Source organism: Cupriavidus pampae, assembly GCF_914271485.1.
Lineage (GTDB): Bacteria > Pseudomonadota > Gammaproteobacteria > Burkholderiales > Burkholderiaceae > Cupriavidus > Cupriavidus pampae.
This window is the reverse complement of sequence record NZ_CAJZAG010000004.1, coordinates 1-115343: the sequence shown is the minus strand read 5'-3', so window position 1 is coordinate 115343 and position 115343 is coordinate 1. Positions and strand designations below refer to the sequence as shown.

The following is a 115343-nucleotide window of genomic DNA, read 5'->3' as shown; positions in this document are numbered from 1 at the left end:
ATTTTGTCGAAGCCCATTTCGCGCGCGAGCATATCCCCGACGACCACTACGAGTCCGACCCGAACAGCTCGTTGCGCGAGCATATCGACGGCCTGTGGCCGGTCCTGACGCGCGAGCCCGGCGAGCATCCGCCGCTGTGCTCGCTGCTGCCGCTGCCGAAGCCCTATGTCGTGCCCGGCGGTCGCTTCCGCGAGCTCTATTACTGGGATTCGTATTTCACGATGCTGGGTCTGTCGGCCAGCGGCCGTTACGACCTGATGCGCGCGATGGCCGACAACTTCGCGTACCTGCTCGACACCTATGGCCTGATTCCGAACGGCACCCGCACGTACTACCTGAGCCGCTCCCAACCACCGGTGTTCACGCTGATGGTGGACCTGTTCGAGGACCATGGCATCGAGGATGCCCTCGCGTACCTGCCGCAACTGCAAAAAGAATATGCGTTCTGGATGGACGGCGTGTCGTTCCTGCGGCCCGGCGCCGCGCACCGCCGCGTGGTGATGCTGCCCGACGGTCGCGTGCTCAACCGGTACTGGGACGATCGCGCGCATCCGCGCGAAGAGGCCTATCTCGAGGACATCGACACCGCGCGCCGCAGCGGCCGCCCCGCGCATCTGGTCTTCCGCGACCTGCGCGCGGCGGCGGAATCGGGCTGGGACTTCAGTTCGCGCTGGTGCGATCTTCCGTCCGCCACGAACGGACATGGTCGCAATGACGACGCGGACCTCGCGACGATCCGCACCACCGCGATCGCACCCGTCGACCTCAACGCGCTGCTATGGCACGCCGAAGCCAACCTCGCCGAGCTCTCGACTGCCGCCGGTGACCCCGTGGCCGCCTCCCGCTACCGCGAAGCCGCCGCGCGTCGCGCCGAAGCGATCAGCGCGACGATGTGGGACGAGGCGTCGGGCACGTTCCTCGATCTGGACTGGCATCGCGGTGAACGCCGGCCGCAGTTGTCGGCGGCCACGCTGATGCCGCTGTTCCTCCGGCTGGCCACCACCGCACAGGCCGCACGCGTGGCCGATGCCGTTGCCGCGCGCCTGCTCGAGGAAGGCGGCCTGGCCACCACCGAGTGCAACTCCGGCCAGCAATGGGATCGCCCCAACGGCTGGGCGCCGCTCCAGTGGATCGGCGTACGCGGCCTGCGTCACTACGGCCACAACGCGTTGGCCGACACCATTGCCAACCGCTGGCTGGCGACGGTGGCCAGCCTGTACACGCGCGAGTTCAAGCTCGTCGAGAAATATCGGCTGCGACGCGACGGTGACGGGGCCGAAGGCGGCAGCGGCGGCGAGTATCCGTTGCAGGATGGCTTCGGTTGGACCAACGGTGTTGTCAGTGCGCTACTGCAGCAATATCCCGACCATCCGGCGACCGACAGTCGCGCGGGATGCCCCGATGGAAACGGTTGACGCGTCATCGGATCGGCCGCAAACCGTGCGCTCTTGGGCCTTCGGCAGGTAACCGGATTAGCCGTCGCAGAACCTTGCACGGAATCGCGTTCTTTAGTTCGGAATGCTGCAACGCACGCGACTTATTCGAGTGTTTCCACCAATTATTCCGCAACATCCTGCAATAACTCAGCTGAGTTATTGGCGCTCCGCGCCCGACGCGTCACACTCTTGCGCAGGGTCGTATCGACACGGCCCCATCGCACTTGGCAACTCTTAGTACCCCGACGGCCCCCGCGCGTCGGGGTATTTCTTTGTGCGGACGGTTTTTACATGCGGCCGGTCATATCTACGCCGCCGCCCATGCCCGCCGGCACAAAGCGCCGCTGCCGCATCCACTTGGTCACCACCCACTTTTCCCCGGCCGTCACCTGCGCGCCCGCGTGCAATGTGCGCGCGTCGAGCTGGTTGCGCGCATCGCAATACTCGAAGTAGACCGCATTGCCGCGTCGCGGCGCCACGCCGAACCCCAGTTCGGGAAACACGGTGTCACCACCGCCCCGCACATCGTTGAGGTAGATCACGAGCGTGCTCACGCGCTGACCGCTTCGTGCGATCGACGCCTGGTTGGCGGCGTTGTTCGGCATCAGAAAATCGAAATGCGGGGCACTGCGCGCGCCTTCCGCATACCGCAACACCTGCAGCCCCTCCCCGTTCTCCACCGGCATGCGCATCAACGCCGAGATCCGTCGATCGAGCCTCGCGACCAGCGGGTTTTCCTCCAGGCGAAAGAACATCCCCTCACTCGTGCGATTGCCGCTGACCATATCGAAGCCGGTGGACGGATCGACAGTCGTGGAGGGCGTGAGCCGCGGCCGTGCGAGCTCGATCAACGCGTCGCACTCGTCGGCGCTGAGCACACTCTCCAGCACCACGATCGCGGGCGCCTCCATGCGCGACAGCACGCGCACGTCACGATCGGTCGTCGTCAGTATCGGGCCATTGCCAAAGCGAGGCGACGCCGCGGCCGTTGCGATGACGTCTGCCGGCATCGGCATATCAACCGTCAACGATCCGCTCGGTAGCGGCAATCCCGCATGTTGCGCCCGCGCGATCGCGGCGATCAGTTGCGCGGCAATGCTGCCATCGAACTGCTGCGCCACCAGCGCTTCCACGATATCGCTGGAGGCATGACCCGCCGCGAGGCTGCGCGCGATCCAGTCGCCGAGTTCGGCCGAGAAATGAATGGTGGTTTGCTGTGTGCTCATGCCGCGCATTATTGCCCCACGCCCTACATGACACAACGTCCAGACATTCAGCCACGGCCCCGTCATATAGTTTCATCTGAAATCAAATTGTCATTTCCGCACCCTACTATCGCGCCTGCCGCTAGACGGCGCGACGGCATGCCACCGTCAGCAATACCCCCCTTGAGAAATCCCACGCTTCGCAGTTACACGCAGAGGTCAGTCATGCATAAGAACACGCCATATCGCCACCTGGCTCACTCCCCTACGGTCCGTACCGCCCTCACCGCTCTTGCAGCCGCCGCGCTGCTGGCCGCTTGCGGCGGCGATGACGCCACCACTTCCAGCACCGGCAACAACGGCGGCAACACCACGCCGCAGTCGGTCACGCTGCAGGGCAATGTCGTCGGCGCGACCATGAAGAACCCGACCGGCGCCGCCGCATCGAGCGCGACCGGTGTCAACTACGCCAAGTCGACCACCAACGACGACGTCGACCAGAAGCCCACGGCCATCGCCTACGGCAACGTCACGGTCTGCGCCGACGTCAACGGTAACGGCGCGTGCGATCAGGGCGAAGCGAGCACGATCACGGCCACCGACGGCAGCTTCAAGCTGACCGTGCCGCAAAGCGTCAAGGGCACGAGCCTCGTGGCCACGGTCGGCACCACCAGCACGTTTGCCGATCCGAACCAGAACGGCACGTCGGTCAACGTCGCCAAAAAGATGGTCCTGCGCAGCGCGCCCGACCAGTCGCTGGGCGGCACCAACGTCGTTATCAGCCCGCTGACGACCGAAGTCGTGCGCCTGATCGAAGCCGATAAGCTGAGCTATGCCGACGCCACCGCGCGTCTGGCCCAGCGCCTGAGCTTCAACAACGACACGGCGCAGGCCACCGACGTCACGGTCAAGGCCGCCGACGTGGTCGCCAATGCCGGCGCGGTTGCCGACGCCAACGCGAAGAAGGCCCTGCTGACCGAAGCCAATGCCCTGGCCAATCGCTTCGTGCTGGCCAGCACGATGCTCGACCGCGGCTATGTGTCCGATGCCAAGACCGATCCGGTCACCTCGCTGACCGCCGCGCAGGACGCCGCGTTCAACCCGGAAGGCATTCCGCGCTACGACCATCTGTTCGTGGTGATCTTCGAGAATCACAGCAACCAGTCGATCGACAATCCGGCGTACCCCAACCTGTATCGCTATCTGAACCAGGAAGGCAACAAGGCCGCCAACTACTTCTCCACGGGTAACCCGAGCGAGCCGAACTACATCGCGCTCGCCAGCGCCGATGACTGGGGTGTGTCCGACGACAGCGCGTGGAACTGCCTGCCGACCGGCAATACGGCCGACGCGCCGACTGATGCTTTTGTCCCGCTCGGCGCCTGCACGAACACCGCGATCCACAACCTCAAGAATCGCCGCAACCTGTTCACGGCCACGTACAAGGCCGGCCTCTCGACGCGCGTCTACAGCGAGTCGATGGACCCGGGCCAGGATCCGCGCAAGGACGGCGCCGGCAACGCGGCCATCCTGGGCGCCAATACGACCAACGGCACCAACACCATGGAGCCGATGATCTCGAGCCTGTACAAGACCAAGCATCACCCGGCCGTCAACTTCGACGACGTGCGCAACCGTCCGGACTTCTTCAAGAACCTGACGCGCTCGGTCGGCGGTGGCCAGTGGGATTCGGCCATCGACACGTACGCCAAGACCAACAACATCACGTGGAACACCCACCAGTTCGAGGATGACCTCAAGAGCGGTGACGTGGGCGCGCTGAACTACATCGTGCCTGACCAGTGCGACGACATGCACAGCACCGGCACCGCCGTGGCCAACTGCACCGGCGGCACCGCGATCGTCAGCCGTGGCGACCTCTACGCGAAGTATCTGGTCGAAAAGATCCAGGCTTCGCCGGTGTGGAAGAACACGAGCAAGCGCTCGGCGATCGTGATGATCTTCGACGAAGGCTCGAGCTTCTTCGGCAGCTCGTCGTGCTGCGGCTGGAACGTGGGTGGGCAGGTGACGTCTGCGGTGCCGCTTGGCGAAACCAACACTTCGCCGGTGCCGACGTACGCCAAGTCCAACCGTGGTGACGGCCCGACCATCTTCAGCGTGCTGACCAACCAGGCCGGCGCACCGAAGAAGGTTGTGGATTCGGACTCGTACAGCCACTTCTCGTTCGTGCGCACGCTGCAGAACATGTTCGCGCTGTCGGACCCGGGCATCAACACGTCGTACATGAACCGCTCGAAGTACACCGAGAAGTACATCGCCGACAACCTCGCCAACCTGGCCGAGTACTCGGGCACCGGTGACGCGCACTTCGACGCGGTACGTCCGATGAACCATGCGTATGTGATGAAGGCTGGTGACCGCATCTCCGGCGGCGCCACCTCCGGTTCGGGCGGTAGCGGCAGCTTCAACAACGGCAACCTCGCCACGGGCGCGGACGCCACGCAGACCGGCATCTTCGCCATGCATTGATGCGTTGATAGGTTGATCGTTGTGACGGTCGTGGCCAGGGTGGCCACGACCGTCGTACACCCCGCCTTGTTTCGCTTTTCATTCCGGCGCGCTGCCACGCGCTGCAGTCATGCGTAAATTCCCCCTCGTTTTGTGCCTTGCCGCCGCTGCGTTGTCGCTGGCCGCGTGCAAGGATCAGCGGCAGGCCAGTGGGCCGGCTGCAACAGGTGCCGCGGCTTCCGCGCCCGTCGCGTCGGCTTCCTCCACCGCTGGTGTGTCCGCCCCATCGGCCGATGCTGGCGCCAAAGTTGTTAGCGCTTCCGTCACGACTGCCGCCGCGCCCTCGAAGCTCACGCCCGCCGCACAGGTGGGCCAGCGCATGTTCTTCGATCCGTCGCTGTCGGGCTCCGGCCGCATCTCGTGCGCCACGTGCCACGATCCGGCGCACGCGTATGGTCCGGCCAATGACCTGTCGGTGCAACTCGGCGGCGCCGACATGAAGCAGGCGGGCACGCGCGCTGTGCCAACGCTGATGTACAAGGATTACACCGAGCCGTACTCGGACGAATTCCAGAACCCCGATATGATCAGCCCGCCCGCGCCGGGCGGCGGCATGACGTGGGACGGCCGTGCCAACACCATCGCCGAGCAGGCCGCCATTCCGCTGCTGGCCGCTAACGAGATGGCCAACCCGAGCGCGGAGGCCGTGGTCGCCGCGCTCGAGCACGGTCCCTATGCCGACCTGTTCCGCCAGGCCTTCGGGCAGGATGCGTTTGCCGATCGCAAGCATGCGTTCGAACTGGCCGGCGCCGCGCTGCAATCGTTCCAGACCGAGGATCGCAGCTTCCATCCGTATTCGAGCAAGTTCGATCTGTTCCGCAACAACAAGATCGGCGGCACGCTGACCGCGGCCGAGCTGCATGGCCTGCGCCTGTTCGTCGATCCGAACAAGGGCAACTGCGTGGCGTGCCATCTGATCGGTGGTGGCAATGGCGGTAGCCAGGACATCACGAGCGACTACTCGTTTGCCGCGATCGGCGTGCCGCGCAATCGGAAGATTCCGGCCAACGACGATCCGAACTACTTCGACATGGGCCTGTGTGGGCCGCTGCGCACCGACCACGTGCCGGACCCGCGTGGCAAGGGCAACAACAAGGGCGACAAGAACGGCGAAACCTGCGGCATGTTCAAGACGCCGATCCTGCGCAACGTCGCCACGCGTCAGGCGTTCATGCATAACGGCGTGTTCCATACGCTCGACGAAGTCGTGCACTTCTACAACACGCGCGATACCGATCCCGGCCGCTGGTACCCGCGCGACGCGCACGGCAAGGTGCGCAAATTCGACGATCTGCCCGCGCGTTATCACGCGAACATCGACGATCAGATGCCGCTGGACGGCCGCCGCGCGGGCAGCAAGACGCCGATGACCGAGGATGAACTGAAGGATCTGGTGACGTTTCTGGGCACGCTCACCGATGGGTATGCGGTGCCGGCCGATGCGAAGCCGACGCCGAATGTCGGTGTGTTCGGTCCCGCCACACCCCCTACTCCCACGCCCGCGCAAGCCGCACCCACTCAGAAGACTGCTGCACGATGAACCAACGTTTCTTTACCAACGCCATGCTCGCCGGGGGTCTCGCCATCGGCCTCGCCGGCTGCAAGCCCGCGGCGCCCACCACCGACACGTTCACGCGCGTGCTGCAGCAACATATCGACAGCCATGCCGAGCTCTGCATTGGCCGCCACGCGTGGCCGCTCGATGTACCGGACGTGCCCGAACGCGCCACGCTGCGCGACTACGTGCAAATGAACGCACTGGAACACGCTGGCCTGGTCACGCACGAGAGCGGCATGACGATGACGCGCGATCTGCACAACGGCACGTCCGACACGGTGCCCGCCTGGCGCTACACGCTGACGGACATCGGCCGCACGTTCTTCCGCGCCCACCCGGAAACCGCCAACGCGCACGTCACGGGCCAGCCCGACCTCTGCTACGGCAAGATCCACCTGCAGCAGGTCCGCAAATGGACCCCGATCCAGCGCGACGCGGATGCGCAGCGTGATATCACCACGGTGACGTACACCTACACCATCGACGCCGCCCCCTGGACCCACGACGAAGCCGTGCAACGCGCCTTCCCGGTCCTCGCCCGCGTGGTCAACGGCAGCGGCAAGGATGAACTGCGCCAGGACATGATGGACTCACCAAACGGCTGGGTCGTCCGCTGAACGCTTCGACCTGACGGACGCCCTCTCCCTCCCGGGAGAGGGTCAAAGGCGGCAACGGCAAACGCCTGCGCGCCACAAACACATCCCTTGCGCCAGATCAACTCGCCGCAACAATCGGACACGTTTTTCGCCCCGTTTTGAAGGCAACATCACGACTCCCTCACAACTTGAAAGGAGATCACGATGAAGACGCTGGCCCTTGAAGACGTGGATATCAAACTATTCCGAAGCATCCGCAACGATGCGGAGGATGGCCAACCGATCGAAGCTTCCGGAGATGTAGATAAGAATAAGGGTTCCTCCGTGCAAGACCTTCTGGAGGACGAGTACGTCGACTGGCTGAACGAGCTGGTGGCCGAGGGAAGGGGAAGGCATGTACCTCGCAGACACTAACGTCCTCAGCGAGATGATGAAATCGCGTCCTAATCCCAAGGTTTCTGCGTTCTTCGCTGAACTAGAAAGGAACAGGGAATCGGTGTACGTGTCGGTACTGACCTTCGGCGAGATACAAAGTGGTGTCAAGGCAGCTTGCCATCGCAACGATCGGGCTCGGGCAATCTGGCTGGCCCGAAACCTACGGATCTTGCGTAATCGGTACCGAGAGCGAACTGTGGGGGTTGACTATCGCACCTGTAGAACGTGGGCTGGATTGTGTGTACCGTCGTCGCACAACGCTATCGACAAGCTGCTTGCAGCCACCGCGATCGAGCGGAACTTCATCGTGTTGACGCGCAACGTGCGCGACTTCGATCGCTCGAAAGTGAAAGTAGTCAATCCGTTTGACGACGTCGCTGCCTTACGCCGTCACAAGACATGCCGACCATTGCCGCGACAGCGAACCACCGTCGTCGACGGTAGCGACAGCACGAGCAAACACATCCCTTGCGCCAGATCAACTCGCCGCAACAATCGGACACGTTTTTCGCCCCGTTTTGAAGGCAACTCCCTCACAACTTGAAAGGAGATCACGATGAAGACACTAGTCCTTGAAGATGTCGATATCAAACTTTTCCGACGAATCCGCAATGACGCGGAAGATCGCGAACTGACCACCGAGCAGCGGCACTATGAACTCGTGTCCAGCATGTTGAACGGGACGCGGCATCGATCATTGATCGATGCGCTGAGGGCCGATCCACTGATCGAGCCGGAGCAGGAGCGCGAGTGGGACGAGATCATCGCCAACATTCGGAGATAGCTATGTATCTCGTGGACACCAACGTGCTTAGCGAATTTATGAAGCGCCATCCAGATCCGCACGTCGATGCATTTCTCTCCGCGAAGCAGAGAGAAGGCGCGCAGGTATTCGTATCGGTCCTAACTTTCGGCGAAATGCGGCGCGGCGTGCTGAAGCTGCAATACAACCAAGATTTTGCGCAAAGCGCACTAATGGCCCAACGCCTTCAGACATTGAAGGAACAGTACTGCGACGACACCGTGGGCGTTGGCGATGCCACGAGCGAGATATGGGCACGACTCTCCGTGCCAAGTCCACACAGCCCTATCGACAAGCTAATCGCCGCCACGGCCGTCGAACGCCAGTTGACCGTGCTCACGCGCAACGTGCGCGACTTCCAGCACGCAGAGTTGAAGGTCATCAATCCGTTCGATGACACGGATGCCTTATGCCGCGGCATTACATACGGGCGACTAAGTGGTCGCTCGCCTGGGCGGCCGAAAGCATGTCCCCGCCTTCAATCAAACAGGAGAAGCATTCATGGAAAAAATCACGTTGAGTATCACCGTCGAGGATGAGCTATACGACAAGCTCTGTGCGGAGGCGGCGAGCGAGGGACGCACGCCTGAAGAGCACCACATGTTTCTACTGCGCTGTGCGTACCCTAGCTTCCCTGAGCGGCCACCGAAGGACGCGCCCGCGCAGGGCGAATGATCGCCATCCTCCCGCCCCGTCGCAATTCGGATCGGACGCGTCGCATTTCGGTTCGCGGCGGCGGTGGGGGCTTTCTAGACTCGGCGTATCCACTTCAGGGAGCCTGCCGTGTCTTTCCTACCCAAGAACCTCTTTAGCCGCTGCGCGTTGATCGTGGCCGTGGTCGGTGTGTACGCCGTTGGTGCGCATGCGGAAACCTGGCCCGCCAAGCCGATTACGATGGTCGTGCCGTTTCCGGCCGGCGGCGGTACCGATCTCGTGGTGCGTTCCATTCAACCGCTGCTGCAGCGTGAACTCGGGCAGCCAGTGGTGATCGACAACCGCAGCGGTGCTGGTGGCACCATTGGCTCGGGCTTTGTCGCACGTGCGGCCGCTGATGGCTATACGGCGGGTGTCATCACCACAAGCACCCATGCGGTCAGCGTTGCCATCTACCCGCGTCTGGCATACAGCCCCGCCAAGGACTTCGCCTACGCCGGCTTTATCGGTACCTCGCCCTACGTGCTCGCCGTCAACAACGACCTCCGCGTACACGACACCAAGGCGCTGATCGCCAAGCTCAAAGCCGACAAGACCCAACACAGCTTCGGTTCGGTCGGCGTCGGCACCGTGTCGCATCTGATCGGCGAGCAGTTCCAGAAGCTGGCCGGCACGCCCATCACACACGTGCCCTATCGCGGCGCCGCGCCGGCGTACACCGATCTGATCGGCGGCCAGGTGCAACTGATGTTCGACAACCCCGTGGGCCTCGCACCGTATATCAAGTCCGGCAAGCTCACCGCGATTGCCACCACCGCCCCCACGCCGCTGCTGGCCGATGTGCCGACGTTCGCCAGCCAGGGCGTGCCCGGCTTCGAGCAGCAGCTGTGGTACGGCATCGCCTTCCCGAAGGGCACGCCGGCAGCAATCGTCGAGCGCTTCAACGCGGCATTGAACAAGGTGCTGTCGGAAAAGGCCGTGGCCGAAGACCTCGCCAGCAAAGGCGTGACCGCGCGCCCGGGCACCCCGGCCGCGCTGCAAGCCGCGGTGCAAAAGGACACGCCCTACTGGGGCGCGATCGCCAAAGCCGTTGGAGCCACCGGTGAATGACGTCACACTGATTCGCGTCTTCGTGCGCGACGCCGCCAATCCGCGCAGCGGCAATCCGGTCCCACTGGTCGCCGACGCCCGCGGCATGAGCGACGCCGCCATGCAGGCGGTCGCGGCTCAGTACGGACACGAGTCCGCATTCGTGCTGCCGAGCGAAACCGGCGGCAAGAGCGACAGCAATTGGCGCCTGCGCTTCTTCGTGCCGCAGCACGAGATGGAAATGTGCGGCCACGCGACGGTCGGCACTCTCTGGGCGCTGCGGCAATGGGGCCAATGGACCGAACCCACCGCGCGCATCGAAACCCTGAGCGGCGTGGTGCTCGCCCGCTGGGACGACGCCGCGCAACGCGTGTGGATCTCGCAGCCGGAAGTGCAGACCGAGATCCTGTCGGCGTCCGCCAGCGCCCGCGTGACGGCCCAACTGGGCCTGCCGCCCAACGCCTATCCCACGGTCAACGCCAGCACCAGCCGCGTCAAGACGTTGGTCGAGTTGCCGTCGGTCGCGACACTCGACGGCCTGACGCCGGACTTCGGCACGATGGAAAGCCTGTGCGCATCGATCTCGTCCACCGGCCTCTATCCGTACGCCTTCGGTGGCGAGACATCCGACGACCTGCAGATCGTGCATGCGCGTCAGTTCCCGAAATCCTCGGGCTACCCCGAAGATGCCGCCACGGGTATCGCCGCCGCCGCGCTGTGGGGTTATCTCGCCCGCGGAAACGGCGATGCCGCTTCCATTGCGGTATGGCAAGGCGATACCATGGGCAGTCCCTCGGAAATCCTAGTCGCGCCGCGCCATTCCGAACAGGGCGAGCCGGCCGGATGCTGGCTCAGCGGCAATGTCGCCTGGAGTCATCAATGACGATTCAATCGCCCGAAGCACGGCTTGCTGAAGCCGGCTTCGTCCTGCCCGAGGTCTCCACGCCGCGTGGCAACTACGCGCCGTTCAGCGCGATCCCATTTGGTAGTGGACAGTGGGTGTCGATCGCGGGTCAGGTGTGCCGCCAAAAGGGCGTCGCGATGGTCGGCCAATGCGTGACGGAAGCCGATATCGAACCCGCGCAGCGCGCGGCGGAGGTCTCGATGCTGAACGCGCTCGCGGCACTGCGCCTGGCCTGCGGCGGCGAGCTGTCGCGCGTGCACCAGGTGGTGCGCGTGCGCGGCTTTATCCGCGCGGCGCCCGAGTTCACGCGCCACCCGGCGGTGCTAGATGCCGCCTCGGCCGTATTGCGCATCGCGTTTCCCGAGCACGATCTGCCGGCGCGCACCGCGCTCGGCGTGTCGAGCCTGCCCGACGCGGCCTTCACCGAAATCGAAGTGGACGCCATCGTCACAACGGTCTGACGTAGTTCGGAGATCAGGTGACTTCGCGCAGCAGACGGTGCAGATGGCCGCTGCTGGCGAAGCCAAGCTGCACACTCACCTGCGCCGCGGTCTGACCGGAGGCCAGCAGCGCGCGTGCATGAGAAGCCAGCACACGGCGCCGGATCTCCACCGGGCTGGCGCCTAGTTCGATCTGGCAGGCGCGCTGCAACCGGCGCAGAGAAATGCCGAGGTCGGCAGCCACGGCGTCAATCGACGGCAGCGGCCGATCGCACTCCAGTGCCACCGTGAAGCGCCGCACCATGCGCAGCACGATGGAAGCCGGCTCGGCCGGCACCTCCGCTGGCAAAGACGGCAACCGCCCCGCCACGATTTGCTCGACCACCGCGCGCACCAGCCACGCCGCGCTTGTTGGCGTAATCGTCGGTGCCAGCAGGGCTTCAAGCATCGCCACCGTGGCGGCATCGAGATGCAGCCCACCGAACTGCCGACATTGGTGCAGCCGGTCCGGCGGTAGATAGAGCTCGCCGTGATGCTGGCGTCCGGGATCCGACGTCGTCACATGCGTGGTGGAAGCCGGCAACAACACCGCCGTGCCACGCACGAGCGTCGCATCATGCGTCGCACCTGTAGCTGTAGCCGTTTCCTCCGACGATCCGGAAGACGCATCCCACACCGTTCTCAGCCGCCCCGAGCGCGGCCATAGCAACATGCCACAGTCATGCATATGCCACGCGCGCTGAAAACCCGGCTGCCGGCTCTCATGCAGCGCAAAACCATGGCTGGCAGTGAGATGCAACTTCGGAGAGAGGTGAGAAGCGCGCGACATGCTGGCGATCATACCCGTAATCAGGCGTGCCAAAAAACAACATTCGGGCAAAGAGCTCGCCCCGAAATCGGGTGGTATTCCCGAGCGGCATGACAACAAGAACCGGGTGCAGCGGCAAGGTGGTGTCATCGTCCGCTGGCACAATCGCGCGTTCTCCCGCACGACAACCACACCGCACATGCCTGCAATTTCTTCCCCACGGACTGTCCCGACGACGTTGAAGACGATGCTGGCCGCGTTCTGCGCGCTGACCCTGCTGACCGCCCCGCTTGCTCACGCGGCCGAACGCGCGGTCGGCACATTGCGCTTTATCGGCGAACAGCGCATCGCCTCCGGCGAGATGTTTCGCGACACCGAGGTCGGCGGCCTGTCCGGCCTCGACTACGACCCCACCTCCAACACCTGGATTCTGGTCAGTGACGATCGCTCGGAAAAGTCGCCGGCGCGCTTCTACACGGCAAAGCTCGATCTCGATGCCGACGCGTTTCGCGGCATTTCGCTGACCGGCGTGTCTGTCTTCACCCAGCAGGACGGCAAACCCTATCCGTCGCGCCTGCGTCAGGTGTTCGCGCGCGGCGAGATCGCGGACTTCGAATCCATCCGCATCGATCCGACCGATCAGACGCTCTGGTACACGAGCGAGGGCGATTGCCTGACCACACATCGCGACCCGTCGATCACGCATGGCTCCGCGACCGGTGCGTTCATCAGTCGCATCGAACCGCCGTCAATGCTGCGGCTCTGCAATCCCATCGGCAGCGGCTCGCGCTTCAACGCAACGTTCGAAGGCCTGACGTTCTCGGCCGACGGCCGCACGTTGTGGGCCGCGATGGAGGGCCCGACGCACGAGGACGGCCCGCTGCCCACGCCGGAGCGAGGCGCCTTTGGGCGCGTCACCGAATTCGGCCGCGACGGCGCTGTGCTGCGGCAGATTGCCTATCCAATTGATGCGGTAGTGCCGGTGCCGGCCAAGGGCAAGCACGGCGAGAACGGCGTGTCCGACATGCTGGCGGTGGATGACCACCGCTTTCTGATGCTCGAACGCGGCGCCGCGCAGGACGAGAACGGTCGTTGGTCCAACGACATCCGCATCTACGAGATGGATGTCCGGGACGCCACCGACGTGCGCGAGATCCCCGCGCTGCGCGAAGGGGCGTTCAAGCCGGCCACCAAGCGCCTGGTGCTCAACCTCAAGACGCTGTCGCTACAGCGCCTGGACAACCTCGAAGGCATTGCGTGGGGACCTAAGTTGCCCAACGGTCACGACACGCTGGTGCTGGTATCCGACGACAATTTCCACCCGCCGCAGATCACGCAATTGCTGGCGTTCGAGGTACTGCCGCCGGTAAACTGACGCGCTTTCGCGATATCAGCTTCCCAACCTGCATGACCATGACCACAGCTCCTGCCCTGATCGACTTTCGCGCGGACCCGGCGCCCACGCATGACCGCCCGAGCCCCGACCGTCTGGTCATCGGCAACCCCGATCGCACCACCTGGACGCACTACAGCGCCGAGCGCGGCGACTTCGACTGCGGCATCTGGGCCTGTGAACCCGGCGCATGGCGCATCGTGTTCCCGCCAAGCAAGGAAGAGTTCTTCCACGTGATCAGCGGTCGCGTGCGTATCACCGATCAGGCAGGCAACGCGCGCGAGTTCGGCCCCGGCGACGCCTGCGTGATTCCGTCCGGCTTCGAAGGCACCTTCGAAGTGGTCGAGGCCGTGCGCAAGTACTTCGTGGTGCTGGACCGCAGCGCCGGCTGACCCTCTCGTTACCTCAGCGCGTCGGCGCGGGCTTGGCGTCGATCTTCACGCGGAACAGCGAATACGGCTTGCTCCGCAGGTCCTTGCCGCCGTTGAAGCCCGGCATCCGATGCAACTGGTTCGCGGTGAAGTACAGATAGCCGTCGGGACCGATCGACATCGTGTCCGGCCACAGCGCGCGCGGATCGTGCACGATGGTTTCCCAACGGCCATCGGGCAGGCGCTTGCGAACGCCATTGTGCTCATAGTCGGTGGCGTACACCGCGCCATCGGCATCGGCCTCCAGGCCATCCGACGCCCCCTTCTCGCCAAGGTCCTTTACCGCGGACGCGATCCGCGCATCGGTCGCCGCCGGATCGCGCAGCAATGGCGTCGGCACCGCGTACAGGTGGCGGCTCGACAATGGTGAGAAGTACAGCGTATTGCCGTCGGCGGACAGCGCAATGCCGTCCGATGCCACGCCGAACGGGCTGGTTTTGCCATCGGCCGCGCGGTTCATCATGGTCTTGCCTTCCACGACTGGCACAAACGACTTGTCCACCGACGTCGACACATCGCCGCTCAACCGGCGCATGGCACGGCCGCTGGCAATATCGACCACGATGATCGCGCCCGGACCGGACACCGATGAATCGGTGACGTAGATCGTGCCGGCTTGACCGGTGCGGAAGTCGAAGCGCATGTCGTTCACATAGGTGCTCGGCAGGATCACCTCGGACGGGAACACGATCGACTTCACGATCCTGTTGGTGGTCAGATCGACCGCGACCAACCGTGCGCGACCGGGAATCGGTGCGGAGAACCCGGGCGCGGCGGTATCGAGGATCCAGACCTTACCCTGGCCATCGGCCACGACACTCTGCACGCTCAGAAAGCCTTGCGGGTTGTCGGCGCGATTGATCGCCGCATCAGGGTAAGGGACCACTTGATTGCCGCGGATCTCGCCGACCGTGAACGGCACATCGTCGCCCCAGCGCGGGAAGTTGACAAAGATGCGGCCGGTCTCGGTGACGGTCACGCCGGTCGGCATCGCACCGCGGAATGCAAAAACCTGCTCGAGCTTGCCCACATTGCGCTCCGCCGGCAGCATGGTTACCGCGGGATTGGCAGCCAGCGCCAATGGCGCGGCGAGTGCGAGTGCGGCTGCGAGATGAGAGAACCGTGGGAACGACGACTGGGCTTGCATGATGACCTCGGCGAAAAAGCTGATTGCGATGGATCCATCTTGGCCATCGCCAACTGAATCGGAAAGAGGCAAAATCGGGCAGCACTTTCTCTATCCAAGTGAAAATGAGCCCTACCCATGATCCGCATCGATGACCTTGCCCTGTTCGTCCGTTCCGCCGCGCTCGGCAGCTTTTCGGCCGCCGCGCGCGAGATCAACCTGTTGCCCGGTCAGGTCAGCGCCGCGATTCAGCGGCTGGAGCGCGACCTTGGCATTCGGCTGTTTGCGCGCTCCACGCGCAGCCTGCGGCTGACCGCCGACGGCGAGCAATATCTGCCCTATGCGCAGGGCGCGCTGGAGTCGCTGCGCGAAGGACATGAACGCGTGCACGCGGAGACCGCGGCGATCAAGGGCGTGTTGCAGATCGCCGCGCCCTCGGATCTGGGCCGCAACGTGCTGCTGCCCATGCTCACCGACTTCCGCCGCGCGCATCCGCAACTGACGCTACGACTGTCGTTCTCGGACCAGGTGGCCGATGTGTTTCGCGACCCGATTGATGTGGCGCTGCGCTACGGCAACATGGAAGACTCGAGCTACGTCGCCATGCCGGTCGATCCGGGTAACCGCCGCGTGGTGGTGGCATCGCCGGCCTACCTTGCCGCGCATGGCGCGCCGGCTTCGCTCGACGCGCTGACATCGCACACGTGCCTGCGCTTTATGTTGCACGGGCGCGTGTACGACAAGTGGACGTTCCAGGAAGACGGCAAGCGCCGCATCGTGGCGGTCTCGGGACCGCTGGTCAGCGACGATGCCGATATCGTGCGGCGCTGGGCCGTGGCCGGTGAAGGCATCGCGTACAAGTCGCGGCTCGATGTCGCGGAAGATCTTCACGCGGGCCGGTTACTACCACTGCTGGAAGAGGACGTACTCGGTGATGCCATCCCACTGAACCTCGTATGTCCCCATCGCAAGCAGTTCTCGCCGGCGATCCGGTTGTTGCATGCGTGGTTGCAGGAACGCGTGGGCCGGCATTTTCCGGCCACCGACAAACCAAAACGCGCGACCGGAGGCCGCGCGCGCAAGGCTTGATGTGTGGCGTTTGACTTGTAGCGATTGTTAGCGCTCGCTTCGCCTCAGATCAGCATGCCGCCTGACGCCTCGATGCGCTGGGCGTTGATCCACTTGGTACCAGGCGCGAGCAGCGCCGCCACCACGCCGCCGATATCGTCGGGCACACCGGCGCGCCCAAGCGCCGTGAACGATGCGACCATCGCATTGACCTGCGGGTTGTCGCGCAGGACACCGCCACTGAAGTCGGTGGCAATCGCACCGGGGGCGAGGGTATTGACGCTGATATGGCGCGCACCGAGTTCCTTCGCCATATAGCGAGTGAGCACTTCCACTCCGCCCTTCATCGCGCCGTACGCGGAGTAGCCGGGCAACGCGAAACGTGCGAGGCCGCTCGAGACGTTGAGGATGCGGCCGCCGTCGGCAATCAGCGGTAGCAGCTTCTGCGTCAGGAAGTACGGCGCCTTCAGGTGGATGCGCATCAGTTCGTCGAACTGTTCCTCGGTCGTTTCTTCGATCAGCGAATGCATGCCGATACCCGCGTTATTGACGAGGTAGTCGAACTGCGTGCGCTGCCAGTCGGCGAGTACTGACTTCACGTTGGCGGCAAACGCCGCGAACGTCGTGCTATCGCCGACGTCGAGCTGCAGCGCCGCCGCGCGGCGACCTTCGGCCTGTACCGCCGCTACGGCAGCCTCGGCTTCCGCGCGGTTGCTGTGATAGGTCAGGATGATGTCGGTACCCGCGCGCGCCAGATGTTCGATGGCGTTGCGACCGAGGCCGCGGCTGCCACCGGTTATAAGGGCGATGGGGGCGATGGGGGCGGAGGGATTGGTTTGTCTGGCTTGGTTCATGATGGGATCCTTTTGTCGGGCATCGGCAAATCGATGCGTTGATCCCACTGTATTGCGCCATCGAATCGGAATAAACTACGCGCGAGCGATATAACCGTTCACGCTCCGTGAACAATAACAAGCACTATGGACAGTCTCGACACGCTTCGCATCTTCCTGCGCGTCGCCGATCTCGGCGGTTTTGCGCGCGCTTCGGCCAGCCTCGAACTGTCGAAGGCCGCAGTCTCGATGGCGGTGCAGCGGCTGGAAGCGTCGCTCGACACGCAGCTATTCCATCGCACCACGCGCAAGGTTCAGCTCACACCCGATGGCCAGGTGTTTTACGAACGCGCGCGCGATCTGCTCGACGATATGGATGAGTTGCACGGCATGTTCCGCCATGGCAAACATGCGTTGAAGGGTCGTTTGCGCGTCGATATGCCAGCGGGCGTGGCGCAACAGATGGTGTTACCGCGCCTGCCGGAATTCCTCGCCGCGCATCCGGACCTGTCGATCGAGATCAGCGGTACCGACCGGCGCGTGGACCTCGTACGCGAAGGGTTCGACTGCGTGATTCGTATCGGTCCGCTCGAGGACAGCAGCCTCGTGGCCCGTCCGCTGGGCACACTGCCGTTGCTGAACTGCGCGAGCCCCGACTATCTGCGCGCCTATGGCACGCCGCGCACCGTGGCGGACCTTGCCAGCCACCGCCTCATACATTTCGTCGGTACGTTCGGTCAGCGCTCGTCGGGATTCGAGTATGTGGAGGATGGGAGCACCGTGGCGGTGCCAATGCAGGGCGCGGTCACCGTGAACAACGGTCACTCGTACGAGGCCGCGGCGCTCGCGGGGCTGGGCATCGTGCAGGCGCCTTCGCACACGATGCGCCCACTCATCGACGCGGGCGTGCTGGTGGAGATCCTGCCCGACCTGCAACCGGCCGCGATGCCGGTGACGCTGCTGTACGCACAGCGGCGCAACCTGCCACTGCGCGTGCGCGCATTTATGGATTGGGTGGCGACGCTGCTGTCGCCCTTCCTGCGAAGTTAATCCGAACCTTTTAGCCCTTCAGCACTGCGAGCTGATCCGACATGAATGCGCTAGCCACGCCCATGTCGTTGTAGAGCAGGCTCAAGCGCTGGAACTGCGCGCGATAGCTGGCCATCAGCGCCGTCACGCGATCGGACTCGTCGTCCTGGCTGTGGCCAAGCATCGTCAGCATGTCGCTGGCCTGACCGAACGCCTGCGTAAGCGGGCTGTCCTTGCCCGTCAACGTGGTAGTGAGCGCCGACATACGACCGCTCAGCCCCGACTTGCCGTCGTCGCCCACGAAGAACTGACGCACGCCGCCCGGGTTCGATTGGATGGCCGCGTCAAGCTTCGCGTCGTCGAGCGTGAGCGTGCCGTCGTTGTCGAACGACAGGCCCATGTCCGCGAGCGAGCCGCCGGAGGTATCCGAGAACGCCTTGCGCAACTGCGTCTGCACATCGCCGAGCGCTTTGTCGCCGAACAGCGCCGCCCCCGTCTTGGCATCCTTGTCATAGGCGCTGAGACCCGACACCACCTTCTGCGTGGCGTTGTACGAATCCACGAACGACTTCACCGCCGCCTTGATCTTGGCCGCGTCGGGCTTGGCCGTGATGGGATCGTCGCCCACCGGGTCGAACAGCCCCGCCTTGCCGAGCCCGGCCGCCGCGCTCTTGAGGCTGCTGAGCGCGTTGATGACCTTGCCATAGCCGGAAAGCTTGGCCGAGTACGACTTCTCTTGCTGCGCGAGGTTGGCCGCGCGGCCGCCCTGTTGGCGCTGGATGGTCGCCATCAACGAGTCGAGGTTGACGCCAGCAAGCGATCCGAGCGAAGAGGAAGTAGCCATGGGGAGCTGAGGAATCGTGATTGACATGCGAATAACGGTTACTTGTGCAGACAACTTTAGCGTCACTTGGTGACTTTTTGCCTCACCGCACTGATACCTCCGATATTTCTCATTTTCGGCTCATTCTCGGTGGGTACATTTGTTTTCAACAAACACTTGTCAGGGGAAACAAGATGAACACCACCACCGCTCAACGTACTGTCCGTGCCGGCCTGATCGGCGTCATCATGGTTTCGACGCTTGCCGTCACCGGCTGCGCCAGCCTCAATCCGCAGGAACCGATCTACTCGGCTTCGCAGGTGCAACGTGCCGACTACGTGCAGACGGCACGCGTCGAATCGGTCCGCCCGGTGCTGATCGACAACAGCTCGCAGGCTTCGAGCCTGTTCGGCACCATCGGTGGCGGCCTGCTCGGCGCCGTTGCCGGCAGCGCCATCGGTCATGGCCACGGCTCGCTGCTTGCCGGTGTCGCCGGTGGTCTTGGCGGCGCACTCGCCGGTAACGCGATCCAATCGCACGTCGAACGCACGCAAGGTCTCGAGATCACCGTGCGCACGCCGGACGGCCGCCTGCAATCGATCACGCAACCGGCCTCGGCCGGCGGGTTCTACCCGGGCCAGCCGGTCCGCCTGATCTCCGGCTACGACGGCACCACGCGCGTTGCGGCATAACGCCCGCGCGTCAGCGCTCCGCTTCGGCGCGCAGCCATTCGCGCGGTGACTGGCCGACCTTGGCCTGGAACGCGCGCGACAGTGCCGACGGATTGGCATAGCCAAGTTCGTCGGCCAGCAGCTTGACCGGGGTGCCATCGCGCAGGCGCGCCTGCGCGAGGCTGACCCGCCAGTCGGTCAGATAGTCCGCGGGCGTCTGCCCCACCACCTCGCGAAACGTCGCGGCGAAGGCACTGCGCGACATACCCGCGCACGCGGCCATGCGCTCGAGGTTCCACGCATCGCCGGGCGCCTCGTGCATGGCGATCAGCGCGCGCGCCAGCCGCGCATCGGACAACCCCGTAATCAGCCCAGGCTGGATGCCAGCCTCTTCGGGATGATCGAGCAGCCAGCGCAACAACTGAATCAACACCACCTCGAACAACCGATCGGCCAGTAGCCGCTGACCACAACGCACCTGCTCGGTCTCGGCAAACAGCAGCGCCAGCGCTGGCGACAAGCCCTCCACGCGCGCGAGCGGCAACGCAATCAGCGGCGGCAAAGCGCGCGCGATCGGATTCATCGCGCCGCCCGCGAACTCGAGCGTCGCGCACGTGAACTGCGAGCCATCGGCCGGTGGGTTGTGGAATCGATGGACCGCATAGCGCGGATAGAACAGCAGCGTCGGTTCCTTGACGTGCAGGCGGCGCGGCAAGCCGCGCGTGGTGTGCGTGATCTCCATCTCGCCTTCGCGCATCACGTGCAGAAAGCCTCGTCCCTTCTCGTCGAACGTGGTCAGCCCACAGAGCGCACCCGTATAGAACAGATGCGCGCGCACACGAAATCGTTCGAGGACGGCAGAGAGACGGTCTTGGGCGGGAGCAGGATTGGCGGCGGGGTCGGCAGACGGTTTGGCAGACATTTCGCTGGACGAATTGATACGAAGTCTGGACGAATTGTATCCGAACGTACAACGCTGACAACCATACTGGGTTCCACGGACGGCAGCCGCTGTTCACAACCACCGCAACGATAGGAACCCATCATGACCGCACGCACTCCCCTGCTCGACCAGCAATCCGCCCCCGCCGGCAGCGTCGACACCCTTGCCCAGATTCATGGCGCCTTCGGTACCACGCCCAACATGTTCCGCGCCGTGGCCAACTCGCCCGCCGCGCTCAAGTCGATGTGGGGCGCGTTCGGCGCGCTCGGTGGCGGCGTGATTCCCGCGCAGCTGGGCGAGAAGATCGCCGTCGCGATCGCCGATCGCAACCGCTGCGAATACTGCCTGGCCGCGCACACCGCGCTGGGCCGCAAGGCCGGCGCCTCGTCCGCCGACATGAGTGCCGCGCAGGCCGGCCGCTCGGAAGATCCGAAGACCGCCGCAGCGCTGACGTTCGCGCTCAAGCTCGTCGAGCAGCGCGGCCAGCTCGCCGCCGACGACGTTACGGCTGTGCGCGCGGCCGGCTTCAGCGACGAGGAAGTGGTCGAGATCGTCGCGCACGTGGCGCTGAATCTGTTCACCAACTACATCAACGTCGCGCTCGACGTGCCGGTCGATTTCCCCGGCGTCAAACTGACCGCGCGTTGATCTGTATGCGCTCCCCTCTCCCGCCGGGAGAGGGCCTGGGGGTGAGGGCAACGCCCTCCCCAACGCGCACACTGCGCCCGGCAAACAAGCCCACCGCGGCCATCAACACCCCCACCGTCACGCACAGCAGCAGCGGCACCGCCCAATGGCCCGAGCGATCGTGAAGCAGGCCGACCAGCGGCGGCCCCGCGGCCGCGAGCAGATATCCCACGCATTGCGCCATCCCCGACAGCGCTGCTGCCTGACCGGCGCCCGAGGTCCGCAGGCTGATAAATGCCAGCGCGAGAATCAGTCCGCCACCGGCGCCAAAGCCAAAGCAGAGAATCCACAGCATGGCCCACTTCGGTGCCAGCAGCAGCCCTGCAAGACCCACCGACATGCTCAACGACAACACCACCGCAAGCGCGCGCTGATCGCGCAGACGCGGCACCAGCGGAATCAGCAGCAAGCCCGGAAACGCGGTAGCCAGCAACAACACGCCATGAAACGACCCGGCTTGTTCCGCGCTATAGCCGCCATCGCGCAGGATCGCCGGCAGCCAGCTCACACCGACGTAGTACAAGAAGCAATCGAGCCCGAGAAACAGCGTGACCTGCCACGCCAGCGGCGAGCGCCACAGCGCGCGCGATGACGACTCGGCGGTCGCGGCGCTTGGCGCTGCGGCGCCGCGTGACAGTTGCGGCAGCCAGGCGACCGCGGCAACTGCCTGCAGCACCAGCGCGGCCGCGGCGACGAGGCGCCAGTCGAAGCCCGCCAGATGCGCCAGCGGCACGGCCAGCGCGGAAGCACTCGCTGCGGCGATGCCCATCGTCAGCACATACACCGCCGTCAGCGCGGCCACGTGTTGGGGAAAATCGCGCTTGAGCAAACTCGGCAGCAGCACGTTGCCGATCGCAATGCCGCTGCCGATGATCGCTGTACCTATATAGAGCAAGGCCACATGGCCGCCCGAGCGCACCGCGATGCCCATCGCGACAATGCCGAGCGCAAGAAACAGCGCGCGCTCAAGCCCGAGCTTGCGCGCCACGCCCGCCGCAAATGGCGACACGGCGGAGAACGACAGCAGCGGCAGCGTAATCAGCAGGCCGGCCTGCGTGGCACTCAGATCGAAGGTCTGCTTCAGGGTTTCGAGCAGCGGCGCGATGCTGGTGAATGGCGCGCGCAGGTTCGCCGCAAACAGCAGGATGCCGGCAAGCAGGATCACTTTGGACCGGGTATGGGTCTGCCTGGTATCGGATGTCATGTCAGGACTCTCATGGGGTTGGCAACATGGGAGTGAGCTTATCGATGGCAGCACGCGAAGAATTTAGCTATCCTGACAAAACATCACCAAATCCAGTCAACCCAACATCCCGCCCCCCCAACACATGTCCACCCTCTCCCATATGCGCGCGCAGAACGATCTCGATCGCATCGTGCAGCCCGCTATCGCCTTGCGCATCCAGGCGCTGCGCGGCGACGAGGATGAGGGCATGCATCACCATCGCAAGGGCCAGCTCGTGGTGGCCCTGCGCGGCAGCGTGATTTGCGAGGTGCCAACCGGGCTGTGGATGGTGCCGCCGCATTGCGGGGTATGGATTCCGGGCGGGCGCCCGCACCTGATGCGCGTTACCGCCGATACCGACCTGTGCCTGCTGTGCGTGGAACCGACCGCCGCAGCCTTGCCCGACGAGTGCTGCACGCTATCGATCACGCCGCTGCTGCGAGAACTGATCCTGCGCATTGCCGCCGACCCGCAGAACTATGACGCGGACAGCCGCACCCACCGGATGGTCGGCGTGCTGCTCGAAGAACTGGGGCAGATGCAGGTCGAACGGCTCTACTTCCCGATCTCGCAGGATGCAAAGCTGCGCCGCATCGCCGACGCATTGACCGCGCATCCCGACGATCGCCGCACGGCAGGAGAGTGGGCCGATCATGTTGCGGTCAGCGAGCGCACGCTCACCCGGCTGATTCTGCGCGAAACCGGCATGACGTTTGGCCGCTGGCGACAGCAGTTGCATATCGTGGTGGCGCTCGGCAAGCTCTCGGCCGGGGCACGCGTGCAGCGTGTGGCCGAGGATCTCGGCTACGAATCGGTCAGTGCGTTCATCACGATGTTCCGCAAGGCGATGGGCAAATCGCCGGCACGTTATTTTGCGGAGACGGCCACGGCCGATGAGCGGCGATGAGTGGTGAGGCGTGGCGATGAGTGCGACGATGCCGCGTAGAGCCACTTACCTGTCGTCGATATGGCACCATGCGGTGCGCCATCCGCTCCTTCTATCCCTCGCATGAAGCCTAACGACACCGCTCCGCTCGCCGCCAGCGCCTCCACTGGCATCACGTCTGCCCCACGCTTTTCGATCAAGCTCGGCGTCGTGGCCATCCTGACGGGTATCGGCTCGGGCCTCGGCGGCATGCTGCTGGCACTGCTGCTGCACAAGATCCAGCATATGGCCTATGGGTACAGCCTTGATTTCACCATCGGCACCGAGAGTTTCCTGGTCGGCGTGACGCATGCCTCGGCGCAGCGACGCCTCTTTGTGTTGATGGGATGCGGTCTGGTCGCGGGCCTGGGTTGGTGGCTGATCTACCGCTTCGGCAAACCCATCGTCAGCGTCAAGCAGACCGTGGATTCGGATACGCGCCCGATGCCGCCCGGTACGACCATCGCGCATGCGGTGCTGCAGATCATCACGGTTGCGCTGGGCTCGCCGCTGGGCCGTGAAGTCGCGCCGCGGGAAATCGGCGCGTTGTTCGCCAGCTGGCTGTCCGCGCGCACCGGACTCACGTCCGAGCAACGCCGCATGATCGTCGCGTGCGGCGCGGGCGCCGGCCTTGCGGCTGTGTACAACGTGCCCCTCGGTGGCGCCGTGTTTACGATGGAGGTGCTGCTGATCACGTTCAGTTGGCAGGCCGCCTGCCTGGCGATGGCCACGTCCGCCATCGCCGCCGGCGTGGCATGGCTGGGTATCGGCGCGGAGGTGCAGTACGTCGTGCCAACCTTCCTGCCGACCGCGAGCCTCGTAGTGTGGGCGCTGATCTGCGGGCCGCTGTTCGGCCTTGCCGGCCACGCCTTTATCCAATTCACCAATGTCGCGCGCAGCCGTCCCGCACGGGGCTGGCGCCTGCCGGTGTATGCGTTCGTCAATTTCACGATCATCGGCGTGCTGGCGATGTACTTCCCGCAACTGCTCGGCAATGGCAAGGGCGCGGCACAGCTTGCGTTCGACAGCCACGTCGCGATCGGGCTTGCCGCCACGCTGCTAGTGCTCAAGGTCCTGATCGTCGCGGGCAGCCTGCGCGCGGGGGCGAGCGGCGGCCTGCTGACGCCGGCGCTGGCCAATGGCGCGCTGATGGCGATCGTGCTCGGCGGGCTGTGGAGCTATGCATGGCCCGGTGTGCCGCTCGGCGCGTTCGCGCTGGTCGGTGCCGCGGCGTTCCTCGCCACCTCGCAACGCATGCCGCTGACAGCCGTCGTGCTTGTGGCCGAGTTCACGCAGGTCAATCACAATTTCCTGGTGCCGATGATCCTCGCGGTGGCCGGATCGGTCATGGCCAGCCGGGTGTGGGAGTCGCGCGGGTTGGGCAAATAATCAGAGTTGCACGCGCCAGTGGCCCTGCCGCATCGACAGTACGGTCGTCGATTCCGGCGCAATATCGAGATGCCAGAACGCGGACGCCGGTGCCTGCAACACATGCAGCACGCACGCCTTGACGACATTCGCGGGCACGATGACCTGTGTATGACCGTCGGGCCAGTCCTTCGCCGCAAACCATTGCGCAATGCGCAGGCACAGCGCGCGTATCGACTCGCCACCGTGCCCATCGAAGTCCGGGTCCGAGAGCCAGCGCGCGAGCGCGTCGGGCTCGGCCTCGGCGAGCGCTTTCAGCGATCGTCCGGCCCATCTGCCGTAGTCCACTTCCCGGAGCGCGGGCTCGCGCTGCGCGGCGTGTGTTTCATCGGCGACGGGGAACACGCCGGCACGCATGGCGGCGGAGGCGGGCTGGCATAGCAACGTGAGTTGGACGGTCATGCTCTACAATGGCACCCAATTTCGATGCGAGGAAGCCGGTGGAAATCCGGCACGGTCGCGCCACTGTATCCCATGCGGCATGGGGAGTCAGACCTTCCATCGAAGCCCTGCCATCCATCTCGGAACGCGTCATTCCACAAGGAGTCTTCATGCACGCCAGTGCTACGTTCGATTCAGCCCTTTCGCCCGCCTTCGAACCCGTTTCGATTCCCGTGCGCGAATTGCTGCCCTGGGCCATCTTCGGCAGCATCCTGCTGCTGCTCGCGATCTATTTCGTGGGCGTGGAAGAAGGCGCCGCGGCGATCTTCAACACGATGTACGTGCACGAGTTCGTCCACGACGGTCGCCATCTGCTCGGCTTCCCCTGCCACTGACGGGCGCCGTTATGGTCAGAAGTCTGTTGATACGCGGCATGATCGCGGGATTTCTTGCGAGCCTGCTGGTCTTCGCCTTTGCCAAGGTTTTCGGTGAGCCACAGGTGGAAGGCGCCATCGCCTACGAAGAGCGCATGGAACACGCCATGGGCGGCAGCCACGCCCATGAAATGCCGGAGCTCGTGAGCCGCGAGGTGCAGTCGGGGCTGGGCCTGTTCGTCGGTCTGGCCGTGTTCGGCAGCGCCGTCGGCGGGTTGTTCTCGCTGGTGTTCGCGTATGCGTACGGGCGCATCGGACGGATAGGTCCGCGCGCGCTGTCGGCCGCGATGGCGCTGCTTGGCTTTATCACGATCGTGCTGGTGCCATTTCTCAAGTACCCGCCCAATCCGCCCTCGATCGGTGATCCATCGACGATCGGCAGCCGCACCGCGCTGTTCTTCACGATGATCGTGCTGTCGCTGGTGGCACTTGCGGTGGCGCTCGTACTCGCGCGTCGACTCGCAAACCGCCTGGGCACATGGAATGCCACGCTGGCCGGCGGTACCTTGTTCCTCGTGCTGATTGGCCTTGCCAGCGCCCTGCTGCCCGACGTCAACGAAATCCCCGAAGCGTTCTCGGCCTCGCTGCTCTGGCAATTCCGCGTTGCCGCGTTCGGCCTGCAGGCCGTGCAATGGGCCGCGCTGGGCATCCTGTTCGGCGCCTTCGCGCAACCGTTGCTTTCACGCCGCGCATAACGTCCCAACGAAATTTTCTATTAGGCCGCGCAACGTTCGCTGCTACTATATGCAACTTTGTTGCAATAGCCAGACAACATGCGCGCGCCTCGAATGTCTTCTTGCCGATTCATGCCAACCTCGCTGGCACTCGCCGCGTCACTGCTCGCGGCGCAGGCCGGTGCCGAGGAGGCCCGCCTGCCGGAGGTCGTGGTCACCGGCGTCGCGGAAGACAGCTACGCCCCGCGGTACGCCACCGGCGCCACCCGTACCGAGACACCGTTGCGCGAGATTCCGCAGTCGGTGCGCGTGCTGCCGCGCACGCTCGTCGATGACATCGGGGCCACGCGGCTGGACCAGACCTTCGACTATGCGAGCGGCATCTCGCGCCAGAACGGCTTCGGCGGACTGTGGGACAACTATGCGATCCGCGGTTTCAGCGGCAACGAGAACACCGGGGCTGGCTACCTCGTCAACGGTTTTGCCGCCAATCGCGGCTTTACCGCGCCGCGCGATACCGCGACCATCGAGCGCATCGAGGTGCTGAAAGGCCCGGCGTCTTCGCTCTATGGCAGCAGCGATCCGGGCGGCATCCTCAACATCGTCACGCGGCAACCGCAGTTCAAGCCGGCGCAGACGTACGAGATCGAGACCGGCAACTACGATCACTATCGCGGCGTCGCCGATATCACCGGGCCGCTGGGCGAGAACGTGGCAGGCAGGCTGATCGCCGTGGCCGACCATGACGGCAGCTCGCGCGACTTCATCAACAGCCAGCGCTACCTGCTGGCGCCGTCGATCACGTGGGCTGTCGGTCCCAACACGATCATCGAGTACACGGCCGAGATCCAGCGCTACACGGTGCCGCTCGATCGCGGCGTAGTCGCCGTGAACGGTCAGCTTGGCGCGGTGCCGCGCTCACGCTTTCTTGGCGAGCCGAACGACGGCGATATCCGACTCGATAGTCAGTCTCACCAGTTGACGGTCGAACATCAGTTCTCGGAAAGCTGGAAGGGACGCGTGGCGATGGCCTATCGCGGCGGGAGCCTCGAAGGGTTCTCCACCGAAGCCACCGCATTGCAGGCCGATGGCCGCACACTGACGCGCCAGCGCCGCTATCGCGACTTTCAGTCAGACGACGTGTCGCTGCAGGCCGATGTCACCGGCAAGTTCGCGACCGGTCCGATCAGGCACGAGCTGCTGCTTGGCATCGACACCTATCGCTTCAGCACGAGCCAGGTGCTGCTGCGGCGCAACCCCAGCGCGGCGGCGCCCTATGCCATCGATATCTATTCGCCGGTGTACGGTCAGACGCCGCCGTCGCTGCTGCCAAACACCAATACCTACGAGCGTCAGACCAACGTCGGCTTCTACACGCAGGACCAGATGCAGCTGGGCGAGCGCTGGCGCGTGCTGGCGGGCGCGCGTTTCGACGTCTTCAACCAGTCGCTCGATAACCGCCTGCGTACCACCAGCACCGGCCAGCATCAAACCGCTGTGTCGCCACGCATCGGCGTGACCTACCTTGCCAGCCAGAACGTTGCGCTGTTCGCCAACGTCAGCCGCTCGTTCCGTCCCAATGCCGGCAGCGACGCCAACGGCAATGCGTTCTCGCCCGAACGCGGCCGCGCGCTGGAAGCCGGCGTGCGCTTCGATACGACCGATCGCCGCACCAGCGCCACGCTCGCCGTATTCGACATTCACAAGCGCAATGTGCTGACTACCGATCCGCTCGATCCGTCATTTCAGATCGCTGCCGGCGAGGCGCGCAGCCGCGGCGTGGAGCTCGACGTGGCCGGTCAGATCACCACGCATTGGCGTGTGACGGGCAACTTTGCCTTCACCGATGCCGAGATCACGCAAGACTCGCGACTTGCGTCAGGCACCCCGCTGGCCAACGTGCCGCGTACAAGCGCGAGCCTGATGGCGATCTACGAGGATCAGGCGCCAATCGGCCAGCGTTACGGCGTGGGGGGCGGCGTGCGCTACGTCGGCACGCGCCCCGGCGATACGCAGGATTCGTTCTCGCTGCCTACCTATACGCTGGCCGATCTGCTGGCCTATTGGCAGTACAGCAAGACGGTGCGCGTATCCCTGAACGTCGACAATCTGTTCGATCGCACTTACTACGCGAATTCGTATAGCAGTGTGTGGATTGCGCCGGGGCTGGGCCGCGCAGTGCGTGTGGGGCTGCGGCTTAGCTATTGATGGCGATGCTCGCTTATCCAACGCCCCCCTTGTCCGCCACGCGCCGTCGCCTGCTGCGTGCCGCGATGATGTCGCCGCTGGCTGGACTGGCAGCGGCATCAGTAGATGCGCACGCGCATTCCACTGCCTCAGCCCCCGCGGCATCGCGCAATGCCGTGCGTGTGATTGGTCCGTGGGAGCTGTCGAGTCTCGATCCACTGCGCAATGGCTATATGTTCGCGCGCATGCAGGTCACGGAGACGCTCGTCGACTACGACCTCTCCGGGATGCCGGTGCCGGGGTTGGCCGCACATTGGAGTGTCTCGACCGATCGGCTGCTATGGCGCTTTACGCTGCGGCGCGATGCGCGCTTCCATGACGAGACGCCGGTACGCGCGGCCGATATCGTTGCCGCGCTTGCGCGTGCGCGCCATGCCGCAGGGGTGCTGTCGCGCGCGCCGATCGCCGAGATTTTCGCCAGCGGCGGGAATGACGGCGAAAGCGTAAGCATTCGGCTCACACGTCCGTTCTCACCACTGCTGGCATTGCTGTCGCACAGCAGCACGCAGGTACTCGCGCCAGCATCGTTCGGACGCGATGGCAACGTGCGCACGATCGTCGGGTCGGGTCCGTACTGCGTTGTCGAGCTCGCGCCCCCGCAGCGCTTTTCGATCGTGGCGTTCGCCGGTTGGCGCGGTGCGCGGCCGGTGGTGAAAGAGGCCTCGTATGTGTCGGTCGGCCGCGCCGAGATGCGCGCGTTGATGATCGAGAATGGCCAGGCGGATCTTGCCTACGGCCTCGACCCCGGCACCATTGCACGGCTGCGCGGCGCTACGCACGTGCGCATTCACGCGGTCACGATTCCTCGCACCACGCTGTTGAAGCTCAACGTGGGGCATCCCTATCTTTCCGACGCGCGCACACGGCAGGCGTTGTCGCTGGCGCTCGATCGGCGCGGCATTGCCACCGCGATCCTGCGCGATCCGGCGCTTGCCGCGACGCAGCTGTTTCCGCCGTCGCTGCCGGGTTGGCATGATCCGGAGTTGACGCCATTGGGGCATGACATCGAGGCGGCGCGGCAACTGCTGCGCGCCGCGGGTTGGACGCCCGGTGGCGATGGCGTCTTGCAGCGCGGCGATGCGCGCTTTGCGCTCACGCTGCGGACGTTCCCCGACCGGCCGGAGTTGCCGGTCATCGCCACGGCCATTCAGGAGCAGTTGCGACTTGTGGGTATTCAGGTGCGTGTGGCCGTTGGCAATTCCAGCGACATTCCATTCTCGCATCGCGATGGTTCGCTCGAGATCGGCCTGTTTGCACGCAACTACGGCGTGGTACCCGATGCGTTCGGCGCGGTGGCGCAGGACTTTGCGGGCAACGGTGGCGACTGGGGCGCGATGGGTTGGAGCGCGCCCGCCGTGGCGAACGCACTCGCGGCATTGCCGGCCACTGTTGATATGCAGCAGGCTCAGGCGTTGCGAGGCCAGATTGCGGCGGCGCTGCAACGCGATCTGCCGCTCATTCCCGTGGTGTGGTATCGGCAGACGCTCGCGGCAAACCCGCGTCTTGCCAATGTTTCGATCGACCCGTACGAGCGGACCTATCGCTTGACGCAGCTGCAGTGGCAGACATGAACGAGCCATCCGTAGTGCTTCCTGAATCCGTGGCGTCAGGCCCGGCATTGCATGCAACTTCCGACGCGCAGTCGCCGCCGCATGTCGCCACGCGCGCGGTCGCGCGCATCTTGCTCCAGCGTGGCATCCAGGCGCTGATCGTGGCCGCGCTGGTCGGCACGCTGAGCTTCCTGATGATGCGCCTGCTGCCCGGGGACATGGCCTTCCGCGTCGCGGCCGGCCGTTACGGCTACGACATGGTGACGGCGCAGGCGGCGGAAGCCGTCCGCGTGGAACTTGGCCTGGGCCTTCCCTGGACGCAGGCGCTGCTGAACTGGTGGCATCAATTGCTGCACGTCGACCTCGGCCTGTCCGCGGTCACCGGCGCGCCGGTGGCACAGGAGATTGCCCATCAGCTCGGTCACACGCTGACGCTCGCAATTGCCGCGCTGGCGGTATCGTGTGCGATCGCGGTGCCGTTAGGCTTTGTCGCAGGCCTGCGCGCCGGTGGCGCACTCGATCGCGCCACACTCGTGGCATCGGTGCTACTGCGCGCGATGCCGCCGTTCGTGCTGGGCATCGTGCTGGTATCACTGCTGTCGTTCGACCTCAGACTGATTCCCGTTGGCGCGTCGCACGAGCATGGCGGTTTGCTCGCGCCGGCCATCACACTCGGCCTGGGCCTGTCGGCCACCGCCATGCGCGTGGCACGCGATGCGATGGCCGCGGTGACCGAATCTGCCTACTTCCGCTTTGCGCAGACCAAGGGCCTGAGCGATCGCGATGCACTACTGCGACATGGCGTGCGCAACGCCGCCATTCCGCTCGTGGCGTATCTCGGCGTGCAACTGGTGTTTCTCGTCGAAGGCGTGGTTGTGATCGAGACGCTGTTCGCGTGGCCGGGCATCGGCCACGCACTCGTCCATGCGATCTTCGGCCGCGACGTACCGATGATCCAGGGCACCGCGATCGTGATGGGCCTGATGTTCGTGGCCCTCAATACGCTGGTCGATCTCGCGTGCACGTGGATCGATCCGCGCCTGCGGCTACGCGGGTTTCGCAAGGAGGGCCTGTGATGACGCGCTTCCGCTCGCCGCAGCATCTCTGCGGCCTCACGCTGCTGGTGCTCCTCGTGGTGTTCGCGCTCGCCGGCCCGTGGGTCGCGTCGCGCGCGCCGTTCGAGCAGAACCTGTACGGCATTCTGCAGGCGCCGAGCCTCCACGAGCCGCTGGGCACCGATCATCTCGGCCGCAGCATGCTCGCGCGGCTGGCCAGCGCGAGTCGGTTGTCGCTGGGTCTTGCCGTGCTGAGCGTAATGACCGCCGCAATCCCCGGCACTCTGCTGGGCCTGTTGGCCGCGTGGCGCGGCGGCTGGACCGCGCGCATCATCGGCGCCGGTGCCGATGCGGTGCTGGCACTCCCCGGTCTGCTGCTCGTGCTCTTGCTCAGCGCGTTTGCACCGGGCGCATTCTGGCCACTGTATGTGGGCCTGTCGCTAGTGCTATGGGTGGAGTATTTCCGCGTCACGCGCGCCTCGGCTGCGGTACTGCTTGCGAGCGAGCACGTGGAAGCCGCGCGGCTGCTGGGATTCGGGCCGCTGCATGTGCTGCGCCATCACGTACTGCCGGAGCTCCTGCCGCTGCTCGCCACACTGATGACTTTCGGCGCGAGCGCCGCGGTCCTTGCGCTCGCCGCAATGGGCTTCGTCGGCCTCGGCGCGCAACCGCCCGCAGCCGAGCTTGGTCTGATGATGACCGAGCTACTGCCTTACGCGGCCGAGGCGCCATGGATCATCGCGTGCCCGATCGTCGTGCTGACATTGGCCACGTTGACGCTCGTGCTGCTTGGCGGCGGAGCGGACCGGAAGAGATTCGCATGACTGCGCTGCATAATCTGCTCGATGTCGACGCGCTCCGCGTGGAAAGCGCGAGCGGCTCGCTGCTGGGACCTGTCACGTTCACGCTGCAGGCAGGCCGCGCCCTCACGCTGCTTGGCGAAAGCGGCTCCGGAAAAAGCCTGCTCGCCCAAGCCATCATGGGCACACTGCCGCGTGGATTGCGCGCGCACGGACGCATTGCGCTGGCGGGTCGGACGTTCGATGCCAACGACAGCAAAGCACGCCGTGCGTCCTGGGGTCACGAGATCGCACTGTTGCCGCAGGAGCCATGGGTCGCGCTCGATCCCACCATGCGCGTCGGCACGCAGCTCGCGGAAACCCATGCACTGGTAGGCCGCAAGGCAGGCGCCGACGCGTGGAGCCACACGCTCGACGAGTTGCGCACGCTCGGCATCGGCCACACCGCTCGCGCATGGCCCATCACGCTATCCGGCGGCATGGCGCAACGCGCCGCGTTCGCGATCACGCGTGCCGGTGGCGCACCGGTACTGATCGTCGACGAGCCTACCAAGGGCCTCGATCACGCGTCCCGCGACGAAATCGTGGCGCGACTGCGGCAAGCGCTCGAAGCCGGCTGCACCGTGCTGACAATCACGCACGACATCGCGGTTGCGCGCGCCCTCGATGGGGATGTCGCGATAATGCTCGCGGGCCAGATTGTCGAGCGCGGCGAAGCTAACGCCGTGTTGACGCAACCGTCGCATGCCTACACGCGTGCACTAATCGCGGCCGACCCTGAATCGTGGACCACACACGCGGTGTCCCATCCCGGTGAAATGGTCCTTCAGGCGACGCACCTGCGCAAACGCTTCGGCCCGCGCGAACTGTTCCGGAACCTCGACCTCACACTCCACGCCGGCGAACGCGTGGCTGTCACGGGCCCGAGCGGCAGCGGCAAATCCACCCTCGGCAATATCCTGCTGGGCCTGCTCGCCGCCGACGACGGCGCCGTCCACCGCCACGCAACCATTGACCGCGTGCGCTACCAGAAGATCTACCAGGAGCCGACGTCCGCATTCGCCCCCCGCCGCGCCATCAGCCACGCGCTGACGGACCTGTGCAAACGCCACCGCCTGGATCAGGCACGCATCGCCCCGCTGATGCAGCAGATGCGCCTGCCGCCCCCGCTACTCGCCCGCCTGCCCAACGAAGTCTCCGGCGGCGAACTGCAACGGTTCGCACTGCTACGCGCCCTGCTACTCGACCCCGTCTTCCTGTTCGCCGACGAACCGACCTCCCGTCTGGACCCGATCACCCAAAAGGAAGTCATCGACACCATGGTCAACATGACGCGCGAGCGCGGATGCGCGCTGATGCTGGTGACGCATGATCCGTACATTGCTGGAAGCGTGGCGATGCGGAGGGTGATGCTAGAAGCATAATTAAGACACGAATCTGCTCACGAATCTGCTCAATCCATGAAGAATCTGCTCAAATCTGCTCAAATCTGCTCACCCACCTGCGAAATAAAGTAACTTATAGTTATCTTTATACGCAAATTTGCTTACAATCTGCTCAATATCGTCTAATCTGCTCATCACACTGAGCAGATTTGAGCAGATTCATGAACAGCGTGACGCCCGAGCAGGTACTGCAAGCTATCGAACGACTCGCGACGAAGGGCCAGCTACCCGCCTCGTCCAGCGAGATCGTCCATGAGGCGCGCGGCAGTTCAGCCACCGTTCGGCGCCACCTGGAGGCCCTCAGCGCCAGCGGGCATTTGATACGCACGGGTCGCGCAAGGGCCACGCGATATACGCTCGCGCAGCCGGTGCGAGCGCGTGTCACGCCTCCAGCGCCGGCCCCCCAGGGAGCAACGGAGCCAAGTCCGAAGCCCAATCTCTACGCCCAACCCGACTGGTCACAGGCATCCACCGTTCTACGCGAACGGCTGAGCGCGCCCCTCGGCGCGAGGGATCCTGTCACTTATCACCGCGACTTTGTCGACGGCTATCGTCCTAACGAGAGCTTCCTGTTGCCGCAGGCCTTGGCTGAGGAGCTATATCAGGCCGGCCGCCTCTCGGGGCAGCAGCCGGCGGGAACCTACGCGCGCAAGGTCTTCGAACAATTGCTGGTCGATCTGTCGTGGTCGTCTTCTCACCTCGAGGGCAACCGATACACGCTGCTGGCAACGAAAGAGTTGTTCGAGCGCGGCGTCGATGGTGACGACGCCGATGCGCAGATGCTGCTCAACCACAAGCGAGCCATCGAGTTCCTCGTGGAAGGAGTGCCCACACAAGGCCTGACAACAGCGGTATTGCGCAACCTGCATGCCACCTTGATGGAGGCCTTGCTGGCAAACGACGACGCGCTAGGGGCCATTCGCAATACCGTCGTGAATATCAGCGACACGGTGTACGTACCCGCGCAGGTGCCCGCAGTGCTGCAGGAAATGTTGCAGGCGATTGTGGGCAAGGCGCGCCTCATCAAGAACCCGATCGAAGGCGCCTTTTTCCTCTGGGTGAACATTGCCTACCTGCAGCCATTCGAAGATGGTAACAAGCGAACGAGCCGGCTGGCAGCAAACATCCCGTTGATGCTCTACAACTGCGCACCGTTGTCCTTCCTCGACGTCGATCCGTCTGACTATGCGCAAGCGATGCTCGGCATCTACGAACTGCGCGACACATCGGCTGCAGTCGATCTGTTCACCTGGACTTATCGCCGATCCATCAAGAAGTACACGGTGGTGAAGGACTCGTTCGCCGCACCAGATCCCCGCCGCCTGCGCTATCGGCCCGCTATTGAGGAAGCCATCAGGATGATCGTCATGGAACGAAAGTCCGCATACGCGGCAATCGAGGCGTTGCGGTACACGGAAGACAAGGCACCCGGCTTTGCCGCGATGCTGACCGATACGCTCGAGGCGCTGGGAGAGTACAACTGTGCGCGGTTTCGGCTAACGCCGGACGCCACAAAGGAATGGGTGGATGCCGGGCGACCGATGTGAGGCGAGGAATCGGTAACTCTTGCCTGACAGTGCATCACGCCGTTATGGCGCCGTCGGAATCGGTGCTGACTCGAAACTCCACCGAGTCCCTCTTAGAAGTTGCGGGAAGCGAAGGGTGGACATTCCCCTGGATTCGCCATCTATCGCGAGCTCTCGGTAGAAAATTGCATATCGTCGGTCTGCATCGGGACGATCCAAGACATAGCGTAGCGCTTGTCCTATTGGCCCATTCCAATTTTCGTCCACCTCGTCTAGCCACGCTTTGAGAAACAGTACCCCCAGCCAGAAGACGTCCCGCTCGTCTGAGCCAAACACAAACTCGAAATCTTCCCTTGTCGCACGTTGCACCGCGTCATAAATGTCCGCCGACAGATAGAATCGCTTGTCGGTCGCGTCCAGCAACGCCTTCTTGAGTTCCAGAAGCCCGCGGAAATCATGCTCTTCGAGTTGGACGGGTGGTGCCACCGGCTTGATCCGGCTCATGGCGAGTTTTGTGTAGAAACGTTCCTCGGCGTCGGACGCGATTTTTTCCAGATAGGTAATACCTCGATGAGAAAAACCGTTGCTTAATTTTCCAAGCCGCCTACCGTCGAGGTACTCAATCTTCTTCATCAATGCGTCACCGCTATCGATGATTTGATCGACAGAAATTACAGGTGACCAGAAGATGCTCTTGTGAAGCTCATCCGCCTCCTCTCGCACACGTCTTCGCATCCAATAATGGCGGAGTTCAGTCTCGACCAAGGCCCCGGTACTGACATGGAGAGCGACTAGACTAAAGAATTCCGGCTCGACCTTTCCGAGGTAGCTGGCTAGCATATCTTCCGGTGGATAAACCGGCTCGCGATGCCTGTTGTTGGTTTGCTCTTCGCCGCGGGAAAGAAGCGTCTCAACAACCTCCGCAAGCAGCGGCCACCCCGGTAAAGCTTCATAGAACAGGCCCGTCGCCACCACGATCGCAGGCATCGTCTCCTTGACTATGGCACCGAACCCCGTTGATGGTTCCTGTCCCGCAAAGATGTGGCCCGCGGCCTCGACAATGCGCTCGGCTACTCGAATATTGGTGATTCCAAACCGTACATATGCCTGCCTGAGCTCTTTCTCAAACGCAAAGGACGACTTTCCATAGGCAATATCGAACGCTTCTTGCACAGACGGCCTGACTTCCAGTTCAACATTGAATGCTTTCTCCCGAAACGTCTTCAGTTCTTTGCTCGCGTCATCTCGAATCCTTTCGTCATTGAAGAGAACGACGACCTGGGCTCCCGCTCCTCGCAAAAAATCTATCAGACCGAGAATTGCCACGATTGTCAGGAGCCCGCCTCGCCTCTCCATGTCATCAAGGATGATTCGTCTGCCTGCCAGATGCTTGTTCGTATAGACATCGGTCAAGGCCGTCATAGCCGACGCGCCGACTTTTGCTGCAGCACCCACCCCTGGAACATAAGTTCCCACAAACTCGAATAGGCCGGTGCCAAGCGCACCCATAACTTTTCCGGCCGTGGAAAGGGTTGGCGCCGATTCATCCATCATCGACGTCAGCAAGCTTTTTCGAATGTCTTCAACCGAGTTCAAGCCGAAGAGCGAGCAGTAGATGCCCGCTCGTGTGTTTGGTTCGCCTGCAGCTTCCTTAAGCCATTTCTCGGTCTCCAACCATAGATGTGTCTTGCCGCTACCCCACGGGCCCTTTACCGCGATAACTGGAAATCGCTGAGGCTCGCTCAAGCACTTTCTAAATGCCTTCTGTGCGGCAGCATGGTCCATTAGGACTCCTCTCCCATTGAGTAGCCTAGCCACTCGGATGAAATCCGAACGGCCCACGTCAAGGAACATCGAAACACCAAGAATTCGGGCGCAAAAGCGCCTGACAAGGGTAGTCAACTTGCGCGACTCTGGTATCCGGCAAAAGGTGGAGAAATTTCTAAACCCTCATACGCGCGAGTTCAATCGGTAACTGCAGGTATCGGGGAAACGGGCAGCCTCCTATGATGTCTCCAGACATCGGAGACATCATGGCCATCCCCGTTATCGACATCTCGCCCCTATTGACCCCGAATCATCCGGCTCGTCACGAGGCCATCGGCAGGTTGAAGGACGCGCACATGAATGCCGGCTTCTCGGTGCTCGTTGGGCATGGCATCGATCCCGGCGTCATTGCCGCCCTGCTCGATGCTTCGCGGCGATTTCATGAGCTGCCGTTAGAACAGAAGCTTGATATCCGGTATCGATCGAGTCTGCGTGGCTTTCTGCCGATGGGTACCTCGACGCTGGCGAAGTCCACGCTGGGCACGGCACGCAAGCCGAATTGCAGTGAGTCGTTTATTGCGCAGTCCGACCTGCCTGAGGCTCTGCGATCGCGATGGTCTCATTCTCCGTTAGGCGGCACGCAACCGTGGCCTGCCGATCCGGCGGATCTGAAGGACGTGGCGCTGCGCTACCGTCACGACGTCAGTGCCTTGGCTGCGGCGTTGATTCCCGCGTTTGAAGAGATGCTCGCACTTCCAACTGCTACGCTCTCGAGCCGCTTCTCGCCCGCCCACGTCTTCTTGCGTTTATTGCACTATCCTCCGGCTCCCGTGAGGGAAGCCGACAGCTATGGCTCCGCGCCGCACACCGACTACGGCTGCCTGACGCTCGTTGCGCAAGATGACGTCGGTGGACTGCAGGTGCGTGCCGAGGATGGCGACTGGATCGATGTACCGGACATCGCTGGCGGGCTGGTGCTCAATAGCGGGCAAGTCCTCGAGGCCTGGAGCGGTGGGCGAATCAAAGCAACGCCGCATCGCGTTCTCAACAATCAGGACCGCTCCAGATATTCGATCGCGCTGTTCTATGACTGCGCAATCGAGACACAGGTCGAATGCCTCGTTCCGGCTACTGAACCCTTCTCTTCCAATTGCCTTGGCAAGCAATACGGCACCCATCTGGGCGAGTTTCTGAAAGCCAATTACAACTTTCAACCGGAGCCGTGACGGGTTAAAGCGGCACCATCGCAAAATCCTCCTTGCCCACGTCGCACAGCGGACAACGCCAGTCATCGGGCACGTCCGCCCATTTCGTGCCCGGCGCGATGCCTTCTTCTGGCAGCCCTTCCGCTTCGTCGTAGACCCAGCCGCACAGCAGGCAGACCCACTGCTGAAAGCCTGTATCCGTCGGTTGCGCGGCAACGGGCAGGTCAACTGGCGTCACGTCGGCAGAGGCATCGAGCGCCACGACCAGCGGCGGAGCGGTATCGGAGATCTCCGCATTCAGGCGCCGCTGCAGCAGATCATGCAGCCGCTGCGCCTCTTCACGCGAGAGATCGATCCAGTAAGGATCGCCCGCAGCGTCGTTGAGCCGCTGCGCGGAAAACTGCAGTTCGAGGAATGCGCCCTTGGTGTACATGCGTGTGAGTCGTCTGAAATCGTGTGCAAACGATAAATTATCGTGCGCCGATAGATCGGACCAGATGCCGTACAAGTTGTACAAAATCGTTGAAGGCGCTTGCACCAATGTTGAGCGCGTAGGCGATCAGGAGGACCACGACCGCAAGCAATCCCGGCACCACTCCCATCGCCGACATACCCCACCGGTCGATCGCCCACCCTCCTGCCGAGGCACCCAGTGCAATGCCAAGGTTTGCCGCCGACACGTTGAGCGTCATGGCGAATGCCGGTGCCTCGGCACCGGCCAGAGCCACCCGCACCTGGCTCAGCGTCACGCCGGCGGTATGCGCCACGCTCCAGATCGCCAGCGGCAGAATTGCCGCCACGATGTCGTGGACCCATGTCCCGGCATTGACGGAAGCAGCCAAGGCGACCACGGCGATGCCGGTGGCGAGTAACGGCAGACGATCCGCCACGCGCGCAGCCAGCGAATTGCCCACCAACCCCGCCGCACCGAATCCCAACAGAGCGAGCGCGACGTCCGAACCGTGCAAACCCAAGCCACCTTCGAGCCACGCGCCGAGGAACGTGTAGGCAGAGAACATTCCCGCGAACAACGCGATCGACAGTAGCAGGTGACCCAGAAAGGGACCACGACGCAGCAAGTCTAGCTGGCTCGATGCGGTTGGCACCGTCGAAGCGGCAGCGCGGGGAAACCATGCGTGGATACCAAGCGCCATGGGCATCGGCAAGATCGCCAGCACGACAAATGGCACACGCCAGTCCCCGGCTTGTGCCAGCGCGATGCCGGCTGGCAGTGCGAGCAGTACGCCCAGCACGAAACCGAGATTGGCACGGGCCAGCGCACTCCCGCGCGTCTCTACTGGCGCGAGGCGCGCCACTTCGGCAGTGCCCACGCTGATGAACGCCGGTAGCGCGGCGCCCTGCGCGATACGTGCCATCAGCATCAGGGGAAAGCTCGATGCCACAGCCAACACTGCGTTGGTCATTGCGAACAGCAACAGCGTGACGATAAGCACGCGTCGCGGTGCATAGCGGCTTGCGAACAGCGTCACCGGCGGACCTGCGACCGCCGCCGCCAACGCAAACAACGCCGTCAGCTGGCTCACCCCAACCAGTGGTAATTTCAGATCGGACGCAATGCGCGGCAGCAGGCCGATCACAATGAACTCGCTGCCGACCACAGCAGCAATGGCAGGCGTCAACAGCCACAACACACGACGCAGTTCCGCCTGCGATCGGCTTGCCGCGGCGCTCATGCGTTCGCCCCGCCGTCCACCGTCAGGCCCGTGCCGGTGATGAAACGCGCGGCTGGGCTGGCAACGAAGGCTACCAATGCCGCGATATCGTCGGCCTGCCCATATCGCTTGATGGCCATGCGTTCCCGCTGGCCATCCGCACGCGGACTGTCGGCGGGATTCATATCGGTGTCCGTCGACCCCGGATGCACGACGTTCGCGGTGATTCCGCGCGGACCGAGATCGCGTGCAATGCCCTTGGTCCAGCCGATCAGCGCCGCCTTGCTGGCCGCATAGAGGCTTGCGCCCTCGCCCGGCACCCGCTCGGCGAGGTTGCTCCCCGTCGAGATGATGCGGCCGCCTTCGCCCATGTAAGCCAGCGCTGCCTGCGACGCGACCATGACCGCGCGCACGTTCACCGCCAGCGTCGTATCGATATCGTCTAGCGTCAGTTCATCGACCGGCCCCGCGCGGAAGATGCCGGCGTTGTTGACAAGAATGTCCAACCCACCCAATGACGATGCCGCCAGATCGACAGCCTGCCTTACGGACGCGGGATCTGCAGCGTTCATCTGGATCGCCACCGCGCGACCACCCGCAGCGGTGATCAGACTGACCAGCTCTTCAGCCTGGCTCGCCGAGCGCTCGTACCCGATCGCCACGGCGGCGCCGTCAGCCGCCAGATACCGCGCAATCGCCGCACCGATTCCTCGGCTGGCACCCGTCACAAACGCTCGCTTCCCTGCAAGAGACAACATGACAACTCCTTTATGTAATGACCGACACAAAATTAGCTGACGCTTGGCAAGCGGTCAAGATATTTTTATAATGATCGACACACAAATAGGAGTTCGACATGGCCGCCCGTGGCAGACCACGCGCTTTCGACAGGGATGTGGCGCTTGCACGCGCAATGGAAGTGTTCTGGGCAAAAGGCTACGAAGGTGCCTCGATGAGCGACCTGACCTCGGCGATGGGCATCGCCTCGCCAAGCCTCTATGCTGCCTTCGGCTCCAAGGAAGCCCTTTTCCGCGACGCGGTTGGCCTTTACGCGGAAACCGACGGCGCCTCCGTCTGGCAAGCCGTGGCAGACGCGGACACCGCGTTCGGCACGGTCGAAGCTTTCCTGCTGGAAACCGCCCGCGCGTTCACGCGAAAAGACAAGCCGAGCGGCTGCCTGGTGGTGCTATCCGCCCTGCACGCCAGCGAAGAGAGCGCAACGGTCCGCAACGAACTCATCGCGAGGCGCAAGCAATGCAGCAAGGTATTGGCCCGCAAGCTGGCATCAGGCGTAAAAACCGGAGAGATCGCCACCTCGGTCGACATCGACGCACTAGCCACGTATTACATGACCGTGCAACAAGGCATGTCGATCCAGGCGCGCGACGGCGCCAGCAAGGCAACGCTGGAAAAAACCGCGAAGGCAGCGCTGGCGGGGTGGAGTGCGCTGACGAGTGGGTGACGGCGTCCGGCATCACGCACCACTTTTGATGCCATGGGACTCCGGCTTGCGCGCGATTTCGATGAATGCTTTCAGGTAGTCGACGTCGATGTCCGCCTCACGGGCGCCGAGGAAAATTTGCTTGGGGATCCCTTTTGGCCCCAGACGTAGCGGCACCAATGCCATCTTGTCGGAGTACTCCTCGATCAACCAGCGTGGTAGCGCCGTGACGCCTCGGCCGCTGGCCACCATCTGCAGCATGATGTCGGTGGTCTCGATGGCTTTGTGCCGGCGTGGCGAGATGCCAGCGGGCATGAGGAACTGGTTGTAGATATCGAGCCGGTCGATTTCCACCGGGTACGTGATCAAAATCTCGCGTGTGAGCTGCTCGGGTCGGACGTAGTCGACACCCGCAAGCGGATGCTCTCGATTGACCACCAGCACCTGTTCGTAGTCGAACACCGGCTCGAAGTGCAAACCCGGTTTATAGAGCGGATCAGGCGTGACCAGCAGGTCGATCTCGAAGCCGAACAGCGCACCAATCCCTCCGAACTGGAATTTCTGCTTCACGTCGACATCGACATCCGGCCAGCGCGCCAGATACGGCGAGACGATCTTCAGTAGCCACTGATAACAGGGATGGCACTCCATGCCGATGCGCAGCGCGCCACGCTCCCCCTGCGCATACTGACCCAGGCGCTCCTCAGCCAGTGCCAGCTGCGGCAGCACGCGATTGGCCACGGCCAGCAGGTATTGGCCAGCCTGCGTCAGTCGCAGGTGGCGCCCTTCGCGCAACCAGATCTCCGTGCCGAGTTGCTGCTCGAGCTTCTTCATGGAGTGGCTGAGCGCGGATTGGGTCAGATGCAGCACGCCAGCCGCCGCAGTCAGCGACCCGTGCTTGTCCACACACTGAACGATGGAGAGGTGAATTCTCTCGAGCATGATCCGAATGAGTAAAACTAATGGTTTATCGAAATACGGTAATTTTACTTCATAGATCGGACCCTTTTGCTCGCACTGAGAACACTTCCAGCTTCGGGATCTCGTCGCGCAGATATGAAATCAACGCCTGCGTCGCCATCGATGGGTGCAGGTTCGGTGTGGTGATGATGTGAAGCTTGCGGCCGAGCCCCTCGGGCTCCCACTCGGGCAACACGGGCACTAACGACCCTGCCTTCATGTCCTCCCACCCCGCATAGGCGGGCAACAGACCCACGCCATGCCCGGCCTGCGTGGCACGCAGCAGAAAGCGAAAGTGTTCGGACTGCAGGTGCGGCGAGATATCGATCGTGGCGCGTTCGCCCTCGCGTTCGAGGATCAGCCGAAAGCGTCGCGACGCGTAAGGCGGGCACAGGAAATGGCATTGAGTCAGGTCGGCCGGGGTCGTGAGCGGCGCGATGCCTGCCAGGTAGGAAGGCGACGCGAATAGTCGCCAAGGCGTTGCGCACACTTCTCGTGCCACCACGTCGAGGGGCGGGTTCGAAGTAATCCGCAACGCGACGTCGATCTCGTCGGCGATCAAGTCCGTCACACGATTGGCGAAGAACACGCGCAGCGAGATGCCGGGATGCAATGCGGCGAAGTCGAGCAGCAGCGGGGCGATATACGCATCGCCTAGCCCGGTCGGCACACTCACACGCACATGCCCGCGCAGCGTCTTGCCAAGACTGTCGATCTCCGCCTGAGCCGCCACGGCTTCCTGCAACATGCGCACGCCATGCTCATACAGCGACTGTCCGGCCTCTGTGGTCTCGAGCCGGCGTGTGGTGCGACGCAGCAGTTGCGCGCCCGCCTGTGTCTCGAGTTGCGCGAGCTGGCGGCTGATCTGCGAGCGCGTCACGCCGCGCCGGCGCCCGGCCTCCGCTAGCGTGCCGGCGTCGACAACCTCGACGAACGACTGGATCAGGTTGAGGTCCATGGAAAACTTCATTGTCACGTCAGACGCAACATTGTGGTGCGCGCACGCCCCATTGTCGATGCGGGATTGCCCCGCTACATTGCGCTATCGTCGGCGTCAGACCGGCACAACGGAGACAAGCGCATGCCTGCCGATCTATGGTTCGAATCGCTGCATCGCACCGGACATGACATCGTCGCGCGCGGCGAGCGTCTCGCCGGCGGATGGCGCCAGCTGGGGCTGGTGGAAGGCGACGTGGTGGCGCTCCTGCTGCGCAACGATCCCGTATTCGCCGACGTGGCCGCTGCCTGCCGCATCGCCGGCATTTACTACTGCCCCATCAACTGGCACTTCACGATTGCGGAAGTACGCTTCGTGCTCGAGGACAGCGGCGCACGCGTTCTGCTCGTGCATGCGGACCTGCTTGAATCGGTGCGCGCCGCGGTGCCGCCGGGCGTGGCGGTCTTCGCGATCGGCGGCACCGACGCCGATGCGATCGAGTACGAGCCATGGCTCTCCGCACAGCCGCCCTACGATGGCCCCCGCGTGGCGCCACGCGCCCATCTCGCCTACACCTCGGGCACCACGGGTCGGCCCAAGGGGGTAATACGCAATCCGGTACCGCTTGGTGACGCGGATAGTCAGCTCGCGCGCATGCGTTCGGTGGTGGCGCAATCGTTCGGCATCGTGCCCGGTTGCCGCGCGCTGATGTCCGCACCGCTCTATCACAGCGCGCCAGGCGTGTTTATCCAGCAGGCGCTGCAGATGGCCGAGCGGCTGGTTCTGACCACGCGCTTCGACGCCGAGCAGGTACTCGCGCTGGTCGAGCAGCATCGCATCGATGTGCTCTACCTCGTACCGATCATGTATGTGCGCCTGCTCAAGCTGCCACAAGAGGTTCGCGCACGCTATGACCTCTCTTCGATACGCTTCGTCGCGTCTACCGGTTCGCCGTGCGCGCCCGAGATCAAGCGGGCGATGCTCGACTGGCTCGGCCCCGTGATTCACGAGACTTACGCATCGAGCGAGGCCGGCATGGTGACAGTGGCCACGCCTGCCGATGCCGCGGCCAGGCCCGGCACCGCGGGGCGGCCGATCGATGCGGCGCAGTTGCGCATCCTCGACGTCGATGGCAATGCCTGCGCGCCCGGCGAGGTGGGGCTTGTCTACGTACGCCAGCCGGCGTATCCGGACTTTACCTACCTGAACAACGACGCGGCCCGTCGCGCGATCGACCGCGATGGCCTGATCTCGCTCGGCGATATGGGCTATGTCGATGCCGATGGGTATCTGTTCATCTGCGATCGGGCCTCCGATATGGTGATCTCGGGCGGCGTGAACATCTATCCGGCCGAAATCGAGCATCAGCTGGTGCGCTACCCCGGTGTTGCCGATTGCGCGGTCTTCGGCGTGCCCGACGACGAGTATGGCGAGCGGCTGCATGGCGTGATCGAGCCGATGCCCGATGCCGAGATCGATCCGGCGGTCGTCACCGAATGGCTGCGCGCGCGGCTTTCCGGCTTCAAGGTGCCGCGCACGATCGAGATCGCCTCGCACCTGCCGCGCGATGAGACCGGCAAGCTCGCCAAGCGCCGGCTGCGCGATCAGCACTGGGCAGGACGGACCCGCCGCGTCTGACAAACAAAAAAATCAGGAGACAACATGCCACGATCACTGTTTCGCACCGCAGCGGCCGATGCATTTCGCGCGTGCTGCATCATCGCCGCCACCGCCGTCGCCACCAGCGTCGCCACCATCGCTTTCGCCCACGCCGGCGCATTTCCGGAGCGACCGATCAAGCTGGTGGTGCCCTACACGCCTGGAGGGTCGACCGATCAGTTCGGTCGCGCGCTGGCGGAAGGCATGTCACGCGAACTGAAGCAGACCGTGGTGGTGGAGAATCGCCCCGGCGCCAATACAATGGTCGGCACGCAGAGCGTCGCGCGCGCGCCCGCGGACGGCTACACGATGATCATGGCCTCGAGCGCGAGCATGGTGCTCAACCCGATGCTTTACAAGCGCACTGGCTACGATCCCAAGGACTTCAAGGTATTCCTGATCGGCACCGAAGTCCCGCTGGTGATCGTGACCAACAACCAGGTGCCAGCGTCCGGCACGCGCGATTTCGCCAGCTACGCGAAAGCGGCCGGCGGCAAGCTCAACTATTCGTCGGTGGGTCTCGGCAATCCGTTGCAGCTCGCCACCGAGATGCTCAAGACCGAGCTCGGCATCGAATTGACGCACGTGCCTTACAACGGCAGCGCGCCAGCGCTGTCCGCGCTGCTGGCCAACGACGTGCAGTTGATGGTCGATGTCGTCAGCACCTCGCTACCGCACATCCGCGCGGGCAAGCTCAAGGCGCTTGCGGTGACATCCCGCACGCGGCTCGAGGTATTGCCCAATGTGCCGACCATGGCCGAAAGCGGCTATCCCGACTTCCATGCCGCCACCTGGTTCGGGCTCGCGGTACCGGCGCACACGCCGCCCGACGTGGTGACGCGCCTGCAGTCCGCAGCGTCGCAAGTTCTTGGCGATGCACAGTTCCGCGCCACCTTCGCCGCGCTCGGACTGGTCGTCCAGTCCCCGCGCACTCAGGCGGAAATCGACCGCTATGTGGCGACGGATCGGGAGACGTGGGGCAAGGTCATCCGTGCGAACCGCATCTCGCTGGACTGATGGGTCATGAAATGATCCGTGCTACCATCGACGCGTCTTAGGGGAGTAGCGACTTTTCTCTTTAGAAAAGCGTTGGCGTCAACATGCTTGGTAATGCTTACCATGGCGCCAACGGCCTTTGCCTGGCACGCGAGACCTTTGACTTTGCGCTCATTTCACCGGGGCTGGTGGTGGGTCGTGAAGTCATTGGTTTCTTCGTTACGCCGGCCCCGCGCGCGATTGAACGCGCCACGTCAAACATGAGTTTCCTTTCGATTATCTTTCTCGCCTTTGCCATGGCGACGGACGCGTTTGCCGCGGCGATTGGCAAAGGTGCGGCCTTACATAAGCCCGACTACCGCGAGGCCATCAAGGCCGGCCTGATCTTTGGCACGATTGAAGCGGCCACGCCAGTGATTGGCTGGGGCCTCGGTCGCGCCGCGCAGGAATATGTCACCGAGTGGGATCATTGGATAGCCTTCACCCTTCTACTGGTGTTGGGGCTCCGCATGATCTGGGCGGGCTTCCAGACCGGTGCGGTCGAAGAGGAAAAGCCCGACTCCCACTCGTTCTGGGCCCTGGCGATTACCGGCTTCGCGACCAGCATCGATGCGATGGCGGTGGGTGCCGGGCTGGCGTTCGTCGATGTCAACATCGTCGTTGCCGCCATCGCGATTGGCCTGGCGACCACGCTGATGGTGACGATCGGTGTGCTGGTCGGCCGCCTCGTGGGGCCAGCACTCGGTCGATGGGCGGAGGCCGCTGGTGGCGTCGTGCTTATCGTCATCGGCTCCGTCATTCTGTACGAGCACTTGTACGTTATCTGAGCGTCTGCTCGACAGCTCGCGCCGTCTTCGCAATCAGCTCGCGCAACCACGTGTGGCCCATGTCGTGGTCGTCGCGGCCATGCCAGACCGCGCGCATCGTCTCGCCCTCGGCTGCATAGGGCGATGGGCGGCTGATCAAGTCCCCGCTGTCGGCAAGCGCCCTTGCCAGCGAGGCCGGCACGATCGCCAGCATGTCGGTATCGCGCAGCAGCGCTGGAATGGCGAGCGAATGGGGCACGGTCACTCTTACGCGCGGTGGCTCCTGCGACGCGAGTAGCGCGCGCTCCAACGCCTGTCGATCGAACATCTCCGACTGGCGCGCAAGGCCACGCTCGACGATAAAGCCGCCGACCGCACCCTCTTCATGTCCTCCCACGGACAGCGTGACCAGTGGATACTTTGCGAGGTCCTCGAGCCTGAGTTCCCTGCGCGATGCGGGATGTCCCTTGCGCATCAGGATGGACTCTCCCTGCGACATCAGGTCGCGCGAGCTGAAGCGCGGTGGCACCTGCGAGAAAATGCCGATGGCCAGATCGATGCGGCCCAGATCGATCTGCTCGGCCAGATCCAGCCGCGTTGAAGGCCGAATGACGAGATCGACCGCGGGCGCAACCTGCAGCAGCTCGCGCGACAGCGGCGCGATGATGACCTCCGTCACATGATCGTTGGCCGCGATCACGAATCGTCGGCGCGATTGCTCCGCGCTGAATGGCTCCACGCCCAGCGCATCCTGAATGCGGCGCAGTGAGTCCAGCAGGCTCGGCGCCATGGCCATGGCGCGGCCGGTGGGCTCCATGCCCTTTCCCGTGCGGACGAACAACTCGTCGCCAACCAGCTCTCGCAGCCTTCGCAGCGCATGGCTGACCGCGGATTGGGTCAGGTGCAGGCGTTTGCCCGCCAGAATCAGGTTGCGCTCTTCGTAGACAGCCTCGAACACCTTCAACAGGTTCAAGTCCGTGCGGCCGATGCTCATGATCGCCCTCCGTGAATTGAATGACATGCATTATGCGGTTGCATAGACATCAATTCCATTCAATTCGTTGGCGGCGCAAGATTGCACGCATCAATCCCCTGCCACCGACGCCATGACAACCGAAAGCCTTATCAACGATCGCGAAGCGCTGATCGAGCGCTGCATCCCCTTCCTCGAAGAAGTGAAGGACATCACCACCAGCAGCGACATCGAGCGTTGGCTCAACGAGAAGTACGGGCCCGACAGCGAGCTTTACCAGACCTTGTCCCGCCTGATCAGAAAGGGCGTGGAGGATGGCTGGGCGGCCAATATCGAGATCGAGGGCGCGACCTATCGACGCAGTCGCATCGCGGAGCCTTCCGCGCGTACGCTGCATTTCAGCATCACGGCGGTCTATATGGATAGCACCGGCAACCAGCAGGGGCATGCGGACCAGCGCTTCCGCGGGCAATACCACGGACATCCCTATGGCGAGTTCAACATGGTCATTCCCCTCAATGCGGGCGCCGTCCTGAACGGACCGAGCGGCTGGCGCGGTGAAGGATGGACCGCGCCGGCACCGGGTAGTCATCACTATCCGGAAGCGAAAGGCGGCGCGGTGATCGCACTGTTCTTCCTGCCGTCGGGGCGAATTTCCTACCACGAAGCCCCGCAGGAGTAATCCATGGATCAGCACGCGATAGCACAATGCGTTGCCACCGTGGTGGGTACCCGCCGGTCGGTCCGCGCGTTCAAACCGACGCCATTGGACAGGGCGGTCGTGGAGCAGATCCTGGAGGAAGCTTCCACCGCGCCAAGCGGGGCCAATATCCAGCCGTGGCGCGTGTACGTGGTCACCGGCGCGATCAAGGACGAACTGGCCGATATTCTGGTCACCGCGTTCCGCGCCGGCAGCGCGCCAGCCCCTGCGCACTTCCCCGACCCGTTGCCGGATGGCTTTCGTACACGGCTGATGGACTTTGGCGCGCGCTACTACGCCTCACTGGGCATCGACCGCAACGACACCCCTGCACGCATGCGGCAGACCGAAAAGAACTTCTCGTTCTTCGGCGCGCCCGTGGGCCTCATCATCAGCATCGACCGCCGCCTGAAGCCGCATAGCTGGATCGACATCGGACTGTTCGCACAGAACCTGATGATCGCGGCAAAAGCCCGTGGCATCGATACCTGCCCGCAGGTCGCGTTCGCGCAATTCCACGACCAGATCGCGTCGTATCTGCACATGCCCGATGAGGAGATCACCGCGTTCGGTATTTCCATGGGTTACGGGGATGCCGAGGCACCGGTGAACCAAACCAGAATGCCGCGACAGCCCGTGCAGGACTTCACGCGCATGCTGGGATTTCCGGCTGTGTGAATCGGGTCATGGGTACTCGGCGCCTCAGGTCACTCCCATGCGTTCCCCCCAAGGGGAGCAAATCTTCTCGGTCTGTGAGATCATTCCGCGCAATGGTCGCCACAAAAGAGCCTTATAAAGCACCAAATTGAGGTCTTTTGTGGGCGCAATACGTTTATCGAGGAGAAGTTCAGCATGGCAGTGCCAATTTCACAGGCATGGACGGTAGCTACCTACGTCCTGAAGCAAAAGCTGATGCGGCGGCGTCGTTACCCCCTCGTCCTCATGCTCGAGCCGCTCATGCGCTGCAACCTGGCATGTGCCGGCTGCGGAAAGATTCAGTACCCGGCGCACGTCCTGAAGACGGAACTGACGCCGGAAGAATGCTTCAAGGCAGTCGAGGAAGCGGGCACGCCCATGGTGGCGATTCCCGGCGGCGAGCCGCTGCTGCATCCGCGGATGCCCGAGATCGTCGCCGGCCTGGTGGCGCGCAAGAAGTACGTGTACATGTGCACGAACGCGCTGCTGCTGACCAAGCACCTGCACGAGTTCAAGCCGAGCAAGTATCTGTCGTTCTCCGTGCACGTGGACGGTCAGCGCGATCATCACGACTTCTCGGTCTGCCGCGAAGGCGGTTATGACATCGCGATGGAAGGCGTGCGCGCCGCCGTGGCGGCGGGCTTCCGCGTCACGACCAACACGACGCTGTTCGACGGCGCGGATCCGAACAGCGTGCGCCTGCATTTCGACGAAATGATGGAAGCCGGCGTGGAAAGCATGATGGTGTCGCCGGGATACACCTACGACAAGGCGCCCGACCAGAAGCACTTTCTGGGCCGCGCGCGCTCGAAGAAGCTGTTCCGCGCGATCCTGTCGAACCGCAAGAAGAGCTGGCGTTTCAATGCTTCGCCGATGTTCATGGAATTCCTCATGGGCAAGAAGCAGCTCACCTGCACACCGTGGGGCATGCCCACCTACAGCATCTTCGGCTGGCAGAAGCCGTGCTACCTGCTGCAGGACGGCTACGCCGACACGTTCGACGAGCTGATGGAAAGCGTGAAGTGGTCCGACTACGGTACCGAGAGCGGCAACCCGAAGTGCGCCAATTGCATGGTGCACTCGGGCTATGAGGCCAGCGGCGTGAACTACACGTTCGGCTCGGTCAAGGGCCTGTTCCAGACCGTGAAGGCGATGCTGTTCGACCGCTACGACGACGCGGAAGCCAAGGACATGCTCGCCACCTGGAAGCCTGCGAAGCATGAGGCGCCGATTACGTTCATGCCGCGGACCAAGTCCACCGAGGATGTAGCTGCACCGGCGCCTGTTGCGGCAGCCGCTGTGGTTGCCCCCGACGAGATGGAAACCGCGGCCGGTACCGTCCACGAGAAGCTGCAAGGCTGGTCGCCGGTGCTGGAATCCGAGGCCGACGTGCGCGAGGCGATGGAAAAGGCGTTCGACTACCGTGGCGACGTCACGCTCACGCTGAAGTCGGGCGCGAGCGTCGCGGGTTACCTGTACGACCGCCGCGCAGTGGCGTCCTTCAAAGACTCCTTCGTGCGGATCATCCCCACCGGCTCGCAGGACAAGCAGGTGGTGCCTTACGCCGACATCGGCGCGATCGCCTTCACGGGCAAGGACACCGCCGCCGGCAAGTCCTTCGAATCGTGGGTCAAGCGCTACTGGGAAAAGAAGGCAGCAGGCGAGACGAACATCCAGATCGAGCCGGAAGTGCTGGTCTGACAGTGCTAGCTGTCGCCACGGAATGACGCATTCCGTGGCGAGCCTAATCTGCTGACCACGGCCCCGGAGTGTTTCACCACTCGCGGGGCCTTTTCTTTGGAGACGGCGGTTCGCGAGCAGAGCTTCGCGCACGCTGAGTTTCCAATTGCATGAAGCCGACCCACGATCGCACCGGCTTTATGACGAAGCGCAAATGCTCATGGCCTCGGCGTTGCTACCATCTCGCGCCTGAGTTCTGACCAATGAAACACGATCATGCGCTTTGCTCGTATCGCCGTCGCCGCGATTGCCTGTGTACTCACCTGGCGCGTGTGGCTACGAACCAAAGGAATCAAGCATCCCCGCTCTCGACGCACGGATCATTTGACACGCAGGCACTTCAACGGCGCATCGACAGTGATCATGGACGAGGCCACTGCACGGGCCTTGCCCATTCCACGGCGACGGATTCCCTGGATGGTCGGCGCATTCGATAACAGCACGATTTCCGTCACGCACGACAAAGAAGGCAACGCCTTTGTTTTTAGCGCTGTGCATCCCCTGCTCGAACAACCGATGATTCGGATCCTTTGGCAGGACCCCGATGACGGACGGCTTTATCTGATGTGGAACGAAGCATTCTGTCTAAAGAGGGATGCTCAGCGCCAGGGTTTCGGCACCCGAAGCCTTGCGATAGAGCTGCGTGAAATTCGCCGACTAGGCATCCAATGTGTCGGCTGCCGGGCAGCCGGGCCCGCCGGCGGGCACATGGGTTACTACGCTTGGCCACTGATCGGCTTCGACGCGGACCTTGAACCGATAGATATCGCTCAGCTTCCGCCGAAATTGGCACACTGCCGGACGTTGACGGAATTGTTCCTGGAACCTGGCGGGGCCGAGCACTGGCGTAAATTCGGCCGATCGATGACGGTCTTCTTCGACCTCGCGCCGGGGAGCGTGTCGTGGAGTATACTGATGGCGCACTTGGAGAAACGAGGCATCACGCTATGAGCACGAAGACCAAACCGGTATTGCCGCCTGCACAAGCCCTGAAGGACGTTGCTGCGGTCTTGGCTCGCCATGGTGCTGGCGTTGAAGCTTCGGGGAAAGACTCGGTGTCTCAAGAAGTTATCCGCACTGGCACGTCCCACCTCAAGACTGCGCGCGACCGTTTTCAGACGAGCGTCGCACCCGCAAAACGGGAATCTGAGCCGAGCTGACGTGGTGGGTAGCGTTTCAAAAGAAGCCGCACCACGGGTGCGGTTTTTTTTTTCGCCCAGGCCCAGAGCCGAAACCGCGATAAATGCGCCGTCAGCCCACACACGCCCAGAAGGAGTGATGGCCATGTCCGCCACCAGTATCGGCTAATCAACCGATCCAGGCGCGCAGTCACAAGGGTTATTGTTCAGGCCTTTCTGCCCCGAATTCTGGTGCGGGAAGGATGACGTGGGATGACTCAGTTCGCAGCCGATTCTGGAACCTCTCTTTATGAGCGCATGGGGGAGCGAACGACGCAGCCTTTTGCCCTGCGGGTTCTCGATGGACTTGGAGCAATCGCCAATCGGTCCGTTATCGACATCGCGGCCGGCACGGGTGGGCTTGCAGTTGCTGCCGCGGAGCGAGGCGCCTTCGTAACGGCGACCGACGTTAGCGCTGCAATGGTGAAGCGCGCCGCGGAGCGGCTGCTTCCCTTTCAGGGAAGCCGAGCGCAGATCGAAGACTTTCGCGCGCTCACTATTCCTGATGCGCAATTCGATATCTCGATCTCCATCTTCGGTGTCCTTGCCTTTGCCGCGTGGCGGCAAGGCATTGCCGAAATGGCTCGGGTCACCCGTCGCGGTGGCCAGATCGCGCTTGCGATGTGGACACACGGCGACGACTGCTCGCCTGCGCATGTCATGCGACGCGCATTCCGGAACACGTTTCCGGAGAGGGAACTGTGGCCAGCAGACCTGTTTCCGTTATTCTCCGAAAACTCACTGACAGCCAGCGCTCGAGAGGCGGGCCTTGTCGGCGTCGAGGTTCAGGTTGCGACGGCCGAATGGTGTCCGTTCTCTTCTGCCGACGTGGTGCGCGAGTGCGATCCGATGTTTAAAGGTTTCCCCGGCTATTCCGCACTAGTTACTCACGAAACCGTTGCCATGCACAAGGCTCTCGCCGAGGCGTTTCAAAGCTACGCTGATGCCCACGGCATCATCCGTCTACCTACCAAAGCGTTCGTTGTGCATGGGCGAAAAGCCTGATTGTTGGTGCATCATGTGATCAAGGCTACTGGCATTGAACCCAAATAACACAATGAAAACTTTAGGTCTGATTGGCGGAATGAGTTGGGAATCGACTGTTCCTTACTATCGCCAGATCAACGAAACCGTCAAGGCGCAACGTGGCGGCTTGCACTCCGCTCGCATCATTCTGTATAGCGTCAACTTCGAAGAGATCGAGAGGCTGCAGCATGCCGGCCGCTGGGATGAGGCCGGCGCCATGCTAGCGGACGTGGCGGTACGACTTGAAGGCGCCGGGGCAGACGGTCTCGTGCTTTGCACGAACACCATGCACAAGGTCGCATCGGCCATCGAGACCGCAGTCGGCATCCCATTGCTGCATATCGCCGATCCAACAGCGGAAGCGATCAAGGGCGCCGGCCACATGCGTGTCGGACTGCTGGGCACCCGCTTCACGATGGAACAGGATTTTTATCGAGGGCGTCTCGAACAGAAGCATGCGCTCGACCCCCGATGCCGATGACCGCGAAGCCCTACACCGAATCATCTACGACGAGCTCTGCCAGGGCATCATCAAGGAGGACTCGCGCGACATTTACCTGTCGATCATCCAGCGGCTCAAGGACGCTGGCGCGGAGGCTGTCATCCTTGGCTGCACCGAGATTTCCTTGCTGGTCCAGCCGCAACACGTCGATGGTATGCCGTTATTCGATACGACGGCGTTGCATGCTACGCATGCGGCCCAGTGGGCGTTGGCGGCTTGACGCGATGCATAGTCAGATGCGCTGCTGACGAAAAGTCAGGAGCGCCAAAGCAGACCATAGCGAGCCCAGCCGTAGGGCTCCAGATCGATCGCCGCTTCTCGCCCAAGAATGAGGTCGCTCACGATACGCGCCGAGCCGCACGCCATCGTCCAGCCCATCGCACCATGACCGCAGTTGAGCCACAGGTTCGAATGCCGTGACGCACCCAGGAACGGCAAGTTGTCCGGTGTCATCGGCCTCTGTCCCACCCATCTGTCCGGGGTCACGCCCCGGATCTCGTCGTACACCCCATGCGCAAATGCTTCCAGGGCCTGAAATCGTGTCTCCACTTTTGTTGAGCCCGGAATCCCGATATCGGCAAAGCCGGTGAACCGCACGGTCTCCTCGCCAAAGGAAGCCCACGCGACCTTGTGAGGAATCGACACCGCGCCAACACGCGGCCGCGAAGATCTGGCTCCGCGATACGAAATCGAGTAGCCAGTGACAGGAAAGATGGGGAGCGCGTAGCCCAGTGACGCCAGCAGATGCCGTGAAGACAAGCCTGCAGCCATTACCACTGCGTCTGCCTTGTAGTGGCCTCGGTCGGTCTCGACACCCGCGATGGACGAACCCTTGACGTCAAGCTTGCGTACCTTCTCTCCGAAATGGACCTTGGCCCCGAGATGGATCGCCTGCTCGAGGGCGGCGGCCGTGTAGCGAGCGGCATCACCGGTACCGTCGTTTGGACAAAACACGGCTCTCGCGAACTTCACCGTGGCCTTGCTCAGTAGCGGTTCGCGGGTCAGGAGTTCGTTGTGATCCAGGCTCTCGAACGGCTCGCCGGCAGTTCTAAGCAGCTCCTCGTCGTAGGGGCCGGGCCGATCGTTTTCACCATACAGGTACAGGATGCCGGCCTGCCGTCCACCGTAAGCCTCGAGCGGCACTACGCCCGCCCCAAACTGCAGATCGCGTGAGTACGCCGCCAGGTTCAGAGCAGCCTTCGAGTTGGCAATCCAACGGTCACGGGTACCCTCGCGCATAAAGAGGCCCGCCCAACGGAGCAAGGACGGCGTCCATGGCGGACAGATGCTGATGCCATCCCCAAGGCCCAGCAGGGATTTGAGCGCGGCGCCAGCGACGCCGGGCTCGGCCCAGCTGAAGCAGTGGCCCGGCGACACCAGCCCGGCGTTCGCGAAGCTCGCGCCCGCGGCAGCAGTCGGCGCCGCATCGATGATCTCTACGGTAGCCCCCTCACGAGCGAGCGTCAGGGCGGTGACGACGCCGGCGATTCCGGCCCCTACGACGACGACATGCATCGATCAATCCTTCAATGTTTATACTTTTGTATATATACGATTAATCAAAAGAACAATTTTTATTTCTATCTACAAATAAATCTAGAAATCCTATAAGCATAGATAAAAACAAACATCGTCTGATGTAGTTCTAATTTGTAAAACCGCTGCCTTCCTACCCATAGCCCCTTCAGTGGAACCGGCAACAATGCGCACAGACCATTTTGCTCGCATCAAGTCGTTCCACGAAGGAGAATCCCGTGAATTCCCAAAGTAAGCAGTTCAACATCCTGTCCCTTGCCAGCCGGCTCGATCGTATTGGCATCACCATGCTTCGATTCGGCGTTGCCATCATCTTCCTGTGGATCGGCGCACTGAAGTTCGTGCCGTATGAGGCGGACAGCATCACGCCATTCGTGGCCAACAGTCCGTTCATGTCGTTCTTCTACGCCCACCCGGCGGAGTATCACGCGCATCTGACGCATGAAGGCCAACTGGACCCCGTGCAACGGGCATGGCAGGTCGCCAACCACACCTACACGTTCGCTACAGGCCTCGGCGTGGTGGAGATCACCATCGGTCTGCTGGTACTGTCGTACCTCTTCTCGAACAAGCTCGGCCTTATTGGCAGCGTCCTCGCGTTCCTCACGCCCATTGTCACGCTATCGTTCCTGATCACTACACCTGAAGCCTGGGTACCCAACCTCGGCGATGCCAACTATGGATTCCCATACCTATCGGGCGCGGGGCGGCTGGTGCTCAAGGACGTGCTCATGCTCGCAGGTGCGGTCGTCATGATCTCCGACTCCGCGCGACGGATCCTCGACGAGGAAGCCAGCTAGCAAGACGCAAGCCCCGACACTAGCGAGACATGCGAATAGCGTACTTGGCGGAAATCGACCATTACGTGGGCACAACTGAACCATCCGCCAAGACGTGTGACATCTATGATTCATGTGCCATGCCGTAACTTTTCCCATCACTGCCATGTCAGAGAAACTGTTCGCCGATGGCGCTTCACCCATCGTTTACATCATCGATGACGATGCCTTGATCCGCGCGTCGCTCGATTCGCTTCTTCGCTCGGTCGGACTGCGTATTCGCTCATTCGAAGGGACCGCGGAGTTCAAGACCTCGGTCATTGAGGATACGCCGTCCTGTCTGCTGCTGGATGTGAGGCTGCGTGGAGAAAGTGGGCTGATGTTTCTGCATCGCCAGCACGCCGCGCTTCAGATGCCGATCATTTTCATGAGCGGGCATACCGATATGCAAGCTTGCGTCACGGCCATGAAAGCAGGCGCCGTCGACTTTCTGACAAAGCCAATCGCCGAACAGCAAGTTATCGATACGGTCATGAACGCGCTGAGCACAGATTCACAAAGGCGCGAGCAAGTGCGGGCGCGCAACGAGGCATTCGACACGTTCAAGACGCTGACGCCTCGCGAACTCGAGGTCTTCGTTCGCGTCGTGGCCGGCTCGCTCAACAAGCGCATCGCAGCGAGCCTTGGCATCAGCGAGATTACGGTAAAGGTTCACCGAGCTTCTGTCATGCGAAAGATGAACGCCCGCTCATTACCCGATCTCGTGCGTGCCTCGCAGGTTGTCGGCATCGTCCCGCTGGCTTGCTGAACACTAAAGTTCTTGGGGGCGGACCAAGGATGTCGGCCGGACGCGTCACGTGTCCGAAATCATCATCGTATACGTCGCACGCTATGCGGTCGACTTGCCGCACTATTGAAGGGACGCTCACACTGGGTGAGCAAGCATGGAAAGCCAAACATGTCGCTCCGGTTCTGGTCCACCGACGACGTCCAGCCCCGGCTAAGAAAGGAGTACTGGATCGACGCGATCGGCCACTCCCTTGCCAGAAGCGAGATCGATATCCCCGATGCGGTGGACTTCCAGGCGAAGCTTCTCTCTGGCAATTTTGGGCCGCTGCGTATGAGCAGGACTGTTGTCAATGTTGGTAGAACGGTGCGGAGGACCAGGCATAACATCGCCGTGGACTCACGGGACTGCTACCACCTGGTGACGTCCAACCACGGCGCCTGGTCCGTGCATACCGAGAGGGGCCCGGTAGGGCAGCAGGGCGATGACGCGGTACTACTGAGTTCGGGCAGGGAGTATGCGATCCAGCTGCAGGACGAGTCCGATCTCATTCTGATCGGATTGCCGGTGAGCTGGGTCGAAGGCTGGATCTGCCAGGCCGACGATCACGTCGGTCAGCGTATCGATGCATCGAGCGGATGGGCTCGAGTACTGTGCGCGTTTATAAAACAGATGTTTCTGGACTTTCAGCATTCGATCCCCCAGGACGCTTCAGCGCTGACCAACGAGCTCGGAGCGCTCGCCGGGCGTGCACTCAATCCCCCCAGCGAAGTCTCGCTGTCTCGGGCGTCCGCTCGGTCATCCGCTCGGTCATCCGAACTGGCCGAGAAGATCCTGAGTTGCATCCGCGACAGGCACCGCGAGACAAACATCACCGCTGCCGAGATAGCCGCCGATCTTGGCATGTCGATTCGAAGTCTTCATCGCCATCTCGCGACGTTGGGAATCTCAATGTCGCAATCCTTGATGCAGACACGAATCGAATCCGCGAAGTACATGCTGATGAGCCGTGCATTCCGCAACCTCAGTGTCGCTGAGATAGGTCATCGGTGCGGGTACAACGACGCCTCTCATTTCGTCAAACAGTTTCGTCGAAGCACCGCAATGACGCCGGGACGGTTCCGCAAGGGCACGCTGTCTGAATGCTGATGAGGCGTCCGCAGAACGATGCGTGATCAGACGAAGGTGTATGGTCCACGGCCTGAAAGACTAGCGCTATCGGAACCACGGAATAACTGTTTCCTTCGTCACAGATCTCTAGAATAAAAATAGAAATTACACGAGTGTAGAAACGTTAAATCATGAAAATGTGGACCATCTCCTTAACGCTGGCGGCCGTGTTATTTGCCGCCGCCACGACCAGCGCTGCGGCACCCACGCTGCATGTGGTGGCCGAGAGCGACAGCATGATCTGGAATGCAACGGCGATCGATGATGCCGGTGGCATCTATGTCGCGGGGCCGCTATGGACCGGATCCCGCGGCCCATCAGTGGCGCGTATCGGCAGCGACGGGACGCCTGTTCCGTTTCCGGACGAAGCGTGGAACACCACTCAATCATCAGTTCCTGTCGAGCACCGCTTCGTCAACGTCAACGCGCTGCGCCGCGACGGTGCCGGCCAATTGTGGATCGTCGACACCGGCGTGACAGCCTTTGGCGGGACCGTCGTACCTGGCGCGGCAAAACTCGTCGCTATCGATCTTTCGACCGGCAAGATCACGCGGATCATTCCATTTGGCCCGGACGTGGCGCGCACTCACAGCTACATCGATGACATTCGGCTCCATGGTGACCACGCGTATCTGACCGACGCAGGTGATCCCGGTCTGATTGTTCTGGACCTACGATCCGGTGTGGCGCGTCGGGTGCTGGAAAGAGATCACTCCACGACCGCATCGGCCGAACGGAGCATCGTCGTCGACGGACGGATCCTACGTGGTCCGGACGGCAATCCGCTCCGTGTCCACGCAGACCCCCTGGAGGTTAGTCACGATGGGCAGTGGCTGTACTTCGGCCCGCTCGAGGGCCCGTGGTCGAAGATCGAGACTCACTGGTTGAACGACGTCTCTCTGACACCGGAACAGCTTGCGGGCAAGGTCCTCCCCTGGCGGGATCTGCCGCCCATGGGCGGCTCGGTGATGGATGGCGCCGGGAACTTCTATTACTCGGATCTGGCCTCGAACTCGCTGAAACGGATCTTGCCAAGCGGCATCACAGAAACCGTCATTACCGATGCCAGGCTGCATTGGGTCGATGCGCCCGCGTTCGATAGTCGAGGCCGGTTGTACCTTCCGGTGCCCCAGATCGACCGCATCGGATTGTTTAACGGGGGGCAGACTCGGATCAAGCGCCCTGTCCGGCTGTACCGGCTCGACATTGGGCACGGGCACGGCACCGTACCCGCTCAACAAGCCAAGCGGGTCAGAGTGGCTGAGTGAAGCAGTCGTCCATTGGACATGACCAGAGAGTTGCCAGTCGGCTTGCCGACGGCATCGCGACTCGGATAGCGAACGGCGAGCATTTGGGTCGGGTCCACGCCGAAGCACGCATTGCGATCGAGGCCGCCCGCCGCGCTGGCGACAGAGCGACGGAAATGTTAGTCGGTGCTCAGATTCGACTCGTGCGGGAACTGCGTCATGACAACCCCATACGCGATGAGCCTCCCTTCTCGCTGCCCGCTGCTCTGGAAGCCGACCAGCGACTCACCAGGCGTCTGCGGGAAACCCGGCTGCTTCTGCATCTTTACTCGGGATTGACGGCATTCTTCGACGGCGGGGTGCCATTGGCTATAGAGCGGTTCCGCGCGGCGGAGGCACTGGCAGCGACCGTGCCTCACCGCCGCGGACCGAGCCTCGTGTTCTTTGGTGCCATCGCCAGATCAAGAGCTACGTCCCCAACAGCAACGTCGTCGGAAGTCAGCCCCGCGATCGTTGACGACATCGAGACACGGCGGGTGCTACTTGAGGAATTGGGTACCGAGTTTCCAGGCGTCGGCGGCAAAGCTTTGCTAGTTGCTGCCGAGTTGGCGCGCGTACGTGGAGACGATGCCCTCGCTACGCAGCTCTATTCCAGCTCCGCACTGGCCGCCCATGCCAGCGGCCAGTTCATGGTTCAAGCGATCGCCTGGGAGCTCGCCGCGATGCACCGCCAATCTCAAGGGGATGTCGAATTGGCGCTCGAGCATGTCAGGCGGGCGCGCTATTGCTATGGTGTTTGGGGGGCGCATGCAAAGGTGCAGCGCTTGATCGTAAGGGACCGGGCGCATTCCAATGAGTCGGAAGGCGGTACGGGCGCGCTGCTGCACCGGAGACACGACATGGAGAAAGATTTGCATCAAGGCATGCGGGCGGTTCAGGCATTCTCTGAAGAGATTCAGCTAGAGAAGTTGATCGAGAGAGTCCTGGAGACGATGATTCTCCAGGCCGATGCGCAATATGGCGTGCTGCTATTGATGAAAGGCGGTGAGCCTATTGTCGAAGCCGTCGGCACGTCGCTTCATGGAAGAATCGTTTTTGAAACCGTCGCCTCGGCTCCCACCGATGCGATGCTCCCGTTGGCCGTCCTCAGCAAAACCATCCGCAATCGAAGGCTCGTGGCATTCGCCAACGCCGACCGCGAGCTGGCATCCGATCCGGCGACCGGGAAGAGCCGCCGCCCCGTACGCTCCGCCATGTGCTTCCCTCTGATGCAACAGGGAACGATTGTCGGCGTGCTCTATCTGGAGAACAATCACGCCACGAAGGGGGGCAACGCGGACAGGGCAGCCCTCCTTGAAATGCTGGCCCAACATGCGGCCAATTCCATTGTGACCGCGCGCCTGTACAGGGAACTCGTCGATGAGAATGAACGACGAGCCGAAACGGAGGCGGCATTGGTGAAAGCAAGAGCGGACCTGGCGAGGACGTCGCATCTGACGGTCATGGGAGGCATGGCGGCGTCGATCGCGCACGAGATTAACCAGCCATTGGCGGCCATCATGAATTGCAGCGGAGCAGGACGACGCTGGCTCACAAGGGGCGTTCCCGATGTGCCCGAAGCCGTGGCAGCTTTCGACCAGATCAACAGCGCGGCAGCGCGCACGTCCGAGGTTGTCCGGGCGCTTCGGGCGCTGGCGAAGCAGACACCTGCTTCGCTCGCACCGCTTGCTATCGATGAAGTCGTAATCCGCGTGCTTGAACTCATGCGGCCCGAGATCGAGGATCGGGGCGTACGACTGTCAATATCCTTGTCAGCGTCCGGAAAAGCGGTGATCGGCGACGGAATCCAGTTACAGCAGGTTGTGCTCAATCTGATCACCAACGCGCTTGAAGCCATGACCGAGACGCCAACGGTCGCTCGCAAACTCAGTGTGTCGTCGCAGGTTGAAGGCGGCTATGTGAGCGTCGAGGTATCGGATAGTGGAAGTGGTATGGATACCGCCACCCTCGCGAATATCTTTGATCCGTTCTTTACGACGAAAAATACCGGGATAGGGATGGGCCTGGCCATCTGCCGCTCCATCATGGAGGCACATGGCGGGACGCTCGAAGCGTCCTCCGAACCAGGCCGAGGTAGCACGATGACCTTCTGCATCCCGGTTGCGGCGCGGATCTAGCAGGGCACCGCCCGTATGCCATACTCTGCGCCATGTCCGTCATCTCGTCCCGCCTGCCGCCGATCCACTGCCTGCTGGCCTTCGAGGCCCGCGCACGGCTTGAAAGCGGCGTGCTCGTCGCGAAGGAGTTGAACATCACGCCGAGCGCTGTCAGTCATCGCATCCGGCAGCTCGAGGACTTCACTAACCTGACCCTGTTCACCAAGGTCAACGGCAATATCGTGCTGACACCCGACGGGCAGTCGTATCTGGAAACCGTCCGCGGCGCGCTTTACGCACTCAGCTACTTCTCCACGCGCGGCCGCGCGGCCAGTCCCAAGCAAAAACTAAGGCTTAGCTCTCCGCCTACATTCGCAGCCCGCATGCTGATTCCGCGCCTGGAGGAAATCCGCGAGCAGTTTCCTTCGATCGAGGTCGATATCCAATTGTCGGTGCCACTGATCGGCGCGAAAGCCGAACCCGCCGATATCGATTTTCGGTTTGGCGATGGCAACTATCCGGGCCGCAATGTCGTGAAGGTGCTCGACGAAAAGGTTGTCGCGGTATGCCATCCAGAGTTCGCGCGCCGGCGTGGGCCGTTCAAGAGAGTTGCCGATCTGCGTCCCGAGTACCTGCTGCGCTGCTCGATCGATCCCTGGCGGCCATGGTTCCAGGCGGCCGGACTCGACTGGTCCGAACCAGAGAGCCACTTCTCGTTTTCGGACGTGGGATTATTCGCGGACGCCGCGGCGCATCAGGCCGGTATCGCGCTGGTACGGCCGAGCATGGTCGGCGAGCATCTCGAAAACGGCACGCTCGCCGTGCTGTTTCCGAGCATCATGGCGGCGCCCTACTACGCCTACTACGCAACCTGCGCGCCCGAGTCTTACCAACGTCCCGAGGTGGAAACGTTCATTCGCTGGCTGGAGGACAATCTGTACGACCCGGCCAGCCGATACCGGCTGCCCAGGAAGCCGGTCCGGCGTGCCTCGGTCGGCTGACGTTCAGGACAGCCGGCGCGCATAGCGCTGGGCAAGCACCGCGCATACCATCAGCTGGATCTGATGGAACAGCATCACAGGCAACAGGATCACACCCACCGCGCTCCCGGCAAACAGAATATTCGCCATCGGCGCGCCACTCGCCAGGCTCTTCTTCGAGCCACAGAACATGATCGTGATCTCGTCTTCCTTGCTGAAGCCGAGGCGGCGTGCGGTCCAGACCGTGAGCGACAGCGCCACGGCAAGCAGCACGGCGTCGATCACCATCAGCCCCGCCAGTTCGTTCCAGCTAACCTGCCGCCAGAGCCCTTCGACCACGGCGGCACTGAACGCGGCATACACCACGAGCAGCACGGACCCCTGGTCGACCACCTTGAGCAGGCGCGCGTTATCGGTGACGAAGGTACCGATCCACGGACGCAGCAGATGACCGGCCGCGAACGGCACGAAGAGCTGCAAGGTGATGCGGCCGATCGCATCGAAGCTGCTGGCGGCAGTGGTCGCCTCTGGACGTGCCATCAGCAGGCCGACGAGCAGCGGCGTCACGACGATGCCAAGCAGTGTCGATGCCGATGCGCTGCACACCGCCGCCGGAATATTGCCGCGCGCCATAGACACCATGGCGATCGATGACTGCACCGTCGATGGCAGCAGGCACATGTAGAGCACCCCGACATAGAGCGCGGGGCCAACCCAGCGGGCGAGCAAGGGCTGGAATACGAGTCCGAGCAACGGAAACAGCAGAAAGGTGCTGCCCAGCACCATGCCATGCAGGCGCCAGTGACCAATGCCGGACAGGATGGCGTCACGCGACAGCCGTGCGCCGTGGAGGAAGAACATCGCGGCCACGCCGGCGGTGGTGAGGTGCTGGACGACAATGCCCGCCATACCGCTGGCGGGAAACAGGCGTGCGAGGATAAGCGCCCCGACCAGCATCAGCGTAAAGCGGTCGGGGATAAAGAGCGAACGGGAAGCGGACATAAAGCGGACTGCGGGAGATAACCAGGAATGAGGGACGAGGGATGAGGGATGCGCTGTGAGGCCGGGACCCCGGCCAGCGCGGGCAATCAGAAAAGAAACTGCTTGAGTCGGTCCTCCCTCCATGCCACGCCGCTACCGGGCATATCGGAGACCCGCGCGCGCCCCTCGCTCACCTGCAGCGGATGCTCGAGAATCGGGTCCGCCATCCGGAAGTATTCGAGCAGATGGGCGCCCGGTGTCACGAGCATCAGATGCGCGCTGGTCTCTTGATAGAAATGGTTGGATACCGAGACCCGCCGTGCCGCGCAGATCGCGCTGGCCTGCAGCCAGCCCGTCACGCCGCCGACCTTGCCGAGATCGGGCATCATCAGGTCGGACGCGCCGGCCGCGAGGCTCGCGGCGATCTGCGTCGGCCCCCACAGGTTCTCGCCGGCCTGAATCGGCGTGGTGACATGACGCGCGATCTCCGCGTGACCCTCGAGGTCGTCGAAGCTCGTCGGTTCCTCGATCCACGTCAGGCCGTAGGCATCGAGGGCCTTGCATCGCACGAGCGCCTCGGCCACGGTGAGACCCTGGTTGTAATCGATAAGCAGCGACGCCCTGCCCTGCATTGCCTCCAGGGCCGCTTCGACAACGGTCAGGTCCGCGCCGAGCGTGGAATGTCCGATCTTGATCTTGATATGGCGATGCCCGTCGCCGAGCGCCTGCTCTACGTTGCGGCGCGTCTGGTCCGCGTTCTCCATGCCGAAGCTCGCATAGACCGGAATTTCGCGCGGCAGCGACAGGTCGGCGCCGAGCAATGTGGCAAGCGGCTGGCCGAGGAACTTGCTCCACGCGTCCCAGAGCGCCATATCAATGGCCGACAACACCATGTCCAGCAGCCCGGCCGTACCCAGCAGCTTGAACTGGCTACGGAGCTTCTGCATCGCCTGATACGGCGCCAGCGGTTGTCCGGCCAGTGCCTTGGCGACGTCCTGCGTCAAGCGCGCGGCAGCCTCCAGCACCGTCGGGGTATAGCAGAACAGATAGGCATGGCCGGTGATCCCCGCGCTGGTTGGCATATCGAGAATCACCAACGGCGCGGCCTGCATCATGCCGCTTGCCGTGCGCAACGGCTGCTCGAACGGGACGATGGCCCGGCGCACCTGCGCTGCGCGGATGCTCGGCACGTTGCCTCTTTCTGTCATGGTTTGTCTCCGAGCGCCGCGCGGATATAGCGGCGCGATACGATCGCGTCGTAAGCGGGCATGGTCTTGAGGTTGCCGAGCTCGACCTGCGTCGCCATCGAGTTCTTGAAGGCCTCCGGCGAAATATCGACGGAGGTGGAATAGATGCGCTCGCTGACCATACGCTTGACCGCGGCATCGACCACCGCCGGATCGAGCGTCGGGAACTGGCGCCGGGCGATGGCCACTGTGCCGGGCACGTCGCGCTGCATGGAGACGAGCGCGGCCTGGAGGCCCTTGACGAACCGCGTCGCCGTGTCGGGATCGATATCCCGGCGCGTGCTGATCGCTGCCACGGTGTAAGCGTCGGCCATGCTGGAGAAGCTATAGACGACCTTCATGCCCTGTGCGACGGCCTGATCAAGTCCGGGCTGGTACAGCACCGCGAATTTGGTTTGCCCCGCCAGTAGCGGCCCAGGCTCGGAGCCGATCTGCACCTGCGTCACCTTCACGTCGCCACCGGCCTTCAACCCGTTCTGCTTGAGCAGCTTCATGAACATCGATGTGCTCGTGGTGGGCATCATCCCGGTGGCCACGGTCTGCCCCTTGAGGTCACTGACCGTTTCAAACTTCGCATCCGGCGCGGCGGCAATCCAGAACGACGGGCGGCTCACCACGCTGGCGATGACCTGCACAGATGCGCCCTTCTCCGCCGCGATCGCGCTCCATTCCGGCCCGTGCAGCGAGAAATCGGCCGTTCCGGAAAGCAGCGCGGAGAGCGCCGCGTTGGCCGATCCCGCAGTCTGCTTGGTGACGGCGAGGCCTTCCTTGTCGAAGAAGCCACCATCGATGGCCACATAGACAGGCAGCAGCTGGATCGACTGGAACAACTGCGAGAGCACCACCTTCTTGCTCTCCGCCATGGCGACGGGTGCCGTCGTGACGATCAGCAGCGCGGCGACACACTGCAGCAGACCGCGGAAGGAAGATCGGCGGGGGTTGGCATTTGGCAGGGATATCGGTTGGGTCGGCATGGGATGGGTACGCATTGACGTGACGGGACAGCCCGGCCATCGCAAGGCCGGGCAATGGTCTGGATCGCGCTCAGCCGGCGATCTCGAGTTCGGGCACGCCCTTCCACTGCGGCTCGCCGTACTCCGGCTCCACCGGACCGTTGTTGAAGGTGGCTGGGCTGTGGGCGTTGCGGTTCACGCCGAACGAGAAGACATCGAAGCGGTTGTAGTACCCGACTACATCCTGGAACTGCTTCGGCACCACACACTTGGCCACGTCGATATCCGCATAGGCAATACCTTCCTCGTCGCGAATCACTTCGCTGATCGGTGCGCCATCGGGGCCGAGGATCATCGACACACTGCGCGAGGCTTCGTCGATATTGCGATGCACCGCCGCATTGCCGCGCGACAGCATGTCGATGACGTCGGGTTGCAGGAAGCTCGACGAGACGATGTTGAACAACTTGCCCTCGAACGCGTGGGCACCGGCGCGCAGCCGGATCGAGGCTTCGAGGTCGTACGCTGGCTGCCCGGCGGGATGCGTCGGGAAGCGCGGCGAGAAGCTCGAGATATGCACGTTCTCGCCCTGCGACATCAGCGCGAAGCGCGCGAGCGCATTGGTGTTCTCGCCGCAAATCAATGCACCAAGGCGTCCCAGCCGCGTGTCCACCACGCGCAGCCCGCTGCCATCGCCCATCGTCCATACCAGCTTCTCGAAATGCGTGGGCATCAGCTTGCGGTGACGGTTGAGGATGCTGCCGTCGTCGCCAATCAGGACATTGGTGTCCCAGACGCAGCCCACGCTGTTGGTGGTGGCTTCATTGATGCCGATCGACACGAACACGCCGTGCTCGCGCGCGGTGCGGCGAATTTGCGCCATCTCAGGCCCGTCGATCGTGATCGACGACGCGGCAAACTTCGCGAAGAACTCGTGCGTGTCCACCGGCGCCCACACACCGGCCCAGACCGGGAACGCGGAAATAAATGCCTCGGGGAACACGACCAGTTCGGCGCCATTGCGTGCTGCCTCGGCGATCCAGTCGCAAGCCTTGTCGGTGCAGGCGTCCTGATCGAAGAAAACGGACGAGATATGGCACGCGGCGGCCTTGAACTTCGGATAGGTCTTCATAGGAGTTGTCTTCTCGGTGTTGTGGTTGAAGTGGGAGCGTCAGCGAGCGCCGGCGCGGGTAATAGCGCGATCGATGACCGACCGGGCGATTAGCGTGTCGTAAGCAGGCTGGCTCTTGAGGTTGCCCAGCGCGATCTGGGTGGCCATCGCCACCCGCAGTGCATCGGGCGAGATGGCGACCGTCGTGGCGTAGACCTGCTCGTCGAGCATGCGCTTGACCGCGGCTTCGACGACCTGCGGCTCTACCGACGGAAACTCCTTCTTTGCAATGGCGACTGCGTCAGCCGGATGGCTCGACATGAAGCGCATCGCCAGCTCCAGCGCCGCGACGAATCGCTCGGCCGTGTCGGGGTCCACCGTCTTGCGCGCGGAGATCCCAGAGAGCAGGTATGGCCCGTATTGCTTGGGAAAGCTATGCACGACCTTGAAGCCCCGGGCGACCGCCTGTTCCAGCGCGGGTTGGTAGAACACGCCCACGGTTGCCTGGCCGGCCAGCAGCGGCCCGAGCTCGGCGCCCGCCTGCACCTGCTTGATCGTGATCTTCGCGGCGGCAGGATCGATCTCGCTGTCGTTGAGCAGCTTGTTGAACAGCGACGTGCTGGCAATGGGCATCATGCCCGTCGATACCGTCTGTCCGGCGAAGTCCTTCGGACCGCCGTAGTTGAGCTTCGGCGACGCCGCAATCCAGACCGCGGCGCGGTTCACGATACCGGCGACCACCTGCACGTCGGCACCCTTCGACGCGGCGATCGCGGTCCATTCGGGTCCGTGCAGCGAGAAGTCCGCGCTGCCGGAGATCACCGCCGACAATGCGGCATTGGGCGACCCCGCCGTCTGCTTGGTGACCGAAAGGCCCTGCTTCTCGAAGAACCCCTGGTCGAGCGCGACATACAGCGGCAGGAACATCACCGACTGAAACAGCTGCGACACGACGACCTTCTTCTGCGCCTGCGCGGCGGCGGGAACACTGGCGATCAGCGCGGCAGCGCAGCCAATGGCCACCGCGACTTGTTTGAACGTTAGTTTCACGATGAGATCCCGATGAATGATTTCAGACGTTGAGCGTGGCCTGATGCGTGTCTTCCTTCCACGGCAGCAGCTTGTGTTCGACGTAGTCCACGACGAAGTAGAGGCCGAAGCCGATCACCATCAGCATGAACAGGCCGGCCCACACGGTATTGAGGTCGTACAGCCCCGATGCCGTGAAGATCATGTGGCCGAGGCCGTGCTCCGACGAGATGAACTCGCCCACCACGGCTCCCACGAGACCGAAGCCGATATTGATGTGGAAGGTCGCGATGATTGCGGGCAGCGACGATGGCACGATCACCTTGAAGAAGATCTCCTTCTTGTCCGCGCCGAGAGTGACGAGCAGCGTCTGGAGATCCAGATCGGCGTTCTTGGCAGCCTGATAGGCCGCGATCAACGCGACGATCGACGTCAGCGACACAGCCAGAGCAACCTTGGAGATGAGCCCAGTGCCGAACCACAGGATCACGATCGGACCGAAGGCGATCTTCGGGATGCTGTTGATGGCGATGATGAACGGCTCGGTCAGGCGCGCGACGAACGGCGAGTACCAGAGCGCGAGTCCGAGCGCCGAACCGGCGATGGTGCCGATTGCGAAGCCGAGGATCGCTTCGAACAGCGTGTAGTAGCTGTCCCTCCAGAGTTGTCCGTCGGCAGCACCACGCACGAGCGATTTCCAGATATCCGCAGGGGCGCCGACCATAAAGGCCGAGATCCAGCCGGCATCGACGCCAAACTGCCACGCCCGCAGCACGAGCGCGGCGATGAACAGCTGGAGCAGCGATCGTCCCCACAGGTTGTCGAAGCGGTTGCGGGACTTGGTGTTCTTGCGCGGGGCGGGGGCGGCTGTGGCCGGCACCGCGCTGGTCATGACGCGACTCATGATGATTTCCTCGATGACTGGATGATCAGTGCTTGCGCGTCTGGATATCCAGTTCCGCGCATAGCTGGTGGAAGTACCCGGAGAAGTTCGCGTGGCTGCGCGCGCCGATCGGCGACTTCTCGTTGATGTCGATGTCGTACACCTGCTTGACGTGCGACGGCTTGCCAGCCAGCACGACCACGCGCTTCGACAGCGCGACGGCTTCGTCGATGTCGTGCGTGACCAGGATCACCGTCTTCTTGAAAGTATCCACGGCGTCGAGCAGTACGCTCTCGAGGTACAGGCGCGTCTGGTAGTCGAGCGCCGAGAACGGTTCGTCCAGCAGCAGCACGTCGGGGTCCGAGATCAGCGTGCGAATCAGTGCCACGCGCTGACGCATGCCGCCCGACAGCGTCTTCGGGTACGCCTTGTCGAAGCCGGCGAGACCGAACGTGTTGAGATACTCCATCGCGTTCTCGCGTGCCTCGCGCAGCGGAAGCTTCTGAAGTTCAGGCGCGAGCATCACGTTCTCGAGCACCGTGCGCCAGGGGAACAACAGATCGCGCTGCATCATGTAGCCGACCTTGCCGCGCAATCCGGTTACCTGCTGACCGCGATAGCTGATCTCGCCGGTATCCGGGTCGATCAGTCCCGCGATGATGTTGAAGACCGTGGTCTTGCCGCAGCCGCTCGGGCCGATGATGCTGACGAAGTCCTGCTCGTTGACGTCGAAGGTGAGACCGCCGAGCACATCGACAGACCGGCCTTTCGACTGGAAGGATTTCTTGATGCCCTTGAGGCTCAGAAGCTTGTTCATGGATGCCGCCTTCGTGAGTTGCGTATGGCTTCATCATTGCGGAGAGATGCCTGCGCGCAAATTGAAAGACGTGAACACCGCGATGCAATTTTTCTCAATGTGGCGGGGCTCGCGTTGAGAATGCATCAATGTGGGGATCGGGTCCCCGGTCGTGCGTACGGGCGCGCTGCCATACGCCACCTCGCCTCGTGCGCCTTCGCGCATGCCACGGCAATAGCGGTCTGCGCCGAAGTTGGGCAGCCCCCGACGACCCGCGCGCACTAACGCTGGGCAACTTTCGTAACGTCGAAAATTGCTGCGAACTGGGCGAGTTGCTAAGCTTTCCCGCACGGTCGACACGCAGCGATGCAACAGCGTGACCGTGCAATCAACATGCGATCAACATGCCTCGGGAGAACAGGGTTGAGAACGTTCGAAGCATCGCTCCGGCTCTACAGCCGTGATGCCGATCTCGCGGCGCTATGCCGCGATGCCAACCTGCAACCCTGCGAGGTGCCGATGAGCCATGGACCCAGTCACGGTTACTGTGTCGTGCCTTTCGATTTCCAGGGCATGGAGCTTCAGGAAGCCGTGGCGTCGATCTGCCGGGACCTCACCCCGCATCGGCAATCATTCAGGCAGTTGAAGAAGAACGGGGGCGAGATCGAGTTGTCGGTGATCTGGCATTCGGCCGGGACCACATGCGAAACGGTGGACGCGAAGCTGCTGAAGCGGCTCGGCGAGCTCGGCATCGACCTCGCGATTTCCGTCTATGTGGGCGGCCACGCCTAATGCGTGAGCACCTCTGAACGGCTCACGCGACAGAGTGCCGCACCCTATGCAGCCTCCCGCATTTCGTACTAAACTTTCAAAACTTTCTGAAAATTCAAAACGAGCCCGCCCCCTCGCCATGTCCCCTGCCGCCCCGATGCAACTGTCTCCGTTGGTTCAACGTTTCGTGCTGCATTTCGGCGAGATGGGCAGCCGCTGGGGTATCAACCGAACGGTTGGGCAGATCTATGCGCTGCTGTTCACCGCCGCGCGACCGCTCAATGCGGATGAGATTGCCGAGGCGCTGTCGTTCTCGCGCTCCAATGTGAGTATCGGGCTCAAGGAGCTCGAGTCGTGGAATCTCGTGCGGTTGTCGCATCAGCCCGGTGACCGGCGCGAGTACTACTCCGCGCCCGACGATGTGTGGGCGATTTTTCGCACGCTGGCCGAAGAGCGGCGTCGGCGCGAGATCGATCCCACGTTGTCGATGCTGCGCGAGGTCCAGCTCGAGTCGCCCTCCTCGGCCGAAGATCGGCATGCGCAGGCGCGCATGAAAGAGATGTACGGCCTGATCGTGCTCGTCACCTCCTGGATGGGTGACATGCAGAAGCTCGATGTGGCCTCGCTGGAAAAACTGATGCGGCTGGGTTCGCGCGTGACCAAGCTGCTAGAGGTGAAGGACCGCCTGGCATCGGCCATCGGTGGCGGCGACAAAGCCGCCAAGGCCGAGAAGAGCAAGAAGGTCCCCGCCAAGTCCACGCGCGCCAAGAAGGAATGAGGCCATGTTTGCCGAAGTCGATCCGGTGATCCTGGCGCGAATCCAGTTCGCCGCCAATATCACCTTCCATATTCTGTTCCCCACTATCAGCATCTCCCTTGGCTGGGTCTTGCTGTTCTTCAAGCTCCGCTACGGCAAGACCGGCGACGAGAGCTGGATGGATGCCTATCGCCTGTGGGTCAAGGTGTTCGCGCTGACGTTCGCCCTCGGCGTGGTCAGCGGCATCACCATGAGCTTCCAGTTCGGCACCAACTGGCCTGGCTACATGGAGACCGTCGGCAATATCGCCGGCCCGCTGCTCGCCTACGAAGTGCTGACCGCATTCTTCCTCGAAGCAACGTTCCTCGGCATCATGCTGTTCGGCATGCATCGTGTCAGCAACCGCATGCACACCATCGCCACGCTGCTCGTAGCGGGTGGCACCACGCTCTCCGCGTTCTGGATTCTCGCGCTGAACTCGTGGATGCAAACCCCAGCCGGCTTCGTGATGATCGATGGCCGCGCCCATGCCACGAGCTGGTTCGAGATCATCTTCAATCCGTCGTTCCCGTACCGCCTCGTGCATATGCTGCTGGCCTCGGGGCTGACCGTCGCGTTCCTGCTCGCCGGGCTCTCCGCCTACCGCTGGCTGCGCGGCGATCGCGGCCGCGATACGCTCGCGGCAATGCGCACCGGCGTGATGCTCGGCGCGATCCTGATCCCGTTGCAGATCGTCGCAGGCGACCTCCACGGCCTCAACACGCTCCATCATCAGCCGGCCAAGATCGCCGCGATGGAAGGCATCTGGAAAACCGAGAAGGGTGCGCCCGCCGTCCTGTTCGGCATTCCGAATGCAACGACGCGCAGCAACGACTACGAGATCGCGATTCCCAAGCTCGCGTCGATCTACCTCGCGCATGATGCCAACGGCGAAATCAAGGGCATCGATGCGTTCGGCGACAAGCACCCGCCCGTGGCGCCGCTGTTCTTCGCATTCCGCGCGATGGTCGGCATCGGCCTGCTGATGCTCGCGGTGTCGTGGCTGGCCGCATGGCAGTTCCGCAAGCGCGGCGCGCCGGCACCGTGGATGGCACGCGTACTCGTGGCGATGACGTTCTCCGGGTGGATCGGCCTTGTTGCCGGCTGGTATGTCACCGAGATCGGCCGCCAGCCGTACCTCGTCTACGGCGTGCTGACCACGGCCCAGGCCGCATCGAAGGTGCCCGCGACCATGATCGGCTCCACGCTGGCGATGTACCTCGCGCTGTATGTGTCGCTGCTGGCCGCCTATATCAGCGTGGTGTTCCACCTCGCGCGCAAGGCCGGCAAGAACGGCGCCCCGGACTCGCGGATCATGACGCCTCAGCCCGTAATCCTGACGCCCGCAAGGAGCGCGCAATGAACGCCACCATCCCCGACCTCTCGCAACCGGCCGGCTGGCTGCCGCTCGTCTTCCTCGGCCTGATGGCGCTGTCGATGCTGATCTACGTGATCCTCGACGGCTACGACCTTGGCGTCGGTGTGCTGCTGCGCCGCGCTGACGATGCCGACAAAGACACCATGATCGCGTCGATCGGCCCGTTCTGGGATGCCAACGAAACGTGGCTCGTGCTCGGCGTGGGCCTGCTGCTGACCGCGTTCCCGATCGCGCACGGTGCCATCCTTACGCACCTGTACCTGCCCGTGGCGCTGATGCTGGTGGGCCTGATCCTGCGCGGCGTGGCCTTCGACTTCCGCGTGAAGGCACGCGACCCGCACAAGCCGTGGTGGAATCGCGCGTTCTACGCGGGCTCGTTGCTGGCGAGCTTCTCGCAGGGGCTGATGCTTGGCCTGTACATCACGGGCTTCCGCTACGACTGGCCCAACCTGTTGTTCGCGATCGCGGTGGGTCTGTGCCTGGTGGCCGGCTACTGCGCGCTCGGCGCGGGCTGGCTGATCATGAAGACCACGGGCAGCCTGCAGAAACGCGCGATGTACTGGGCGCGCCGCAGCCTCTGGCTGACCGGCGTGGGCGTGACCGCGATCTCGGTGGTGACGCCGCTCGTGAACGAACGCATCTTCGAGAAGTGGTTTTCGCTGCCGAACATCATCCTGCTGGCGCCAATCCCGCTGGCGACCATAGCGATCTTCCTGATCCTCGACCGCCTGCTGCGACGCCTGCCGGCACTGCAGGAAGTCGGTAACGACCGCTGGTGCTGGGTGCCGTTCGCGGGGACCGCGGCGATCTTCCTGATGGCGTTCAATGGCCTCGCCTACAGCCTGTTCCCCTACCTGGTCGTGGATCAGATCGATATCTGGCAGGCCGCCAGCGCGCCGGAGTCGCTGGGCGTGATCCTGTTTGGCGCGGCGATCGTGCTGCCGACGATCCTCGGCTACACGGCCTACGCGTACCGCGTGTTCTGGGGCAAGGCGACCGATCTGCGTTACTACTAGGTCACTCAAAGCTCCTTCGTTAGTTTTTGCCTATCGTCGTGATAGGCAAAATTTTCTGCACTTATCTGACGCATCAGCTAATGTTGCGTCAAGCAATACGGAGCATGGCCATGGACCACTACACCAACGACAACTTTCAGATGACGAAGAGCGTGGGCTTTCAGCTCAACCGCGCTCGCAATACGTTGCTGATGGAAATCGACGCCGCGCTGCAGACGCTGGACATTACGGCCCAGCAGATCGGCATCGTACTGTCATTGACGCATGGCGTGGCCAGCACCCCATATGAGCTGTGCAAGGTGCTCGCGATCGACACCGGACTGATGACGCGCATGCTCGACAAGCTCGAGAAGCGCGGCCTGCTGGCGCGCAGCCGCAGCCTGGAGGACCGTCGCGTAGTCAATCTCGTGATCACCGAAAAGGGTCGCGAAGTGGCCGCTCGCATTCCGGGTATTGTCACGCCGGCGCTGAATCACCGACTGCGCGACTTTACGCAGAGCGAGTTCGACGAGTTCCTGCGCCTGCTCACCAAATTCAACAACGCTTGAGGGCGTTTTTTATTATCCATTTAACTGATAGGTCAGAAAATGATGAATCAGCATAAACCGCACGCAACACGTCTTCCGCATGTTTCGCGTCTGCTGGCTCCCGCCCTCACGGTTGTTGCGGCGGCCGCCCTCGCCGGTTGCGTCAACTTTGCCGGTATCCACAGCGACAAGCAGATTGCCGATCCCGCGCAGTACGCCGCGACGGAGAGCCTGCCCGCCCAGCAGGGCCGCTGGCCCGCCGCCGACTGGGCCGACCAGTTCGGCGACGCCCAGCTCAAGGCGCTGCTCGACGAAGCCATGCAGGGCAGCCCGACGCTCGATATCGCGCGGGCCCGCGTGGCCGCCGCGCGTGCGCTGAGCGAAAGCGCCAATGCCAATACCCTGCCGCGCGTCGGTGCTGGCTATTCGTGGACGCGTCAGCGGCTCAGCGAGAACGCGCTGGTGCCGCAGGGCTTTGGCGGTTCGTGGATCTCCGAAAACAAAGGGATACTCGATGCCACGTACGAACTCGACCTCTGGGGCAAGAACCGCGAGGCACTCAAAGCCGCGGTGTCATCGGTCCGTGCGAGTGAAGCCGATGCCGAGCAGGTCCGCCTGACGCTGACCAACGCGATCGCCCGCGCCTACAACGAGCTCGCGCGGCTCTATACGCTGCACGATATCGCCGCCGATGAAGTGGTGCAGCGCCGTGACGTGCTGCGCGTGACCAACGGTCGCCTGACGATGGGCCTCGAGACCGAAGTGGAGAAGCGCACCGCCGAAGCGGACCTGGCCACGGCCGAGGCCGCGGTGTCCGCGCTCGATGGATCGATCCGCCGCACGCGCTATCAGCTCGGCGCGCTACTTGGCAAGGGCCCCGATCGCGGTCTCGCGATCACGCGGCCGACGCTGGGTGCCGGCGCCGAAGTCCGCCTGCCCGACAACCTGCCTGCCGATCTGCTATCGCGCCGCCCTGACATCGTGGCCGCGCGGTGGCGCGTCGATGCCATGCTGCACGACGTCAATGTGGCGAAGGCCGAGTTCTATCCGGACATCAACCTGTCCGCCGCAATCGGCCTGGATGCGATTGGCTGGGGCCGCTTCCTGCGCGCGTCCAGCCGCACCATGTCCGCCGGTCCGGCCATTCACCTGCCGATCTTCGATGGCGGCGCGTTGCGCGCGCAGCTCAAGGGGCGCTATGCGGACTTCGATTACACGGTGGCGAACTACAACGAGACGCTGATCAACGCGCTCACGGATGTGGCCACGCAACTGTCGGATATCCAGTCCATCGACGCGCAGATCGTCAACGCCGAGCGCAGCGATACCGCCGCGCAGCGCGCGCTCAAGCTTGCCATGGCGCAGTACAAGGCCGGCCTGACCACACAGCTCACCGTGCTCAACGCGCAAACCACCGCGCTGGCCAGCGCGCAGAACGTCGCCAACCTGCGCATGACGCGCCGCGATCGTCAGATCGCCCTCGCCTCGGCGCTTGGTGGCGGCTTTGTCGACGAGACCGACTCGGTCCGGCAAGCCGCCTTAATGCAGAAAACGACGCCGAAAACGCCAATTGCGCAGTGAACGCTGAACGACTCCAATACGAACAGGTGCCAACATGAACGCAGAGAACAAAACTGAAGCCACGGCGGTGAAGGCCGCTCCCGCCGCAAACCCCGCCAGCGGCAAGCGCAAGCGCATGCTGGCCGCGCTGGGCCTCGTGTCCGCGCTGGTGGCCATCGGCTACGGTACGTACTACTACACCGTCGCACGGTTCCACGAAGAAACCGACGACGCCTACGTCAACGGCAATCTCGTGCAGATCACGCCGCAGGTCGCGGGTACCGTGGTGGCGGTGAACGCTGACGATACGCAGGTGGTCAAGGCCGGCGAGCCGCTGGTTACGCTCGATCCCGCCGATGCGCGCATCGCGCTGGCCAACGCGGAAGCCGCGCTCGGCCAGACCGTGCGCCAGGTCAGCGCGCTCTACGTCAATAACGATGTGCTCGCCGCCACCGTGCGTCAGCGCGAGGCTGATCTGTCGCGCGCGCAGTCGGATCTGCGCCGCCGCACCGAAGTCACCGAGACCGGCGCGGTTTCCGCCGAGGACGTATCGCATGCGCGCGATGCCGTGCGCATTGCCGCAGCCGCGCTCGATACCGCGCGCGAGCAGCTCACCGCCAATCATGCATTGACCGATCGCAGCAACGTCGCCGAGCACCCGAGCGTGCAGGCCGCCGCCGCGAAGGTGCGCGACGCCTGGCTCTCCAATGCGCGCAATACGCTGCCGGCGCCCGTCACCGGTTATGTCGCGCGTCGCTCGGTGCAGGTGGGCCAACGCGTCGCACCCGGCAATCCGATGATGGCCGTGGTGCCGCTCGACGGCGTGTGGGTCGATGCGAACTTCAAGGAAGTGCAACTGCGACACCTGCGCATCGGTCAGCCTGTGGAACTGCGTGCCGATGTCTATGGCGGCACCGTGACCTATCACGGCAAGGTGGTCGGCTTTGCGGCCGGCACCGGCAGCGCGTTCTCGGCATTGCCGGCGCAGAACGCCACCGGCAACTGGATCAAGGTCGTGCAGCGCCTGCCGGTGCGCATCGAACTCGATCCTGCGGAACTGCGCGCGCATCCGCTGCAGATCGGTCTGTCGATGCTCGTCGATGTGAACATCAAGGGCAGCGGTGCCGAGCTCTCGACCGCCAACACGTCTTATCGCACGCGTTATGCCACCGATGTGTTCCAGCGTCAGGGCGAGGAAGCCGATCGCGAGATCGCGCGGATCATTGCGCTGAACGCCTCGCAGGATGGGACGCAAAACCGCGCTCAGGGTGCGCTGGCGAACAAGGTGGTGGCGAAAGGCGGCCGCGCCTGAGCGCGGCGCAAGCCATCCGCTCGCACGCTTACATCGCTGACGCATCAGTTTCTCATCGGAGCGCACCATGTCTTCTCTGGCACCGACCACCCCGCCGCCACTGACCGGTACGCGACTGCTGCTCGGCAGTTTCGCGGTCGCGCTGGCCACCTTCATGAACGTGCTGGACTCGTCGATCGCCAACGTGGCGATTCCGACGATCTCCGGCAATCTCGGCGTCTCGGTCGATGAGGGCACGTGGGTCATCACGCTATTCGCCGCCGCCAACGCCGTCTCCATTCCGCTGACGGGCTGGCTCACACAGCGCATCGGCCAGGTGCGGCTGTTCGTCGGCGCGCTGCTGCTGTTCGTACTGTCGTCGTGGTTGTGCGGCATCGCGCCCAACCTGACGACGCTGCTGGCCGCGCGCATCTTGCAGGGCGCCGTGGCCGGGCCGCTGATCCCGCTGTCGCAGGCACTGTTGCTGGGGTCGTTCCCGAAGGAAAAGAGTTCCTCCGCGCTGGCACTGTGGGCGATGACCGCGACGGTCGGTCCGATCGCGGGCCCCGCACTCGGTGGGTGGATCACCGACAGCTATTCGTGGTCGTGGATCTTCTATATCAATGTGCCGGTGGGCCTGTTCGCCGCCGCGGTGACGTGGGCCGTCTATCGCGAGCGTGAGTCGAAGACGCGCAAGCTGCCGATCGACCTCGTCGGTCTTGCATCGCTGATCACGTGGGTGGGCGCGCTGCAGATCATGCTCGACAAGGGCAAGGATCTCGACTGGTTCAACTCGCCGGTGATCGTTACGCTCGGTGTCGTGGCGCTGCTGGGCTTTGTGTTCTTCGTGATCTGGGAGCTGACCGAACCGAATCCGATCATCGATCTGCGACTGTTCAAGGGCCGCAACTTCCTTGCCGGCACGATCGCGATCTCGGTGGGCTACGCGGTGTTCTTCGCCAACCTTGTGGTGCTCCCGCAATGGCTGCAGCAGAATCTGGCCTACCCCGCCGTCAACGCGGGACTGGTCACGGCGCCGCTTGGCATCTTCGCGGTGATTCTTGCGCCGATCGTCGGCAAATTCCTGCCGAAGGCCGAACTGCGGGTACTGGCCACGTTGTCGTTCCTTGGCTTCGCGGCGGTGTTCTTCATGCGCTCCCACTACACGACCGGTGTCGATACCTACGCGATCGTGCTGCCGACTCTGCTGCAGGGGATTCCGATGGCGTTGTTCTTCGTGCCGCTGACGGCGATCATCCTGTCGGGCCTGTCGCCGGACAAGATTCCGGCGGCGGCGGGCCTGTCGAACTTTGCGCGGGTGTTCTGCGGCGCGGTGGGTACGTCGCTGGCCACCACGGCCTGGAACGATCGCACCATCCTGCATCATTCGCAGCTGGCCGAACAGACGGGGCCCAACAACCCGACGTATGTGGCCGCGCTCGACAGCATCCAGCGCACGCTGAACTTCTCGCCGGATCAGGCCGTGGCGTTCTTCGAGCGCAGCCTGAATTCGCAGGCGGTGATGCTTGGGCTCAACGATATCTTTTGGATCTCGAGCGTGATCTTTGTCGTGATCATTCCTCTGATCTGGTTCACGCGGCCCGCGCGTAACGCGGCCGGTGCGGGCGCCGCCAGCGGCGCGCACTGATCCACAGGTTGGCGACAGCCCGGCAGCGTGCGTAGTATGCTGCCGATCATGGATGCCAATGCCAGCCCCACTCGTACTGCCAGCCTGATCGCGCGCCTGCGTAACCACGCGGGCGCGCAGGTGCGTGCCATCACGCGCAGCAATTCGGGGCTTACGCTCGACTATGACCACCCTCCTGGCGATCCCGGACTGTTCGGTCCCGACGCGGTCTGCTGGCGCGTACATGCGGATTTCCCGGCAATGCTCGCGGGTGGTGTGAGCGCGTTGTTGCTGCAGGCATTGCATCCGCGCGCGCTGGCGGGCGTGTGGGACCACTCGACGTTTCGTGTCGATATGCAGGGGCGGCTCGGGCGCACCGCTCAGTTCATTGCGGGCACGACCTATGGGAGTCGCGCCGAGGCGATGCAGTTGATCGAACGCGTGCGGCGCATTCATGCCGGTATTCGTGGCACGGCGCCTGATGGGCAGCCTTATGCCGCGGATGATCCCGCGTTGCTCACGTGGGTGCATGTGGCCGAGGTGTCGAGCTTTATGGCAGGTTACCTGCGCTATGTGGGGCCGCTTTCGGTGGACGAGCAGGACCGCTACTTTGCGGAACAGGCGCGCATCGCGGCGCTGTTGGGCGCGCCGGACGTGCCAGCCTCGCGCGCGGCGATCGATGCGTATCTGGCCGCGCAGCGTCCTTCGCTTGTGGCGAGCGAACGCACGCATGAGGTGGTGCGGCTGGTGATGTCGATGCCGGTGGCGCGGCGGCAGTTATTGCCGGCGGTGCGGGTGATGACCGATGCCGGGGTGGCGCTGCTGCCGCCATGGGCGCGGGAGATGTTGCGGCTCGACGGCGCGTCGTTCAGGCGGCCATTGTCGCTGGCGGCGATGCGGGTGTTGGCGCCGACCATGCGATGGACGCTGGGGTCGGGACTCGCGGCGCGAGCGCGGCGGCGAGTTCAGGCGGGGGTGCCCTCACCCCCGGCCCCTCTCCCCGAGGGAGAGGGGAGCAAACAATAGGGATTTGATTCACCCTCTCCCCCGGCCCCTCTCCCTCCAGGGAGAGGGGAGCACACCAACGGCATGCGACATGCTCGCGGCGCTCTGCCTGAGGGAGTGGGGAGCACACCGACGGCATGCGAAATGTTCGCGGCGGTCTGCCTGAGGGAGTGGGGAGCGAACCGGCGGTAGGCGCGGCTCGCCCTTTAGGACTACTCGGCCGCCGCGGCGGCGGCCTTGGCGGCTTCGGCGGGGCTGCCGCGCAGGGCGACCTCCTTGAGGCGCATCACGAGGAACGGCGAGATCAGCGATACGGCTGCGCTCAGCAGGAACAGTGTGCGGAAGGCCTGCTCGGCAGCGGCGCGTACCGCGGCCGCGTCGGCCTGGTCGGCGCCGCCGAGGGCGCGGCGGAACATGCTCATCAGCACGTCCTCGCCCGCATGCCCGGCCGACATCGCCACCCCGCTATGACGCAGCAGCGCGATCAGCACCGTGGTCAGCACGGCCACACCGACCGCGCCGCCAAGCAGCCGCGAGAACGCGGTCAGCGCCGTCGCGATACCCATCTGTTGTTGTGGCACCGCGTTCTGCGTGGCCACAAGGCCGCTCGGGAACTGCAGGCCCAGCGAGAGACCAAGCACCACCATCACCAGCAGGCTCGGCATCACGTCATGCACGGGCACGAAGGCCAGGCCTACGATCGCGATCGGCGCGACGACAGATCCCGCCAGCTGCAGCGGCTTGTAGCGACCGGTCCACGACATCATGCGGCCGGAAATAAAAGCACCGAACGGAATCGCCAGCGTCAACGGCACCAAACGCAACGCCGCGATATCGGCGGGCGCGCCGCCTACCACCTGGAAGCGCAGCGGCAACAGCACCGACATCGCAATCAGCTGGAAGAAGCAGATGAATAGCGTCGTGCAGCAGATCGCCACGGTAGGCACGGCAAGCAGGTCGAGCGGAATCACCGGGTCCACCGCGCGGCGCTCCTGCCAGACGAAGATCGCCAGCCCGAGCACGCCTGCCAGCAGCAAGCCAATCGATTCCACCTCCAGCGGCGAATGGCCCTGCCCGAGCCGCGTGAGGAACACCAGCAATCCGGTCAGGCCGCCGCCGAACAACAGCGCGCCCGGGTAATCGATGCGATGACGCCGGCCACTGACCGGCAGATGACGCAGCGCGCGCCGCACGACGATCAGTGCAATCAGCGCAAGCGGCAGATTGATCCAGAAGATCCAGCGCCACGTCAGCCAGTGCGCGAGGTAGCCGCCGATGACGGGGCCAGCCATGCTCGCCACCGCCCACACGCCGCTGACGTAGCCCTGATAGCGGCCGCGCTCGCGCAACGGCACCACGTCGCCGATGGTGGCCTGCGACACCGAGATCAGCCCACCGCCCCCGAGCCCCTGCAGGATGCGCGCAAGAATCAGCATCGGCATCGATGTCGCCATCGCGCAGAACACCGAGGCCAGCGTGAACAGGATGATCGAGAAACTGAGCACCGCACGGCGGCCGAGCACGTCGGAAAGCTTGCCGTAGATCGGCGTCACCACGGTGGAGGCGACCAGATAGGCGGAGATCACCCACGCCATGTCGTCGAAGCCATTGAGCTGCAACGCGATGTCGGGCAGCACCACCGCGACGATCGACTGCTCGAGCGCGCCAAGCAGAATGGCCAGCATGAGCCCGAACAGCACCTGCATGACCGGTACTTGAGGCACGGGAACCTGCGCGGCGGAAGCAGCGGCGGAGGTGGAAGATGCATTGGAGACCGTGCGGGCCTGGTCTCCGATAGGGGCGGGGGAAGAGGAAGACATGAGCGCGGCAGACGGCGGCTCTCGGGCTGGGGGCTCGTTACGTGCCTGACCTTTCAACCAGTCATGACACGGGGCCTCGTTGGCCTTGTCTGCTCTTGTGATGAAGAAGAACCGCCATTGTAGGCCAGTTCTTCATTCGCACGCATGTCCTGAATCTTTCAGAAAGTTTCCCAGTCGCCGGCACCAGCCGTGGCCAGCGCGGCACTCGCGGCACCTGCGGCGGCACGGCCGTGACCCGGGCGGCGCGCCGGCTGCAACACCGGCTCGCGACGCTGGCGCTCCACCGGTCCGCGCGCCTTGGCGGGCGCGGCGGGCGTGCGAGTGGGCAGCACCGAGGCCGGCGCCTTGCGCACCACCGGCGCGCGGACCGCTGCGGGCACGGCGGCTTCACGCGCCGGGCGCGGTGCCGGCGCGGCCGTCGGCTGCGCCGGGGCGGTAACCGGACGCGAGATGGCACGCACGCGTGTGGGGGTCGGGGCGGTGGTTGCGGTCCGTGCGGTCGATGCAGTCGCACCGGTCGCACCGGTCGCTGCGGGAGCCGCGGTCCGTGCGACGGCCACCGGGCTGGCCTTGGGTTGGGGCAGCGCCCGCACCGGGGCCGATGCAAGCGCCCGTGCCGGAGCCGACAACGCGCGCGGGGCCGGGGCAGCATGGGCGATGGCCGCACGTGCGGGGGCCACGCGTGGCGCGGCCTGCGACGTCCCGACATCGAACTTGGCCACTTCGGTGACCAGGCCCTGCGCCTGTTGCAGCAGGCTTTCCGCCGCTGCGGCGGCTTCTTCGACCAGCGCCGCGTTCTGCTGCGTCACGCCTTCCATCTGCGTAATTGCCAGGCTCACCTGCTCGATGCCCGCCGATTGCTCCTGGCTGGCGGCGGTAATCTCACCCATGATGTCGGTCACGCGGCGCACCGCGCCAACGATATCGTCCATGGTCCGACCCGCGGCTTCCACCTGCTTCGCGCCGTCTTGTACCTGCCTGACCGAACCGTTGATCAGGTCGCCGATTTCCTTGGCAGCCGCCGACGAACGTTGCGCCAGCGTGCGCACCTCGGCTGCAACCACCGAGAAGCCCCGACCCTGCTCGCCCGCGCGCGCGGCTTCCACGGCCGCGTTGAGCGCGAGGATATTGGTCTGGAACGCGATGCTCTCGATCGTGCCGATGATTTCGCTGACACGCTTCGAGGACTTCGAGATGCCGTCCATCGTTTCCACCACGCCACGCACCGCGCGCCCGCCTTCGCTGGCCACGTCGGATGCATTCACCGCCAGCTGGTTAGCCTGACGCGCGTTCTCGGCATTCTGGCGCACCGTGGAGGTCAGTTGCTCCATCGACGCGGCGGTCTGCTCGAGCGAAGCTGCCTGCTCCTCGGTACGTTGCGACAGGTCGGTATTGCCGGTGCTGATCTCGCGCGCGGCCGTGTCGATCGAGCCCGCCGCCTGCTGAATGCCATGTACGAGACTGCGCAACTGGCCGAAGGCGCGTTCCAGCGCGCCCAGCATGCGGCCCATCTCGTCCTGGCTGCGCACATCGATGCTGTGGCCGAGGCGACCAGCCGACAACGCTTCCGCGGCATCCAGCGCATGGCGCGCGGGGCGGATGATCGAGCGCGTGATGGCCATACCGAGTATCACGGCCACCACTGCGGCCAGCACGGCAAGGCCAATCAGGACATTGCGCGTGAGCTCGTAGCGCTCGCTCGCGCTGCCAACCGCCGAGATCGCCATCTTGCGGCCCGAGGCGGACAATTCGTCGAGCTTGTCGAAATACGGTGCCTGCGCTTGCGCAAGACCGCTGGCGAGTCCGGCGCGCGCGCCGTCGAAGTCACCGGCCCGCAGTTGCTGGACCACAGCGTCGAGTTGCTTGTTATAGGCTTGGCGCGCCTCGGTCAGCGAATCGAGCATCGCCTTGCGGTCCGGATGGCCCGATTGCTCGAGCAATTTGCCGAATTCGTTCAGCGTGCGCGCCACTTCCTCGCGCACCGCCACGATGCGCTCGGCATTGCGCGTCACCAGCGCGGGGTCCTGGGACAGCGTCGCATCGCGCACCAGCATGCCGATCTGCTGCGCATCGCCCTTGACGCGGTTGAGATCCAGCACGCGCAGCAGCCGCTGCTCGACGGCGGTATGCATCGCGTCGTTCATGCCATGCAACGACGACACACCCACCGCGGCCACGGCCGCCAGCAGGACGACCACTAGCAGGAATGCCAGGGACAACCTCGTCCCGATGCCTGTATTTCGCAAGCCCATCACCGTTCCCCTTCTCTCTGTTTGCTTTGTTTGGCAGGAGCAGCGTTTCACCCCGCATTTCAAACCATACGGGGGGACGCACGGGGGCCCTAACGGCGTGGCGGGAAGGCGACTTGAGGCGGAATTTGAAATGACGGGTAAAACACCGGCAGTTCGGTGAATTGACCAGATGACGGGTGACGTCTAATAGCTTCCGTGCACTCGATGCGACGCGGGCTCGGCAAAAAAAGAAGCCCACGCGCGGGGTGCTCGTAGGCTTTCAGGACTGCTGTGTAAAAGAACCGGAAATTTGGCTCAGGCCCCGAATATAAACCTGCTTACATGAGGTGTAAATCGACCTTCTATCAGGGAAACCCCCGATGGTAGGTGTAACGGGTTAGCGAATTCTTCATCAAAAACGTCTGAAGGAATCACTTTTGGTCCTGCCGAGAGTTATCGGCAGCATCTTCACAAAGCTTAGGTTTTTCATTTGTGATGAAGGCGATTCTTTTGACAAGTCTGTAGCGCCCAAATCGGGAGTTACCTCAGCTCCACAATTTCCACAACGACAACGTTAGAGCAAATGCTCTAGGCCGGGTTAGCGCTCGTCCTCGTCAAGATTTGTAAAACTTTGTTACCCTTTGGCCTGAAGTATTTCCCTTCTCTTCTGGTGGCGCCGCAAGACGAACATTTCGTCGGCGACTGCGGGATCCCCCGCGCCGGTATCGAGAGCGAATGTTTCATCCCTCGCCAGGATCGGGCCGCATCGTGCTTCTTCCTTCATATAGAAGGAGCGACGCCGATCCGCGCACCTGGTCATCGTACCGTCGTCAGCCGCCAGAACCCTCGCGGGCTCTTCCGGAGAAGTTGTGAAGCAGGAAAAAAAGGCCTCCCGACCCAGTCGCAAACTGCAGCACCTGCAATTCGCGGCCCACAGCGCCAGTCGCGTCCCGGTCATCGTTCATCTGTCGAATGGCACGCGCCTCACGGGCGTGGTCATTGCCTCGGACAATTACATGCTGCTGCTCGGGCAGGATCTGAACGATCCCACGCCCGTGCTGGTCTACAAGCGTTCCGTCACGGTAGTCACGCCGGCCGGCCCCGAGGGCGAGGCCGTGGTACCGGACGCGGAGACGTCGCCGGAGTTCGTGCGCCTGTTCGTGCCGCGCACCCGCAAGCGCCGCTAAAGCGCAATGCCGCGCGTCCCATGTGGCGCGCCGTATCAACTCTCGTAAAAGTCACACTAAAGCTTCCCCACCGCTGGTCGATAACCCTTGCAACGGAGGCACTCTACCCCTGCTCCAGCAGGCAGCCAACGTTACGGCACCCGCCGGAATGCCTAAAACATTGCAAATAGGAGTCGTACCATGGCGCAAGTCATCAATACCAACATTCTGTCGCTGCAAACGCAGAGCAACCTGAACACGTCGCAATCGTCGCTGAACAGCGCGATTCAACGCCTGTCGTCGGGCCTGCGTATCAACAGCGCCAAGGATGACGCCGCTGGCCAAGCCATCGCAAACCGCTTCACCGCAAACATCCGCGGCCTGACGCAAGCTTCGCGTAACGCCAACGACGGTATCTCGATCGCTCAAACGACCGAAGGCGCGCTGACCGAAGTCAACAACAACCTGCAACGTGTCCGTGAACTGTCGGTGCAAGCCGCCAACGGCACGAACTCGGGTTCGGATCTGAAGTCGATCCAGGACGAAATCAAGCAGCGTCTGGCTGAAATCGACCGCGTGTCGGCTCAGACCCAGTTCAACGGCGTGAAGGTTCTGGCCAAGAACCAAAACATGACGATCCAGGTTGGCGCGAACGACGCTGAAACCATCTCGATCGGCCTGCAACAAATCACCTCGAAGACCCTGGGCATTTCGGGCTTCAGCGTCGCTGGCCCGCAAGGCACGACCGGCACGATCGCCAACGGTACCGCTGTTACCGCCATCTTCGGCAACGGCGCTACCGGCACCAGCGCCACCGGCGTGTCGGCTGCTGACATCCAGCGCGCTCTGGGCCTGAACACCTCGTCGGCCATCAACGCACAAGATCTGGTGCAGGATTCGAAGGGCAACCTGTTCGTGCGCGTGAGCATGACCGGCCTGACCGCCGCCGACGACACCGCTCTGTCGGCCAAGGGCTTCGCTGGCAACGGCACGGCTACCTCCACGACGATGTTCATCGCCGTCAAGGCAGCTGACGCCGTGAACAACGGTACGACCGCTGGCTTCACCATCAACGGTGCCTCGCTGACGTCGTCGGACTTCCAACAAACCGCCACGACCAACCCGCTGGCCACGATGGACGCCGCACTGTCCACGGTGGACAACCTGCGCTCGGCCCTGGGTGCTGTGCAAAACCGGTTTGAATCGACGATCAACAACCTGAGCACGACGGTGAACAACCTGTCGGCTTCGCGTTCGCGCATCGAAGACGCTGACTACGCAACGGAAGTGTCGAACATGACCCGCGCGCAGATCCTGCAACAAGCTGGTACGTCGGTGCTGTCGCAAGCTAACCAGACGACCCAGTCGGTGCTGTCGCTGCTGCGTTAATCACGCCGCAGGAAAGGCCGGGCCGCAAGGCCCGGCCTTTTTGCCGGAATGTTTCGCAGGCAGACCGCTGCCTGCAAAGCGTTTCAACAGGACCCTGAGCCGAGCCTCGCCGGACGGAGAATGACCATGGCAATTCCTAATACCGTTTCGATGTCGACGGCGCAACTCGCCGCGCATCCCTCCGCCACCGGCCAGGCGCCGGCACCGGCAGAAGCCATCAAGGCATTCGGTGAGCCACAACGCGCGGCCGATCCGGCAGCCCGGTCTTCCTCCAACAATTCCGACGGAACCTCCAACACTTCCGACGCCATGCGCGAGCTCGTGGATGTGCTCAAGACCACGTCCATCGGCCTGCGCTTCGAGATCGACGACAAGACCCATCGTGTCATCACCAAGGTGGTCGACAAAGATACGGGCGAGATCATCCGGCAAATGCCGAACGAAGAAGTTCTGCGCGTCGCACGCGCTATCGACAAACTGCAAGGCTTGTTTGTCAGCCACGCCGTGTAACGCGGCATCCAGTTGAAGAAAAGAACGGGGTAAATAAAAATGGCAGGAATCTCCAACATCGGCGTCGGCTCGGGCCTGAATCTGCAGGATCTGCTCCAGTCGCTCCAGGACAACGAGAACGCGGCGCTCAAGCCTATCTCCGATCAGGCTACCGCCTATCAGGCGAAGCTGTCGGCCTACGGCAAGATCAAGAACGCACTCGATGCGTATCAGGCCGCCGCGAAGAATCTGACGAACCCGAAGACCTTCAGTGTCGTGAAAGCCGCCGTCAGCAACGGCATCCTGACTGCCACCACCAGCGCCGACTCGCTGCCGGGCAGCCATGAGATCAAGGTCGACACGCTGGCGAAGGCCCAGACGCTGGCATCCAAGGGCCAGGCCAGCCAGACCGCCGCGATCGGCGGCGGCACCATCACGTTCGACTTCGGCAAGGATCTCGCCACCGGCGGCGCACCGACCAGCACCAAGACCGTGACGATCGGCTCGGACACCTCGCTGCAAGGCATTCGCGATTCGATCAACAAGGCCGGCGTCGGTGTACAGGCCAGCATCGTCAACGATGGCTCCGGTACGCCTTATCGCCTGGTGCTGACCTCGACCAAGACCGGTGAGGACATGTCCATGAAGGTCAGTGCCAGCGACGCCGCGGTCAGCAACGTCGTTGCCTTCGACCCGACCGTGGCCACGCAGCCGAACGGCATGGAAGAAAAGGTCAAGGCCACCAATGCCACACTCACGGTCGACGGCATCAGCATCGTCAGCCAGGAAAACACCGTCAAGGACGCCGTACCGGGCACCACGCTGACCCTGACGGGGACCGGCACCACCACCCTGACGGCGACGCAGGACAGCGACTCGATCAAGAAGGCGGTTACGGATTTCGTCAGCGCGTACAACGCGCTGCTGACCGAGGCAGCCACGCAGACCGCGTTCGATACCAGCAGCAACAAGCCTGGCGATCCTTCCAGCTCGGCGCCGCTGACCGGCGACGGCACGCTGCGCAACATCCAGACCGGCCTGCGCTCGATGCTCAACGCGGGTCTGCCGGACGGCAAGGGTGGCACGCTGTCGCTGTCGCAAATGGGTATCTCGTTCGACCTCGACACCTCGAACAAGGGTCAGAACTACGGCAAGCTCAAGGTCAACGATGACAAGCTCGATGCTGCCATCCGCGACAACGCGTCGGGCATGTCGGCCTTCTTCGGCGGCGTGGACGGCAGCAAGGGCCTGGGTAACACGGTCTCCGATTACATCGACGGCGTGAACGGCGACAGCGGCGCGCTGACCAACGCGACCAACGGGCTGACGGACTCGCTCAAGGACTTGAACGACAAGTACACGCAGACCCAGGACCGCATCCAGTCGACCATGGATCGCTATAAGGCTCAGTTCACCGCGCTGGACGTGCTGGTGGCCCAGCTGAATCAGACCAAGTCGTACCTGACGCAGCAGTTCGCACAGCTGCAGAACAGCAACAAATAAGCCGGAGCCCCGCCATGTTCGCGCGCCAAGCCGTCAATGCCTATGCCCAGGTCGGTGTTCAGACCGGGGTCATGAGCGCCAGTCCGCACAAGCTCATCGTCATGCTGTACGACGGGGCACGCTCCGCCATCGCCCGGGCGAAGTTCCACATGGAAAATGGCGAGCTGGAAGCGCGCGGCAACGCGATCTCCAAGGCTATCAATATCATCGATAACGGCCTCAGAGCCGTGCTCGATCATGAGGCAGGCGGAGAAATCTCCGCCAACCTCGAGTCTCTCTACGAATACATGACGCGCCGGCTGATGCTGGCAAATCTGCGCAACGACGCCGGCCTGCTGGCCGAAGTCGATGCATTGCTCGAGAATCTGGCCTCGGCGTGGGCCGCCATCGGCGACCCCGCAGCACCCGAAACCCAGCAGTCTTCCCTGGCAACCGAGGCTCAGGCTGCGCTGCAAGAATCCTAAATGCTGTTTATGTCCCCTATCGTTCGTAGCTATGAAGAGCTGCTTGTGCTCTCCGAGCAGATGCTCGAAGCCGCGCGTGCCGGAAACTGGGACGCGATGAGCGAACTGCAGCAGGTGTATCTGGCAGAGGTCGAGCGCCTGCGTCAGCTGGACCATGGCGCGCCATTCTCCGACAACGAGCGTCTGCGTCGTTTCCAGTTGCTCGAGCGCATTCTGACGTTCGATGCGCGAATTCGAGACCTGACCATGCCGCGCCTGGCGCAACTTGGCTCGTTGCTCAACAGCTCGCGCACGCAGCTCGGCCTGCACCGGGCCTACGGCGCGGCCGCCTAGACACGCATCGATTCGCATCGATAATTACGGCGCAGCGGTCTAGACGTCCCGCCCCTTCTGTTTCGGGGGCGACGGTCACGCCCCCGTTCCATCTGACATGTGCCTATGACCGGCGTCCACCTGCCCCCCAGCCTACTGCCCGGCACTGCTCCCGACTCGCAACTGACGCGACCGGCCCTGGCGATCGACCGGCTTGCCGCGCTGATGCCGGCGCCGGAAGTCACGCAGGGCGATGTGCAGTCGTCTACCGGCGGCGCGGTTCCCACGCGTCAGCCCAACGGCGTCACGCCCGATGCCGGCAATGCGGCCGGCACGGCCCAGACCACGTCGACACGCGAGACGCTCAGTTTCGCGGCCCGCGCCATCCTCGATGTGATGGGCAACGCCGAGACCGTTCCAATGCGAGCGGCTGCGCCACTGCTGCCCGCGGCGCCCACAGGCGCGGCCAACCCTGCCGCGGCCACGGCGATGGCAAACGGTCTGGCCACGCTGGTCAGCGAGAGCGGCCTGTTCTATGAATCGCACCTCGAACAATGGGTGAGTGGCATGCGACCGCTGGCGACGTTGCTCGCAGAGCCGCAGGGGCCATTGCGTCAGCCCGTCGCAGCCAATGGCCAGCCGCAGACGGCCGCGCCTCAGTCAATGAATCAAGGACCGGTTGCGATGCTGCCGTACAGTGGCCCAGCAACCCCGTTACCAACCCAGCAAAACCCGGCTGCCACGCTGGCCGAACTCACGCGCCCTGTGGTGTTCCCACCATCGAGCACGCACGGCACGCCGATTCCCGTGACGGGCGCGCGCCACGATGCGGTGGCTGCGGAGGTCTTGCGGGCCAGCAATCGCATCCGTCAGCCCGGGCTCGCCAGCGGAAGTCAGGCCTCACCAGCGGCCGAGGAACGCCGCGCGGGACAGGCCAACGCCGCCGCGCAGGCGTACCAGGCCACGGCCGAGGTTTCGCACGATGGCTACCATATCGCCCGCGCGCAGCGCGAGGCCGCGATCGCCAACTGGAATACGCCGGAGCCGACCCCATCCGCAGCGGATGCCGGCCCGCCCGTGCATCCCGCCACCGAAGGCGTAGTGCGCCAGCAATTGGAATTGTTGGCCACGCAGCAGTTCCGCTTCGCGGTCGACGCTTGGCCGGGCATGCCCGTCGACTGGGAGGTCACGCGGCACGAAGCGGGTCAACATCGGGAGGGCGCCGCGGAGGGCACCGCTCAGTGGAGCACACGCCTGCGCCTGGCATTGCCGCAGCTCGGCAATGTCGAAGCCGTGCTGACGCTCGGCGCGCGCGGCCTCGAGGCCCGGCTGGTCACGCATGACACCGAAGCGACCACTCGCCTCAACAAGGCCGGTGCCGAATTCCGCCAGCAGCTGGAGGCACGCGGCATCGCGCTGTTGAACCTGCAGATCCAACACGCGGACACGGTTGGCGATACTTTGGTAAGCCACAGTTTGGTCGGAGCAGCAACATGAGCGCCCACGACCCCGATCGCAACGTCGCGGTGGCGCTGGCCTACGCGGCCAAGGACAACGCGCCACGCGTGGTCGCCAAGGGCTACGGCATGTCCGCCGAAGCCATCATCGCGCGCGCCCGCGACGCCGGCGTCTACGTGCATGGCTCGCCCGCGCTCGTGAACCTGTTGATGCAGGTGGACATGGACAGCCAGATTCCGCCGCAGCTGTATGTCGCGGTGGCCGAATTGCTGACGTGGCTCCATCAGGTCGAGTCCGCCTCCGCGACCCCCGTTCCTGCCTAAGGAAATCCCTGAGATCGTTACCTGACGCCCTTGCGCGGCAGGAGGCGGACTCGGCACGTGGTTCGAAATAGCGCCAATTTTGTCCCGTGTTCCGGCCAATGGCGCGCATTCCGCTTTGTTAAGGTTTTAGCATCGGCCAGCCCATGGAAGCCTGGGGTGGCACCGTGCCTATACAAAGCAGAATGCCATGAACAAAAACGTCTCGATGGGTCCCGCGCAGCGCATCATCCAGCAGGCCTGGATGGCCCACCACGCGGGCAGACACGCAGAGGCCATCAAGCTGGCGAACACCGCCAAGCGCAGTGGTGCCAGCATGCCGGACGCCTGCTACATCGAAGCGCTTGCGACCTCGGGAATGGGCCGCAACACGGAGGCGAAAGCCCTCGCCGAAGCCAGCATGAAGCGCTTTCCGAACCATGCCGGATTTATCGGCATGGTTGGTATGCTCGAAGTGCAACTGGAGAACTTCGACCTCGGTGCAAGGCTGATCAAGAAGAGCCTGGCGCTGCAGGCCGACGCGCCCAACCTGTGGCAGGCCTACGCGGCAGCTATGTTCGCGCTCGGCGATTACAACGAGGCACGGATCGCTGGCGAGAAAGCCGTCGCGATGCTGCCAAACGACCCCATCGCCGTGGGTAACTACGCCAGCGCGTTGCGCGAATCGGGCGCTACCATCGAGGCCATTCCCGTCATGCGCAGGGCGTGCGCGATGGATCCCCTGCAGCGCATCAATCGGGCGAACCTGCTGTTCACGATTCTCTACGACGAGACCATCAGCGCGGACCAGCTGCGGCGCGAAGCCACCGACTGGGCGGAAACGCTGGCGCGCACGCCGATCGATGCGAAGATCCCGCCCCTGCGCGGCAGCGACGGCGACAAGATTCGCATCGGCATCCTGTCGAACGACCTGCGCCGCCACGCCGTCGCGTACTTCCTGATCCCGCTGATCGCGAATATCGATCGCACCCGCTTCGAGGTGCATCTGTTCTCGCTGACGAGCGTGTCCGACAGCGTTACGCTGAAGATCCGCCAGTATGCGGAGAGTTTCCAGGACATCTCCAAGATTCCCGAGGCCGAAGTCATCCGGCGTATCCGCAACGCCCGCTGCGATGTCATGGTGGATCTGGGCGGCTACACCGGGGCATCCCCGCTGCAGTACATGGTCCATCGCCTGGCGCCGAAGCAACTGACGTGGCTTGGCTATCCCGGCACCACGGGCATGAAGGAAATCGAGTTCCGCGTGACCGACTGGACCGCCGACCCCGATGGATTCGAGCACAACTATTCGGAGAAGCTGCTGCGCGCGCCGATCTTCAGCGCGTTCCATCCGATGGTCACCAACCCGCTGTTCATCTACGAGCCGAAGTATCGCGTGCGTCCGACGCCGGCGCTGGAGAGCGGCTATATCACCTTCGGTTCGTGCAACCACATCGCCAAGCTGGGTCCCAAGACCATGCGGCTGTGGAGCGCGGTGCTGGCGCGCTGCCCCAACGCGCGCCTGCTGGTGGAAGCGGCGGGCTGCGATCGCGACAGCGTGCGCGATATGTTGCGCGCGCGCATGGAGCAGCACGGCATCGACACCAGCCGCGTCGAAATGATCAACCGTGACGGCTCCAATCAATACCTGACCTACCATCGCATCGATATCGCGCTGGACACCGCGCCGGTCACCGGCGGCACCACCACCTGCGATGCCATCTGGATGGGTGTGCCGATCGTCTCGTTTGCGGGTGACACCTTCCACCAACGCGTCTCGGCGCCCTTCCTGCGCGCCGCGGGACTGGAAGAACTGATCTGCGAGACCGAGGAACGCTACGTCGAAGTGGCGTGTGCACTGGCATCCGATGTAGCCCAACTGGAGGGCATTCGCCAGTCCATCCGCCCGCGCGCCGAGCAGAGCGAGATGTTCGATGCCCCGCGTTTCGCGACCTGGTTCGAAGATCAGGTGGCCGAGATGGTCAAGGATTTCAAGCCCGAGGCGCAGCAACGCGCCGAGCGCAAGGAAGGCGTCTTCTTCGGCGGCACCTGGTACCCCGCGGAGGATCTGGTGTTGTCCGTGGCCGCGCACCTGCACATGCGCGAGTTCCTGCCGCTGCGCAACGTGCTGGAGAACCTGACATCCACCTGGTATCGCCACTGGATGGTCGCGTACGGGCTGGCCGAGATCAAATACGCCGACGGCCAGCACGACGAAGCCATCGAACTGCTGGTGGAAGCCATTGGCATGCGCCCGTACGCGCTGCCGCTGTACCGCAAGCTGGGCATCTGGATGGACGAGCAAGGCCTAGACAAGTCGGCACTGGCGCAATTGCTCGATGACCAGTTCGGCCTGACGCTGGACATCCTGGAATCGTCACCGCCGCCGACGGTGTTCGAGGTCCTCGGTATCACGATCGAACACACGCAAAGCCTGGTGGCGGAGGAAGTGACAGCATGAAAGCCGTGATCCTCGCCGGTGGCCTTGGCACCCGCATCTCCGAAGAGTCGCACCTGCGTCCGAAGCCGATGATCGAGATCGGCGGCAAGCCGATTCTCTGGCACATCATGAAGATGTACTCGGCGCACGGCGTGAACGAATTCGTGATCTGCCTGGGCTACAAGGGCTACGTCATCAAGGAATACTTCGCCAACTACTTTCTGCACATGTCCGACGTCACGTTCGACATGCGCGAGAACCGTATGGCCGTGCATCACCGCAAGGCCGAGCCGTGGAGCGTGACGCTGGTGGATACCGGCGAGGACTCCATGACCGGTGGACGTCTGCGTCGCGTGCGCGAGTACCTGGCACCCGATGAACCGTTCTGCTTCACCTACGGTGACGGCGTTTCCGATATCGACATCAGCCGCGAGATCGCGTTTCACCGCTCGCACGGCCGTCAGGCCACCGTGGCCGCGGTACAACCGCCCGGCCGTTACGGCGCGCTGGAACGTGCCGACAACGATCTGGTGGGCGGCTTTACCGAAAAGCCGCGCGGCGACGGCGCATGGATCAATGGCGGCTTCTTCGTGCTGCAGCCCGAAGTGATCGACCTGATCGAGCACGACGGTATCTCGTGGGAAGAAGCGCCGATGCGTCAGCTGGCCAACGGCGGACACATGGCCGCGTTCGAGCACACCGGTTTCTGGCAGCCCATGGACACGCTGCGCGAGAAGAACCTTCTGGAAGACCTCTGGCAATCGGGCAAGGCACCGTGGAAGATCTGGTAACGATGCGCGGCCCTGCCGACCCGAATGACGTTAAGGACATCCTCGCCGCCTACCGTGGGCGGCGCGTCTTCGTCACCGGCCACACCGGCTTCAAAGGCGCGTGGCTGGCGCTGCTGCTCGCGCGCTTCGAGGCGCAGGTGAGTGGCTACGCGCTGGCGCCCAACACCGAACCAAGTCTGTTCGACGTGGCGGACGTCCGATCGGCGCTGGTGCGCCACACGATCGCGGACATTCGCGACGCCGCCACACTCGCGCAGGCCATGCAGGACGCGCAGCCGGAGATCGTGCTGCACCTTGCCGCGCAACCGCTGGTGCGTGCCAGCTATCGCGATCCGTCGCAGACGTGGTCCACCAACGTGATGGGCACCGTCAACGTGCTCGAAGCCGTGCGGGCCTGCCCGTCGGTGCGCGCCGTGATCGTGATCACGACCGACAAGTGCTACGACAACAAGGAATGGCTCTGGGGCTATCGGGAAACCGATCCCCTCGGCGGCCATGATCCCTACAGCGCCAGCAAGGCTGGCACCGAACTGGTTGCCGCCAGCTATCGCAAGTCGTTCCTCGCGGAACGTGGCGTGCTGCTGGCCACTGCACGTGCCGGCAATGTCATCGGCGGCGGCGACTGGTCCGAAGACAGGCTGATTCCCGATGCCGCGCGCGCTGCCGCTGCCGGCCGCGCGCTGGAAATCCGCAGTCCGCAGGCCACGCGACCATGGCAACACGTGCTCGAGGCGCTGCACGGCTACCTGCGTTTGGGTAGCCGTCTGCTCGAGGGAGACGCCGCGTTGGCCGACGCCTTCAACTTTGGTCCGGAGCCACGCGACAACCTGCCGGTTGCCACGGTGCTGCGTGGCCTGCAGTCACACTGGCCCGAACTGGACTGGAAGCATTGCCCCCCGCCGGGAGCCGCGCCGCACGAGGCGCGCAACCTGTATCTGGACGCCGCGCGAGCCCGAACCGTACTGGGCTTGACTCCACGCTGGACGCTGGAAGAGGCACTGGCCGCGACGGCGCGCTGGTATCGCACCGTCCAGCTTGAACCTTCTCGCGCACGCGCCATCACTGAACAACAGATCGAGCAATTCTGCGCATGAACGCTCAACTTACCGTCCATCCGGCGAACTGCCGCGCCTGCGGCGCGCCGCTGACCCATTCCATGGTGGACCTTGGCCTGTCGCCGGTCTCCAATGCCTTTATCAAGCCGGAGAACATCGCGCAGGGCGAGATGTTCTACCCGCTGCACGCGATGGTCTGCGACAGCTGCTGGCTCGTGCAGTTGCGCGACGCCACGCCGGCCGAGACGCATTTCCACGACGACTACGTCTACTTCTCGTCGTACTCGACGTCGTGGCTGGAACACGCGCGCCGCTACGTCGAGGCGATGACCGCACGCTTCGGCCTGGGCCCCCAGAGCCGCGTGATGGAAGTGGCCAGCAACGACGGCTACCTGCTGCAGTACTTCCAGCAGGCAGGCGTGCCGTGCCTGGGCATCGAGCCATCGACCAATACCGGCAAGGCCGCGCGCGCCAGGGGCATCGACAGCCGCGAACTGTTCTTCGGCGAGCGGACCGCCCGCGCGCTGTGCGTGGAAGGCTGGCAGGTAGACCTGCTGCTCGGTAACAACGTGCTGGCGCATGTGCCCGATATCAACGACTTCGTCGGCGGCATGCCGGTGGTGTTGAGGCCGGAAGGTGTGGTGACGCTCGAGTTCCCGCATCTGCTGCGTCTGCTGGAGCAGAACCAGTTCGACACGCTGTACCACGAGCATTATTCCTACCTGTCGCTGACCGCGCTGGTACCCATTCTGGCGCGCGCCGGACTGCGGGTGTTCGACATCGAGCATCTGCCCACGCACGGTGGCAGCCTGCGGATGTTTGCCTGCCACCAGGGTGCGAAGCATGTCACCACGGCAGCCGTGCAGGCGTGTCTGGATGAAGAACAACGCGGCGGCCTGACCTCGGTCGAGCGCTACGCCGCATTTGCCGAAGGCGTACGCCTGGCCCGGGTCGACCTGCTGGCGTTCCTGATCGATGCGCGCCGCAAGGGCAAGCGCGTGGCAGCCTATGGCGCCGCGGCCAAGGGCAACACGCTGCTGAACTATTGCGGCATCGACTCGGATCTGATCGAGTACGTGGTGGACCGTAACCCCGCCAAGCAGAACAAGCTGCTGCCGGGCTCGCGCATTCCCGTCCTCGCGCCGGAAGTCATCGAGACACGCAAGCCGGACTACCTCGTGATCCTGCCGTGGAACATCAAGGACGAGGTGATGGAGCAGATGTCCGGCATCCGCGCCTGGGGCGGCCGCTTCGTCGTGGCCATTCCCGAAACCGTGGTGCTGCCGTGATCTTCACGCCGGCCCGCATTGCGGGCGCCTGGATCGTCGATCCCGAACCGCTCGCTGACGAGCGTGGCTTCTTTGCCCGCACCGTCTGCGTGGACACGTTTGCCGAGCATGGCATCGATGCGCGCTTTGTCCAGCAGAGCGTGTCGCGCAACACGCGCGCGGGCATCCTGCGCGGCATGCATTTCCAGCAAGGGGAGCACGCCGAGGACAAGCTCGTGCGCGTGACCACTGGCGCCGTGCATGACGTGATCCTGGACCTGCGCGTCGATTCCCCCACGTATCTGCAATGGCAGGCCGTGGAGCTCGACGCGCGGACGCAGCGGGCCATCTATATCCCGAAGGGCGTGGCGCATGGCTTTCAGACGCTGTCGCCGCTGTCCGAGGTGTTTTACCAGATGACGGTGCCTTTCGTACCCGGCAGCAGTGCCGGCGTGCGCTGGGACGATACCGACATCGGCATTGCCTGGCCCGACTGCGCGGAGCGCCTGATTTCCGCAAAAGACCTTGCCTTGCCCACACTGGCCGAACTGCAGGCACTGGCCAGCTGATTCCCGATTCAACCTGAACACACTGACTACCCGAAGCGGAGCCACCCATGACGACTGAACATTTGCAGAAGCTTTCCGACGCGTTGCGCACGGTGGGCGGCAGCGCCGCTGCCCGCGACAAGGTCATTGCCCTGTGCAAGAACATCGAGCAGGACCTGTCCGGCTATGAAGGCAGCGTGCGCGACGACATCACCGGCCCGATCGTCGACGCGCTGTACAACGAGGAATCGCGCCTGCGCAAGACGCTGTCCGACGGTACCGTGTTCGAATTCCTGTACCGCACCAAGATCGCCCGCGACTTTCTGATGAGCTCGCCGGCCGCGCCGGACCACGTGTGGGAACCGCAAACCACCAAGCTGCTGGTCAAGCTCTGCGAGCGCGGTGGCCATGCCGTGGTGGGCGGCGCCTACTTCGGCGATCAGGTCATCCTGATGGCGCGCCAGCTGGCGCGTGCCGGCGGTACCTGCCACGCGTTCGAGCCCAATGCCGATCAGCTCGGCATGCTGCGCAACAACGCCGAACTGAACAAGGTGGAGAACATCCGCAGCTGGCGCCTGGGCCTGTGGTCCGACAGCACCACGCAACTGCGTCTGGTCGGCCATGACTCGTTCGCCTACGCCGAGCAAAGCACCGGCCCCGCTGGCGATGACAGCTTCAAGACGGTGACGATCGACGACTACTGCGCCCAGCAGAACGTGGACAAGCTGAGCCTGATCATGCTCGACATCGAGGGCGCGGAACTGAACGTGTTCAAGGGTGCCGCCAAACAGCTGGCCCGCCCGGCCGGCGAAGCCCCGAACCTCGTGTTCGAAGTGCATCGCCACTACGTCGACTGGAGCCGCGGTCTGGAGAACGCCGAGATCATCAAGCTGCTCAAGGACTACGGCTACAGCGTCTACGCCGTGCGCGACTTCAACTCGAACGTCGACATGCAGGGCCGCCCGGTGGAACTGGTGCCGGTGGACAACGTCTACCTCGAAGGTCCGCCGCACGGCTTCAACATGGTCGCGGTCAAGGACCCCGCGCTGCTGCAAGGCCAGGGCTTTGCCGTCGTGCCGGGCGTGAGCCCGAAGCTGCTCTGGCACCGTGATCCGGCGCTGCACCACCCGGTCAACTGAGGAACGCGATGCGCTGTACCGTCATCGGCGGCGCCGGCTTTGTCGGCCGCCGTCTGGCCGACACGCTGCGGCGTGCCGGCCATGAAGTGTGGGTGCCCGCGCGCGGCGATCGCGCGCTGCTGACTCGCGAGCTCGGTCACGTCTTCTATTGCGCGGGCCTGACCGCCGATTACGCTGCCCGGCCCTACGACACCGTGACCGCGCACGTCACGCTGCTGTCCGACGTGCTGCGTGCCAATCGTTATCAGCACCTGATCTACCTGTCGTCGACGCGGCTCTACGATTCGTCGCAACTGCCGCAGGGTGACGAGGCCGCGGCGCTGACACTGCAGCCCGCCAATCCGCGCGCGCTGTACGACTTCACGAAAGGGCTTGGCGAAAACCTGTGCCTGACCGTGGCGGGCGGCCGTACCGCCGTGGCGCGACTGTCGTGCGTGTTCGACTGGGCGCCCGACTCGCCCGGTTTCCTGTCCGAATGGCTGATGCGTGCCGCCAGCGAGCGCGCGTTCCAGCTCGACAGCGACTCCGGCTTCGTACGCGATTACATCCACCTTGATGATGTGGTGCAGGCGTTGACCGATATTTCCACGCGCAGCGCGGGGGGCATCTTCAACGTGGCCAGCGGCGAGAACGTGTCGAACGGCGAGCTGGTCGAGGTCTTCAACGCTGCTGGCTGGGACATTGCGATGACGCGCAAGTCGCCCACGCAACGCGCCGCGATCTGCAGCACCGCGGCGCTGCGCGCACTGGGTGTGGTGCCGCGCGACGTACGCACGGTCGTGGCCGACTATCTGGCAGGCATTCGCCCATGGAACTGATCGGACAGACCCGCGATTCGCTGGCCGCCTATACCTGCGCGCAGGTGGCCAACCTGGTGCCCGACGGCCGCAACGATGCGCTGTTGCCCGTGGTGTTGCGTCATATCGACGAGGCACTGGCGCGCACCGCGCGGTGCATCGACGCCGTGCGCATGTGGCGGCCCGGCCAGTTCAACTACCTGCACTCGTCACAGTATTGCCAGTACCTGTACTACCTGGCCAATACGATCTGGCGCAACGAGCGCCATGGCGAGGCATGCACGAAGCTGTTTCTGCTCAACAAGGCGCTGAACGCGATCGATCTGTTCTACGAGATCGAGATGCCGGAGGTGTTCTTCATCGGCCATTCGGTGGGCATCGTGCTGGCCAAGGCCACCTATGGCAACTACCTCGTCCTGTATCAGAACTCGACGGTGGGCAAGAATCACGGCATTGCGCCCGTGATCGGCGACGGGGTGGTGATGTACCCCAATACGGCCATCATCGGCCGCAGCCACGTACGCGACGGCTCGGTCATCGCGCAGGGCGTGAGCGTGCTGAACCGCGAGACGCCGGGCTATTGCCTGGTCTATGCCGGCCAGGCCGGTGACCTCGTCTGCAAGCCCGCGCCCGAACGCGCCGCCGAGGAGTATTTCCGCCTCTGAGTTTTCGCGTCTGAATGCAAAAAGGCCCGCACAGGATGCGGGCCTTTTTGCTACGGCCGCAGTCAGCGGCCGTACCGGTGTATCACACCGGCATATTCATCATTTCCTGATATGCGGCGGCCAGGCGGTTGCGCACCTGTACTGCGGTCTGGAACGAGACGTTGGCCTTCTGGAGGTCGATCATCACGTCGTTCAGCGCCACGCCCGGCTTGCCGAGTTCAAACGCCTCGGCCTGAGTGCTGGCGTGCTCCTGCGTGGCGTTGACGCGCGCGAGCGAGCGCTGCAGTTCACCGGCAAAGCCGCTCGTGGTGGCGGCCTGCGTCGAGGCCGCGCTGCCGCCGGATGCGGTCTGGGCCAGGCCGCGCAGTTGCTGCAGCATGCTTTCGATGGAAGAAATCGTGGTCATGTCGGAGATCGGTCCAGCAAAGGTTGGAAATCGGGGTCGAAACCGTCCTGATTCGCACGATGCGCCTGATGCATCACAAGAAGACGGCTTCCCACCTGTTTCGGCCCTCGCACTGTAGACCCGGGCCGCCTCCATCCAAAGGTTGAAATCACGCGTAAAACCTCGCCTATTCAGCCGATTGTGGATCCGCCGTTTGGCCGATGATCGCTACCGTGCCGAATCTGGCGTGCGGTCGTGTATTTCCTTCCGCCCGTCTTGGCGACCATCGATAACTTCGCGGGGAGTACGCGTGTTTTTCCAGCAGCGTAATGAAAGCCGTGCCGAAATGAATAACGGCAAGACCAGCCAGGCTGGTAAGGGCAGGGTTTCCCCGGCCAATTCGGAGACGCGTGCATGAACGCCGCCGCAGCCCTGCCGGGCGGTTCCGCGCTGCTCGACAAGATCAAGGCCAATCCGCGCCTGCCGCTGATGCTTGGTGGTGCCGCGCTGGCCGCCGCCATCGCCGTCGGTGTGATGTGGTCCCGCGCACCTGACTACAAGGTCCTCTACACGAACCTGTCGGAGCGTGACGGCGGCGCAGTGATCGCCTCCCTCCAGCAGATGAACGTGCCGTACAAGTTCGCCGAAGGCGGCGGTGCGGTCATGGTGCCCGCCGACAAGGTGCATGAAATGCGTCTGCGCCTCGCCTCGCAGGGTCTGCCGAAGAGCGGCACCGCGGGCATGGAGCTGATGGACAACCAGAAGTTCGGCATCAGCCAGTTTGCCGAACAGGTGAATTACCAGCGCGGCCTCGAAGGCGAGCTGGCACATTCGATCGAATCGATCGCCGCCGTGCAGTCCGCGCGCGTGCACCTTGCGATTCCCAAGCCGACGCTGTTCGTGCGCGAGCGCCAGAAGCCCACGGCCTCGATCGTGCTGCAGCTGTATCCGGGCCGCGCGATCGACGAAGGCCAGGTTGCCGCCATCAGCCATCTGGTGTCGTCAAGCGTGCCTGAACTCACGCCGAAGTCGATCTCGATCGTCGATCAGCACGGCAACCTGCTGTCCGGCAACAGCGACCGCTCGCTCGATGCCACGCAGCTCAAGTTCGTGCAGCAGATCGAGCAGAACTACGTGAAGCGCGTGGAAGCGATCCTCGCGCCGATCGTCGGCAAGGACAACGTTCACGCGCAGGTCACTGCCGACGTGGACTTCTCCACGGTCGAGCACACCGACGAAAGCTACAAGCCCAACCAGGATCCGACCCACGCGGCGATCCGCAGCCAGCAATCGAGCGAGTCGAGCCAGGAAGGCGCGGCACCGGTCGGTGGCGTGCCCGGCGCGCTGTCGAACCAGCCGCCCGCCGCCGCGCAGGCGCCGGTTGCCCAGCCGCAGCCGCCGCGTCAGCCGGGTCAGCCGAATCCGCCGCCGCAGGCTAACCAGGCCACCACGCAGCAGGCCACGGCCGAGAAGACCGGCCCGCGCAGCAACCGCCGCGACTCCACCACCAACTACGAACTCGACCGCGTCGTGCGCCATGTGCAACAGGCACCGGGCGGCGTCAAGCGCCTGTCGGTCGCGGTGGTCGTGAACTATCGCCAGAAGGCCGATGCCAAGGGCAAGATGGTTGCCGAGGCGTTGCCGGCCACGATGATCACGCAGATCGAGAACCTGACCAAGGAAGCGATGGGCTACTCGACCGAGCGTGGCGACTCGCTCAACGTGGTCAACAGCCCGTTCACCGACGATCGCGTGATCGAGCCGGAAGTGCCGCTGTGGAAGCAGCCGCAGATGATCGACCTGGCCAAGACCGGCGTCGGCTACCTGCTGCTCGCGATTCTCGCGCTGTTCCTGTGGTTCAAGATCGCACGCCCGGTGGTCCGCAAGTACACCGCGCCGCCGCTGCCCGCGCCGACCGAGGCCGATGGCACCACGGAAGCCGTGCTGCTGCCGCCGGAAGAAACCACGAATCCGGAGATCCTGCGCCTCGCGGCCAAATACGAAAGCGATCTCGCGCTGGTGCGCGACGCCGCTCAGCGCGACCCGCGCCTGGTCGCCAGCGTAATCAAGCAATGGATGGCCAATGACGAAGGTTAAGACCACCACCCCGGATAAGGGTCTGCAGAAGAGCGCCATCCTGATGATGGCGATCGGCGAGGATTCCGCTGCAGAGGTATTCAAGCATCTGTCGCCGCGTGAGGTGCAGGGTCTTGGCTCGGCCATGGCCAGCCTGTCGTCGGTGACGCGTGAGGAAATGGCCGAGGTGCTCGCCGAGTTCCGCGGCGAGACCGAACAGTATCTGGCGCTGAATGTCGATTCGAGCTCGTTCATCAAGAGCGTCCTCAACAAGGCGCTCGGCGAGGAACGCGCGCTGTCCGTCATCGAGGACATCCTCGAGTCGCGCGATCCGGGCGGTGGCATCGATTCGCTCAACTGGATGGATGCGACGTCGGTGGCCGAACTGATCAAGGACGAACACCCGCAGATCATCGCGACGATCCTGATTCACCTGGATCGCCAGAAGTCTTCCGAAGTGCTGGGCTACTTCACCGAACGCCTGCGCAACGACGTCATCCTGCGTATCGCCACGTTCGGCGGTGTACAGCCGGGCGCGCTGCAGGAGCTGACCGACGTGCTGACCAAGCTGCTGGCGGGCCAGAGCCTGAAGCGCAGCCGCATGGGCGGTGTCCGCACGGCGGCCGAGATCATCAACCTGATGAGCACGGCCCACGAAGAAGCGGTTATCGACGGCGTACGTACGCACGACGCGGACCTCGCACAGAAGATCATCGACGAGATGTTCCTGTTCGAGAACCTGCTCGAAGTGGACGATCGCGGCATCCAGCGCGTGCTCAAGGAAGTGGCAACCGAGTCGCTCATCGTCGCGCTCAAGGGCGCGCCGCAAGAGCTGCGCGACAAGTTCATCCGCAACATGTCCACGCGCGCCGGCGAAATGCTGCGCGAAGACCTCGATGCGCTGGGCCCGGTACGTGTTTCGCAGGTCGAGGCTGAGCAGAAGGCCATCCTGCAGGTGGTGAGACGCCTGGCGGAAGCCGGCGAAATCCAGATTGGCGGAGGTGACGATGCCTATGTCTGAACGCGGCTTTGCCGCAGGCCGCGGGTTTCCCGGCAGCAAGAATCCGACCTTCCAGTCGGACCGCGAGCTGGATCGCCAATTCGATCGCTATCCCGATCGACCATCGGAGCGGCAATCGGAGCGTCAGTCGGATCAGCAGATGGACCGTGGCAACGGCGGCTTCCAGTCGTTCGAAGCGCCGCGCGGTCCCTCGCGCGGCCGCGGCGACAGCTGGCAGCGCTGGCAGATGGTCTCGCTCGATCCGCGCGACCGGCTTCGGGCGCTCGAGGCGCAAATGCCGGTGGAACCCCCTCCTCCGCCGCCAATCGACTTCGAAGCCATCGATGCGATGCGCGAAGGCGCGCGCAAGGAAGGCTATGCACAGGGCTACAGCCAGGGCCAGACCCAGGGCTACGGCGACGGCCACCGCGAAGGCTATGCGCGCGGCCTCGAGTCGGCACGCACGGAAGCGGCACGGTTGCAGGAACTGGCCGGCAACTTCCGCGATGCGATCGGCCGCGTCGATGCAGAGATTTCCGAATCGTTGATGACGCTCGCGCTCGACGTGGCGCGTCAGCTCGTACGCAAGACCATGGAGCTCGACCCGGCCGCGCTGCTGCCGGCCGCGCGCGAACTGCTGACGTCCGAACCCGCGCTCGCGGGCTCGCCGGCACTGCTGCTCAATCCGGACGATGTGGCGCTGGTGGAAACCCACTTGCGCGGCGAACTCGAAGCCGCCGGCTGGACCGTGCGCCCGGATCCGTCGATTGCGCGCGGCGGCTGCATCGCCAGCGCCGCGAGCGGCGAACTCGATGCGAGTCTCGCCACGCGCTGGAGCCGCGTCGTCAAGGCGCTCGGCCGCAACGATCCGTGGGAGCCACCTCATGCATGACGCACCCGCCAACGGCCAGCAGGGAGCTTCGGCGCCTGCCGCCTCCCAGAAGCACACGCACCTCTGGCGCGAAGCGCTGACGACGGCATCGGCCGGCCTGGCCGACCTCGACAGCAAGCGTACCTGCGGCCGCCTTACGCGCGCGGCAGGTCTTGTGCTCGAAGCCGTTGGCCTGCGTCTGCCGGTTGGCAGCGACTGCCTGATCGAGCTGCCTTCGGGTCAGCATGGCCATGGCGGTCCGCGTACGGCGGAAGCCGAAGTGGTCGGCTTTGGCGCCGATCGTCTCTACCTGATGCCGCAATCGGATGTGGTCGGCCTGGTGCCCGGCGCGCGCGTCTATCCGCTGGAACCGTCGCCGTTGCCGGCTGGCGTGGCACAGCCGCGCGAGCCCGGCTCCAAGCGCCTGCCCGTGGGCGAAGGCCTGCTGGGCCGCGTGCTTGATGCCGCCGGTCGTCCGCTCGATGGCCTTGGCCCGATCACGGCCGCCAGCGAAGTGCCGCTGGCCGGTACGCAGATCAATCCGCTGACGCGCGCACCGATCGATACGGTGCTGGACACCGGCGTGCGCGCGATCAACTCGATGCTCACGGTCGGCCGTGGCCAGCGTATGGGCCTGTTCGCGGGCTCCGGCGTCGGCAAGAGCGTATTGCTCGGCATGATGGCGCGCTATACGAACGCCGAAGTGATCGTGGTGGGCCTGATTGGCGAACGCGGTCGCGAAGTCAAAGAATTCATTGAGAACATCCTCGGCGAGGAAGGTCGCAAGCGCTCGGTCGTGGTGGCCGCACCGGCCGATACCTCGCCGCTGCTGCGCATGCAGGGCGCCGCGTATGCGACGCGCCTGGCCGAATACTTCCGCGATCAAGGCCGCCATGTGCTGCTGATCATGGACTCGCTCACACGTTATGCGATGGCACAGCGCGAGATCGCGCTGGCGATCGGCGAGCCGCCGGCCACCAAGGGCTATCCGCCTTCGGTCTTCGCCAAGCTGCCGACGCTCGTCGAGCGCACTGGTAACGGGCCTGAAGGTGGCGGTTCGATTACCGCGTTCTATACGGTGCTGACCGAGGGTGACGATCAGCAGGATCCGATCGCCGACTCGGCGCGCGCGATTCTCGACGGCCACATCGTGCTGTCGCGTAGCCTCGCCGAGGCCGGCCACTATCCGGCCATCGACGTCGAGGCATCCATCAGTCGTGCCATGACGGCATTGATCGACGCGCCGCAGTTTGCCTCCGTACGGCGCTTCAAGCAGTTGATGTCGCGCTACCAGCGCAATCGCGACCTGATCAGCGTCGGTGCCTATGTGCCCGGCAGCGATCCGGAGGTGGACCTCGCGATTCGCATGCATTCGCGCATGGAGGCCTTCCTGCAGCAGGACATTCCCGAGCGCGCGGACTACGCAAGTTCGGTTGCCCACCTGCATCAGCTATTCGAGAGGATGCAACATGTCTAAGCCCTCACCGCTGAATACGCTGGCCGATCTGGCCCAGGACAGCACCGACAAGGCCGCACGCGAGCTCGGCCGTCTGCAGGGTCTGCGCACACAGGCGGAGCAGCAGCTGGAAGCGCTGACGCAGTATCGGCAAGAGTACCGCGAGCGCATGCAGGCGATTGCCGCGGAAGGCATGACCTCGAGCCGCTGGCAGGACTTCTCGCGCTTTCTCGATTCGCTCGACCAGGCGATTCGGCACCAGACCAACGCGCTCGCCAAGGCGGAGGCGGACCTGATCGCGGGCCACGCCAACTGGCAGCACCACAAGCGTCGCCAGAATTCGTTCGATACGCTGATTACGCGCGCAGAGACGCGCGAGCAGGCGATCGTCGCGCGTCGCGAGCAACGCACGAACGATGAGTACGCGGCACGCATCGTTCGCCAGCCGGCCAACGGCCAAAACTGAACACCCAACACCTGCCAACCATGATCGATATCAGCAAGATTCTCGGCACCGGCGCCGCGAAGACCACCGGGGCAACGGGCAGTGCCAGCGGCACCATCGATGCCGCGTTCCAGGACGCCCTCTCGCGCGCACGCCAGCAAAGCCCGCGTCGCCCGACCACGACGTCGAACACGCAGGCGCAACAGTCGTCGCAGCCGGTCAAGGCCAAGCCCGCCGACAAGTCGGCCGAGAAGACCAACGAGAAACCTGCTGACAAGTCGACGGCCCAGAACACCGGCAAGTCGGATCAAGCCGACGGCAAGAGCACGCCGTCGAGCCAGCCCGCGCAGGCAGCGAAGACCGATACCGAAGACAAGAAGGACGTCGATACCGCACAGACTGCCGAGGAGGCTGCCAAGGCAGCCGCTGCCGCGGCCGCCGCGCTGGCACTCGCGATGCTGGGTCAGCCGCCGGCACAGCAGCCCGCCACGGCCGGCAATGCAGTCGATGCCGCGTTGGCTGGCGTGAACGGTCTGCCGGGCGCGAACAGCGCTACCGGCAACACGGGCACGACCGCACAGGCCGGTACGCAAACGGCCACGCAAGCCGGCGCGCAGGCCACGGCAGCCGCCGCTGCCGCCACTCAGGCCGACGCCGCGCTGGCACAGCAATCCGATACCGTCGCCGCGCAGACCACGCTGCCGGCGGATGCCAGCGTCACCCAGACCATTACGCGTAGCCCGGCCGAAACGCTCGCGACCATCGCGCAGCAACGCGCCGCGGCGCAGAGCGCGACCAGCGGCACGGCTACCTCCGCGACCGACAAGGCGACGCAGCCGTCCCAGGCGGTTCAAGGTTCGATCACCCCGGCCACGCTCGCCAATCAGGACGCGCAGGGTGGCCGCTCGGGCGGTCATCAGTCGCAGGCGGGTCTCGGCCAGCCAGCGGCGGCCCAGCAACCGCAGGCGGCATCGACGAACGCGTCCGGCACCACCGCTTCGAGCTACGCCGCCGCGCAGGCCAACATCCGCACGGGCGAAGGTTCGGATACCGGTGCCACCAACTCGAGCAGCGCCGCCACGCTGGCTTCGGCCATCGCAGCCCAGGCACCGACCGCCGCCGCGCAAGCGAGCGCCGCTGCCGCCGCCCGTCCGGTCGTGGCGCCACAGCTCGGCGACAGCAACTGGTCACAGGCATTGGGCCAGCACATGGTGCGCATGTCGACGCAAGGCAGCCAGACCGCCGAGCTCGAACTCAACCCGCCCAATCTCGGCCCGCTCAAGGTTGTGCTGAATGTCGTGAACGACCAGGCCCAGGCCCAGTTCGTATCGCCGCATCAGGCTGTCCGTGCCGCAGTGGAATCGGCGTTGCCGCACCTGCGCACGTCGCTCGCGGAAAGCGGCATCCAGCTCGGCCACACCTCGGTGGGCGCCGAGAACTTCGCCGGCCAGCCCGGCAATGGCCAGCAGCAACAACAGCAACGCCAATCGTTCGCCGGCGGCCAGAGCAGCTTCGGCCAGACCACCAGCTTCGGCAACGAACCAGCAGCCCCGGTCGCGCGTCCGCAGCGCGTGCTGGCGCAAGGTGAAGTGGATACCTTCGCCTGATCTTGTACTCACGAGCTTCTTCCCGTCTTCGGGAAGAAGCCGCGAGGCAGCGCTCGCTGATGCCCGTCTCCCCCTAAGGTTCGGGATCCGCTGGCCCTCCCCACCGCAACGATGCCCGCTGCTTCGCGACGATGTCGCAAACCGCAGCGTACCGCCGCGCCGTATTCGCACCACCGTGACCCGCCGCACAAGAACGCGCGCGCTCGGCGAGCCGAGCTTTCAGCGGATTGCCACACTTCCATGCGGTACTCGATAAAGAGCGGAACGCGTCGTTGATCGCCCGGATGCTGTCGGCCTCGATGTCCATGTGCATCGCCGACAGGAAACCGCCGCCTTTCGACTTCAACCGACCCAGCTTCTACTTGATGCCGTGAGGATTTCTATGGCAAAGCATCTCTTTCGGAAGGTGTCCATTGAAAACGCAATTAATTATTAATCTTTAACTAACCATCACTTCACTGGCCAGTACGCTAAATTTGATATTCGCCGACATGAACGCGATACTGAAGTGTCGAACCGCCCTTGCGGATCCAAAATGAACCCGCCAAGCCATCGCGGCTTCAGAGTTCGGATATTCAATCAATACTCCTCTCAAGAGAAGTTTGACATCATCACCGTCAATATCCAGCATCGATGGGCCAGGGAAAGCTTGTGAACAGAACCAGCAAACCGCTACAAACCTCAATTCACGCTCGCATATCCCGGACTCACCATCAAAAATAATTGTAACTACCAATTCAGAATTTTCGATTCGAAACTTAACGGATGTTTCCCCATATGATGGAAGCCATGTGTAAGGATTAAATACCTCTATACCTTTTCCCACTTTCTTCATCGTACTCCTCCAGGCGGATTAGATGTACCGGTTGGGGGCAGATTATTCCTGGTTAACTGTGCCGCAGCCAGATCATCAAAAGTCGTTCCTGCAGGCATATCTGGCACCTGCATTCCAGTTTTATTCGCACCATACCACTGCGACTGTGGTATCCCAGCACGAAATAGTGCAACCGAGGTTCGAGTGTTTAGTATCAGCTTCGTCCCATCCTGTGAGACCACGTAATCCACTGGCAACTGACTCGGCCTCACAAGGCCCTTCGTGATGGCCTCGGCCAAGTCGTCAACAGTGCTAATTTTTACTCCCGCGAGTTGGCTGTATTTTATAACTCCTTCAGGGCTAAAAGTGCCAGTCGAATTTATGCTCGATTGTGCAAAATTCGCGTTTGCAACCGAGCCCGATATGGCGGACCCGACGGCTCCAGTTCCCGTAATACCATCCACCAATGCCTGAACTGCACGTGCGAGATTGGTGTTGCCACTAAATAGCGACCCTTCGTATGCACCCAGCGCCGTCCCTATCTGCGAGAATGTTTGTGCCAACGCCTGCCGTTGTTCCGCCGTCAGCGTGCCACCGTTTTTTTGGAGTTCCAAGCTCGCACCCAGTAGTGCGGCTCCAATTGCATTCTTGCCTCCAGCATCGTTCGCAGCATTGAACTCGCTATACAATTCCGAAGCACGAACAACAGCCTGCTCTAGCTTCTGCAGCGCGGCAGCTCTTTCCTCTGGCGATGTTGCCAGCGCGAGAGCATCCTTTGCATCGGTCAGATCCGTATAGACCTTTGTTTGCGCCCGATCCAAGCCATCGAATTTCTCGGTGATCTCCTGCCGCTCTTCAGGCGACTTGGCTGCCGCTAGCTCCTTGCCTTTTTCGGTTAGTTGCTTACCGGAGAGCGCATTGTTCAGTGCCTCGTTCTGAGCGGCCCCAGCTGCAGCGTTGGCGTTTTGGCCCAACGCTGCCGCCAGCCCACCGCCCGCCAACATCGCGATCGCGGCCGTCATCGCGTTGTATGCCGGATTGTTATAGCTAGTCGTTGTCGTTATCGTGCCGTCCGCATTGAACGTAGTCGTCACGCTCTCGCCGCCGCCGTACAACCCGTCGCGCACCACCGGCGCCACGATGGCCGACGTCGCTCCGCCAATCGCCCCGCTCGCACAATCCCCACCCATCGCACTTTGCGCCGCGCAACCCAGCGCGGCGTGACTTGCCACGTTCTCCAGAGTCAGCGCATCGGTGGCCCCACCGATCCCCTTTGCCCCGAGGGCTGCCGCCTGGGCCACCAGATTGTTGAGCAGTGCCTGACCGAAGCTGCCTCCATTGAAGGCGGTGCTGACCCCCGCATTGATCAGCCCCGTGCCGATCATGCCGACTGCTTGCTGGTAGATGGTCCCGGTCGCGCCATCTTTTGCAGCTTGCAGTACGCCGCCGGCGCTGTTGCTGCCGGCGAGGTTTGCGAGCGTGTTGGTGTTTTTCAGCGACTGACCCCATTCGCTGACACCAAAGCTGCTGCCATCGAACGTAATGCCGTTGGTCAGGCCCGCCGTCACAGCCCCGATCAAGCCGGCTTGCGCGATCTTGCCGAAGTTAAGGCCCTGCCCCGAGACGATCTGGCTTGCCATGCTGCCAGCCATGCTTGACAGCGCGGCGACCATCATGGCCTGGCCGAGCGTCATGCTCGACAGCGCTACCCCCATCGCGGCCGCTGCCGCACCAGCCGTCACGATGGAAGCCGCAACGGCTGCCACCATTGCCACGATCTGCCCGATTACCCCGAGTCCCTTCTTCTCCTTGATGAACTGCGTATGTATGTCGTCGGCGACCGTGCCTTCGACGTAGTTCAGTCCGAGGCTTTCCTTGAGCTGCGCCACCAGCGCCGCGCTGGCGTCCGCGTCCACCGAACCATCCGCGCGCGTAATGCGGAACGCGTCGTTGATCGCCCGGATGCTGTCGGCTTCGATGTCCATGTGCATCGCCGACAGGAACCCGCCTGGCTGCACCACGGTGCCCGTGACGACGTTCCACCCGCCCTGCGCCTTGTATGCATTGGTGCCAATCGACACCACGTTCGGGCTGAGATCGATGCTCCCGGCTTTTACCGTCAGCGTGTCATTCGCGACGACCTGGCCGGTGTTGCGGAGTTGACCGTCCACAGCGATCTTGATGTTGTCGCCGCTGATCGTGCCGCCCGTGGGCAGCGACAGGGCCTGTGCGTAGCCCTCCGGCAGATAGACCTGCGGCACCAGCGCGTTGACGCTCGGGCAAACGCTGCTGGCTGCGGTGCATCGGGGGTCGGGCACCGCCTGCTCGACGTACCACAGCATGGGCGCGTCGAGCGCCTTGACCTGGTCGTCGGTCAGCGCCTGACCGAGGGCGATGTGGTTGGCCTTGGCGTAATCCGCCGCGTTGTTGTACAACGCCAGCTTCTGCTGGTCGTTGACCGACAGGTTGTTCTGGCTGTCCCACGCCGGTCCGTTGATAAAGCTCTGCTGACCAGTCTGGGTCAGCGCTGCCTGCTGCAGTTGCTGCGATTCGCAAGATGAGTCCGCCGGGACGCTAGCGAAGATAAAATAGTTTTGCAGATGGCAACGGGCACGGCGAACGTGGGTGTCTAATTCCTTGACGGGAGCTTTGACTCTAATCCGCGTCTCGCGTCAGGAGCGCGTCTCAGCAGACAGATGAGCTTCTTCTGTTCGGTCAATCAAATCCATCTAGCTTTCAATGAAATCTTCTACATGAAAGCTATGCGGCCAATCGCCGTTGTGGGACACCGCTTCTAGCTCAAGCACCGTTGGGTCCTCGATCGTGCACATAAATGACCCCCCGTGGCTAAGCAGTCGGTGCCGGAAATTCCAGTCCTTGTGTCTTGGCTCGATAACGCGGAGTGGTATCGCTAGGCGAATGCTGGTGAAAAATCCGACGCCCGTCGCTTTTCGTTGCTTGGCATCCATCGCATCCAGTTGAGCTAGGACGGCGACGCTTGTCGGGTCCGATCCGCGAAAGATCATGCGCAACGCGAACTTCTCTTCGAGTGTCAATGACATCGAACGAGTGATCAAATCAATATTTCCTATTCATCTTCGAGCCAATCGCGCGACGAACAGGGCCTCGGTCCGAATCGATACGGCCCGCGGTTTCTCACAGATTCCTCCACCGCCTTCTGGCTAAGGTCGACCCGATCATACTCACCGGAACCACGCGCTATTTCCAAACACATCGTTTCGACCAGCAGTGAGAAAGGGCGCGAACCAGTCAGCACACCAGTCAATCTTGCCTTGTAGAAGAGTAGAGATCGCCCACCTACTAACGTAGGTACGCTCGCGAGGATCGCGTACATGATTCCGTCGTTCTCTACCTTTATCCTGCATGGATGATCATAATCCTCCGGGAAATGATCAGCCAAAACATAGAGGCCGTCCTCGCGATCTACCAACCATCCGGATAGTTCTAGCTTCAATCCTTCATCGGCATCACGCATCCTCACGAGACTACTAACGTCCATTATTACCTTCCAATTACGATTGCATTAACGCCTTGAGACATCACGGATTCAAGTGCGCTGGCCAAAACGCCACGCGGTCCCGTATACGGATCTCTAGTCATATAGTAGCTCGTGCCGTTTACTGTGGTTTTGCTGTCTACAATCACGAAATGCCCGCCGACATTGACAATTACTGCTTGCCCATTCGACAAGGCATTGTCCAACTGTCGTGGCAACAATGCGGTCTCAACTGTGTTACGAACTCCGGCATTGGAAATGACTGATGAAAGCTCTGTCGCATTAACGCCAGTAGGCCTAATTCCATTTGCAAAGCTACCGATTGCCTCCTGTAGATTAATTGAGGTGCCCGTCTTATCGCCGATTACCATCGCCGCACACGCCGGGCCGCATACCGGTGCGTTGCCTTGCAAGACGACAGAGCCTGGCGGTTGGTAGGGGATAGTCCTGGGGATGCTAGCAGCCCCCCCAGCACCGTCAAGAACAGCCCAAGTCTTGACAAATTCCGTAATTCTGCCGTAGGCCGCCGCGCCGATCGGAATTGCTCCCAGAATCCCTGACAACCACCGATCCGCAGTCCCCAACTCCTGGCCGCTCAGAGTCTTGCCCGTCACCGCCTGATACAGCATCGCTGCCGACCCATAGTACGGCAACAGGTTCGACAGCATATCTGCTAGCTTGAGTGCCTGCTCTGGCGTCAGATTATTCATCTTCGCCAGCATCGCGGCAGCCTCCACTTGCCGCACTTGTGTATCGATTCGATTGAAGTCCTCTTGTGTGCAAGAACTCCCACACGCTGCCATCAGCCGCGCGTTCTCACGCGCTGCAATACCGCGTGCCGGCCCGTGTGATGTGGCATTGTTCAACGCCTCGTTCTGCGCCGCGAGCGCTGCTGACGTTGCGTCCGTGCCCAGCAACGCACCGATCGAGCCGCCGATCAGGGTAGATAGACCGACCGTGATGCCTTGCCGGATCTCGTCCTTGCTGTAGCTGACGACATCCGTCCCCGCATAGATCGCATCCCGGATCAGCGGTGCCGTCAGCGCGCTGACTGCTCCACCAATCGCCCCACCCGCGCAATCCCCTCCATTCAGACTCTGGGCCGCACAGCCGATCAGCGCGTGCGCTGCCGCGTTGGCGATGATGCTGTCGGTCGTTGCATTCTCGGTACCGATGCCGGGCAGCTTTACCCCTGCGGCGTTTGCCGCCAGTGCCGCCGCGTCGCGAACCAGCCCGCCTGCGAATGCCTGGCCGAAGCTGCCGCCATATACCGCCGTGCTGATCCCCGCGCTGATGACCGAGCGCACCACCGTTGCCTGCGCATAATTGCCAAGCTGACCGGCCGCCTGAGTCCAGTCGCCCTTTGCGAGGTTGTCCCCTAGGCTGTTGATGCCCGCGTTGTTGACGTTCAGCGCCCCCATCGCACCGTGCGTCAGCCCCGCAGTCAATCCAGATACCGCGCCCGCCTTGAGCGCAGCGCCAATGTTGAGCGTGCCGGTGGTGATGATCTGCGTCACCATGCTCGATAGCGTGCCCGCCACGAGACCGCTGAGGCCAGCAGCGATGGCGGCACCAATCGCCGATGTCGCAAACGCATTTCCCGCAACAACCGCCAACAGCGCTGCCCCCGAACCCGCTGTCATGATCGAGATCGCGACCGCCGCCGCCATCGCTATGATCTGACCCAGGATCCCGAGTCCCTTCTTCTCCTTGATGAACTGCGTATGAATGTCGTCGGCGACCGTGCCTTCGACGTAGTTCAGTCCGAGGCTTTCCTTCAGCTGCGCCACCAGCGCCGCGCTGGCGTCCGCGTCCACCGAACCATCCGCGCGCGTAATGCGGAACGCGTCGTTGATCGCCCGGATACTGTCGGCTTCGATGTCCATGTGCATCGCCGACAGGAACCCGCCTGGCTGCACCACCGTGCCCGTGACGACGTTCCAGCCACCCTGCGCCTTGTACGCATTGGTGCCAATCGACACCACGTTCGGGCTGAGATCGATGCTCCCGGCCTTTACCGTCAGCGTGTCATTCGCGACGACCTGGCCGGTGTTGCGTAGCTGGCCGTCTACAGCGATCTTGATGTTGTCGCCGCTGATCGTGCCGCCCGTGGGCAGCGACAGGGCCTGTGCGTAGCCCTCCGGCAGATAGACCTGCGGCACCAACGCGTTGACGCTCGGGCAGACGCTGCTGGCTGCGGTGCATCGCGGATCGGGCACCGCCTGCTCGACGTACCACAGCATGGGCGCGTCGAGCGCCTTGACCTGGTCGTCGGTTAGCGCCTGACCGAGTGCGATGTGGTTGGCCTTCGCATAGTCGGCCGCGTTGTTGTACAGCGCCAGCTTCTGCTGGTCGTTGACCGACAGGTTGTTTTGGCTGTCCCACGCCAGTCCGTTGATAAAGCTCTGCTGACCAGTCTGCGCCAGCGCAGCCTGCTGCAGTTGCTGCGATTCGGTGTACGGGTCGTAGTAGAACGACACATTGCCCGGGCGCAGTTCAGGGGGGAGCTGCGCGAGCAGACTGTCGGGCGTGACACCCGCCAGCACCGCAGTCGCCGCGCTCGGGTTGACGTACTGTGCCCCGCCTCCCGGTGTCGTGATCGGCGTACCGCTCGGCTTGGCGTTGAAGTGCCAATCGACCGACGGCGCCGTGCCGGTGGTGGGTGCACTGGGCGTGGCTACAATCACCGGCGTGAACTGCCACGGTTGCGTCGGATCCGCGGCCGGTGTGGTGGCCGGCAGCGAACCTGCCGGGACCGGTGCCGGGCCGAGGGAGATCACCTGCCGTGGCGTCGCCGCCGGCGGCGTCGGCTGATCGGGGCTTGTAATGCCATTGACCAGCGATGCACCCGTCAGGTCCACGCCCGCACCGAGCAGGTTGCCAGTGTTGACGATCTGACCACCCGCGTTCACCGTCAGCGCATTGCCGGCCTGAATGCCCGACGCGATATTGCCGATCGTCGCGCGGCCACCGGTGTCGTGCCAGCGGTCGCCACCGCTGCGATTCTCCTGCCAGCGGCCGACCCAGTCCGCATTCAATGCGATGGCGGTGTTGTCCACCCCGCCACTCGCCTGCACATTGACGTTGCGTCCACCGGTGATCAGCGCGCCGTTGTTGCTAACCGATCCGGTCTGGATGGTGACATCGCGCGCGGCCGAGATCACCGCGGCGGGACCTGCCGCCGCATCTTCCGTGGCCGAGCACTGGCTGTTGCCATACGTACCGCCGGGGTTGCAGCCACCCGCGTACGACGGATTCTGGCCACCGTAGCTCTTGTGCAGCTTGACCGGGTCGAGCGACTTGTTGACCAGCGATGCGGCCGTGATCGACACATCGCCGGAGACCGACTGGATCACCCCCGCCTGATTGGTCACCGTACCGGCGGTGGTGATACCAACAGTTCCCTGCGCCGCAAGCGTTGCGCTCAGGTTCTGCACGTTGCCGGCTTCGATGGTCAGCGTGTTGCCGGCCGCGATGGTGCTGGGCGTCTGCTTCCACGCCACCGACTGCACGGTCGGCGCGCTGTCGTCCGGGCAATCGCCGCCCGGCACGCAACCCTGTACGGTCGTGACATTGACCTCGTGCACGCCCTTGTTGGTAAAGGTACCGGGCGTGGTGATCTTGATATTGCCCGCCGCGGCGATATCGCCCGCGTTGGTCAGGTCGCCGGTGCCGTTGAGGGCAAGGCTGCCACCCGCGGTGATCTGCCCGGCCTTGCCGAGCTGATGCGTCACCGTGGTCTGCGTAGGCGCCACGACCGCGGCGCCATTGGTATTGACACCCACGTTCAAGGCCGCCGCGGTCATCGGCGGCGCGCCGCAACTGTCGCCCTCGCACGAGGGCGGGATGGTGCCGTACATCAGCTGGCTGTAGAGCGTCTTGACGCCAGTGTGCGGATCGACCTCGCCCAGCGCCTTGAGCCGTGCGAGGAAGGCGTCGAGCTCCGACTGATTGACGGTGTCGGTGACGATATTGACCAGCGTCGCCGAACGGCTGTTATCGAGCGTGCCGACATTGAGCGTAACGTTGCGCGCGGCGGAGACGATGCCGCCCTGGTTCGACAGCGTCGCGGCCGTGATGTCAAGGTTGCCACCAGTGACGATCTGCCCGGCCACGCCGTCGGTCTGCTGAACCACAGTGCGGTCCACCGTCGGCAAAGCAATCGGCTGACCGCTCTCATTGCGCGGAGCGTTGCTGGTGGCGTCGATCAGATGCCATGCGGGCACATACGTGATGCCCTGCTCGCCGCCCGGCGAATACGGGTAATAGCCAACTTCGGGTGCGATCGCCGTGCCGTCGGGAG

The 115343-nt window shown here is 63.5% G+C and carries 104 protein-coding genes, 1 pseudogene and 2 riboswitches (1 of these 107 running past the window's edge); of the genes and pseudogenes, 75 read left to right on the top strand and 30 right to left on the bottom strand.

What is annotated here, in order from left to right; translation table 11 throughout:
* A protein-coding gene (treF, locus tag LDO41_RS11400; protein ID WP_223987675.1) for an alpha,alpha-trehalase TreF crosses the window boundary here: on the top strand, window positions 1-1415 show its 3' portion. The gene continues 301 nt to the left of window position 1, outside the view; the window shows 1415 of its 1716 coding nt (coding positions 302-1716); the start codon falls outside the window, past its left edge; it ends in the stop codon at window positions 1413-1415.
* A gap of 308 nt (window positions 1416-1723) precedes the next feature.
* Here treF and LDO41_RS11395 read toward each other — a convergent pair whose 3' ends face one another.
* A complete protein-coding gene (locus tag LDO41_RS11395; protein WP_223987659.1) occupies window positions 1724-2662 on the bottom strand; it encodes a 2OG-Fe(II) oxygenase in 939 nt (312 codons plus the stop codon).
* Window positions 2663-2866: 204 nt separating this feature from the next.
* Between LDO41_RS11395 and LDO41_RS11390 the strand changes: the two genes are divergently transcribed.
* The 10 genes from LDO41_RS11390 to LDO41_RS11345 all read left to right on the top strand — a co-directional run bounded on the left by LDO41_RS11390 (window position 2867) and on the right by LDO41_RS11345 (window position 11669).
* Window positions 2867-5131: an alkaline phosphatase family protein gene (locus LDO41_RS11390; protein ID WP_223987657.1), complete on the top strand. Its 2265-nt coding sequence runs from the start codon at window positions 2867-2869 to the stop codon at window positions 5129-5131.
* A 109-nt stretch (window positions 5132-5240) separates the two neighbouring features.
* Complete coding sequence (locus LDO41_RS11385; protein ID WP_223987654.1) at window positions 5241-6710, top strand: cytochrome-c peroxidase; 1470 nt, start codon at window positions 5241-5243, stop codon at window positions 6708-6710.
* The gene (locus LDO41_RS11380) at window positions 6707-7345 is read left to right on the top strand and encodes a hypothetical protein (protein WP_223987638.1); all 639 of its coding nucleotides are present in this window, start codon (window positions 6707-6709) and stop codon (window positions 7343-7345) included. The genes LDO41_RS11385 and LDO41_RS11380 overlap by 4 nt, the downstream gene beginning before the upstream one ends.
* Window positions 7346-7528: 183 nt before the next feature.
* Entirely contained in the window at window positions 7529-7738 is a 210-nt protein-coding gene (locus LDO41_RS11375) for a hypothetical protein (protein WP_223987635.1), read from the top strand.
* Window positions 7719-8303 carry a type II toxin-antitoxin system VapC family toxin gene (locus LDO41_RS11370; RefSeq protein ID WP_223987632.1) on the top strand — a complete coding sequence of 195 codons (585 nt, stop codon included), beginning with the start codon at window positions 7719-7721 and terminating at the stop codon, window positions 8301-8303. Before LDO41_RS11375 ends, LDO41_RS11370 begins: the two co-directional genes overlap by 20 nt.
* Window positions 8304-8315: 12 nt before the next feature.
* The gene (locus tag LDO41_RS11365; protein WP_223987615.1) at window positions 8316-8543 is read left to right on the top strand and encodes a hypothetical protein; all 228 of its coding nucleotides are present in this window, start codon (window positions 8316-8318) and stop codon (window positions 8541-8543) included.
* A gap of 2 nt (window positions 8544-8545) precedes the next feature.
* Entirely contained in the window at window positions 8546-9100 is a 555-nt protein-coding gene (locus LDO41_RS11360) for a type II toxin-antitoxin system VapC family toxin (RefSeq protein ID WP_223987612.1), read from the top strand.
* Between the two features lie 283 nt (window positions 9101-9383).
* Window positions 9384-10325 (top strand): Bug family tripartite tricarboxylate transporter substrate binding protein, encoded by a 942-nt coding sequence (locus LDO41_RS11355; RefSeq protein WP_223988695.1) that lies wholly within the window; start codon window positions 9384-9386, stop codon window positions 10323-10325.
* Window positions 10318-11187 carry a PhzF family phenazine biosynthesis protein gene (locus LDO41_RS11350; protein WP_223987609.1) on the top strand — a complete coding sequence of 290 codons (870 nt, stop codon included), beginning with the start codon at window positions 10318-10320 and terminating at the stop codon, window positions 11185-11187. Before LDO41_RS11355 ends, LDO41_RS11350 begins: the two co-directional genes overlap by 8 nt.
* Window positions 11184-11669 carry a RidA family protein gene (locus LDO41_RS11345; protein WP_223987606.1) on the top strand — a complete coding sequence of 162 codons (486 nt, stop codon included), beginning with the start codon at window positions 11184-11186 and terminating at the stop codon, window positions 11667-11669. Before LDO41_RS11350 ends, LDO41_RS11345 begins: the two co-directional genes overlap by 4 nt.
* Before the next feature lie 13 nt (window positions 11670-11682).
* On the opposite strand, the gene LDO41_RS11340 is transcribed toward LDO41_RS11345, so the two are convergent.
* A complete protein-coding gene (locus LDO41_RS11340; RefSeq protein ID WP_223987603.1) occupies window positions 11683-12477 on the bottom strand; it encodes a helix-turn-helix transcriptional regulator in 795 nt (264 codons plus the stop codon).
* A 178-nt stretch (window positions 12478-12655) separates the two neighbouring features.
* On the opposite strand from LDO41_RS11340, the gene LDO41_RS11335 reads away from it, so the two are divergent.
* Together LDO41_RS11335 and LDO41_RS11330 are read left to right on the top strand one after the other, a co-directional pair.
* Window positions 12656-13831, top strand: coding sequence for an esterase-like activity of phytase family protein (locus tag LDO41_RS11335; RefSeq protein WP_223987600.1), 1176 nt, complete (start codon window positions 12656-12658; stop codon window positions 13829-13831).
* Between the two features lie 38 nt (window positions 13832-13869).
* A complete protein-coding gene (locus LDO41_RS11330; protein WP_223987597.1) occupies window positions 13870-14241 on the top strand; it encodes a cupin domain-containing protein in 372 nt (123 codons plus the stop codon).
* A 13-nt stretch (window positions 14242-14254) separates the two neighbouring features.
* Here LDO41_RS11330 and LDO41_RS11325 read toward each other — a convergent pair whose 3' ends face one another.
* Entirely contained in the window at window positions 14255-15427 is a 1173-nt protein-coding gene (locus LDO41_RS11325) for an SMP-30/gluconolactonase/LRE family protein (protein ID WP_223987595.1), read from the bottom strand.
* Window positions 15428-15544: 117 nt separating this feature from the next.
* Between LDO41_RS11325 and LDO41_RS11320 the strand changes: the two genes are divergently transcribed.
* A complete protein-coding gene (locus LDO41_RS11320; protein ID WP_223987578.1) occupies window positions 15545-16495 on the top strand; it encodes a LysR family transcriptional regulator in 951 nt (316 codons plus the stop codon).
* A 44-nt stretch (window positions 16496-16539) separates the two neighbouring features.
* Here the strand turns inward: LDO41_RS11320 and LDO41_RS11315 are convergent, their stop codons facing one another.
* The gene (locus tag LDO41_RS11315) at window positions 16540-17328 is read right to left on the bottom strand and encodes an SDR family NAD(P)-dependent oxidoreductase (protein WP_223987575.1); all 789 of its coding nucleotides are present in this window, start codon (window positions 17326-17328) and stop codon (window positions 16540-16542) included.
* A gap of 126 nt (window positions 17329-17454) precedes the next feature.
* Here LDO41_RS11315 and LDO41_RS11310 point away from each other — a divergent pair, with 126 nt between their 5' ends.
* Window positions 17455-18357, top strand: a complete 903-nt coding sequence (locus tag LDO41_RS11310; RefSeq protein ID WP_223987572.1) for a LysR family transcriptional regulator — start codon at window positions 17455-17457, stop codon at window positions 18355-18357.
* 10 nt (window positions 18358-18367) lie between these two features.
* Here LDO41_RS11310 and fliD (LDO41_RS11305) read toward each other — a convergent pair whose 3' ends face one another.
* On the bottom strand, window positions 18368-19180 hold the full coding sequence (fliD, locus tag LDO41_RS11305) for a flagellar filament capping protein FliD (RefSeq protein WP_223987570.1): 813 nt from the start codon (window positions 19178-19180) through the stop codon (window positions 18368-18370).
* A gap of 173 nt (window positions 19181-19353) precedes the next feature.
* Here fliD (LDO41_RS11305) and LDO41_RS11300 point away from each other — a divergent pair, with 173 nt between their 5' ends.
* Window positions 19354-19851 (top strand): outer membrane lipoprotein, encoded by a 498-nt coding sequence (locus LDO41_RS11300; RefSeq protein ID WP_223987552.1) that lies wholly within the window; start codon window positions 19354-19356, stop codon window positions 19849-19851.
* Window positions 19852-19861: 10 nt separating this feature from the next.
* On the opposite strand, the gene LDO41_RS11295 is transcribed toward LDO41_RS11300, so the two are convergent.
* The gene (locus LDO41_RS11295; RefSeq protein WP_223987535.1) at window positions 19862-20752 is read right to left on the bottom strand and encodes an AraC family transcriptional regulator; all 891 of its coding nucleotides are present in this window, start codon (window positions 20750-20752) and stop codon (window positions 19862-19864) included.
* 123 nt (window positions 20753-20875) lie between these two features.
* Here LDO41_RS11295 and LDO41_RS11290 point away from each other — a divergent pair, with 123 nt between their 5' ends.
* Window positions 20876-21421, top strand: coding sequence for a carboxymuconolactone decarboxylase family protein (locus tag LDO41_RS11290; protein ID WP_223987531.1), 546 nt, complete (start codon window positions 20876-20878; stop codon window positions 21419-21421).
* Here LDO41_RS11290 and LDO41_RS11285 read toward each other — a convergent pair.
* On the bottom strand, window positions 21402-22664 hold the full coding sequence (locus LDO41_RS11285; RefSeq protein ID WP_223987487.1) for an MFS transporter: 1263 nt from the start codon (window positions 22662-22664) through the stop codon (window positions 21402-21404). The two genes, LDO41_RS11290 and LDO41_RS11285, sit on opposite strands and share 20 nt — an antisense overlap.
* Window positions 22665-22788: 124 nt before the next feature.
* On the opposite strand from LDO41_RS11285, the gene LDO41_RS11280 reads away from it, so the two are divergent.
* Window positions 22789-23592, top strand: coding sequence for an AraC family transcriptional regulator (locus LDO41_RS11280; RefSeq protein ID WP_223987484.1), 804 nt, complete (start codon window positions 22789-22791; stop codon window positions 23590-23592).
* 102 nt (window positions 23593-23694) lie between these two features.
* On the top strand, window positions 23695-24999 hold the full coding sequence (locus LDO41_RS11275) for a chloride channel protein (RefSeq protein ID WP_223987481.1): 1305 nt from the start codon (window positions 23695-23697) through the stop codon (window positions 24997-24999).
* Here the strand turns inward: LDO41_RS11275 and LDO41_RS11270 are convergent, their stop codons facing one another.
* Entirely contained in the window at window positions 25000-25440 is a 441-nt protein-coding gene (locus tag LDO41_RS11270; RefSeq protein ID WP_223987478.1) for a histidine phosphatase family protein, read from the bottom strand.
* A gap of 20 nt (window positions 25441-25460) precedes the next feature.
* Window positions 25461-25544: riboswitch (adenosylcobalamin (AdoCbl) riboswitch) on the top strand.
* Between the two features lie 45 nt (window positions 25545-25589).
* Between LDO41_RS11270 and LDO41_RS11265 the strand changes: the two genes are divergently transcribed.
* The 8 genes from LDO41_RS11265 to LDO41_RS11230 all read left to right on the top strand — a co-directional run bounded on the left by LDO41_RS11265 (window position 25590) and on the right by LDO41_RS11230 (window position 35171).
* Entirely contained in the window at window positions 25590-25814 is a 225-nt protein-coding gene (locus LDO41_RS11265) for a CbtB domain-containing protein (protein WP_223987460.1), read from the top strand.
* A gap of 38 nt (window positions 25815-25852) precedes the next feature.
* Entirely contained in the window at window positions 25853-26548 is a 696-nt protein-coding gene (locus LDO41_RS11260) for a CbtA family protein (protein WP_318036284.1), read from the top strand.
* A gap of 111 nt (window positions 26549-26659) precedes the next feature.
* Window positions 26660-28735: a TonB-dependent siderophore receptor gene (locus LDO41_RS11255; protein WP_223987438.1), complete on the top strand. Its 2076-nt coding sequence runs from the start codon at window positions 26660-26662 to the stop codon at window positions 28733-28735.
* Window positions 28735-30345: an ABC transporter substrate-binding protein gene (locus LDO41_RS11250; RefSeq protein ID WP_223987435.1), complete on the top strand. Its 1611-nt coding sequence runs from the start codon at window positions 28735-28737 to the stop codon at window positions 30343-30345. Before LDO41_RS11255 ends, LDO41_RS11250 begins: the two co-directional genes overlap by 1 nt.
* Window positions 30342-31400, top strand: coding sequence for an ABC transporter permease (locus LDO41_RS11245; protein WP_223987432.1), 1059 nt, complete (start codon window positions 30342-30344; stop codon window positions 31398-31400). The genes LDO41_RS11250 and LDO41_RS11245 overlap by 4 nt, the downstream gene beginning before the upstream one ends.
* Window positions 31400-32203: an ABC transporter permease gene (locus tag LDO41_RS11240; protein ID WP_223987429.1), complete on the top strand. Its 804-nt coding sequence runs from the start codon at window positions 31400-31402 to the stop codon at window positions 32201-32203. The genes LDO41_RS11245 and LDO41_RS11240 overlap by 1 nt, the downstream gene beginning before the upstream one ends.
* Window positions 32200-33603: an ABC transporter ATP-binding protein gene (locus LDO41_RS11235; RefSeq protein WP_223987427.1), complete on the top strand. Its 1404-nt coding sequence runs from the start codon at window positions 32200-32202 to the stop codon at window positions 33601-33603. The genes LDO41_RS11240 and LDO41_RS11235 overlap by 4 nt, the downstream gene beginning before the upstream one ends.
* Before the next feature lie 182 nt (window positions 33604-33785).
* A complete protein-coding gene (locus LDO41_RS11230) occupies window positions 33786-35171 on the top strand; it encodes a Fic family protein (RefSeq protein WP_223987423.1) in 1386 nt (461 codons plus the stop codon).
* Window positions 35172-35213: 42 nt separating this feature from the next.
* Here the strand turns inward: LDO41_RS11230 and LDO41_RS11225 are convergent, their stop codons facing one another.
* A complete protein-coding gene (locus tag LDO41_RS11225) occupies window positions 35214-36935 on the bottom strand; it encodes a P-loop NTPase fold protein (RefSeq protein ID WP_223987420.1) in 1722 nt (573 codons plus the stop codon).
* Window positions 36936-37183: 248 nt separating this feature from the next.
* Here LDO41_RS11225 and LDO41_RS11220 point away from each other — a divergent pair, with 248 nt between their 5' ends.
* Complete coding sequence (locus LDO41_RS11220; protein WP_223987417.1) at window positions 37184-38143, top strand: isopenicillin N synthase family dioxygenase; 960 nt, start codon at window positions 37184-37186, stop codon at window positions 38141-38143.
* Window positions 38144-38147: 4 nt separating this feature from the next.
* Here the strand turns inward: LDO41_RS11220 and LDO41_RS34200 are convergent, their stop codons facing one another.
* Genes LDO41_RS34200 through LDO41_RS11205 form a run of 3 tightly spaced genes read right to left on the bottom strand, consistent with a single transcriptional unit; the run spans window position 38148 to window position 40553 of the window.
* Window positions 38148-38555 (bottom strand): rubredoxin, encoded by a 408-nt coding sequence (locus tag LDO41_RS34200; RefSeq protein ID WP_223987414.1) that lies wholly within the window; start codon window positions 38553-38555, stop codon window positions 38148-38150.
* A gap of 37 nt (window positions 38556-38592) precedes the next feature.
* Window positions 38593-39816: an MFS transporter gene (locus LDO41_RS11210; RefSeq protein WP_223987412.1), complete on the bottom strand. Its 1224-nt coding sequence runs from the start codon at window positions 39814-39816 to the stop codon at window positions 38593-38595.
* Window positions 39813-40553, bottom strand: a complete 741-nt coding sequence (locus tag LDO41_RS11205) for an SDR family NAD(P)-dependent oxidoreductase (protein WP_223987408.1) — start codon at window positions 40551-40553, stop codon at window positions 39813-39815. Before LDO41_RS11205 ends, LDO41_RS11210 begins: the two co-directional genes overlap by 4 nt.
* A 98-nt stretch (window positions 40554-40651) precedes the next feature.
* Between LDO41_RS11205 and LDO41_RS11200 the strand changes: the two genes are divergently transcribed.
* A complete protein-coding gene (locus LDO41_RS11200) occupies window positions 40652-41257 on the top strand; it encodes a TetR/AcrR family transcriptional regulator (protein ID WP_223987405.1) in 606 nt (201 codons plus the stop codon).
* A 12-nt stretch (window positions 41258-41269) separates the two neighbouring features.
* On the opposite strand, the gene LDO41_RS11195 is transcribed toward LDO41_RS11200, so the two are convergent.
* Both LDO41_RS11195 and LDO41_RS11190 read right to left on the bottom strand, forming a co-directional pair.
* Complete coding sequence (locus LDO41_RS11195) at window positions 41270-42178, bottom strand: LysR family transcriptional regulator (protein ID WP_223987402.1); 909 nt, start codon at window positions 42176-42178, stop codon at window positions 41270-41272.
* Window positions 42179-42227: 49 nt separating this feature from the next.
* Window positions 42228-43154, bottom strand: coding sequence for a LysR family transcriptional regulator (locus tag LDO41_RS11190; protein WP_223987399.1), 927 nt, complete (start codon window positions 43152-43154; stop codon window positions 42228-42230).
* Window positions 43155-43277: 123 nt separating this feature from the next.
* Between LDO41_RS11190 and LDO41_RS11185 the strand changes: the two genes are divergently transcribed.
* From LDO41_RS11185 to mntP, 3 genes are all read left to right on the top strand, one after another.
* Entirely contained in the window at window positions 43278-44771 is a 1494-nt protein-coding gene (locus tag LDO41_RS11185) for an acyl-CoA synthetase (protein WP_223987395.1), read from the top strand.
* A gap of 24 nt (window positions 44772-44795) precedes the next feature.
* Window positions 44796-45809: a Bug family tripartite tricarboxylate transporter substrate binding protein gene (locus tag LDO41_RS11180; RefSeq protein ID WP_223987392.1), complete on the top strand. Its 1014-nt coding sequence runs from the start codon at window positions 44796-44798 to the stop codon at window positions 45807-45809.
* A 28-nt stretch (window positions 45810-45837) separates the two neighbouring features.
* Window positions 45838-46017, top strand: a riboswitch (yybP-ykoY riboswitch).
* A 31-nt stretch (window positions 46018-46048) separates the two neighbouring features.
* Window positions 46049-46615, top strand: coding sequence for a manganese efflux pump MntP (gene mntP, locus LDO41_RS11175; protein WP_223988693.1), 567 nt, complete (start codon window positions 46049-46051; stop codon window positions 46613-46615).
* Here mntP and LDO41_RS11170 read toward each other — a convergent pair.
* A complete protein-coding gene (locus LDO41_RS11170; protein ID WP_223987389.1) occupies window positions 46608-47588 on the bottom strand; it encodes a LysR substrate-binding domain-containing protein in 981 nt (326 codons plus the stop codon). The two genes, mntP and LDO41_RS11170, sit on opposite strands and share 8 nt — an antisense overlap.
* A gap of 112 nt (window positions 47589-47700) precedes the next feature.
* Here LDO41_RS11170 and LDO41_RS11165 point away from each other — a divergent pair, with 112 nt between their 5' ends.
* The 6 genes and pseudogenes from LDO41_RS11165 to LDO41_RS11140 all read left to right on the top strand — a co-directional run bounded on the left by LDO41_RS11165 (window position 47701) and on the right by LDO41_RS11140 (window position 53629).
* A complete protein-coding gene (locus LDO41_RS11165) occupies window positions 47701-48249 on the top strand; it encodes a 4-hydroxylaminobenzoate lyase (RefSeq protein WP_223987386.1) in 549 nt (182 codons plus the stop codon).
* 3 nt (window positions 48250-48252) lie between these two features.
* Window positions 48253-48945 (top strand): nitroreductase, encoded by a 693-nt coding sequence (locus LDO41_RS11160; protein WP_223987383.1) that lies wholly within the window; start codon window positions 48253-48255, stop codon window positions 48943-48945.
* Window positions 48946-49119: 174 nt separating this feature from the next.
* On the top strand, window positions 49120-50664 hold the full coding sequence (gene hpnH / locus LDO41_RS11155) for an adenosyl-hopene transferase HpnH (protein ID WP_223987380.1): 1545 nt from the start codon (window positions 49120-49122) through the stop codon (window positions 50662-50664).
* Window positions 50665-50919: 255 nt separating this feature from the next.
* Window positions 50920-51654, top strand: coding sequence for a hypothetical protein (locus tag LDO41_RS11150; RefSeq protein WP_223987377.1), 735 nt, complete (start codon window positions 50920-50922; stop codon window positions 51652-51654).
* A gap of 440 nt (window positions 51655-52094) precedes the next feature.
* The gene (locus LDO41_RS11145; RefSeq protein ID WP_223987375.1) at window positions 52095-52886 is read left to right on the top strand and encodes a class I SAM-dependent methyltransferase; all 792 of its coding nucleotides are present in this window, start codon (window positions 52095-52097) and stop codon (window positions 52884-52886) included.
* A gap of 52 nt (window positions 52887-52938) precedes the next feature.
* A pseudogene (locus LDO41_RS11140) lies at window positions 52939-53629 on the top strand (aspartate/glutamate racemase family protein).
* Between the two features lie 35 nt (window positions 53630-53664).
* Here the strand turns inward: LDO41_RS11140 and LDO41_RS11135 are convergent.
* On the bottom strand, window positions 53665-54924 hold the full coding sequence (locus tag LDO41_RS11135) for an FAD-dependent oxidoreductase (RefSeq protein ID WP_223987372.1): 1260 nt from the start codon (window positions 54922-54924) through the stop codon (window positions 53665-53667).
* A 239-nt stretch (window positions 54925-55163) separates the two neighbouring features.
* Between LDO41_RS11135 and rclC the strand changes: the two genes are divergently transcribed.
* The 6 genes from rclC to LDO41_RS11105 all read left to right on the top strand — a co-directional run bounded on the left by rclC (window position 55164) and on the right by LDO41_RS11105 (window position 62085).
* The gene (gene rclC / locus LDO41_RS11130; RefSeq protein WP_223987369.1) at window positions 55164-55745 is read left to right on the top strand and encodes a reactive chlorine resistance membrane protein RclC; all 582 of its coding nucleotides are present in this window, start codon (window positions 55164-55166) and stop codon (window positions 55743-55745) included.
* 145 nt (window positions 55746-55890) lie between these two features.
* The gene (locus LDO41_RS11125; RefSeq protein WP_223987366.1) at window positions 55891-56532 is read left to right on the top strand and encodes a response regulator transcription factor; all 642 of its coding nucleotides are present in this window, start codon (window positions 55891-55893) and stop codon (window positions 56530-56532) included.
* Between the two features lie 150 nt (window positions 56533-56682).
* Window positions 56683-57660, top strand: a complete 978-nt coding sequence (locus tag LDO41_RS11120) for a helix-turn-helix domain-containing protein (protein ID WP_223987363.1) — start codon at window positions 56683-56685, stop codon at window positions 57658-57660.
* A gap of 152 nt (window positions 57661-57812) precedes the next feature.
* Entirely contained in the window at window positions 57813-58949 is a 1137-nt protein-coding gene (locus LDO41_RS11115; protein WP_223987360.1) for a major royal jelly family protein, read from the top strand.
* A complete protein-coding gene (locus tag LDO41_RS11110) occupies window positions 58946-61105 on the top strand; it encodes a GAF domain-containing sensor histidine kinase (RefSeq protein ID WP_223987357.1) in 2160 nt (719 codons plus the stop codon). The genes LDO41_RS11115 and LDO41_RS11110 overlap by 4 nt, the downstream gene beginning before the upstream one ends.
* 32 nt (window positions 61106-61137) lie before the next feature.
* On the top strand, window positions 61138-62085 hold the full coding sequence (locus tag LDO41_RS11105) for a LysR substrate-binding domain-containing protein (RefSeq protein ID WP_223987353.1): 948 nt from the start codon (window positions 61138-61140) through the stop codon (window positions 62083-62085).
* Window positions 62086-62088: 3 nt separating this feature from the next.
* On the opposite strand, the gene LDO41_RS11100 is transcribed toward LDO41_RS11105, so the two are convergent.
* The 7 genes from LDO41_RS11100 to LDO41_RS11070 form a co-directional block, all read right to left on the bottom strand.
* The gene (locus tag LDO41_RS11100) at window positions 62089-63066 is read right to left on the bottom strand and encodes a bile acid:sodium symporter family protein (RefSeq protein ID WP_223987350.1); all 978 of its coding nucleotides are present in this window, start codon (window positions 63064-63066) and stop codon (window positions 62089-62091) included.
* A gap of 86 nt (window positions 63067-63152) precedes the next feature.
* Window positions 63153-64253 (bottom strand): enolase C-terminal domain-like protein, encoded by a 1101-nt coding sequence (locus LDO41_RS11095; RefSeq protein ID WP_223987347.1) that lies wholly within the window; start codon window positions 64251-64253, stop codon window positions 63153-63155.
* On the bottom strand, window positions 64250-65281 hold the full coding sequence (locus LDO41_RS11090; RefSeq protein WP_223987344.1) for an ABC transporter substrate-binding protein: 1032 nt from the start codon (window positions 65279-65281) through the stop codon (window positions 64250-64252). Before LDO41_RS11090 ends, LDO41_RS11095 begins: the two co-directional genes overlap by 4 nt.
* A 55-nt stretch (window positions 65282-65336) precedes the next feature.
* A complete protein-coding gene (locus LDO41_RS11085) occupies window positions 65337-66377 on the bottom strand; it encodes a carbon-nitrogen hydrolase family protein (RefSeq protein WP_223987341.1) in 1041 nt (346 codons plus the stop codon).
* Window positions 66378-66416: 39 nt separating this feature from the next.
* Entirely contained in the window at window positions 66417-67406 is a 990-nt protein-coding gene (locus tag LDO41_RS11080; RefSeq protein ID WP_223987338.1) for an ABC transporter substrate-binding protein, read from the bottom strand.
* Between the two features lie 22 nt (window positions 67407-67428).
* Window positions 67429-68289: an ABC transporter permease gene (locus tag LDO41_RS11075; protein ID WP_223987335.1), complete on the bottom strand. Its 861-nt coding sequence runs from the start codon at window positions 68287-68289 to the stop codon at window positions 67429-67431.
* Window positions 68290-68314: 25 nt separating this feature from the next.
* A complete protein-coding gene (locus LDO41_RS11070; protein WP_223987330.1) occupies window positions 68315-69085 on the bottom strand; it encodes an ABC transporter ATP-binding protein in 771 nt (256 codons plus the stop codon).
* Between the two features lie 402 nt (window positions 69086-69487).
* Between LDO41_RS11070 and LDO41_RS11065 the strand changes: the two genes are divergently transcribed.
* The 9 genes from LDO41_RS11065 to LDO41_RS11025 all read left to right on the top strand — a co-directional run bounded on the left by LDO41_RS11065 (window position 69488) and on the right by LDO41_RS11025 (window position 79056).
* Window positions 69488-69856 carry a DUF4279 domain-containing protein gene (locus LDO41_RS11065; protein ID WP_223987327.1) on the top strand — a complete coding sequence of 123 codons (369 nt, stop codon included), beginning with the start codon at window positions 69488-69490 and terminating at the stop codon, window positions 69854-69856.
* Between the two features lie 136 nt (window positions 69857-69992).
* On the top strand, window positions 69993-70613 hold the full coding sequence (locus LDO41_RS11060) for a GbsR/MarR family transcriptional regulator (protein ID WP_223988691.1): 621 nt from the start codon (window positions 69993-69995) through the stop codon (window positions 70611-70613).
* A gap of 4 nt (window positions 70614-70617) precedes the next feature.
* On the top strand, window positions 70618-71994 hold the full coding sequence (locus tag LDO41_RS11055) for a cytochrome ubiquinol oxidase subunit I (protein ID WP_223987324.1): 1377 nt from the start codon (window positions 70618-70620) through the stop codon (window positions 71992-71994).
* Window positions 71991-73025 carry a cytochrome d ubiquinol oxidase subunit II gene (locus LDO41_RS11050; RefSeq protein WP_223987311.1) on the top strand — a complete coding sequence of 345 codons (1035 nt, stop codon included), beginning with the start codon at window positions 71991-71993 and terminating at the stop codon, window positions 73023-73025. The genes LDO41_RS11055 and LDO41_RS11050 overlap by 4 nt, the downstream gene beginning before the upstream one ends.
* Window positions 73026-73135: 110 nt before the next feature.
* Window positions 73136-73573, top strand: a complete 438-nt coding sequence (locus LDO41_RS11045) for a MarR family winged helix-turn-helix transcriptional regulator (RefSeq protein WP_223987308.1) — start codon at window positions 73136-73138, stop codon at window positions 73571-73573.
* Between the two features lie 39 nt (window positions 73574-73612).
* Window positions 73613-75133: an efflux transporter outer membrane subunit gene (locus LDO41_RS11040; RefSeq protein ID WP_377741590.1), complete on the top strand. Its 1521-nt coding sequence runs from the start codon at window positions 73613-73615 to the stop codon at window positions 75131-75133.
* A gap of 34 nt (window positions 75134-75167) precedes the next feature.
* Window positions 75168-76424, top strand: a complete 1257-nt coding sequence (locus tag LDO41_RS11035) for an HlyD family secretion protein (protein ID WP_290370877.1) — start codon at window positions 75168-75170, stop codon at window positions 76422-76424.
* 67 nt (window positions 76425-76491) lie between these two features.
* Window positions 76492-78051, top strand: a complete 1560-nt coding sequence (locus LDO41_RS11030) for a DHA2 family efflux MFS transporter permease subunit (RefSeq protein WP_223987305.1) — start codon at window positions 76492-76494, stop codon at window positions 78049-78051.
* A 36-nt stretch (window positions 78052-78087) separates the two neighbouring features.
* Window positions 78088-79056 (top strand): oxygenase MpaB family protein, encoded by a 969-nt coding sequence (locus tag LDO41_RS11025; RefSeq protein ID WP_223987288.1) that lies wholly within the window; start codon window positions 78088-78090, stop codon window positions 79054-79056.
* Window positions 79057-79247: 191 nt separating this feature from the next.
* Here the strand turns inward: LDO41_RS11025 and LDO41_RS11020 are convergent, their stop codons facing one another.
* Both LDO41_RS11020 and LDO41_RS11015 read right to left on the bottom strand, forming a co-directional pair.
* The gene (locus LDO41_RS11020) at window positions 79248-80741 is read right to left on the bottom strand and encodes an MDR family MFS transporter (protein ID WP_223988685.1); all 1494 of its coding nucleotides are present in this window, start codon (window positions 80739-80741) and stop codon (window positions 79248-79250) included.
* Between the two features lie 272 nt (window positions 80742-81013).
* Window positions 81014-83107: a methyl-accepting chemotaxis protein gene (locus tag LDO41_RS11015; RefSeq protein ID WP_223987271.1), complete on the bottom strand. Its 2094-nt coding sequence runs from the start codon at window positions 83105-83107 to the stop codon at window positions 81014-81016.
* Between the two features lie 848 nt (window positions 83108-83955).
* Between LDO41_RS11015 and LDO41_RS11010 the strand changes: the two genes are divergently transcribed.
* From LDO41_RS11010 to LDO41_RS10935, 16 genes are all read left to right on the top strand, one after another.
* The gene (locus LDO41_RS11010) at window positions 83956-84273 is read left to right on the top strand and encodes an RNA chaperone Hfq (RefSeq protein WP_223987268.1); all 318 of its coding nucleotides are present in this window, start codon (window positions 83956-83958) and stop codon (window positions 84271-84273) included.
* A gap of 180 nt (window positions 84274-84453) precedes the next feature.
* Window positions 84454-85641: a FliC/FljB family flagellin gene (locus LDO41_RS11005; protein ID WP_223987265.1), complete on the top strand. Its 1188-nt coding sequence runs from the start codon at window positions 84454-84456 to the stop codon at window positions 85639-85641.
* A gap of 120 nt (window positions 85642-85761) precedes the next feature.
* The gene (locus tag LDO41_RS11000; RefSeq protein ID WP_223987247.1) at window positions 85762-86151 is read left to right on the top strand and encodes a flagellar protein FlaG; all 390 of its coding nucleotides are present in this window, start codon (window positions 85762-85764) and stop codon (window positions 86149-86151) included.
* Window positions 86152-86190: 39 nt separating this feature from the next.
* Window positions 86191-87633, top strand: coding sequence for a flagellar filament capping protein FliD (gene fliD / locus LDO41_RS10995; protein ID WP_223987244.1), 1443 nt, complete (start codon window positions 86191-86193; stop codon window positions 87631-87633).
* Between the two features lie 14 nt (window positions 87634-87647).
* Window positions 87648-88097, top strand: coding sequence for a flagellar export chaperone FliS (gene fliS, locus LDO41_RS10990; protein WP_223987224.1), 450 nt, complete (start codon window positions 87648-87650; stop codon window positions 88095-88097).
* Window positions 88098-88430 (top strand): flagellar protein FliT, encoded by a 333-nt coding sequence (locus LDO41_RS10985; protein ID WP_223987221.1) that lies wholly within the window; start codon window positions 88098-88100, stop codon window positions 88428-88430.
* Window positions 88431-88535: 105 nt separating this feature from the next.
* Window positions 88536-89906 carry a flagellar hook-length control protein FliK gene (fliK, locus tag LDO41_RS10980; protein WP_223987218.1) on the top strand — a complete coding sequence of 457 codons (1371 nt, stop codon included), beginning with the start codon at window positions 88536-88538 and terminating at the stop codon, window positions 89904-89906.
* Window positions 89903-90190, top strand: a complete 288-nt coding sequence (locus LDO41_RS10975; RefSeq protein ID WP_223987215.1) for an EscU/YscU/HrcU family type III secretion system export apparatus switch protein — start codon at window positions 89903-89905, stop codon at window positions 90188-90190. The genes fliK and LDO41_RS10975 overlap by 4 nt, the downstream gene beginning before the upstream one ends.
* A 187-nt stretch (window positions 90191-90377) precedes the next feature.
* A complete protein-coding gene (locus tag LDO41_RS10970; protein WP_223987212.1) occupies window positions 90378-92627 on the top strand; it encodes an O-linked N-acetylglucosamine transferase, SPINDLY family protein in 2250 nt (749 codons plus the stop codon).
* Entirely contained in the window at window positions 92624-93397 is a 774-nt protein-coding gene (gene rfbF / locus LDO41_RS10965) for a glucose-1-phosphate cytidylyltransferase (RefSeq protein WP_223987209.1), read from the top strand. The genes LDO41_RS10970 and rfbF overlap by 4 nt, the downstream gene beginning before the upstream one ends.
* 2 nt (window positions 93398-93399) lie before the next feature.
* A complete protein-coding gene (rfbG, locus tag LDO41_RS10960; protein ID WP_223988683.1) occupies window positions 93400-94491 on the top strand; it encodes a CDP-glucose 4,6-dehydratase in 1092 nt (363 codons plus the stop codon).
* A complete protein-coding gene (locus tag LDO41_RS10955; RefSeq protein WP_223987206.1) occupies window positions 94488-95741 on the top strand; it encodes a class I SAM-dependent methyltransferase in 1254 nt (417 codons plus the stop codon). The genes rfbG and LDO41_RS10955 overlap by 4 nt, the downstream gene beginning before the upstream one ends.
* On the top strand, window positions 95738-96289 hold the full coding sequence (rfbC, locus tag LDO41_RS10950; RefSeq protein ID WP_223987203.1) for a dTDP-4-dehydrorhamnose 3,5-epimerase: 552 nt from the start codon (window positions 95738-95740) through the stop codon (window positions 96287-96289). Before LDO41_RS10955 ends, rfbC begins: the two co-directional genes overlap by 4 nt.
* 47 nt (window positions 96290-96336) lie before the next feature.
* The gene (locus LDO41_RS10945; protein ID WP_223987200.1) at window positions 96337-97407 is read left to right on the top strand and encodes an FkbM family methyltransferase; all 1071 of its coding nucleotides are present in this window, start codon (window positions 96337-96339) and stop codon (window positions 97405-97407) included.
* Between the two features lie 8 nt (window positions 97408-97415).
* Entirely contained in the window at window positions 97416-98225 is an 810-nt protein-coding gene (locus LDO41_RS10940) for an NAD-dependent epimerase/dehydratase family protein (protein WP_223987184.1), read from the top strand.
* Window positions 98216-98869: an LbetaH domain-containing protein gene (locus tag LDO41_RS10935; RefSeq protein ID WP_223987181.1), complete on the top strand. Its 654-nt coding sequence runs from the start codon at window positions 98216-98218 to the stop codon at window positions 98867-98869. Before LDO41_RS10940 ends, LDO41_RS10935 begins: the two co-directional genes overlap by 10 nt.
* Before the next feature lie 82 nt (window positions 98870-98951).
* Here LDO41_RS10935 and fliE read toward each other — a convergent pair whose 3' ends face one another.
* Window positions 98952-99275 (bottom strand): flagellar hook-basal body complex protein FliE, encoded by a 324-nt coding sequence (fliE, locus tag LDO41_RS10930; RefSeq protein WP_223987178.1) that lies wholly within the window; start codon window positions 99273-99275, stop codon window positions 98952-98954.
* Window positions 99276-99668: 393 nt separating this feature from the next.
* On the opposite strand from fliE, the gene fliF reads away from it, so the two are divergent.
* The 6 genes from fliF to LDO41_RS10900 all read left to right on the top strand — a co-directional run bounded on the left by fliF (window position 99669) and on the right by LDO41_RS10900 (window position 106709).
* Entirely contained in the window at window positions 99669-101351 is a 1683-nt protein-coding gene (gene fliF / locus LDO41_RS10925) for a flagellar basal-body MS-ring/collar protein FliF (protein ID WP_223987174.1), read from the top strand.
* Complete coding sequence (gene fliG / locus LDO41_RS10920; RefSeq protein WP_223987170.1) at window positions 101338-102351, top strand: flagellar motor switch protein FliG; 1014 nt, start codon at window positions 101338-101340, stop codon at window positions 102349-102351. Before fliF ends, fliG begins: the two co-directional genes overlap by 14 nt.
* Before the next feature lie 139 nt (window positions 102352-102490).
* Entirely contained in the window at window positions 102491-103222 is a 732-nt protein-coding gene (fliH, locus tag LDO41_RS10915) for a flagellar assembly protein FliH (RefSeq protein ID WP_377741599.1), read from the top strand.
* Window positions 103143-104678: a flagellar protein export ATPase FliI gene (gene fliI / locus LDO41_RS10910; protein ID WP_223987133.1), complete on the top strand. Its 1536-nt coding sequence runs from the start codon at window positions 103143-103145 to the stop codon at window positions 104676-104678. The genes fliH and fliI overlap by 80 nt, the downstream gene beginning before the upstream one ends.
* Complete coding sequence (gene fliJ / locus LDO41_RS10905; RefSeq protein ID WP_223987130.1) at window positions 104671-105123, top strand: flagellar export protein FliJ; 453 nt, start codon at window positions 104671-104673, stop codon at window positions 105121-105123. Before fliI ends, fliJ begins: the two co-directional genes overlap by 8 nt.
* A gap of 20 nt (window positions 105124-105143) precedes the next feature.
* Complete coding sequence (locus tag LDO41_RS10900) at window positions 105144-106709, top strand: flagellar hook-length control protein FliK (RefSeq protein WP_223987127.1); 1566 nt, start codon at window positions 105144-105146, stop codon at window positions 106707-106709.
* 439 nt (window positions 106710-107148) lie between these two features.
* Here LDO41_RS10900 and LDO41_RS10895 read toward each other — a convergent pair whose 3' ends face one another.
* The 4 genes from LDO41_RS10895 to LDO41_RS10880 all read right to left on the bottom strand — a co-directional run.
* Window positions 107149-107544 (bottom strand): hypothetical protein, encoded by a 396-nt coding sequence (locus LDO41_RS10895; protein WP_223987123.1) that lies wholly within the window; start codon window positions 107542-107544, stop codon window positions 107149-107151.
* On the bottom strand, window positions 107541-109958 hold the full coding sequence (locus LDO41_RS10890; RefSeq protein WP_223987120.1) for a DUF637 domain-containing protein: 2418 nt from the start codon (window positions 109956-109958) through the stop codon (window positions 107541-107543). The genes LDO41_RS10895 and LDO41_RS10890 overlap by 4 nt, the downstream gene beginning before the upstream one ends.
* Before the next feature lie 294 nt (window positions 109959-110252).
* Complete coding sequence (locus tag LDO41_RS10885) at window positions 110253-110600, bottom strand: hypothetical protein (protein WP_223987115.1); 348 nt, start codon at window positions 110598-110600, stop codon at window positions 110253-110255.
* Window positions 110601-111045: 445 nt separating this feature from the next.
* A partial coding sequence (locus LDO41_RS10880; RefSeq protein ID WP_223987112.1) for a DUF637 domain-containing protein occupies window positions 111046-115343 on the bottom strand: 4298 nt, incomplete at its 5' end.

Bases quoted from the DNA above. Each gene is read 5' to 3' on its own strand.
- LDO41_RS11275 (WP_223987481.1), top strand. From the start codon at position 23,695: ATGAAGCCTAACGACACCGCTCCGCTCGCCGCCAGCGCCTCCACTGGC.
- fliE (WP_223987178.1), bottom strand. From the start codon at position 99,275: ATGACCACGATTTCTTCCATCGAAAGCATGCTGCAGCAACTGCGCGGC.
- LDO41_RS11050 (WP_223987311.1), top strand. From the start codon at position 71,991: ATGAACGCCACCATCCCCGACCTCTCGCAACCGGCCGGCTGGCTGCCG.
- LDO41_RS11085 (WP_223987341.1), bottom strand. From the start codon at position 66,377: ATGAAGACCTATCCGAAGTTCAAGGCCGCCGCGTGCCATATCTCGTCC.
- rfbF (WP_223987209.1), top strand. From the start codon at position 92,624: ATGAAAGCCGTGATCCTCGCCGGTGGCCTTGGCACCCGCATCTCCGAA.
- LDO41_RS11270 (WP_223987478.1), bottom strand. From the start codon at position 25,440: ATGACCGTCCAACTCACGTTGCTATGCCAGCCCGCCTCCGCCGCCATG.
- LDO41_RS11115 (WP_223987360.1), top strand. From the start codon at position 57,813: ATGAAAATGTGGACCATCTCCTTAACGCTGGCGGCCGTGTTATTTGCC.
- LDO41_RS11135 (WP_223987372.1), bottom strand. From the start codon at position 54,924: ATGCATGTCGTCGTCGTAGGGGCCGGAATCGCCGGCGTCGTCACCGCC.
- LDO41_RS11055 (WP_223987324.1), top strand. From the start codon at position 70,618: ATGTTTGCCGAAGTCGATCCGGTGATCCTGGCGCGAATCCAGTTCGCC.
- LDO41_RS11290 (WP_223987531.1), top strand. From the start codon at position 20,876: ATGACCGCACGCACTCCCCTGCTCGACCAGCAATCCGCCCCCGCCGGC.
- LDO41_RS10935 (WP_223987181.1), top strand. From the start codon at position 98,216: ATGGAACTGATCGGACAGACCCGCGATTCGCTGGCCGCCTATACCTGC.
- LDO41_RS11250 (WP_223987435.1), top strand. From the start codon at position 28,735: ATGGCGATGCTCGCTTATCCAACGCCCCCCTTGTCCGCCACGCGCCGT.
- LDO41_RS11005 (WP_223987265.1), top strand. From the start codon at position 84,454: ATGGCGCAAGTCATCAATACCAACATTCTGTCGCTGCAAACGCAGAGC.
- LDO41_RS11385 (WP_223987654.1), top strand. From the start codon at position 5,241: ATGCGTAAATTCCCCCTCGTTTTGTGCCTTGCCGCCGCTGCGTTGTCG.
- LDO41_RS11345 (WP_223987606.1), top strand. From the start codon at position 11,184: ATGACGATTCAATCGCCCGAAGCACGGCTTGCTGAAGCCGGCTTCGTC.
- LDO41_RS11000 (WP_223987247.1), top strand. From the start codon at position 85,762: ATGACCATGGCAATTCCTAATACCGTTTCGATGTCGACGGCGCAACTC.
- LDO41_RS11035 (WP_290370877.1), top strand. From the start codon at position 75,168: ATGAACGCAGAGAACAAAACTGAAGCCACGGCGGTGAAGGCCGCTCCC.
- fliG (WP_223987170.1), top strand. From the start codon at position 101,338: ATGACGAAGGTTAAGACCACCACCCCGGATAAGGGTCTGCAGAAGAGC.
- LDO41_RS11390 (WP_223987657.1), top strand. From the start codon at position 2,867: ATGCATAAGAACACGCCATATCGCCACCTGGCTCACTCCCCTACGGTC.
- LDO41_RS11395 (WP_223987659.1), bottom strand. From the start codon at position 2,662: ATGAGCACACAGCAAACCACCATTCATTTCTCGGCCGAACTCGGCGAC.
- LDO41_RS11060 (WP_223988691.1), top strand. From the start codon at position 69,993: ATGCAACTGTCTCCGTTGGTTCAACGTTTCGTGCTGCATTTCGGCGAG.
- LDO41_RS11335 (WP_223987600.1), top strand. From the start codon at position 12,656: ATGCCTGCAATTTCTTCCCCACGGACTGTCCCGACGACGTTGAAGACG.
- LDO41_RS11180 (WP_223987392.1), top strand. From the start codon at position 44,796: ATGCCACGATCACTGTTTCGCACCGCAGCGGCCGATGCATTTCGCGCG.
- hpnH (WP_223987380.1), top strand. From the start codon at position 49,120: ATGGCAGTGCCAATTTCACAGGCATGGACGGTAGCTACCTACGTCCTG.
- fliI (WP_223987133.1), top strand. From the start codon at position 103,143: ATGCGAGTCTCGCCACGCGCTGGAGCCGCGTCGTCAAGGCGCTCGGCC.
- LDO41_RS11380 (WP_223987638.1), top strand. From the start codon at position 6,707: ATGAACCAACGTTTCTTTACCAACGCCATGCTCGCCGGGGGTCTCGCC.
- LDO41_RS11145 (WP_223987375.1), top strand. From the start codon at position 52,095: ATGACTCAGTTCGCAGCCGATTCTGGAACCTCTCTTTATGAGCGCATG.
- LDO41_RS11245 (WP_223987432.1), top strand. From the start codon at position 30,342: ATGAACGAGCCATCCGTAGTGCTTCCTGAATCCGTGGCGTCAGGCCCG.
- LDO41_RS11340 (WP_223987603.1), bottom strand. From the start codon at position 12,477: ATGTCGCGCGCTTCTCACCTCTCTCCGAAGTTGCATCTCACTGCCAGC.
- LDO41_RS11170 (WP_223987389.1), bottom strand. From the start codon at position 47,588: ATGAGCATCGGCCGCACGGACTTGAACCTGTTGAAGGTGTTCGAGGCT.
- LDO41_RS11315 (WP_223987575.1), bottom strand. From the start codon at position 17,328: ATGAACCAAGCCAGACAAACCAATCCCTCCGCCCCCATCGCCCCCATC.
- LDO41_RS11330 (WP_223987597.1), top strand. From the start codon at position 13,870: ATGACCACAGCTCCTGCCCTGATCGACTTTCGCGCGGACCCGGCGCCC.
- mntP (WP_223988693.1), top strand. From the start codon at position 46,049: ATGAGTTTCCTTTCGATTATCTTTCTCGCCTTTGCCATGGCGACGGAC.
- LDO41_RS11325 (WP_223987595.1), bottom strand. From the start codon at position 15,427: ATGCAAGCCCAGTCGTCGTTCCCACGGTTCTCTCATCTCGCAGCCGCA.
- LDO41_RS10900 (WP_223987127.1), top strand. From the start codon at position 105,144: ATGATCGATATCAGCAAGATTCTCGGCACCGGCGCCGCGAAGACCACC.
- LDO41_RS11030 (WP_223987305.1), top strand. From the start codon at position 76,492: ATGTCTTCTCTGGCACCGACCACCCCGCCGCCACTGACCGGTACGCGA.
- fliK (WP_223987218.1), top strand. From the start codon at position 88,536: ATGACCGGCGTCCACCTGCCCCCCAGCCTACTGCCCGGCACTGCTCCC.
- LDO41_RS11310 (WP_223987572.1), top strand. From the start codon at position 17,455: ATGGACAGTCTCGACACGCTTCGCATCTTCCTGCGCGTCGCCGATCTC.
- LDO41_RS11165 (WP_223987386.1), top strand. From the start codon at position 47,701: ATGACAACCGAAAGCCTTATCAACGATCGCGAAGCGCTGATCGAGCGC.
- LDO41_RS11190 (WP_223987399.1), bottom strand. From the start codon at position 43,154: ATGGACCTCAACCTGATCCAGTCGTTCGTCGAGGTTGTCGACGCCGGC.
- LDO41_RS11265 (WP_223987460.1), top strand. From the start codon at position 25,590: ATGCACGCCAGTGCTACGTTCGATTCAGCCCTTTCGCCCGCCTTCGAA.
- LDO41_RS11150 (WP_223987377.1), top strand. From the start codon at position 50,920: ATGCGCTTTGCTCGTATCGCCGTCGCCGCGATTGCCTGTGTACTCACC.
- LDO41_RS11195 (WP_223987402.1), bottom strand. From the start codon at position 42,178: ATGCTCGAGAGAATTCACCTCTCCATCGTTCAGTGTGTGGACAAGCAC.
- LDO41_RS11230 (WP_223987423.1), top strand. From the start codon at position 33,786: ATGAACAGCGTGACGCCCGAGCAGGTACTGCAAGCTATCGAACGACTC.
- LDO41_RS11360 (WP_223987612.1), top strand. From the start codon at position 8,546: ATGTATCTCGTGGACACCAACGTGCTTAGCGAATTTATGAAGCGCCAT.
- LDO41_RS11105 (WP_223987353.1), top strand. From the start codon at position 61,138: ATGTCCGTCATCTCGTCCCGCCTGCCGCCGATCCACTGCCTGCTGGCC.
- fliH (WP_377741599.1), top strand. From the start codon at position 102,491: ATGGACCGTGGCAACGGCGGCTTCCAGTCGTTCGAAGCGCCGCGCGGT.
- LDO41_RS11295 (WP_223987535.1), bottom strand. From the start codon at position 20,752: ATGTCTGCCAAACCGTCTGCCGACCCCGCCGCCAATCCTGCTCCCGCC.
- LDO41_RS10940 (WP_223987184.1), top strand. From the start codon at position 97,416: ATGCGCTGTACCGTCATCGGCGGCGCCGGCTTTGTCGGCCGCCGTCTG.
- LDO41_RS11090 (WP_223987344.1), bottom strand. From the start codon at position 65,281: ATGCGTACCCATCCCATGCCGACCCAACCGATATCCCTGCCAAATGCC.
- fliD (WP_223987570.1), bottom strand. From the start codon at position 19,180: ATGGCTACTTCCTCTTCGCTCGGATCGCTTGCTGGCGTCAACCTCGAC.
- LDO41_RS11120 (WP_223987363.1), top strand. From the start codon at position 56,683: ATGTCGCTCCGGTTCTGGTCCACCGACGACGTCCAGCCCCGGCTAAGA.
- fliD (WP_223987244.1), top strand. From the start codon at position 86,191: ATGGCAGGAATCTCCAACATCGGCGTCGGCTCGGGCCTGAATCTGCAG.
- LDO41_RS11280 (WP_223987484.1), top strand. From the start codon at position 22,789: ATGTCCACCCTCTCCCATATGCGCGCGCAGAACGATCTCGATCGCATC.
- LDO41_RS10975 (WP_223987215.1), top strand. From the start codon at position 89,903: ATGAGCGCCCACGACCCCGATCGCAACGTCGCGGTGGCGCTGGCCTAC.
- LDO41_RS11285 (WP_223987487.1), bottom strand. From the start codon at position 22,664: ATGACATCCGATACCAGGCAGACCCATACCCGGTCCAAAGTGATCCTG.
- LDO41_RS11095 (WP_223987347.1), bottom strand. From the start codon at position 64,253: ATGACAGAAAGAGGCAACGTGCCGAGCATCCGCGCAGCGCAGGTGCGC.
- LDO41_RS11185 (WP_223987395.1), top strand. From the start codon at position 43,278: ATGCCTGCCGATCTATGGTTCGAATCGCTGCATCGCACCGGACATGAC.
- LDO41_RS11045 (WP_223987308.1), top strand. From the start codon at position 73,136: ATGGACCACTACACCAACGACAACTTTCAGATGACGAAGAGCGTGGGC.
- LDO41_RS11200 (WP_223987405.1), top strand. From the start codon at position 40,652: ATGGCCGCCCGTGGCAGACCACGCGCTTTCGACAGGGATGTGGCGCTT.
- LDO41_RS11025 (WP_223987288.1), top strand. From the start codon at position 78,088: ATGCTGCCGATCATGGATGCCAATGCCAGCCCCACTCGTACTGCCAGC.
- LDO41_RS11100 (WP_223987350.1), bottom strand. From the start codon at position 63,066: ATGTCCGCTTCCCGTTCGCTCTTTATCCCCGACCGCTTTACGCTGATG.
- LDO41_RS11160 (WP_223987383.1), top strand. From the start codon at position 48,253: ATGGATCAGCACGCGATAGCACAATGCGTTGCCACCGTGGTGGGTACC.
- LDO41_RS11040 (WP_377741590.1), top strand. From the start codon at position 73,613: ATGATGAATCAGCATAAACCGCACGCAACACGTCTTCCGCATGTTTCG.
- LDO41_RS11320 (WP_223987578.1), top strand. From the start codon at position 15,545: ATGATCCGCATCGATGACCTTGCCCTGTTCGTCCGTTCCGCCGCGCTC.
- LDO41_RS11070 (WP_223987330.1), bottom strand. From the start codon at position 69,085: ATGAACAAGCTTCTGAGCCTCAAGGGCATCAAGAAATCCTTCCAGTCG.
- LDO41_RS11210 (WP_223987412.1), bottom strand. From the start codon at position 39,816: ATGAGCGCCGCGGCAAGCCGATCGCAGGCGGAACTGCGTCGTGTGTTG.
- LDO41_RS11015 (WP_223987271.1), bottom strand. From the start codon at position 83,107: ATGGGCTTGCGAAATACAGGCATCGGGACGAGGTTGTCCCTGGCATTC.
- LDO41_RS11075 (WP_223987335.1), bottom strand. From the start codon at position 68,289: ATGAGTCGCGTCATGACCAGCGCGGTGCCGGCCACAGCCGCCCCCGCC.
- LDO41_RS10895 (WP_223987123.1), bottom strand. From the start codon at position 107,544: ATGAAGAAAGTGGGAAAAGGTATAGAGGTATTTAATCCTTACACATGG.
- LDO41_RS11365 (WP_223987615.1), top strand. From the start codon at position 8,316: ATGAAGACACTAGTCCTTGAAGATGTCGATATCAAACTTTTCCGACGA.
- rfbG (WP_223988683.1), top strand. From the start codon at position 93,400: ATGCGCGGCCCTGCCGACCCGAATGACGTTAAGGACATCCTCGCCGCC.
- LDO41_RS11300 (WP_223987552.1), top strand. From the start codon at position 19,354: ATGAACACCACCACCGCTCAACGTACTGTCCGTGCCGGCCTGATCGGC.
- LDO41_RS11370 (WP_223987632.1), top strand. From the start codon at position 7,719: ATGTACCTCGCAGACACTAACGTCCTCAGCGAGATGATGAAATCGCGT.
- LDO41_RS10985 (WP_223987221.1), top strand. From the start codon at position 88,098: ATGCTGTTTATGTCCCCTATCGTTCGTAGCTATGAAGAGCTGCTTGTG.
- fliF (WP_223987174.1), top strand. From the start codon at position 99,669: ATGAACGCCGCCGCAGCCCTGCCGGGCGGTTCCGCGCTGCTCGACAAG.
- fliS (WP_223987224.1), top strand. From the start codon at position 87,648: ATGTTCGCGCGCCAAGCCGTCAATGCCTATGCCCAGGTCGGTGTTCAG.
- LDO41_RS11020 (WP_223988685.1), bottom strand. From the start codon at position 80,741: ATGCAGGTGCTGTTCGGGCTCATGCTGGCCATTCTGCTTGGCGCGCTC.
- LDO41_RS34200 (WP_223987414.1), bottom strand. From the start codon at position 38,555: ATGTACACCAAGGGCGCATTCCTCGAACTGCAGTTTTCCGCGCAGCGG.
- LDO41_RS11255 (WP_223987438.1), top strand. From the start codon at position 26,660: ATGCCAACCTCGCTGGCACTCGCCGCGTCACTGCTCGCGGCGCAGGCC.
- LDO41_RS11260 (WP_318036284.1), top strand. From the start codon at position 25,853: ATGATCGCGGGATTTCTTGCGAGCCTGCTGGTCTTCGCCTTTGCCAAG.
- LDO41_RS10945 (WP_223987200.1), top strand. From the start codon at position 96,337: ATGACGACTGAACATTTGCAGAAGCTTTCCGACGCGTTGCGCACGGTG.
- LDO41_RS11225 (WP_223987420.1), bottom strand. From the start codon at position 36,935: ATGGACCATGCTGCCGCACAGAAGGCATTTAGAAAGTGCTTGAGCGAG.
- LDO41_RS10955 (WP_223987206.1), top strand. From the start codon at position 94,488: ATGAACGCTCAACTTACCGTCCATCCGGCGAACTGCCGCGCCTGCGGC.
- LDO41_RS11220 (WP_223987417.1), top strand. From the start codon at position 37,184: ATGGCCATCCCCGTTATCGACATCTCGCCCCTATTGACCCCGAATCAT.
- LDO41_RS11240 (WP_223987429.1), top strand. From the start codon at position 31,400: ATGACGCGCTTCCGCTCGCCGCAGCATCTCTGCGGCCTCACGCTGCTG.
- LDO41_RS11125 (WP_223987366.1), top strand. From the start codon at position 55,891: ATGTCAGAGAAACTGTTCGCCGATGGCGCTTCACCCATCGTTTACATC.
- fliJ (WP_223987130.1), top strand. From the start codon at position 104,671: ATGTCTAAGCCCTCACCGCTGAATACGCTGGCCGATCTGGCCCAGGAC.
- LDO41_RS11235 (WP_223987427.1), top strand. From the start codon at position 32,200: ATGACTGCGCTGCATAATCTGCTCGATGTCGACGCGCTCCGCGTGGAA.
- LDO41_RS10970 (WP_223987212.1), top strand. From the start codon at position 90,378: ATGAACAAAAACGTCTCGATGGGTCCCGCGCAGCGCATCATCCAGCAG.
- LDO41_RS11375 (WP_223987635.1), top strand. From the start codon at position 7,529: ATGAAGACGCTGGCCCTTGAAGACGTGGATATCAAACTATTCCGAAGC.
- LDO41_RS11205 (WP_223987408.1), bottom strand. From the start codon at position 40,553: ATGTTGTCTCTTGCAGGGAAGCGAGCGTTTGTGACGGGTGCCAGCCGA.